The organism is Geodermatophilus sp. SYSU D00779 (genome assembly GCF_054050595.1).
The window spans coordinates 56,798-171,547 of the sequence record NZ_JBJGZQ010000001.1; the positions used below are offsets into that span (position 1 = coordinate 56,798).

The 114,750-nt window shown below is 75.5% G+C and carries 104 protein-coding genes, 1 pseudogene and 1 riboswitch (2 of these 106 only partly in view); of the genes and pseudogenes, 60 read left to right on the plus strand and 45 right to left on the minus strand.

Features of this window, described 5'->3' with window-relative positions; all coding sequences use genetic code 11:
- A protein-coding gene (locus tag ACI79G_RS00265) for a glycosyltransferase (RefSeq protein ID WP_456878649.1) crosses the window boundary here: on the minus strand, positions 1-216 show its start. It extends 1,581 nt beyond the left edge of the window; the window shows 216 of its 1,797 coding nt (coding positions 1-216); its start codon is at positions 214-216; the stop codon falls past the left edge of the window.
- A complete protein-coding gene (locus ACI79G_RS00270; RefSeq protein WP_456878651.1) occupies positions 213-1,409 on the minus strand; it encodes a glycosyltransferase in 1,197 nt (398 codons plus the stop codon). Before ACI79G_RS00270 ends, ACI79G_RS00265 begins: the two co-directional genes overlap by 4 nt.
- A 94-nt stretch (positions 1,410-1,503) precedes the next feature.
- Here ACI79G_RS00270 and ACI79G_RS00275 point away from each other — a divergent pair, with 94 nt between their 5' ends.
- Positions 1,504-2,586 (plus strand): glycosyltransferase family 9 protein, encoded by a 1,083-nt coding sequence (locus ACI79G_RS00275; protein ID WP_456878652.1) that lies wholly within the window; start codon positions 1,504-1,506, stop codon positions 2,584-2,586.
- On the plus strand, positions 2,583-3,662 hold the full coding sequence (locus tag ACI79G_RS00280) for a glycosyltransferase (protein WP_456878654.1): 1,080 nt from the start codon (positions 2,583-2,585) through the stop codon (positions 3,660-3,662). The genes ACI79G_RS00275 and ACI79G_RS00280 overlap by 4 nt, the downstream gene beginning before the upstream one ends.
- Here ACI79G_RS00280 and ACI79G_RS00285 read toward each other — a convergent pair.
- The gene (locus ACI79G_RS00285; protein WP_456878656.1) at positions 3,583-4,602 is read right to left on the minus strand and encodes a Brp/Blh family beta-carotene 15,15'-dioxygenase; all 1,020 of its coding nucleotides are present in this window, start codon (positions 4,600-4,602) and stop codon (positions 3,583-3,585) included. The genes ACI79G_RS00280 and ACI79G_RS00285 overlap by 80 nt on opposite strands.
- 142 nt (positions 4,603-4,744) lie before the next feature.
- Between ACI79G_RS00285 and ACI79G_RS00290 the strand changes: the two genes are divergently transcribed.
- The 3 genes from ACI79G_RS00290 to ACI79G_RS00300 are packed head-to-tail and all read left to right on the plus strand — an operon-like array spanning position 4,745 to position 7,320.
- Positions 4,745-4,921 carry a hypothetical protein gene (locus ACI79G_RS00290; RefSeq protein ID WP_446767533.1) on the plus strand — a complete coding sequence of 59 codons (177 nt, stop codon included), beginning with the start codon at positions 4,745-4,747 and terminating at the stop codon, positions 4,919-4,921.
- Positions 4,922-4,966: 45 nt separating this feature from the next.
- Positions 4,967-6,391 (plus strand): NADP-dependent succinic semialdehyde dehydrogenase, encoded by a 1,425-nt coding sequence (locus ACI79G_RS00295; RefSeq protein WP_456878657.1) that lies wholly within the window; start codon positions 4,967-4,969, stop codon positions 6,389-6,391.
- Positions 6,388-7,320, plus strand: a complete 933-nt coding sequence (locus ACI79G_RS00300) for a quinone oxidoreductase family protein (RefSeq protein WP_456878659.1) — start codon at positions 6,388-6,390, stop codon at positions 7,318-7,320. The genes ACI79G_RS00295 and ACI79G_RS00300 overlap by 4 nt, the downstream gene beginning before the upstream one ends.
- 11 nt (positions 7,321-7,331) lie before the next feature.
- Here the strand turns inward: ACI79G_RS00300 and pdxY are convergent, their stop codons facing one another.
- Positions 7,332-8,183 carry a pyridoxal kinase PdxY gene (gene pdxY / locus ACI79G_RS00305; protein ID WP_456878660.1) on the minus strand — a complete coding sequence of 284 codons (852 nt, stop codon included), beginning with the start codon at positions 8,181-8,183 and terminating at the stop codon, positions 7,332-7,334.
- Positions 8,184-8,364: 181 nt separating this feature from the next.
- Between pdxY and ACI79G_RS00310 the strand changes: the two genes are divergently transcribed.
- Positions 8,365-9,540, plus strand: a complete 1,176-nt coding sequence (locus tag ACI79G_RS00310) for a cysteine--tRNA ligase (protein ID WP_456878662.1) — start codon at positions 8,365-8,367, stop codon at positions 9,538-9,540.
- Positions 9,541-10,041: 501 nt separating this feature from the next.
- On the opposite strand, the gene ACI79G_RS00315 is transcribed toward ACI79G_RS00310, so the two are convergent.
- Positions 10,042-10,635, minus strand: coding sequence for a TVP38/TMEM64 family protein (locus tag ACI79G_RS00315; RefSeq protein ID WP_456878664.1), 594 nt, complete (start codon positions 10,633-10,635; stop codon positions 10,042-10,044).
- A 61-nt stretch (positions 10,636-10,696) separates the two neighbouring features.
- Here ACI79G_RS00315 and ACI79G_RS00320 point away from each other — a divergent pair, with 61 nt between their 5' ends.
- The 6 genes from ACI79G_RS00320 (at position 10,697) to ACI79G_RS00345 (ending at position 18,490) form a co-directional block, all read left to right on the plus strand.
- Positions 10,697-11,830 (plus strand): hypothetical protein, encoded by a 1,134-nt coding sequence (locus ACI79G_RS00320; protein ID WP_456878666.1) that lies wholly within the window; start codon positions 10,697-10,699, stop codon positions 11,828-11,830.
- Positions 11,831-11,849: 19 nt separating this feature from the next.
- Positions 11,850-12,392 carry an N-acetyltransferase family protein gene (locus tag ACI79G_RS00325; RefSeq protein ID WP_456878670.1) on the plus strand — a complete coding sequence of 181 codons (543 nt, stop codon included), beginning with the start codon at positions 11,850-11,852 and terminating at the stop codon, positions 12,390-12,392.
- Positions 12,393-12,481: 89 nt separating this feature from the next.
- Positions 12,482-15,715, plus strand: coding sequence for a fused isobutyryl-CoA mutase/GTPase IcmF (gene icmF, locus ACI79G_RS00330; protein ID WP_456878672.1), 3,234 nt, complete (start codon positions 12,482-12,484; stop codon positions 15,713-15,715).
- Between the two features lie 9 nt (positions 15,716-15,724).
- Positions 15,725-16,501: an SDR family NAD(P)-dependent oxidoreductase gene (locus ACI79G_RS00335; RefSeq protein ID WP_456878675.1), complete on the plus strand. Its 777-nt coding sequence runs from the start codon at positions 15,725-15,727 to the stop codon at positions 16,499-16,501.
- A 76-nt stretch (positions 16,502-16,577) separates the two neighbouring features.
- On the plus strand, positions 16,578-17,339 hold the full coding sequence (locus ACI79G_RS00340) for a helical backbone metal receptor (RefSeq protein WP_456878680.1): 762 nt from the start codon (positions 16,578-16,580) through the stop codon (positions 17,337-17,339).
- A 29-nt stretch (positions 17,340-17,368) separates the two neighbouring features.
- On the plus strand, positions 17,369-18,490 hold the full coding sequence (locus tag ACI79G_RS00345) for a serine hydrolase domain-containing protein (RefSeq protein WP_456878681.1): 1,122 nt from the start codon (positions 17,369-17,371) through the stop codon (positions 18,488-18,490).
- Positions 18,491-18,620: 130 nt separating this feature from the next.
- On the opposite strand, the gene katG is transcribed toward ACI79G_RS00345, so the two are convergent.
- The 3 genes from katG to ACI79G_RS00360 all read right to left on the minus strand — a co-directional run bounded on the left by katG (position 18,621) and on the right by ACI79G_RS00360 (position 22,157).
- Entirely contained in the window at positions 18,621-20,810 is a 2,190-nt protein-coding gene (katG, locus tag ACI79G_RS00350) for a catalase/peroxidase HPI (protein ID WP_456878683.1), read from the minus strand.
- 332 nt (positions 20,811-21,142) lie between these two features.
- On the minus strand, positions 21,143-21,505 hold the full coding sequence (locus tag ACI79G_RS00355; protein WP_456878684.1) for a cupin domain-containing protein: 363 nt from the start codon (positions 21,503-21,505) through the stop codon (positions 21,143-21,145).
- A 175-nt stretch (positions 21,506-21,680) separates the two neighbouring features.
- A complete protein-coding gene (locus ACI79G_RS00360) occupies positions 21,681-22,157 on the minus strand; it encodes a MaoC family dehydratase (protein ID WP_456878686.1) in 477 nt (158 codons plus the stop codon).
- Between the two features lie 32 nt (positions 22,158-22,189).
- On the opposite strand from ACI79G_RS00360, the gene ACI79G_RS00365 reads away from it, so the two are divergent.
- From ACI79G_RS00365 to ACI79G_RS00380, 4 genes are all read left to right on the plus strand, one after another.
- Positions 22,190-23,359: a CaiB/BaiF CoA transferase family protein gene (locus ACI79G_RS00365; RefSeq protein ID WP_456878688.1), complete on the plus strand. Its 1,170-nt coding sequence runs from the start codon at positions 22,190-22,192 to the stop codon at positions 23,357-23,359.
- Entirely contained in the window at positions 23,356-24,120 is a 765-nt protein-coding gene (locus ACI79G_RS00370; protein WP_456878690.1) for a crotonase/enoyl-CoA hydratase family protein, read from the plus strand. Before ACI79G_RS00365 ends, ACI79G_RS00370 begins: the two co-directional genes overlap by 4 nt.
- Positions 24,121-24,215: 95 nt before the next feature.
- On the plus strand, positions 24,216-25,247 hold the full coding sequence (locus ACI79G_RS00375; protein WP_456878692.1) for a chemotaxis protein CheB: 1,032 nt from the start codon (positions 24,216-24,218) through the stop codon (positions 25,245-25,247).
- Positions 25,248-25,251: 4 nt separating this feature from the next.
- Positions 25,252-27,162 (plus strand): CheR family methyltransferase, encoded by a 1,911-nt coding sequence (locus ACI79G_RS00380; protein ID WP_456878693.1) that lies wholly within the window; start codon positions 25,252-25,254, stop codon positions 27,160-27,162.
- A 101-nt stretch (positions 27,163-27,263) separates the two neighbouring features.
- Here ACI79G_RS00380 and ACI79G_RS00385 read toward each other — a convergent pair whose 3' ends face one another.
- The gene (locus tag ACI79G_RS00385; RefSeq protein WP_456878694.1) at positions 27,264-28,565 is read right to left on the minus strand and encodes an ANTAR domain-containing protein; all 1,302 of its coding nucleotides are present in this window, start codon (positions 28,563-28,565) and stop codon (positions 27,264-27,266) included.
- Between the two features lie 10 nt (positions 28,566-28,575).
- Positions 28,576-28,974 (minus strand): hypothetical protein, encoded by a 399-nt coding sequence (locus ACI79G_RS00390; protein WP_456878696.1) that lies wholly within the window; start codon positions 28,972-28,974, stop codon positions 28,576-28,578.
- Positions 28,975-29,127: 153 nt separating this feature from the next.
- On the opposite strand from ACI79G_RS00390, the gene ACI79G_RS00395 reads away from it, so the two are divergent.
- Positions 29,128-29,727: a YceI family protein gene (locus ACI79G_RS00395; protein WP_456878698.1), complete on the plus strand. Its 600-nt coding sequence runs from the start codon at positions 29,128-29,130 to the stop codon at positions 29,725-29,727.
- A gap of 61 nt (positions 29,728-29,788) precedes the next feature.
- Here the strand turns inward: ACI79G_RS00395 and ACI79G_RS00400 are convergent, their stop codons facing one another.
- The 4 genes from ACI79G_RS00400 to ACI79G_RS00415 all read right to left on the minus strand — a co-directional run bounded on the left by ACI79G_RS00400 (position 29,789) and on the right by ACI79G_RS00415 (position 34,185).
- Positions 29,789-31,312 (minus strand): acetyl-CoA hydrolase/transferase family protein, encoded by a 1,524-nt coding sequence (locus ACI79G_RS00400; protein WP_456878700.1) that lies wholly within the window; start codon positions 31,310-31,312, stop codon positions 29,789-29,791.
- Positions 31,313-31,321: 9 nt separating this feature from the next.
- Positions 31,322-32,212, minus strand: coding sequence for an alpha/beta fold hydrolase (locus ACI79G_RS00405; protein ID WP_456878702.1), 891 nt, complete (start codon positions 32,210-32,212; stop codon positions 31,322-31,324).
- A gap of 129 nt (positions 32,213-32,341) precedes the next feature.
- Positions 32,342-32,875, minus strand: a complete 534-nt coding sequence (locus tag ACI79G_RS00410) for a cysteine dioxygenase (RefSeq protein WP_456878704.1) — start codon at positions 32,873-32,875, stop codon at positions 32,342-32,344.
- A gap of 227 nt (positions 32,876-33,102) precedes the next feature.
- Positions 33,103-33,215: riboswitch (SAM riboswitch) on the plus strand.
- A 43-nt stretch (positions 33,216-33,258) separates the two neighbouring features.
- Positions 33,259-34,185 carry a hypothetical protein gene (locus tag ACI79G_RS00415; protein ID WP_456878706.1) on the minus strand — a complete coding sequence of 309 codons (927 nt, stop codon included), beginning with the start codon at positions 34,183-34,185 and terminating at the stop codon, positions 33,259-33,261.
- Between the two features lie 77 nt (positions 34,186-34,262).
- Here ACI79G_RS00415 and ACI79G_RS00420 point away from each other — a divergent pair, with 77 nt between their 5' ends.
- Genes ACI79G_RS00420 through chrA form a run of 4 tightly spaced genes read left to right on the plus strand, consistent with a single transcriptional unit; the run spans position 34,263 to position 37,593 of the window.
- Positions 34,263-35,237, plus strand: coding sequence for a sulfotransferase (locus ACI79G_RS00420; protein WP_456878708.1), 975 nt, complete (start codon positions 34,263-34,265; stop codon positions 35,235-35,237).
- Positions 35,238-35,281: 44 nt separating this feature from the next.
- On the plus strand, positions 35,282-35,764 hold the full coding sequence (locus ACI79G_RS00425; protein ID WP_456878709.1) for a Chromate resistance protein ChrB: 483 nt from the start codon (positions 35,282-35,284) through the stop codon (positions 35,762-35,764).
- Entirely contained in the window at positions 35,761-36,192 is a 432-nt protein-coding gene (locus ACI79G_RS00430; protein WP_456878711.1) for a chromate resistance protein ChrB domain-containing protein, read from the plus strand. Before ACI79G_RS00425 ends, ACI79G_RS00430 begins: the two co-directional genes overlap by 4 nt.
- Positions 36,193-36,210: 18 nt before the next feature.
- The gene (gene chrA, locus ACI79G_RS00435) at positions 36,211-37,593 is read left to right on the plus strand and encodes a chromate efflux transporter (protein ID WP_456878712.1); all 1,383 of its coding nucleotides are present in this window, start codon (positions 36,211-36,213) and stop codon (positions 37,591-37,593) included.
- 9 nt (positions 37,594-37,602) lie between these two features.
- Here chrA and ACI79G_RS00440 read toward each other — a convergent pair whose 3' ends face one another.
- Entirely contained in the window at positions 37,603-39,255 is a 1,653-nt protein-coding gene (locus ACI79G_RS00440; protein WP_456878714.1) for a Na+/H+ antiporter, read from the minus strand.
- A gap of 103 nt (positions 39,256-39,358) precedes the next feature.
- On the opposite strand from ACI79G_RS00440, the gene ACI79G_RS00445 reads away from it, so the two are divergent.
- The 7 genes from ACI79G_RS00445 to ACI79G_RS00475 all read left to right on the plus strand — a co-directional run bounded on the left by ACI79G_RS00445 (position 39,359) and on the right by ACI79G_RS00475 (position 45,613).
- The gene (locus ACI79G_RS00445; protein WP_456878716.1) at positions 39,359-39,640 is read left to right on the plus strand and encodes a DUF1905 domain-containing protein; all 282 of its coding nucleotides are present in this window, start codon (positions 39,359-39,361) and stop codon (positions 39,638-39,640) included.
- Between the two features lie 87 nt (positions 39,641-39,727).
- A complete protein-coding gene (locus tag ACI79G_RS00450; protein WP_456878718.1) occupies positions 39,728-41,410 on the plus strand; it encodes a SpoIIE family protein phosphatase in 1,683 nt (560 codons plus the stop codon).
- Between the two features lie 155 nt (positions 41,411-41,565).
- On the plus strand, positions 41,566-42,855 hold the full coding sequence (locus ACI79G_RS00455; protein WP_456878719.1) for a S8 family serine peptidase: 1,290 nt from the start codon (positions 41,566-41,568) through the stop codon (positions 42,853-42,855).
- 41 nt (positions 42,856-42,896) lie between these two features.
- Entirely contained in the window at positions 42,897-43,130 is a 234-nt protein-coding gene (locus ACI79G_RS00460) for a hypothetical protein (RefSeq protein ID WP_456878720.1), read from the plus strand.
- 63 nt (positions 43,131-43,193) lie between these two features.
- Entirely contained in the window at positions 43,194-43,535 is a 342-nt protein-coding gene (locus ACI79G_RS00465) for an STAS domain-containing protein (protein ID WP_456878722.1), read from the plus strand.
- A gap of 69 nt (positions 43,536-43,604) precedes the next feature.
- Positions 43,605-44,408 (plus strand): DUF1932 domain-containing protein, encoded by an 804-nt coding sequence (locus tag ACI79G_RS00470; RefSeq protein ID WP_456878724.1) that lies wholly within the window; start codon positions 43,605-43,607, stop codon positions 44,406-44,408.
- A gap of 176 nt (positions 44,409-44,584) precedes the next feature.
- Entirely contained in the window at positions 44,585-45,613 is a 1,029-nt protein-coding gene (locus ACI79G_RS00475) for an ATP-dependent 6-phosphofructokinase (protein WP_456878726.1), read from the plus strand.
- 66 nt (positions 45,614-45,679) lie between these two features.
- Here the strand turns inward: ACI79G_RS00475 and ACI79G_RS00480 are convergent, their stop codons facing one another.
- The gene (locus ACI79G_RS00480) at positions 45,680-47,098 is read right to left on the minus strand and encodes a selenium-binding protein SBP56-related protein (RefSeq protein ID WP_456878728.1); all 1,419 of its coding nucleotides are present in this window, start codon (positions 47,096-47,098) and stop codon (positions 45,680-45,682) included.
- A gap of 163 nt (positions 47,099-47,261) precedes the next feature.
- On the opposite strand from ACI79G_RS00480, the gene ACI79G_RS00485 reads away from it, so the two are divergent.
- Complete coding sequence (locus tag ACI79G_RS00485) at positions 47,262-47,969, plus strand: dienelactone hydrolase family protein (protein WP_456878729.1); 708 nt, start codon at positions 47,262-47,264, stop codon at positions 47,967-47,969.
- A 52-nt stretch (positions 47,970-48,021) separates the two neighbouring features.
- Here the strand turns inward: ACI79G_RS00485 and ACI79G_RS00490 are convergent, their stop codons facing one another.
- Both ACI79G_RS00490 and ACI79G_RS00495 read right to left on the minus strand, forming a co-directional pair.
- Entirely contained in the window at positions 48,022-49,875 is a 1,854-nt protein-coding gene (locus ACI79G_RS00490) for a TIM barrel protein (RefSeq protein WP_456878731.1), read from the minus strand.
- Positions 49,865-50,743, minus strand: a complete 879-nt coding sequence (locus ACI79G_RS00495; RefSeq protein ID WP_456878732.1) for a shikimate dehydrogenase — start codon at positions 50,741-50,743, stop codon at positions 49,865-49,867. Before ACI79G_RS00495 ends, ACI79G_RS00490 begins: the two co-directional genes overlap by 11 nt.
- Positions 50,744-50,986: 243 nt before the next feature.
- On the opposite strand from ACI79G_RS00495, the gene ACI79G_RS00500 reads away from it, so the two are divergent.
- The gene (locus tag ACI79G_RS00500) at positions 50,987-52,375 is read left to right on the plus strand and encodes an MFS transporter (protein WP_456878734.1); all 1,389 of its coding nucleotides are present in this window, start codon (positions 50,987-50,989) and stop codon (positions 52,373-52,375) included.
- Positions 52,376-52,585: 210 nt separating this feature from the next.
- On the plus strand, positions 52,586-53,272 hold the full coding sequence (locus ACI79G_RS00505) for a TetR/AcrR family transcriptional regulator (protein WP_175479643.1): 687 nt from the start codon (positions 52,586-52,588) through the stop codon (positions 53,270-53,272).
- Between the two features lie 87 nt (positions 53,273-53,359).
- On the opposite strand, the gene ACI79G_RS00510 is transcribed toward ACI79G_RS00505, so the two are convergent.
- On the minus strand, positions 53,360-53,707 hold the full coding sequence (locus ACI79G_RS00510) for a UBP-type zinc finger domain-containing protein (protein WP_456878737.1): 348 nt from the start codon (positions 53,705-53,707) through the stop codon (positions 53,360-53,362).
- A gap of 85 nt (positions 53,708-53,792) precedes the next feature.
- Here ACI79G_RS00510 and ACI79G_RS00515 point away from each other — a divergent pair, with 85 nt between their 5' ends.
- Positions 53,793-54,161 (plus strand): thioredoxin family protein, encoded by a 369-nt coding sequence (locus ACI79G_RS00515; protein ID WP_456878739.1) that lies wholly within the window; start codon positions 53,793-53,795, stop codon positions 54,159-54,161.
- 10 nt (positions 54,162-54,171) lie between these two features.
- Here the strand turns inward: ACI79G_RS00515 and ACI79G_RS00520 are convergent, their stop codons facing one another.
- Positions 54,172-55,044 carry a hypothetical protein gene (locus ACI79G_RS00520; RefSeq protein WP_456878741.1) on the minus strand — a complete coding sequence of 291 codons (873 nt, stop codon included), beginning with the start codon at positions 55,042-55,044 and terminating at the stop codon, positions 54,172-54,174.
- 400 nt (positions 55,045-55,444) lie between these two features.
- On the opposite strand from ACI79G_RS00520, the gene ACI79G_RS00525 reads away from it, so the two are divergent.
- The 3 genes from ACI79G_RS00525 to ACI79G_RS00535 all read left to right on the plus strand — a co-directional run bounded on the left by ACI79G_RS00525 (position 55,445) and on the right by ACI79G_RS00535 (position 60,212).
- On the plus strand, positions 55,445-57,103 hold the full coding sequence (locus tag ACI79G_RS00525) for an FAD-dependent oxidoreductase (RefSeq protein ID WP_456878743.1): 1,659 nt from the start codon (positions 55,445-55,447) through the stop codon (positions 57,101-57,103).
- Between the two features lie 35 nt (positions 57,104-57,138).
- A complete protein-coding gene (locus tag ACI79G_RS00530) occupies positions 57,139-58,572 on the plus strand; it encodes an ATP-binding protein (protein WP_456878744.1) in 1,434 nt (477 codons plus the stop codon).
- A gap of 134 nt (positions 58,573-58,706) precedes the next feature.
- Positions 58,707-60,212 (plus strand): MFS transporter, encoded by a 1,506-nt coding sequence (locus ACI79G_RS00535; RefSeq protein ID WP_456878747.1) that lies wholly within the window; start codon positions 58,707-58,709, stop codon positions 60,210-60,212.
- A gap of 14 nt (positions 60,213-60,226) precedes the next feature.
- Here the strand turns inward: ACI79G_RS00535 and ACI79G_RS00540 are convergent, their stop codons facing one another.
- The 3 genes from ACI79G_RS00540 to ACI79G_RS00550 all read right to left on the minus strand — a co-directional run bounded on the left by ACI79G_RS00540 (position 60,227) and on the right by ACI79G_RS00550 (position 65,896).
- Positions 60,227-63,454 carry a bifunctional cytochrome P450/NADPH--P450 reductase gene (locus ACI79G_RS00540; protein ID WP_456878749.1) on the minus strand — a complete coding sequence of 1,076 codons (3,228 nt, stop codon included), beginning with the start codon at positions 63,452-63,454 and terminating at the stop codon, positions 60,227-60,229.
- Entirely contained in the window at positions 63,451-64,167 is a 717-nt protein-coding gene (locus ACI79G_RS00545; protein WP_456878751.1) for a hypothetical protein, read from the minus strand. Before ACI79G_RS00545 ends, ACI79G_RS00540 begins: the two co-directional genes overlap by 4 nt.
- Before the next feature lie 292 nt (positions 64,168-64,459).
- Complete coding sequence (locus ACI79G_RS00550) at positions 64,460-65,896, minus strand: cation:dicarboxylate symporter family transporter (RefSeq protein ID WP_456878753.1); 1,437 nt, start codon at positions 65,894-65,896, stop codon at positions 64,460-64,462.
- Between the two features lie 150 nt (positions 65,897-66,046).
- Between ACI79G_RS00550 and ACI79G_RS00555 the strand changes: the two genes are divergently transcribed.
- From ACI79G_RS00555 to ACI79G_RS00565, 3 genes are all read left to right on the plus strand, one after another.
- The gene (locus tag ACI79G_RS00555) at positions 66,047-67,675 is read left to right on the plus strand and encodes an ATP-binding protein (protein ID WP_456878754.1); all 1,629 of its coding nucleotides are present in this window, start codon (positions 66,047-66,049) and stop codon (positions 67,673-67,675) included.
- A complete protein-coding gene (locus tag ACI79G_RS00560) occupies positions 67,672-68,358 on the plus strand; it encodes a response regulator (protein WP_456878755.1) in 687 nt (228 codons plus the stop codon). The genes ACI79G_RS00555 and ACI79G_RS00560 overlap by 4 nt, the downstream gene beginning before the upstream one ends.
- Before the next feature lie 156 nt (positions 68,359-68,514).
- Positions 68,515-69,276 carry an ANTAR domain-containing protein gene (locus ACI79G_RS00565; RefSeq protein ID WP_456878756.1) on the plus strand — a complete coding sequence of 254 codons (762 nt, stop codon included), beginning with the start codon at positions 68,515-68,517 and terminating at the stop codon, positions 69,274-69,276.
- Between the two features lie 200 nt (positions 69,277-69,476).
- Here the strand turns inward: ACI79G_RS00565 and ACI79G_RS00570 are convergent, their stop codons facing one another.
- The 3 genes from ACI79G_RS00570 to ACI79G_RS00580 all read right to left on the minus strand — a co-directional run bounded on the left by ACI79G_RS00570 (position 69,477) and on the right by ACI79G_RS00580 (position 72,170).
- Entirely contained in the window at positions 69,477-71,105 is a 1,629-nt protein-coding gene (locus tag ACI79G_RS00570) for an MDR family MFS transporter (protein ID WP_456878758.1), read from the minus strand.
- Between the two features lie 13 nt (positions 71,106-71,118).
- Positions 71,119-71,718, minus strand: coding sequence for a TetR/AcrR family transcriptional regulator (locus ACI79G_RS00575; protein ID WP_456878760.1), 600 nt, complete (start codon positions 71,716-71,718; stop codon positions 71,119-71,121).
- A gap of 68 nt (positions 71,719-71,786) precedes the next feature.
- Positions 71,787-72,170 (minus strand): nuclear transport factor 2 family protein, encoded by a 384-nt coding sequence (locus tag ACI79G_RS00580; protein WP_456878761.1) that lies wholly within the window; start codon positions 72,168-72,170, stop codon positions 71,787-71,789.
- 351 nt (positions 72,171-72,521) lie between these two features.
- Here ACI79G_RS00580 and ACI79G_RS00585 point away from each other — a divergent pair, with 351 nt between their 5' ends.
- The gene (locus tag ACI79G_RS00585; RefSeq protein ID WP_456878763.1) at positions 72,522-73,436 is read left to right on the plus strand and encodes a ribonuclease Z; all 915 of its coding nucleotides are present in this window, start codon (positions 72,522-72,524) and stop codon (positions 73,434-73,436) included.
- 910 nt (positions 73,437-74,346) lie between these two features.
- Here the strand turns inward: ACI79G_RS00585 and ACI79G_RS00590 are convergent.
- From ACI79G_RS00590 to ACI79G_RS00600, 3 genes are all read right to left on the minus strand, one after another.
- Positions 74,347-75,087: a pentapeptide repeat-containing protein gene (locus tag ACI79G_RS00590; RefSeq protein WP_456878765.1), complete on the minus strand. Its 741-nt coding sequence runs from the start codon at positions 75,085-75,087 to the stop codon at positions 74,347-74,349.
- An 840-nt stretch (positions 75,088-75,927) separates the two neighbouring features.
- Positions 75,928-76,572, minus strand: a complete 645-nt coding sequence (locus ACI79G_RS00595; protein ID WP_456878767.1) for a dihydrofolate reductase family protein — start codon at positions 76,570-76,572, stop codon at positions 75,928-75,930.
- A gap of 75 nt (positions 76,573-76,647) precedes the next feature.
- Positions 76,648-78,252 carry a hypothetical protein gene (locus tag ACI79G_RS00600; protein ID WP_456878769.1) on the minus strand — a complete coding sequence of 535 codons (1,605 nt, stop codon included), beginning with the start codon at positions 78,250-78,252 and terminating at the stop codon, positions 76,648-76,650.
- Positions 78,253-78,336: 84 nt separating this feature from the next.
- Between ACI79G_RS00600 and ACI79G_RS00605 the strand changes: the two genes are divergently transcribed.
- From ACI79G_RS00605 to mug, 3 genes and pseudogenes are all read left to right on the plus strand, one after another.
- Positions 78,337-79,731 carry a thioredoxin family protein gene (locus ACI79G_RS00605; protein ID WP_456878771.1) on the plus strand — a complete coding sequence of 465 codons (1,395 nt, stop codon included), beginning with the start codon at positions 78,337-78,339 and terminating at the stop codon, positions 79,729-79,731.
- Positions 79,728-80,246 (plus strand): annotated as a pseudogene (locus ACI79G_RS00610) (UGSC family (seleno)protein). The gene ACI79G_RS00605 and the pseudogene ACI79G_RS00610 overlap by 4 nt, the downstream one beginning before the upstream one ends.
- Positions 80,243-80,752, plus strand: a complete 510-nt coding sequence (mug, locus tag ACI79G_RS00615; protein ID WP_456878773.1) for a G/U mismatch-specific DNA glycosylase — start codon at positions 80,243-80,245, stop codon at positions 80,750-80,752. The pseudogene ACI79G_RS00610 and the gene mug overlap by 4 nt, the downstream one beginning before the upstream one ends.
- A 10-nt stretch (positions 80,753-80,762) precedes the next feature.
- Here mug and ACI79G_RS00620 read toward each other — a convergent pair whose 3' ends face one another.
- The gene (locus ACI79G_RS00620; RefSeq protein WP_175479645.1) at positions 80,763-80,906 is read right to left on the minus strand and encodes a hypothetical protein; all 144 of its coding nucleotides are present in this window, start codon (positions 80,904-80,906) and stop codon (positions 80,763-80,765) included.
- A gap of 16 nt (positions 80,907-80,922) precedes the next feature.
- Positions 80,923-81,417, minus strand: coding sequence for an N-acetyltransferase family protein (locus tag ACI79G_RS00625; RefSeq protein WP_456878775.1), 495 nt, complete (start codon positions 81,415-81,417; stop codon positions 80,923-80,925).
- Positions 81,418-81,500: 83 nt separating this feature from the next.
- Here ACI79G_RS00625 and ACI79G_RS00630 point away from each other — a divergent pair, with 83 nt between their 5' ends.
- Positions 81,501-81,959 carry a winged helix-turn-helix transcriptional regulator gene (locus ACI79G_RS00630; protein ID WP_456878777.1) on the plus strand — a complete coding sequence of 153 codons (459 nt, stop codon included), beginning with the start codon at positions 81,501-81,503 and terminating at the stop codon, positions 81,957-81,959.
- A gap of 15 nt (positions 81,960-81,974) precedes the next feature.
- On the opposite strand, the gene ACI79G_RS00635 is transcribed toward ACI79G_RS00630, so the two are convergent.
- Both ACI79G_RS00635 and ACI79G_RS00640 read right to left on the minus strand, forming a co-directional pair.
- Positions 81,975-82,295 carry an AzlD domain-containing protein gene (locus ACI79G_RS00635; RefSeq protein WP_456878780.1) on the minus strand — a complete coding sequence of 107 codons (321 nt, stop codon included), beginning with the start codon at positions 82,293-82,295 and terminating at the stop codon, positions 81,975-81,977.
- On the minus strand, positions 82,292-83,791 hold the full coding sequence (locus ACI79G_RS00640) for an endonuclease V (RefSeq protein ID WP_456878782.1): 1,500 nt from the start codon (positions 83,789-83,791) through the stop codon (positions 82,292-82,294). Before ACI79G_RS00640 ends, ACI79G_RS00635 begins: the two co-directional genes overlap by 4 nt.
- Positions 83,792-84,100: 309 nt before the next feature.
- Between ACI79G_RS00640 and ACI79G_RS00645 the strand changes: the two genes are divergently transcribed.
- Positions 84,101-85,477 (plus strand): FAD-dependent oxidoreductase, encoded by a 1,377-nt coding sequence (locus ACI79G_RS00645; RefSeq protein WP_456878783.1) that lies wholly within the window; start codon positions 84,101-84,103, stop codon positions 85,475-85,477.
- A 105-nt stretch (positions 85,478-85,582) separates the two neighbouring features.
- Here the strand turns inward: ACI79G_RS00645 and ACI79G_RS00650 are convergent, their stop codons facing one another.
- The gene (locus ACI79G_RS00650) at positions 85,583-86,503 is read right to left on the minus strand and encodes a cold-shock protein (RefSeq protein ID WP_456878785.1); all 921 of its coding nucleotides are present in this window, start codon (positions 86,501-86,503) and stop codon (positions 85,583-85,585) included.
- Positions 86,504-86,656: 153 nt separating this feature from the next.
- Positions 86,657-86,863 carry a hypothetical protein gene (locus ACI79G_RS00655; RefSeq protein ID WP_456878787.1) on the minus strand — a complete coding sequence of 69 codons (207 nt, stop codon included), beginning with the start codon at positions 86,861-86,863 and terminating at the stop codon, positions 86,657-86,659.
- Between the two features lie 202 nt (positions 86,864-87,065).
- Between ACI79G_RS00655 and ACI79G_RS00660 the strand changes: the two genes are divergently transcribed.
- Positions 87,066-87,653, plus strand: a complete 588-nt coding sequence (locus ACI79G_RS00660) for a hypothetical protein (RefSeq protein WP_456878789.1) — start codon at positions 87,066-87,068, stop codon at positions 87,651-87,653.
- Between the two features lie 162 nt (positions 87,654-87,815).
- Positions 87,816-88,874: a 2,3-butanediol dehydrogenase gene (locus tag ACI79G_RS00665; protein ID WP_456878791.1), complete on the plus strand. Its 1,059-nt coding sequence runs from the start codon at positions 87,816-87,818 to the stop codon at positions 88,872-88,874.
- A 30-nt stretch (positions 88,875-88,904) separates the two neighbouring features.
- Here ACI79G_RS00665 and ACI79G_RS00670 read toward each other — a convergent pair whose 3' ends face one another.
- Entirely contained in the window at positions 88,905-89,189 is a 285-nt protein-coding gene (locus ACI79G_RS00670; protein ID WP_456878792.1) for a YciI-like protein, read from the minus strand.
- A gap of 23 nt (positions 89,190-89,212) precedes the next feature.
- Positions 89,213-90,187: an anti-sigma factor RsbA family regulatory protein gene (locus ACI79G_RS00675; protein WP_456878793.1), complete on the minus strand. Its 975-nt coding sequence runs from the start codon at positions 90,185-90,187 to the stop codon at positions 89,213-89,215.
- Between the two features lie 275 nt (positions 90,188-90,462).
- Between ACI79G_RS00675 and ACI79G_RS00680 the strand changes: the two genes are divergently transcribed.
- The 4 genes from ACI79G_RS00680 to ACI79G_RS00695 all read left to right on the plus strand — a co-directional run bounded on the left by ACI79G_RS00680 (position 90,463) and on the right by ACI79G_RS00695 (position 98,205).
- Positions 90,463-92,118, plus strand: coding sequence for a helicase-related protein (locus ACI79G_RS00680; protein ID WP_456878795.1), 1,656 nt, complete (start codon positions 90,463-90,465; stop codon positions 92,116-92,118).
- A gap of 25 nt (positions 92,119-92,143) precedes the next feature.
- Entirely contained in the window at positions 92,144-92,860 is a 717-nt protein-coding gene (locus ACI79G_RS00685; RefSeq protein ID WP_456878797.1) for an SGNH/GDSL hydrolase family protein, read from the plus strand.
- 1 nt (position 92,861) lies between these two features.
- Positions 92,862-93,653 carry an alpha/beta hydrolase gene (locus ACI79G_RS00690; protein WP_456878799.1) on the plus strand — a complete coding sequence of 264 codons (792 nt, stop codon included), beginning with the start codon at positions 92,862-92,864 and terminating at the stop codon, positions 93,651-93,653.
- 79 nt (positions 93,654-93,732) lie between these two features.
- On the plus strand, positions 93,733-98,205 hold the full coding sequence (locus ACI79G_RS00695) for an HAD-IC family P-type ATPase (protein WP_456878801.1): 4,473 nt from the start codon (positions 93,733-93,735) through the stop codon (positions 98,203-98,205).
- A 77-nt stretch (positions 98,206-98,282) separates the two neighbouring features.
- On the opposite strand, the gene ACI79G_RS00700 is transcribed toward ACI79G_RS00695, so the two are convergent.
- Together ACI79G_RS00700 and ACI79G_RS00705 are read right to left on the minus strand one after the other, a co-directional pair.
- Positions 98,283-99,377, minus strand: a complete 1,095-nt coding sequence (locus ACI79G_RS00700) for an FUSC family protein (protein ID WP_456878802.1) — start codon at positions 99,375-99,377, stop codon at positions 98,283-98,285.
- Positions 99,374-99,844: a heme-degrading domain-containing protein gene (locus ACI79G_RS00705; RefSeq protein WP_456878804.1), complete on the minus strand. Its 471-nt coding sequence runs from the start codon at positions 99,842-99,844 to the stop codon at positions 99,374-99,376. The genes ACI79G_RS00700 and ACI79G_RS00705 overlap by 4 nt, the downstream gene beginning before the upstream one ends.
- Positions 99,845-99,881: 37 nt before the next feature.
- On the opposite strand from ACI79G_RS00705, the gene ACI79G_RS00710 reads away from it, so the two are divergent.
- The 6 genes from ACI79G_RS00710 to ACI79G_RS00735 all read left to right on the plus strand — a co-directional run bounded on the left by ACI79G_RS00710 (position 99,882) and on the right by ACI79G_RS00735 (position 105,522).
- On the plus strand, positions 99,882-100,862 hold the full coding sequence (locus ACI79G_RS00710) for a YihY/virulence factor BrkB family protein (protein ID WP_456878806.1): 981 nt from the start codon (positions 99,882-99,884) through the stop codon (positions 100,860-100,862).
- Positions 100,863-101,128: 266 nt separating this feature from the next.
- Positions 101,129-102,112, plus strand: coding sequence for an ATP-binding cassette domain-containing protein (locus ACI79G_RS00715; RefSeq protein WP_456878808.1), 984 nt, complete (start codon positions 101,129-101,131; stop codon positions 102,110-102,112).
- A complete protein-coding gene (locus ACI79G_RS00720; protein ID WP_456878810.1) occupies positions 102,109-102,945 on the plus strand; it encodes an ABC transporter permease in 837 nt (278 codons plus the stop codon). Before ACI79G_RS00715 ends, ACI79G_RS00720 begins: the two co-directional genes overlap by 4 nt.
- A gap of 17 nt (positions 102,946-102,962) precedes the next feature.
- Complete coding sequence (locus ACI79G_RS00725; RefSeq protein WP_456878811.1) at positions 102,963-103,853, plus strand: tryptophan 2,3-dioxygenase; 891 nt, start codon at positions 102,963-102,965, stop codon at positions 103,851-103,853.
- Positions 103,854-104,069: 216 nt separating this feature from the next.
- The gene (locus ACI79G_RS00730) at positions 104,070-104,240 is read left to right on the plus strand and encodes a hypothetical protein (RefSeq protein ID WP_456878812.1); all 171 of its coding nucleotides are present in this window, start codon (positions 104,070-104,072) and stop codon (positions 104,238-104,240) included.
- A gap of 70 nt (positions 104,241-104,310) precedes the next feature.
- Positions 104,311-105,522, plus strand: a complete 1,212-nt coding sequence (locus ACI79G_RS00735; RefSeq protein WP_456878814.1) for a low temperature requirement protein A — start codon at positions 104,311-104,313, stop codon at positions 105,520-105,522.
- Positions 105,523-105,529: 7 nt separating this feature from the next.
- On the opposite strand, the gene ACI79G_RS00740 is transcribed toward ACI79G_RS00735, so the two are convergent.
- Complete coding sequence (locus ACI79G_RS00740; protein ID WP_456878815.1) at positions 105,530-106,135, minus strand: TMEM175 family protein; 606 nt, start codon at positions 106,133-106,135, stop codon at positions 105,530-105,532.
- 73 nt (positions 106,136-106,208) lie between these two features.
- Here ACI79G_RS00740 and ACI79G_RS00745 point away from each other — a divergent pair, with 73 nt between their 5' ends.
- Both ACI79G_RS00745 and ACI79G_RS00750 read left to right on the plus strand, forming a co-directional pair.
- On the plus strand, positions 106,209-107,099 hold the full coding sequence (locus tag ACI79G_RS00745) for an alpha/beta fold hydrolase (protein ID WP_456878817.1): 891 nt from the start codon (positions 106,209-106,211) through the stop codon (positions 107,097-107,099).
- Between the two features lie 21 nt (positions 107,100-107,120).
- Positions 107,121-107,561, plus strand: a complete 441-nt coding sequence (locus tag ACI79G_RS00750; RefSeq protein ID WP_456878818.1) for an NAD(P)H-dependent oxidoreductase — start codon at positions 107,121-107,123, stop codon at positions 107,559-107,561.
- Between the two features lie 12 nt (positions 107,562-107,573).
- On the opposite strand, the gene ACI79G_RS00755 is transcribed toward ACI79G_RS00750, so the two are convergent.
- From ACI79G_RS00755 to ACI79G_RS00775, 5 genes are all read right to left on the minus strand, one after another.
- Complete coding sequence (locus ACI79G_RS00755) at positions 107,574-108,329, minus strand: hypothetical protein (RefSeq protein ID WP_456878820.1); 756 nt, start codon at positions 108,327-108,329, stop codon at positions 107,574-107,576.
- A gap of 69 nt (positions 108,330-108,398) precedes the next feature.
- On the minus strand, positions 108,399-109,946 hold the full coding sequence (locus ACI79G_RS00760) for an alpha-amylase family glycosyl hydrolase (RefSeq protein WP_456878821.1): 1,548 nt from the start codon (positions 109,944-109,946) through the stop codon (positions 108,399-108,401).
- A 236-nt stretch (positions 109,947-110,182) separates the two neighbouring features.
- Positions 110,183-111,919: a pyruvate dehydrogenase gene (locus tag ACI79G_RS00765; protein ID WP_456878823.1), complete on the minus strand. Its 1,737-nt coding sequence runs from the start codon at positions 111,917-111,919 to the stop codon at positions 110,183-110,185.
- Between the two features lie 109 nt (positions 111,920-112,028).
- Complete coding sequence (locus ACI79G_RS00770) at positions 112,029-112,214, minus strand: DUF6186 family protein (protein ID WP_456878825.1); 186 nt, start codon at positions 112,212-112,214, stop codon at positions 112,029-112,031.
- Entirely contained in the window at positions 112,211-112,597 is a 387-nt protein-coding gene (locus ACI79G_RS00775; protein WP_456878827.1) for a hypothetical protein, read from the minus strand. The genes ACI79G_RS00770 and ACI79G_RS00775 overlap by 4 nt, the downstream gene beginning before the upstream one ends.
- A gap of 32 nt (positions 112,598-112,629) precedes the next feature.
- On the opposite strand from ACI79G_RS00775, the gene ACI79G_RS00780 reads away from it, so the two are divergent.
- Complete coding sequence (locus ACI79G_RS00780) at positions 112,630-113,310, plus strand: CPBP family intramembrane glutamic endopeptidase (protein ID WP_456878828.1); 681 nt, start codon at positions 112,630-112,632, stop codon at positions 113,308-113,310.
- Between the two features lie 37 nt (positions 113,311-113,347).
- On the plus strand, positions 113,348-114,750 hold the 5' portion of the coding sequence (locus tag ACI79G_RS00785; protein WP_456878830.1) for a DUF7846 domain-containing protein. The gene runs 460 nt beyond the window's last position; the window shows 1,403 of its 1,863 coding nt (coding positions 1-1,403); it begins with the start codon at positions 113,348-113,350; the stop codon falls past the right edge of the window.

Consider the following 114,750-nt stretch of genomic DNA (forward strand, 5'->3'; position numbering starts at 1 on the left):
CGCGCCGAGCCCGCGGTTGCCCGCCCACCGGACCACCCGCACCCGGGGGTCGCCCAGCCCGCCCACCACGTCGGCCACCGCCGAGGGGTCCGGTGAGCCGTCGTCGAGCACCAGCGCCGTCCAGTCGCCGGTCCCCTGCGCGCGCAGGCCCTCCAGCGCGCGGGGCAGGAAGGCGGCCTGGTCGTACACCGGCACGAGCACGCCGACCGCCGTCACGCAGCGGCCCCCACCGCGCACCCTCCCCGCACCCGCGCGTAGACGGCGGCCACCCGCGCGGCCAGCCGGGGCCAGGCGTACACGGCGGCCCGGGCGCGCGCCCCCGCCGACAGCCGGGCGCGCAGGTCGGCGTCGGCGGCCAGCCGGTCCAGCGCCGCGGCCAGCGCGGCGACGTCCCCGGGCGGCACGAGCAGGCCGGTCTGCCCGTCGCGCACCACCTCGGGGATGCCACCGACGTCGCTGGCCACCACCGGCAGCCCCGAGGCCATGGCCTCGGTCAGCACCGAGCCCATCTCCTCGTAGGCCGACGGCAGCACCAGCACGTCGAGCGCGGCCAGCACGGCCGGGACGGCGGTGTGCTCGACGAACCCGGTGAGGTGCACCCGCGGCAGGCCGGCCGCCAGCCCGTGCACCCGCTCGCGGTCGGGGCCGTCGCCGACGACGACGAGGGACGCCGGCTGGCGCATCCGCCCGAACGCCTCGACCAGCAGGTCGGCCCGCTTCTGCGGCGCCAGCCGGCCGACGTAGCCGATCCGCGGCCGCCCGACCTCCGGGAAGACGTCGGGGGAGCCGCCGGCGAACAGGCCCGGGTCGAAGCCGGACGGGATGGTGTGCACCCGGGCAGCCGGCACGCCGTCGGCGGCCAGCGCGGCGGCGGTCCGGTCGGTGAGGACGACGACCGCGTCGGCCCGGCGCAGCGCCGACCGCTCGACCCACCCACCCAGCGCCCGCAGCAGCCGGGTGCGCGGACCCCGGCCGGTCAGCGTGTGCCCGACGCTGCAGTGCACGGTGACCACCAGCGGGCAGCGGTGCCGCCGCGCGGCGAGCCGGGCCAGCGGCAGGGTGGCGAGGTCCTCGCCCTGGTGGGCGTGCACGACGTCCACCGGCCGCGCCGGCCGCCGCAGGACGACGCGCAGCGCGTCCAGCGCCCACAGCTGGCGCAGCCGCGGCAGCAGGAGCCCGGTGCGGTGCACGACGGCGGAGCGGCCGAGCCGGGTGACGCCGCGCCGACCGGCCAGCCGCGAGGTGACCACCGTCTGCGCGTGCCCCTGGGCGTCCAGGCAGCGGGTCAGCGTGGCGGTGTGGTTCTGCATGCCACCGATCGGGTCGTACCGCGCGGACCGCCCGTCGACCCGCACGGGCTCGAACACGCTGCACAGCCGCAGCACGTGCGGGCTGGAGGAGTGCACCACCGGACCTCCCGCACGCATGGGACCTGCCCGTTCTGGACAGGACCCGCAGTACAGCAGACCCGGCGGACGCCCGCCGGGGGGAGAGGACGGGCAGGTGAGCGGACCCCTGGTCGACCCGGCGGTGCGCCGGATCGCGCTCGTGCGGCTGCGCGTGGGGCTGGGCGACCTGCTCTGCTCGCTGCCCGCGCTGCGCCGGCTGCGCGCCGCCCGGCCCGACCTGCGGGTCAGCCTGGTCACCTGGCCGGAGACCGCCGCGGTCGTGGCGCGGATGGCGGACGCCGTCGACGAGCTGCTGCCCTTCCCCGGCGCGGACGACGTCCCCGACCGCCCGCCCGGCCGCGAGCCCGACCCGGCGTCCTGGGCGGCTTTCACCGCCGCGGCGGCCGAGCGGCGCTTCGACCTGGCGCTGCAGGTCTACGGCGACCGGCCCGCCGCCAACCGGGTCACCGCGGCCCTGGGCGCCCGGCTCGTCGGCGGCTTCGCCCCGACCGGCTGGGAGCCGCCGCCCGGCGCGGAGCACCTGCACCTGCGCTACCCGGTGCACCTGCACGAGGCCGAGCGGCACACCCGGCTCTTCGAGCACCTCGGCCTGCCGCCGGCCGGCCCGCCCGAGATGGCCTTCCCGTTGACGCCCGCCGACGAGGCCGAGCACGCGGCGACGCTGGACCGCACGGGCCTGGTGCCCGGCGGCTACGCCGTCCTGCACCCGGGCGCCTCCTCGCCCACCCGCATGTGGCCGGCCCAGCGGTACGCCGCGGTGGGCGACGCGCTGGCCGCCGACGGGCTGGCCGTCGTCGTCACCGGGGGGCCGGGGGAGCGGGCGGTCGGCGCGGCGGTGGTCGCCGCGATGCGTGCTCCGGCGGTCGACCTCACCGGCGCCACCGGCCTCGGCGGGCTGGCCGCGCTGCTGCGCGACGCCGCGGTGCTGGTCGGCAACGACACCGGCTCGGCGCACCTGGCCGCCGCGGTGGGCGCCCGCAGCGTCACCGTCTTCCTGCCCGGCGATCCGGTCCGCTGGGCGCACCCCGGCCCGCGGCACCGCGCGCTGGTCGCCGACGTGCCGTGCGCGCCCTGCCCGCACCTGGTCTGCCCCATCGACTTCCGCTGCGCCGACTCGGTGCGGCCCCGGGACGTGCTCGCCGCGGCCCGCGAGCTCGTCGGCCGGGCCGCGTCGTGAGACGGGTCTCGCTGGTCTGCGACTCCGAGAACTGGGGCGGCGCCGAGGTCTACCTGACCCACCTGCTGCGCCGCGCCGGCGACCAGGGCGCGACGGCGTCGCTGGTCTGCGCCGAGCCGCTCGCCGGCCGCTTTGCGCCGCTGCTGCCGCCCGACCGGCTCGCCGTCGTCCCGCTGGCCCGGCACTCCGGCACCGCGCCGGCGGTGCGGGCCGCGCTGGCCGCGCAGCGCCCCGACGCGGTGCTGGTCAACCTCGTCGACCCCGGGTCCAACGCCGCGGCGGTGGCGGCGGCGCTCGCGGTCGCCCCCACCGTCGGCGTGCTGCACCTGCCCGGCGACACGGGGACGGGGGAGGAGCGGGCCCACCTGGCCGGGCTCTACCGCGCGATGGCCGCCGTGCTCACGCCGGCCGCCGGCGCCCGCGACCAGCTCGTCGCCGACCTGCGGGTACCCGCGCACCGGGTGCACGTCGTCCCGAACGGCGTCGACGTGCCGGGCGACCCGTCCGGCCCCGCGGGCAACGCGGTGCCGCGGATCGGCGCGCTGGGCCGGCTGACCCCGCAGAAGGGTCTCGACGTGCTGCTCGACGCCGTCCGGGTGCTGACCGGCGACGGCGCGCCGGTCGAGGTGGTGGTCGGCGGCGAGGGCCGGGACGGCGACCGGCTGCGGGCCGCGGCGGCCGGCCTGCCGGTCACCTTCTGCGGGTTCGTCGACGACGTCCGCGCCTTCCTCGCCGACCTCGACGTCTTCTGCCTGTCCTCGCGCCACGAGGCGCTGCCCCTGGTGCTGCTGGAGGCCATGGCCGAGGGGCTGCCGTGCGTGGCCACCGACGTGGGGGACGTCGCGGTCGCGGTCGGCGCCGACGCCGTCGTCGTCCCGCCGGAGGACGCCGGGGCGCTCGCCGCGGCGCTGGCCGGCCTGCTCGCCGACCCGGCCGCGCGCGCGGAGCTGGGCCGGCGCGCGCGGGCCCGGGCGGTGGCCGCCTTCGACGCCGACCTCATGGCCCGCCGGACGTTCGCCGTCCTCCGGACTCCAGGCGGTCCAGCCAGCCGACCACCAGCACGTGCGGGAGCGTGAGCGCGGCCAGCACCGGCACGTCGGTGGCCACGAACGCCCGCCACCCGTCGGCGGTCGACCACAGCAGCGCGAGGACGGCGAGGACCGCCGCCGTGGGCAGCGCCGCCTGCCCGGCGAAGCGCCGCAGCGGCCGGCCCAGCCGGCCGGCGACCAGGTCGGCGCGGTTGCCCGGGTCCTCGGCTCCGACGCGGGCCACGTGCCGGACGGCGTGCCAGCAGCCGAACCAGACCCCGAACGCCGCCAGCGGCGGGACGACCAGCACCAGGGCGGTCAGGACGCCCAGCTCGGCGGCGTCCAGCCACCGCCGGGCGCCCAGCAGCGTCCCGGCGAGCACCGCGGTGGCGGGGAGGACGACGCCGAGGACGACGGCCGCCAGCTCCGGCGGCAGACGACCGTCCGACCCGGGCACGACCGCGGCGACGACGGCTGCGGTCTCCTCGGCGCCGCGGACCAGCGGCACGAGCAGCACCAGCGCCCCGACGACGACGGCCGCGGGCACCCGGCGCCGCACCGGGCGGCCGGCGCGCAGGTCGGCGAAGGCGGTCTCCCCGCTGCCGAAGTGCCACACGGAGACGGCGACGAACGCCAGCAGGGCCGCACCCGGGGCGGCGCGGAACGCCAGCCAGCCGGCCGCGGCGAGGAGGGCGTAACCGGCGGCGAACCCGGCGAGCACCCGTGGCCGCCAGCCCAGCCGGAACCCGGGGACCAGGTGGTCCACCGCCCCGTGCGGCAGGCCGAGCAGCAGCCCGGCCAGCAGCACGACCGGCGCCGCGTCCCCCCAGCCACCCGGGACGGTCAGCTCGACCAGGCACGCCGCTCCCACTGCCCCGATCGAGACCGCGGTGGCGGCGCGGACGGGGCGGGCGAGGGCCTCCCCGGGCGGCAGCCCGTCGAGGGCGGACGCGACCCGGCCCGCGAGGGCCGGCGAGGAGGGCGGCATCGTGCTCCTCGGAGGAGGGGTCCCGGGTCTCGACCGCGCCGCCGGTACCCCGGCGTGGAGCGACCCACCCATCGGCACCCCACGGTCGAGGGTGTCGGCCCCGGCGGGTGTGCAGGCCCCCGCCGCGGGGAACCGGACCCCCATGAGCAAGAAGACCAACCAGCAGGAGCAGCAGGCCGCCGCCCGCCAGGCGAAGAAGGAGGGGCTCTCGCCCAGCGAGGCCGGCGTGACCACCGGCGCGAGCAAGCAGATGCGGCACGTCAGCAAGGGCGACGACCGGCACGAGCACTCGAGCGCGCAGGGCAAGAGCAAGACCTGACCCCCGGGCCCCAGCCGAGACCGAGCGCCCCGAGAGAGGACACCCATGGCCATCGCCACCATCAACCCCGCCACCGGCGAGACGCTGCAGACCTTCGAGCCGTTGTCCGACGACGCCGTCGACGAGCGGATCGCCCGGGCGGCCGCCGCGTTCGAGTCCTACCGGCTGACCAGCCCGCGGCAGCGGGCCGGCTGGCTGCGGGCCGCCGCCGACGTGCTCGACGCCGACGCCAAGAGCGTCGCGGAGCTGATGACCACCGAGATGGGCAAGACGCTGGCCTCGGCGCAGGCCGAGGTGGCCAAGTGCGCCAAGGCGCTGCGCTACTACGCCGAGCACGGCGAGGACATGCTCCAGCCCCAGCCGGCCGACGCGCGGGCGGTCGGTGCGACCGAGGCCTACGTCGTCCACCAGCCGCTGGGTGTGGTCCTGGCGGTCATGCCGTGGAACTTCCCGCTCTGGCAGGCGATGCGCTTCGCCGCCCCGGCGCTGATGGCCGGCAACGTCGGCCTGCTCAAGCACGCCAGCAACGTGCCGCAGACCGCGCTGTACCTGGAGGAGCTGTTCCGCAAGGCCGGCTTCCCCGACGACGTCTTCCAGACCCTGCTCATCGGCTCCGGTGCGGTCGAACGGGTGTTGCGCGACGACCGGGTCGTGGCCGCGACGCTGACCGGGTCGAACGCCGCCGGGCAGGCGGTGGCCACGGTCGCCGGGGACGCGCTCAAGAAGACCGTGCTGGAGCTGGGCGGCTCGGACCCGTTCATCGTGATGCCGTCGGCGGACCTGGACCGGGCCGCTGAGGTGGCGGTGACCGCGCGCTGCCAGAACAACGGGCAGAGCTGCATCGCGGCCAAGCGGTTCTTCGTCCACGCCGACGTCGCCGAGGAGTTCACCCGGCTGTTCGCCGAGAAGATGGCGGCCCTGACCATCGGCGACCCGATGGACGAGGGCACCCAGGTCGGCCCGCTGGCCACCGAGTCGGGGGTCGAGGACGTCGAGCGGTACGTGCAGGACGCCGTGGAGAAGGGCGCCACCGTGGTGGTCGGCGGGAAGCGGGTGGACCGGCCCGGCTGGTTCTACGAGCCCACCCTGGTCACCGACGTGACCCCGGAGATGGGCATCTGGTCGGAGGAGGTGTTCGGCCCGGTCGCCGCGCTGCACACCGTGGCCGACCTGGACGAGGCGATCCGGCTGGCCAACCAGCACGTCTACGGCCTGGGCTCGAACCTGTGGAGCGAGGACCAGGGCGAGCGGCTGCGGTTCATCCGCGACATCCAGTCGGGCATGGCGTTCGTCAACGGGATGACCACGAGCTACCCGGAGCTGCCCTTCGGCGGGGTCAAGCAGAGCGGCTACGGCCGGGAGCTGACCGAGCTCGGCATGTACGAGTTCTGCAACGCCAAGACCGTCTGGATCGGCCCGCCCAGCAGCCAGCAGGGCGAGGGCAACACGGCCGCTGCCGCGTCGGAGTGACCCGCGTCGTCCTGGCGACCGCCTACGGCGGCCCCGAGGTGCTCACCGTCGTCGACCAGCCGGTCGCCGACCCCGGCCCCGGGCAGGCGCGGGTCGAGGTCCGCGCCGCCGGGGTCAACCCGGCGGACTGGAAGAGCTACACCGGCGCGTTCGGCACCGACCCGGCCGCGCTGCCGAAGCGCCTCGGCTTCGAGGTGTCCGGGGTGGTCACCGCGGTCGGTCCGGACGTCCCGCTCGCCGTGGGCGACGAGGTCATCGGGTTCCGGGTCTCCGGCGGGTACGCCGCCGAGCTCGTCGTCCGCGCCTCGGCGCTGGTGCCCAAGCCGGCGTCCCTCGGGTGGGAGCAGGCCGCCGGGCTGATGTTGACCGGCGCCACCGCGGTGCACGCCCTGACCGCGACCGGCGTCGGGGAGGGCGACACCGTGCTCGTGCACGGCGCCGCCGGCGGGGTGGGCCTGATGGCCGTCCAGCTGGCGGCGCTGCGCGGCGCCCGGGTGATCGGCACCGTCGGTGGCGGCGGCGCCGAGCTGGTACGCCGGTTCGGCGCCGAGACCGTGCGCTACGGCGACGGGCTGGCCGACCGGGTCCGCGACCTCGCGCCGGACGGCGTGGACGCCGCCGTGGACCTCGTCGGCACCGACGAGGCCGTCGACGTCTCCCTCGAGCTGGTCGCCGACCGGCAGCGGATCGCCACCATCGCCGCCTTCGGCCGCGCCGGCAGCGAGGGCATCCGGGCACTCGGCGCCGGGCCGGGTGCCGACCCCGGCACCGAGCTGCGGGACGCCGCCCGGCCGGACCTGGCGGAGGCCGCCGGCGCCGGCCGGCTGGAGGTCGTCGTCGCCGCGACCTTCCCGCTGGAGGAGGTCGCCGCGGCGCACCGACAGGGCATGGCCGGCCACACCCACGGCAAGCTGGTGCTGGTGCCCTAGCTGCGCCGCCCTCAGACCTCCTCGACGGGGAACGTGCGGCTCGGGGACACGACCTCTTCCTGAGCGGCGACCAGCAGGATCTCCCGCGAGCGCGCCTGCTCGGTGGCGGTCAGCAGGCCGTGCACGGACGCGGCGGCCGCCCCGAGCGCGGTGCCGGCGTCCCGGCTGGCCAGCCAGTGGGCGAGGAAGAGCGCGGCGATCGCGTCGCCGGCGCCGTTGACCGCGACGTCCAGCCGCGGGGTGCGCACCCGGAAGTGCCGGCCGCCCTCGGAGGCGAGCAGGTCGACGGCGTCCCCGGGGGTGTCCGCGGTGACCAGCGAGGTGGTCAGCACGACGCGCGGGCCCAGCGCCTGGACGGCGGCCACGGCGTCCCTCACCTCGTCGAGCGTCCGCGTCGTCGTCCCCGCGAGGTGGTCGAGCTCGTAGTGGTTGGGGGTGACCAGGTCGGCGGCGGGGACGGCGACCTCGCGCATGAACTCGGGGATGCCGGGGCGGACGAAGACGCCGCGGCCGACGTCGCCGACGACCGGGTCGCAGCAGTAGACCGCCGCCGGGTTGGCCTGGCGCACCCGCTGCGCGGTGCCGACGACGGCGTGCCCGATGTCGGCCGAGCCGAGGTAGCCGGACAGGACGGCGTCGCAGGTGCCCAGCACGCCGCGCTCGGCGATGCCGTCGACGACCTCCTCGATCGCCGGGCCGTCGAAGACCCGGCCCTTCCACTCGCCGTAGCCGGTGTGGTTGGAGAACTGCACGGTGTGCACCGGCCACACCTCGATACCCAGGCGCTGCAGCGGGAAGACGGCCGAGGAGTTGCCGACGTGGCCGTAGGCGACGTGGGACTGGATCGAGAGGACGGCGACCATGGTGGAACGGTCGCACAGACCCCACCCGGCGCCGATGGCGCGTTCCGGCTCGGCCAGCGTGACGGGCCGGCAGCCGGAGGGGGACGTCGACGGCGGGAGCCGACCGCCACCGTGCGGGGTCCCGACGGCGACGTCCTCGGGGTGGTGCAGGAGGGCTGACCGCGGCGGGCAGGATGGCGGCATGGCCCCGTCTCCTGTCACCTCTCCCGGGATCGTCGGCGTCGCCGGCCGCGTCGCCGAGCCGGTCGACGTCCGCAGCGCCGACCTCCGGCTGGGCGGGCGACCGCTGCCGGTGGTCAGCCCCGCACGCGTGTACGTCTGCGGCATCACGCCCTACGACGTGACCCACCTCGGGCACGCGGCCACGTTCGTCTGGGCCGACGTCCTCGGGTCGGTGCTGCGGCTGGCCGGCGCGGACGTGGTGACCAGCCGGAACGTGACCGACGTCGACGACGTGCTGACCCGCGCCGCCGACGCCCGCGGCCGGCACTACGACGAGTTCGCGCTGAGCCAGGAGTTCGCCTTCGAGCAGGACATGCGGGCCCTCGGGGTGCGGCCGCCGACCCACGCGCCCCGGGCGCGGCACCACATCGCGCACGTGCAGCAGCTGGCCGCGGCGCTGCTGCGAGCCGGACGGGCGTACGAGCGGGAGGGGCACGTGTTCTTCCGCGGCGCCGAGACGGTGGCGGCGTCGGGGCTGTCCTCCGACCGGGCGCGCGAGCTGGCCGCCGAGTTCGGTGACGGCCCGGACGACCCGCTGCGCGAGGACCCGTTCGACGTGCCGGTGTGGCGGCCCTCCGGCGAGCGGGACCCCGCCTGGCCCTCCCCCTGGGGCTGGGGGCGGCCGGGCTGGCACGCGGAGTGCGCGGCGATGGCGACTGCGACCCTGGGCCACGGCGTGGACGTCCTGGTGGGTGGCGCCGACCTGGCGTTCCCGCACCACGCGCACCAGGCGGCGATGGCCGAGGCGGCCTCGGGGGTGGCGCCGTTCGCGCGCAGCCGGGTGCACGTCGGGGCGGTGTCCCAGGACGGCGCCAAGATGGCGAAGTCGACGGGCAACCTGACGCTGGTCGCGGACCTGCTGCGGGTGACCTCCGGGCCGGCGCTGCGGGTGCTCGTGCTGGACCGGCCGTGGTCGCAGCCGTGGGAGTACCGGCCGGAGCTGCTGGAGAAGGCGTCCGCGCGGCTGGACGCGCTCTTCTCCGCTGCAGGTCGGGCCGGTTCGTCGCCGGCGGCCGGCCGCGCGGTGGCCGACCGGCTGTTCGACGACCTGGACGTGTCCGGCGCCCTGGACGTCGCCATCACCGACGGCGGGGACGCCGCCCGTCAGCTGGTGCGGGTGCTCGCGCTCGGCTGACGGTCCCGGGGATGCTCGAGCTAACTGATCATGGGCTTGGTGCAGGAGACACGCGGAGACACGCCGCGAGCGGCAGCAACAACCCCATGATCACGGTCGCGGGCTGCTGCACCGGGGGACGGTGCCGGACGAGCCGGCGCGCGGGGAGTCGGCGGGGCGGGACCCGGAGGGGCGGGACCCGGAGGACCCGACCGGGTGACCCGCGACGAGACGCCGCGAGACCCCGCCGATCACCGGGGAGCGGCGGGGTCTCGCGAGGAGGGGTCAGGCGGCGCGCAGCGTGGCCGGGGCGGCGGTCGGCTGCGCCGACGGCTTGGCGGGCACGGTCCAGCGCATCTCCATGTGCCGATGACCGGCGCTGTCCACGACGGGGACCCAACGGACCTGCGGACACGGGTTGACACGCATGACAGCCACCTCTCGTTCACCTGTTGTTCACCATTGTGACAGCAAGCACTCCTTGTGCGAACCCGACACGACGTGGGTGGCCCGAAAGAGGGGCTAGAGCCAGCCGATGACGGAGGCGCCGATGCCGACGTGCAGCACCGCCCCCGGCACGACGCCGACGACGGTGCCGAGCGTGGCGGGCACCCACCGGAGGCTCGACAGGCCGGCGGCGTAGCTGACGACCCAGAACGGCACCGGGCTCATCCGCGCGAGCACGACGGCGAGGAAGCCGCGGTCCCGGAACAGCCGGTCGGCGCGCGCCAGCCGCGGGCCGGTGAGCCGGGCGACGGCGTCCCGACCCAGGTGCCGGCCGAGGGCGAACCCGCCCATCCCGCCGAACCAGCCGGCGAGCACGGCCACCGCGAGCCCCGCCGGGAACCCGGCCGCAGCACCGAGCAGCACGGACAGTGCCGTCCGGGGGACCGGCATCATCAGCGCCGCCGAGACCCCCAGGACGACGGTGGTCCAGCCGAGGGGGCCCGCGCGGTGGAGCCAGGCCTGCAGCGCCGGGACGCCGGGCCGCTCCACCGTCAGCGCCACCACGGTGGCCACGGCCAGCAGCACCCCCAGGACGGCGAGCCGCAGCCACGGTCGGCGGGTCGGCGGGCTCTCCGGGTCCGGCTGGGGAGATCCGGGCCCGGGACGCACGGCGTCCACGCTACGGGCGCGGCCGGAGAACCCGGTTGCGGCCGCTGCGACGCTGACGGCGATGACCGACCGCCTGCTCGTCGACTTCTTCTACGCCCAGCAGCTGGGCCACGCCGTGGAGGCGCTGCAGTACTGCGTCGGGCACGCCGCCGCCGTCCCCGGGCGGGAGGTGTCGGTCCTGCTCAACGCGGCGACCCCGACCGAGCTGGCCACCTGGTGCCCGGCGGTGTCGGCGGTCTTCCCCGTCGACGGGCCGTTCCTCGAGGCCGACCCGGCCGCCGCGCGGCGGCTGGCGGCCGTCCCGCGCGACTGGGACTGGGTGGTCGACGACACCCGCCGCCACCAGCCCTTCCAGCTCGACCTCTTCCCGGGGATGCGCGACCACTACGCCGCCTCCGACGCGCACCTGCGCACACGGCGGGGCCGCTCGGTCGTCGGCGCCGGCCGCGTCGGGTACCTCCCGCACCAGCCGGTGCGCCTCGACCTCCCCGCCACCGCCCGGGCGGCGGCTCCCCACCGGGTCGGCGACGACGCGCGCCCGCGGATCGCCGTCCTCCCCGCCGGGTCCAGCGAGCCGTCCCTGTACCCCTCGGTGGCGTCCTGGCTGCTGGTGCTCGACGCGCTGACCGACGCTGTCCCCGGCCTGCAGCTCGTCCTCGTCGGCCGGCTGGGCCGCGACGAGCGCAGCTCCACCTCCTGGCGGCGGGCGGACGTCGACGCGTTGCTGGCGCACCGGTCCCGCCCCGTGGACGTCGTGGACGTCCCCCTCGCCGAGCAGCTGGCCGTGGTCGAGGCCTGCGACGTCCTGCTCGCCCCGCACTCGGGCTTCGGGATGGCCGCGCTCGCCGTCGGCACGCCGTGGCTGGCGCTCTCGGGCGGGCGCTGGTTCGAGTACTGGGCGAACGCCGGTGTGCCGTTCCGGTCGGTGCTGCCCGATCCGGCCAGGTACCCGGCGTTCAGCCAGTTCGACCCGGCGGCCGTCGTCCTCGACGGGGACGACGGCCCGCGGACGCCGAGCATGACCCGCGCCCGGGTGCGGGAGGACCTCGACCGCCTCGTCGCCGGCGCCCGCGTGCTGCTGGCGGGCGAGCTGACCCACGAGCAGGCGCTCGCCGAGTACCACCGCGACCTGCGCGCGGCCGTCGGCGCCGAGGCGATGTGGTCGATCGACGGCGTGCACGCCGCGTACGCCTGACGCCGTGCACCATGGCCGGGTGGCGGAGAGCCGGCTGGTCAGGGACGCGACGGTCGAGGACGCCGTGGCGTGCGCCCGCATCTACGAGCCCTACGTCCGCGACACCGCCGTCTCCTTCGAGCTGGAGCCGCCGACGGCCGCGGAGGTGGCCGGCCGCATCGACGCCGCGCTCGCCCGGTACGCCTGGGTGGTCCTCGAGGACGGCGGCCGGGTCGTCGGCTACGCCTACGGCGCGCCGTTCAACCCCCGCGCCGCTTACGACTGGTCGACGTCGGTGAGCGTCTACACCGAGACCGGGCGTCGCCGCACGGGTGCCGGCCGCGCGCTCTACACCGCGTTGCTCGACCGGCTGGCCGCCCGCGGCTTCCGCACCGCGCTGGCCGGAGTCGCGCTGCCCAACGACGCCAGCGTCGGCCTGCACACGGCGATCGGCTTCGAGCCGGTCGGCACCTACCACCGGGTCGGCTGGAAGCTCGGTCGATGGCACGACGTCACCTGGTTCCAGCGCCCGCTGGGCGCGGGCCCCTCGGACGACGGCGTCCCTCCCGCCCCGCCGGGGTGACCGTGGACACGGCGGCCCTGCCGGGAGATACTAGGACGTCCAACTAAATCGGCGCGGGTCGCGGACCGGCGTCCGACCCCGGGAGCGGCATGCCGTCCGACCTGCACGTCCCCACCCACCCGGTCCGCTTCGTGACCGCGGCGAGCCTGTTCGACGGCCACGACGCCGCGATCAACGTGATGCGCCGGCTGCTGCAGAGCCAGGGCGCCGAGGTCGTGCACCTCGGGCACGACCGCAGCGTCGACTCGGTCGTCCGTGCGGCGCTGGAGGAGGACGTGCAGGGGGTGGCGATCTCCTCCTACCAGGGTGGGCACGTCGAGTACTTCACCTACCTGGTGGAGCGGCTGGCCGAGGCCGGCGCCGGGCACGTCAAGGTCTTCGGCGGCGGCGGGGGTGTGATCGTCCCGGAGGAGATCGCGCTGCTCCGCGAGCGCGGCGTCCGGATCTTCAGCCCCGAGGACGGCCAGCGCCTCGGCCTGCCCGGGATGATCAACGAGCTGATCCGCGAGTGCGACGTCGACCTGACCCGGAACGGCCCGGACGTCGAGGCCCTCCTCACCGGCGACCCCGCCGCCCTGGCCCGCGCGATCACCGTGCTCGAGACCGGCCGCGACGCCGACCTCGCCGCCCGGGTGCGCGAAGCGGCGGCCGGGCGGACGGTGCCGGTCCTCGGCATCACCGGCACCGGCGGCTCGGGCAAGTCCTCGCTCACCGACGAGCTGCTGCGCCGGCTGCGCACCGACCAGGAGGACAAGCTGCGCGTCGCCGTCCTGGCGATCGACCCGACCCGGCGCCGTGGCGGCGGCGCGCTGCTCGGCGACCGGATCCGGATGAACGCCCTGGAGACCGGCGAGGGCAGCCACACCTTCTTCCGCTCGCTGGCCACCCGCAGCGCCGGCGCGGAGACCCCGGCGCACCTGGACGACGTGCTGTGCGCGGTCGAGGCCGCCGGCTTCGACCTGGTGATCGTGGAGACGCCCGGCATCGGGCAGGGCGACGCGGGGATCGTGCCGTTCTCCGACGTCGCGCTGTACGTGATGACGCCGGAGTTCGGCGCCGCGTCGCAGCTGGAGAAGATCGACATGCTCGACTTCGCCGACGTCGTCGCGATCAACAAGTACGAGCGGCGCGGGGCGGAGGACGCCCGGCGGGACGTCGCCCGGCAGATGGTCCGCAACCGCGAGGCGTTCGGGCAGCCCTGGGAGGACATGCCGGTCTTCGGCACCAGCGCCGCCCGGTTCAACGACGACGGCGTGACCGCGCTCTACCAGCACCTGCTCGGCCTGCTGGTCGAGAAGGGCCTGCCCGCGGGCGCCGGCGTCCTGCCGCGGGTCGACGTCAAGGCCTCGAGCGGCCTGACCAGCGTCGTCCCCGCGCAGCGCGCGCGGTACCTCGCCGAGATCACCGAGGCCGTCCGCGGCTACCACGCGACCACCGAGGCGCAGGTGGCGGTCGTGCGCCGCCGGCAGCACCTGACCACCGCCGCCGAGGTGCTGGACGGGGACGCCGCGGAGGCCGCCCGCGCCGCGGTCGAGGCCGCGGACCGCGAGCTGCTGCCCGAGGTGCGCGACCTGCTCGACGAGTGGCCGGCGCGGGTCGAGGCCTACTCCGGGGACGAGTACGTCTACACGGTCCGCGGCAGGGAGATCCGCACGCCGCTGACCAGGAAGACGCTCTCCGGGAACGAGGTGCGGCGGGTCGCGCTGCCGCGGACCCAGGACGACGCCGAGCTGCTGCGCTTCCTGCGCCGGGAGAACCTGCCCGGCTCCTTCCCGTTCACGGCCGGCGTCTTCCCGTTCAAGCGGCAGGGCGAGGCGCCCGCGCGGATGTTCGCCGGCGAGGGCGACGCCTTCCGCACCAACCGCCGCTTCACGCTGCTCAGCCAGGGCAGCGAGGCGACCCGGCTGTCGACGGCGTTCGACTCGGTCACCCTCTACGGCCGCGACCCCGACCCGCGCCCCGACGTCTACGGCAAGGTCGGCACCTCCGGGGTCTCCATCGCCACGCTCGACGACATGGAGGTGCTGTACAGCGGCTTCGACCTCTGCGACCCGACGACGTCGGTGTCGATGACCATCAACGGCCCGGCGCCCGCGATCCTGGCGATGTTCCTCAACACCGCGATCGACCAGCGGCTGGACCGGTTCCGCGAGGAGGAGGGCCGCGAGCCCGACGCCGCCGAGGCCGAGGAGATCCGGGCCTGGGTGCTGGCCAACGTCCGCGGCACGGTGCAGGCCGACATCCTCAAGGAGGACCAGGGCCAGAACACGTGCATCTTCTCGACCGAGTTCGCGCTGCGCTGCATGGCCGACATCCAGCAGTGGTTCATCGACCACCGGGTGCGCAACTTCTACTCGGTGTCGATCTCCGGCTACCACATCGCCGAGGCCGGGGCGAACCCGATCAGCCAGCTGGCCTTCACCCTCGCCAACGGCTTCACCTACGTCGAGGCCTACCTGGCCCGCGGCATGGACATCGACGACTTCGCGCCCAACCTCTCGTTCTTCTTCTCCAACGGCATGGACGCCGAGTACTCGGTGATCGGCCGGGTCGCCCGCCGCATCTGGGCGGTGGCGATGCGGGAGCGCTACGGCGCCGGGCCGCGGTCCCAGCAGCTGAAGTACCACGTGCAGACCTCGGGCCGGTCGCTGCACGCGCAGGAGATGGACTTCAACGACATCCGCACCACGCTGCAGGCCCTCTGCGCCGTCTACGACAACGCCAACAGCCTGCACACCAACGCCTACGACGAGGCCGTGACCACCCCGAGCGAGCAGTCCGTCCGCCGGGCACTGGCCATCCAGATGATCATCGACAGGGAGTGGGGGCTGGCCGGCAACGAGAACCCGCTGCAGGGCTCGTTCGTCATCGAGGAGCTCACCGACCTGGTCGAGGAGGCGGTGCTGGCCGAGTTCGACCGGATCGCCGAGCGCGGCGGCGTGCTGGGCGCGATGGAGACCGGCTACCAGCGCGGCAGGATCCAGGACGAGTCGATGCTCTACGAGCACCGCAAGCACGACGGCAGCCTGCCGATCGTCGGGGTCAACACCTTTCTCGACCCGCGCTCGCGTTCCGAAGCACCCAAGCCCTTGGAGCTCGCCCGCGCCACCGAGGCGGAGAAGCAGTCGCAGCTGCAGCGGCTCGCGGACTTCCACGCCCGCCACGCCGACGAGGCCCCGGCCGCGCTGGCCGAGCTGCAGCGGGCGGCGACCGAGGGCGGCAACGTCTTCGCCGCGCTGATGGAGGCCGTCCGGGTCTGCTCGCTCGGCCAGATCAGCGACGCCTTCTTCGAGGTGGGCGGCCAGTACCGGCGGAACGTCTAGGAGCGCGTCGTGCTCGACGGTCAGGTCGCCGCGGTGAGCGGCGCGGGGAGCGGGATCGGCCGGGCGATCGCGCTGCGGCTGGCGGCCGAGGGCGCCGACGTCGTCCTCGCCGGGCGGTCGGCCGGCCCCATGGAGCAGGTCGCCGAGCAGGTCCGCACGGCGGGCCGACGGGCCCTGGTCGTCGCGATGGACCTGCGGGACCCGGCGTCGGTCGACGCGGCGGCGCAGGCGGCGGTCGGGGAGTTCGGCCGGGTGGACGTGCTGGTCAACAACAGCGGCATCGGCGGGCCCAGCGCTCCGCTGGTGGAGATGCCGCTGGAGGAGTGGGAGGACACCCTCCGGGTCAACGTGACCGGCACGATGCTGGCCTGCCGTGCCTTCCTGCCCGGCATGATCGCCCGTGGCTCGGGCTCGGTCGTCGTCATCGGATCGGTGACCGGCAAGCGGCCGCTGGTGAACCGGACGCCCTACGCCGCGTCGAAGATGGCGCTCGTCGGCCTGGTCCGCACGCTGGCGTGGGAACTCGGGTCGTCCGGCGTCCGGGTCAACCTGGTGTCGCCGGGCGGGGTCGAGGGCCCGCGGATCGCCTGGGTGCTGGAGCAGCAGGCGGCCTCCCGCGGGATCTCCGTGGAGCAGGCCCGGTCCGAGTTCGCCGGCGGTGCCGCCCTGCAGCGGCTGGTCGACGCCGACGACGTCGCACACGCCGTCGCCTTCCTGGCGTCGGACCGGGCGGCCGGCATCACGGGGGAGGACCTCAACGTCTCGGCCGGGCTGGTCATGTACTGATGGAGGACCCTGCTCCCCACCGTTCGCAGGCTCACGGCGGGCCCCTGCACGGGGGCCGTTCCACTCCCTCACCACCGTGCTGACTGACGACCTCGGCACGCCGGTCGACCTGCCGCGGCCGCCGCGGCGGGTGGTGTCGCTGGTCCCGTCGCTCACCGAGGCGCTGGCGGAGACGGTCCCCGAGCGGCTGGTGGGCGCCACCGACTGGTGCACCCACCCGGCCGGGCTCGACGTGCCGCGCGTCCGGGGCACCAAGAACCCCGACCGCGCGGCGATCGCGGCGCTCGAGCCGGACCTGGTGGTCTGCAACCGGGAGGAGAACCGGCGGCTGGACGTCGACCGGCTGCGGGCGGCTGGCATCCCGGTCTGGGTGACCGTCATCGAGTCGGTCGACGAGGCGCTCACCTCGATGCGCCGGCTGTTCGCCGAGGTGCTCGACGTCGGGGAGCCGGGCTGGCTGACGACGGCGGCCGCGGAGTGGGCCCGGCCGGTACCCGCACCGCCGCGCCGGGTCGCCGTCCCGGTGTGGCGGGACCCGTGGATGGTGGTCGGCCCGCGCACCTTCACCGGCGACGTGCTGGCCCGGCTCGGGCTGGTCAACGTCTTCGGCGCGGGGGAGGACCGCTACCCGCACGTGTCGGTCGAGGCCGTGCGGGCGGCGGGACCGGACGTCGTCGTCCTGCCCGACGAGCCCTACGTCTTCACCGCGGACGACGGACCCGAGGCGTTCCCCGGGATCCGCACCGCGCTGGTGTCCGGCCGCGACCTCACCTGGTACGGCCCCTCGCTCGGTCCGGCCCGGCGGCGGCTGCTCGACGGGATCCGCCCCGACCGATGAGGCCGGCGGCCGGCCGGGGTCTGCCCTCCATGGACCTCGAACCGGTGCGGACCGTCCTGCAGCGCCAGGTGGACGAGGGCCGGCTGCCCGGCTTCGCCGCCGCCGTCCGGCACGGCGGGAGGACGGAGGTGCTCACCGGCGGCACGACCGTCGCCGGCGGTGCCGACCCGATGCGCCCGGACACGCTGTTCCGCCTCGCCTCGGTGACCAAGCCGGTCGCCGGCGCGCTGACCCTCGCACTGGTGGAGGACGGCGTGCTGGGCCTCGACGACCCGGTCGCCGAGTGGCTGCCCGAGCTCGCCGCCCCACGGGTCCTGCGCGACCGGACCGGCCCGCTGACCGACACCGTCCCTGCCGAGCGGCCGATCACGGTGCGACACCTGCTCACCGGCACGCCGGGCTTCGGCGGGCTCTGGGACGGCAGCCCGCTGGACCGGGCGATCGAGGAGCGCGCCATCGGCCCCGGGCCCTGGGCGCCGCAGATGGCCCCCGACGAGTACCTGCGCCGGCTCGCCGAGCTGCCGCTCGCCGCCCAGCCCGGCGAGCTGTGGCTGTACCACCTGGCCGCGGACGTCCTGGGCGTGCTGCTCGCCCGCGCCGCCGGCCGGCCGGTGTCGGCGCTGCTGGCCGACCGGGTGACCGGCCCGCTGGGGCTGACCGGCACCGCCTTCACCGCGGCCGACCCGGCGCGGCTGGCGACCGTCCACGAGGCCACCCCGGACGGCCTGGTCCCGGTCGATGCGCCCGACGCCACCGTCCCGCCGGCGTTCGAGTCCCTGGCGGCCGGCCTGGTGTCCACCGCGCCTGACGTCCTGGCCTTCCTGGCCGCGCTGGCCGACGGCGGCGCCCCCGTGCTGGGACCGGCGTCGGTGGCCGCGCTGACCGCCGACTCCCTCACCCCGGCACAGCGCGCGGGTGCGGCCGACTTCCTCGGGCCCGGGATCTCCTGGGGGTCGCAGACCGGCGTGTGCGTCGAGCCGGTCGAGCCGTGGACCACTCCCGGCCGCTTCGGCTGGGACGGCGGCACCGGCACCAGCGCGTGGGCCGACCCCGCCCGGGACGTGGTCGCCGTCCTGCTCACCGGCCGGCTCTGGTCCGGCCCGGACGACGAGCCGCGCGACTTCTGGCGGACGCTGTACGCGGGCCTGTAGCACCTGTCCTGCGGACCACGTTGCTGCGGACCACGTTGCGGACCACGTGCCGCCGCTGCTGTCGGTGTCCCCGAGCCCCGGACCGGGGATGTCGAGGTCGGCCGACGGGTGGCCGGCCTCGACGTCGGGATCAGGCGAGGTCGAACCGGTCGAGGTTCATGACCTTGTCCCACGCGGCCACGAAGTCACGTACGAACTCCTCGCTCGCGTCGTCGCACGCGTAGACCTCCGCGATGGCCCGGAGCTGGGAGTTCGAACCGAAGACGAGGTCGGCGGCGGTGGCGGTCCACCTGACCTCGCCAGTGGCCCGATCCCTGCCCTCGTACACGTTGTCGGCCGAGGCGGACGTCGTCCACTCCGTACCCATGTCGAGCAGGTTGACGAAGAAGTCGTTCGTCAACGTCCCGGGCCGGTCGGTGAGGACGCCGTGCGGCGATCGCCCGCGGTTGGCGTTCAGGGCCCGCATGCCGCCGACGAGAACGGTCATCTCGGGAGCGGTCAGGTCCAGCATGAACGCCCGATCCACCAGCAGGGTCTCCGGCGCCAGCTTCTCCCCGGCCCGCAGGTGGTTGCGGAACCCGTCCGCGGCCGGTTCGAGAACGGCGAAGGAATCCACGTCGGTCTGCTCCTGCGAGGCGTCCGTGCGCCCTGGCGCGAACGGCACCGTGATGTCGTGCCCGGCGTTCCTCGCCGCCTGCTCGACGGCCGCGCACCCGCCCAGGACGATCAGGTCGGCGAGCGAGACCCGTTTCCCGCCGGACTGCGCGCGGTCGAAGTCGTCCCGGATCTGCTCGAGGACCGGGAGCACCCGGGCCAGTTCGGCCGGGTCGTTGACCTCCCAGTTCCGCTGCGGCTCCAGGCGGATCCGGGCCCCGTTGGCGCCGCCGCGCTTGTCGGTGGCGCGGAAGCTCGCCGCCGCTGCCCACGCGGTGGCCACCAGCTGGGGAATGGACAGGCCCGACCCGAGGATCGTGGCCTTGAGGGCGGCGATGTCGTCGTCCCCGATCAGGTCGTGGTCGACCGGCGGGACGGGGTCCTGCCACAGCTGCGGCTCCGCGACCCAGGGGCCCAGGTAGCGCGACAGGGGTCCCATGTCCCGGTGCAGCAGCTTGTACCAGGCCTTGGCGAACGCCTCCTCGAGCTGGTCCGGGTGCTCCAGGAACCGCCGGGTGATCTCCCCGTAGACCGGGTCGACGCGCAGCGCGAGGTCCGTCGTCAGCATCATCGGCGCGTGCCGTCTCGACGGGTCGTGGGCGTCGGGGACGGTGTCCGCCCCCGCGCCGCCCGCCGGCTTCCACTGCTTGGCACCGGCAGGGCTCTCGGTCAGCTCCCACTCGTAGCCGTACAGGGTCTCGAGGAAGCTGTTGTCCCACGTGATCGGGGTGGGCGTCCACGCGCCCTCGAGCCCGCTGGTGAGGGCGTCGGGGCCCACGCCGCTGCCGAACGTGTTCCTCCAGCCGAGGCCCTGCTGCTCGATGGGGGCGGCCTCGGGCTCCGGGCCGATGTACGAGGGGTCGACCGCACCGTGGGTCTTGCCGACCGTGTGGCCGCCGACGATGAGCGCGACCGTCTCCTCGTCGTTCATGGCCATGCGGCCGAAGGTCTCCCGGATGTCCCGGGCGGCGGCCAGCGGATCGGGCCTGCCGTTGGGCCCCTCCGGGTTCACGTAGATGAGGCCCATCTGCACGGCAGCGAGCGGACCGGTGAGTTGGCGGTCGCCGCTGTAGCGCTCGTCGCCGAGCCAGGTGTCCTCGGGACCCCAGAACATCTCCTCGGGCTCCCAGACGTCCTCGCGCCCGAAGCCGAAGCCGAGCGTCCGGAAGCCCATCGACTCATAGGCGCAGTTGCCGGCGAAGACGAGCAGGTCGGCCCAGGAGATCCTGCGGCCGTACTTCTTCTTGACCGGCCAGAGCAGCCGGCGCGCCTTGTCCAGGCTCGCGTTGTCGGGCCAGCTGTTGAGGGGGGCGAAGCGCTGCGCGCCGCTCCCACCACCGCCCCGCCCATCGGCGATGCGGTACGTGCCCGCCGCGTGCCAGCTCATCCGGATGAACAGCGGCCCGTAGTGGCCGTAGTCGGCCGGCCACCACTCCTGCGACGTCGTCATCAGCTCGAAGAGGTCCCGCTTCAGCGCGTCGACGTCGAGGTGCGCGAACTCCTCCCTGTAGTCGAAGTCCTCGCCCATCGGACCGGGCGAGGGGCGGCGGAGGACCGTCAGGTCCGGCTGGTTGGGCCACCAGTCCTGGTTGGTCCTGGGCCGGTGCGGCTTCGGCGTGGGGGACGGGATCGCCGGGTTCTCGCTCTCGCTGACGCTCTCGGTCACGTTGTTCTCCCCCCTGTCTCGCTGTCTCCCTCAGATGGGTCTGTGGTCCCGACGCCGGTGGCTCCGGTCCGAGGCCGTGCTGCTCCACCGGTGCGAGGGCCGCGTGTCCGCGGTCGGTCGCCGGGACGCCGCAGGACGCGCCGCGACACCCTCAGGACACCAGGCCCGTGGACGACCCCGGCCGCTCCGACTTCGCGGCCCGCGCGGCCGGAGGCCGTCAGGCGGGGGTGCCGCCGACCGCGGCTACGACCACGACGTCCACCGCCGCCCGGTCCCGCGACGCGGCACCACCCCGCGCAGTGAGCACCGCGCCGACCGGGACGAGCTGTGCGTCAGCCCCTGGCGTACGTCTCGGCCGTCTTGCTCTCGAACTCCAACGCCACGACCGGTTCCTCACCGACGACCCAGGCGTCGTGGCCCGGCTCGAGGCGGTAGACGTCACCCGCGCTGAGGTCGGCCTCGGCGCCGTCGTCGGCAGCGACGTGGATCGTGCCCGACACGAGGAACCCCAGGTGCGCGGCCTGGCAGCTGTCCCCGCCGACCACCGGCCTGATGCACTCCGACCACCTCCACCCCGGTTGGAGGGTGTAGCGGCCCACGGTGGCGTCACCCAGGTGGACGACGCTCATGCTGGTCTTCTCCGGCGTGCGGGTCTCATCGGGGTGGTCCATGTTCTTGAACTCGATGCTGGCCATCGCCGGGTCCTCCTCTGGTGGAGACCAAGGACCTGAGTCGACCGGGCCGCGTCCCGCACAGCGACAGTCGGTCTGGATGCCCTTGCGCTGGACAGGACCGTCCGGTCCAGACAACTGTCGTCGCGCGACGCTGCAAGGTCAACGATCTCTGTCGCGACCGGGCCACCGAGCCCGTTCAGCGATCGGATCCGGAGGACGGACCCTGGGCGGGGCGGACCCGGACCAGGTTCATGGCGGTCATGGTCAGCACGACGGTGCCGTCCTGCCGCAGCAGCTCGACGTGCGTGCGCACCAGCCCCCGGTCGGGCTTCGACCGCGACGGCCGGGCCTCGGCGACCGTCGTCCGCAGGGTGAGCTCGTCGCCCGGGCGCACCGGGGCCACCCACCGCAGCTCGTCGACCCCCGGGGAGCCGAGGCTGGAGACGGGGGAGAGGTACTCGTCGGCCAGCAGGCGCATCATCAGCGCGCAGGTGTGCCAGCCGCTGGCGATGAGCCCGCCGAACGGCCCGGCCGCCGCGGCTGCGGCGTCGACGTGGAACGGCTGCGGGTCGAACCGGCGGCCGAAGTCGACGACGTCGTCCTCCTCGACCCGCAGCGGTCCGTGCTCGGCGGTCGTCCCGGGCACGTAGTCCTCGAACCAGCGCTCGCTCACCAGGTGGACCGTAGGGGGTTACGGTGCGTCCCGTGCTGCCGCCCACCGGCCCCCTCACGGGCACCCGCGTCGTCGAGCTGGCCGGTCTCGGCCCCGCCCCCTACGCCTGCCTGCTGCTGGCCGAGCTGGGCGCCGACGTCGTCCGGGTCGACCGGCCCGGCGGCGGCACGCAGCTGGTGCCCCCGGAGCGGGACGCGCTGAACCGCAGCCGCCCCTCGGTCGCCGTGGACCTCAAGAGCCCGGCCGGCCGCGACGTCGTCCTCCGGCTGGTGGAGAGCGCCGACGTGCTGGTCGAGGGGCTGCGCCCGGGCGTCACCGAGCGGCTCGGCGTCGGCCCCGACGACGCCCTCGCCCGCAACCCGCAGCTGGTCTACGCGCGGATGACCGGCTGGGGCCAGGACGGCCCGCTCGCCGATCGCGCCGGGCACGACATCAACTACCTGGGGCTCACCGGCGTCCTGCACGCCATCGGGACGGCGGAGGCGCCGGTCCCGCCGCTCAACATCGGCGCCGACTTCGGCGGCGGCGCGCTGTTCCTCGTCGTCGGCGTGCTCGCCGCCCTGCTCGAGCGGCAGACGAGCGGGCGCGGCCAGGTGGTCGACGCGGCCATGGTGGACGGCGCCAGCTCCCTGGTGACGATGGTCTACGGCCTGCTCGGCGCCGGCGCCTGGCAGGACCGCCGCGCGGCCAACCTGCTCGACGGCGCCGCCCCCTTCTACGGCACCTACGCCTGCGCCGACGGCCGGCACGTGGCGGTCGGCGCCATCGAGCCGCAGTTCCACGCCCAGCTGCTCGCGGGCCTGCGCATCGACCCCGACGCGCACGGCGGCCAGCTCGACGTCGCCCGCTGGCCGGAGCAGCGCGCGCGGATCGCCGCCGCCTTCGCCACCCGAACCCGCGACGAGTGGGCCGAGGCCTTCGCCGGCACCGACGCCTGCGTGACGCCGGTGCTCGGGCTGACCGAGGCGCCGCAGCACCCGCACCTGGCCGCCCGCGGCACCTTCGCCGACCGCGGCGGTCACCCCGAGCCGGCGCCGGCGCCGCGCTTCTCGCGCACGCCGGGCGCGGTCCGCGGGGCACCTCGTGGGCCCGGCCAGGACACCCGCACGGCGCTGCTCGCATGGGGCTTCGGCGAGGAGGAGGTGGCCGGCCTGCTGGAGGCCGGCGCCGTGGTGCAGGCGGACCGAGGGGAGCAGCGGTGAGCGACGGGGTGCGGGTGGAGCGGCGCGAGGGCGTGCTGGTCGTCACGATCGACCGGCCGGAGGCGCGCAACGCGCTCGACCGCGCAGTCGCCGAGGGCGTGGCCGCCGCGGTCGACGATCTCGACGCCGACGCGGAGCTGCGGGTCGGCGTGCTCACCGGCGCCGGGGGGACCTTCTCCGCCGGCATGGACCTCAAGGCCTTCCTGCGCGGGGAGACCCCGGCGATCGAGGGCCGCGGCCTGTGCGGCATCACGCAGACCCCGCCGCGCAAGCCGCTCGTCGCCGCCGTCGAGGGCTGGGCGCTGGCCGGCGGCTTCGAGCTGGTGCTCGCCTGCGACCTGGTGGTGGCCGCCGAGACCGCGCGCTTCGGGGTGCCCGAGGTCAAGCGCTCGCTGGTCGCCGCCGGCGGCGGCGCGCTGCTGCTGCCGGCGCGGGTGCCGCGCAACGTGGCGATGGAGATGCTGCTGACCGGCGACCCGATCGACGCCCGGCGGGCCGCGGAGGTCGGCCTGGTCAACCGGGTCACCCCCGAGGGCGGGGCGTTGGAGGGTGCCCTCGCCCTGGCCGCGACGATCGCCGCGAACGGTCCGCTGGCCCTGGCCGCCACCAAGGCGGTCGTCCTCGGCAGCGCGGACTGGACGACCGCCGAGGGCTGGCAGCGGCAGGGCGAGCTCGTCGCGCCCGTCTTCGCCAGCGAGGACGCCCGGGAGGGGGCGGCGGCCTTCGCCGAGAAGCGCCGCCCGGTCTGGCGCGGCCGCTGACCGTCCCGCCCTGGGACCCGCCACGGGCACACCCGGGCAACTACCGTTCGGTGCACGCGCCGCCGGGCGGACGAGTGACGGGACGAGGGGGAACGGTGCCGACGACTCAGCGCGACCTCGTGGTGGTCGGTGCCTCCGCCGGCGGCGTGGAGGCGCTGCGCGAGCTGCTCGGCCGGCTCCCGGGCGACCTGCCGGCCGCCGTCCTCGTCGTGCTGCACATGCCGCCGGGGTCGCGCAGCGCGCTGCCGGCGATCCTCGGCCGGGTCTGTGCGCTGCCGGTGCGTCCGGCCCGGCACGGCGACCCGCTGGAGCACGGCACCGTCAGCGTCTGCGTCCCCGACGTCCACCTGATCGTCGACGGCGACCGCATCGCGCTGTCCCGAGGACCGCGGGAGAACGGCCACCGCCCGGCCGTCGACGTCCTCTTCCGCTCGGCGGCCCGCGCGGCCGGCCCCCGGGTCGTCGGCGTGGTCCTCTCCGGCGCGCTGGACGACGGGGCCGCGGGGATGATCGCCATCCGCGCCCGCGGCGGGGTCGGCGTGGTGCAGGACCCGGACGACGCGATGTACGCCAGCATGCCGCTGCACGCGCACGAGGTCGGCGGCGCCGAGCACGTCGTCCCGGTCGCCGCGATGCCGGGGCTCCTGGCCCGGCTGCTCGAGGAGGAGGTCGACGTGGCCGAGGTGCCACCGCCCTCGGAGCTGATGGAGACGGAGGCCGCGATGGCCGAGCTCGACGGCGATGCCTACGACTCCGCGGACCGGCCCGGTGTGGCGTCCGGCTTCGGGTGCCCGACCTGCCACGGTGCGCTGTTCACGATCACCGAGGGGCCGATGGAGCGCTACCGCTGCCGGGTGGGCCACGCGTGGTCCCCCGAGGCCCTCGCCGAGGAGCAGAGCCAGGCCCTGGAGGGTGCCCTCTGGATGGCGTTGCGCGGCCTGGAGGAGCGCGCGGCGCTGAGCCTGCACATGGGCCGGCGGGCCGAGGAGCGCGGGCACCGGCACAGCGCCCAGCGGTTCCGCGTCCGCCACGACGAGGCCCGGGACGCGGCCGCGCTGCTGCGCGAGCTGCTGCACCGCGGCGAGCTGGGCGGCTCGGCGCTGCCGAACGCGGTCGAGGAGGGCTGAGCCGGTGGAGGGGCAGGACCGGCAGGAGGACGACGCGGCGCTCGAGGACGCCGACGAGGAGACGACCGGGACGGCGACCGGCCCGGACCCCGACCTCGAGGGACTGCTGGTCTACCTGCGCGAGCGCCGCGGCTTCGACTTCACCGGGTACAAGCGGCCCAGCCTGAGCCGGCGGATCCGGCGGCGGATGGCCGAGGTCGGGGTGGCCTCGTTCGGCGAGTACCAGGACTTCCTCGAGGTCCACCCCGACGAGTTCACGCCGCTGTTCAACACGATCCTGATCAACGTCACCAGCTTCTTCCGCGACACCGCGGCCTGGGACCACCTGCGCGAGGCGCTGCTGCCGGGCCTGCTCGCCGCCGCCGGGCCGGTCGTCCGGGTGTGGAGCGCCGGCTGCGCGTCGGGACAGGAGGCCTACAGCCTGGCCATCCTGCTGGCCGACGCCCTCGGCCCCGACGAGTTCCGCGAGCGGGTCAAGATCTACGCCACGGACGTCGACGAGGAGGCGCTGTCGCACGCCCGGCAGGCCGTCTACACCGAGCGGGAGATGGCCGGGCTGAGCCCCGCGCAGGTGAAGGAGTACTTCACGCCGGAGAACGGCCGGTTCGCCTTCCGCAAGGACCTCCGCCGGTCGGTGATCTTCGGCCGCAACGACCTGGTGCAGGACGCGCCGATCTCGCACATCGACCTGCTGCTGTGCCGCAACACCCTCATGTACTTCACCGCCGAGACCCAGACGCGCATCCTCGGCCGGCTGCACTACGCGCTCAACCCGACCGGCCTGCTGTTCCTCGGCAAGGCCGAGATGCTGCTCTCGCACAACCGGCTCTTCGCGCCCGTCGACCTCACCCGCCGGTTCTTCCGCAAGCGCGACAGCGTCCCCGCCGCCGACCGGCGCACCGCCGTCCCGCCGGTGCGCACCGTCCCCGCCGAGGCCGACGAGGACCTCGACCGGCTGCGTCGCGAGGCGCTGCTGTCCGGGCCGGCCGCCCAGCTGGCGATCGACGGCGAGGGCCGGCTGGCCGTGGTCAACCACCAGGCCGAGCGGCTGTTCGGGGTCGAGCAGCGCGACGTCGGCCGGCCGTTCCAGGACCTCGAGGTCTCCTACCGCCCGGTGGAGCTGCGCGGGGCCATGGCCGAGGCCGCGCAGGCCCGCCGCCCGCTGTGGGTGCGCGGGGTCGAGCGCCGCCGGGCCGGCCAGGAACCGCAGCTGTTCGACGTCCAGGTGGTGCCGCTCTTCCGCGAGGACGGCGACCTGCTGGGCACGACGGTCGTCTTCGAGGACGTCACCCACTACCGGCGGCTGCAGCGGGAGCTGGAGTTCGCCAACCGCCAGCTGGAGACGGCCTACGAGGAGCTCCAGTCGGCCAACGAGGAGCTGGAGACCACCAACGAGGAGCTGCAGTCCACGGTCGAGGAGCTGGAGACCACGAACGAGGAGCTCCAGTCGACCAACGAGGAACTGGAGACGATGAACGAGGAGCTCCAGTCGATGAACGACGAGCTCCACGCCGCCAACGAGGAGCTGCGCGCCACCACCGACGAGGTCGGCGCGGTGAACCACTTCATGAGCGGCGTGCTCAGCAGCTTCCGTGCCGGGGTGGCCGTGGTGGACGCCGACCTGCGGGTGCTGGTGTGGAACACCGCCGCCGAGGACCTGTGGGGCCTGCGCCAGGAGGAGGTGCGGGGCCGGCACGTGCTCGACCTGGACGTGGGCCTGCCGATGACCCGCCTGCACCCGCTGCTGCGGCGGCAGGTCGCGGCGTCCGGCGACGACGTGGACGGCGACACCCTGGAGCTCGACGCGGTCAACCGGCGCGGCCGGCCGGTGCGGGTGCGCGTCACCGTGACCGCCTTCTCCGAGGTGCCGGGCGAGCGGGCGGGTGCCGTCGTCCTCATGGACCCGATCGCATAGAGGACCCCCCTTTCCCCACGCCTCGCAGGCTCGGCGCGGGCCTCGGGACGGGGTCGGCGGTGCCCCGGACGGGGCCACGCCCGGGACGGGGCCGCCGGGCGTCACCTGCGGGCGGCGTCGATCACCTCGGCCGCGTGGCCGTCGACGACCAGCAGGGCGAGGTCGCGCAGCTTGACGTTGAGCCGGTTGCTCAGCGCGACCAGCCGGGTGAAGGCCTCGTCGGCGTCGACCCCGAGGAGGGCCATGAGCACGCCCTTGGCCTGGTCGATGGTCGCCCGGGAGGTCAACGCCTTCTCCAGGTTCGCCGCCAGGTCCCGCAGCGACTCGCGCTCGGCCACCGTCTGCAGCACCCCGCCGACCGCGGCGGTCACCAGCTCGGCGATGCGCCGCTTGTCCGCCGCGAAGGCGCCGGCCTCCGCGGCGTAGACGTTCACCACGCCGACCGGCTCCCCGCCCTCGCGCAACGGCAGGGCGAGGACGCTGCGCACCGGGCTGTCCCCGAGCAGCGGGCGCAGCCGCGGCCACCGGTCGTCGGAGGGGAGGTCGTCGACGGTCACCACGACACCGGTGGCGTGGGCGTGCCAGCACGGGCCCTCCCCGGCCTGCAGCTGCCAGCCGTCCAGCTCCTGGGCCACGGCGGAGTCGCTGCCGAGCTGCTGGGGGTCCAGGGGCGAGCCCAGGGTGATGCTGACCGTGGTGGACGCCGGGACGGCGCTCTGCACCAGCACCGCCATGCGGGACAGCAGCCGCTGCCGGTCCTCGTTGCCGAGGGGCAGCGCGGCGAGCTCGGCGAGGGCGGTGGCCAGCCCGAGGGTGTCGGCCGACCCGTGCCCCGAGTCGGGCGGTCGCGCGGCGGACCCGTCCGCGCCCTCGGGAGGGGACAGGAGCACCCACTGCAGCCGGGTCTCGGCGTTCTGCCCGGCCGCGGCGTCCGGGAAGCCGAACAGCTCCGCGCGCGTGGCGGCCGGCCCGCGACCGGTCAGGGTGATCCGCAGCCGCTGCTGATCGGCCGCGCCGGTCGCCAGGGCACGGACGGCCGAGCGGAAGGGCGGCACGTCCTCGGGCTGCAGGTAGACGCTCAGCGGCTTGCCGGCCAGCCGGGGCAGCGGCACCCGCAGGAGCGCGGCCAGCGCCGGGTTGGCGTCCACGAGCTTCCCCGCGCCGTCGGTCTGCGCGAGCGCCACCGGCACCAGGCCGGAGAGCTGGCTGCGCCAGCGGCGCTCCGCCTCGTACCGGCTCAGCAGCGCCTCGATCTGCTCCTGCTGGACCCGCACCTCCTCCTCGGCGACCTTGAGCTCCTCGTGGGCCACCTCGAGGTCGGCGAGCACGTCGAGCGCAGCGGCCGGCGGCATCGGCCGCGTGGCCCCGCCGGACTCGGCCGGGTCGGGGGAGTCGTTCGACACGGGATCCTCCTCAGGGCCGGGGCGCGGGCGCGTCCCCGGGAGGCACCGCGCCGCGCCGCGCGTCGACGGCCGCGGCGGCGCGGTCGGCGACCGCCTCGCGGCGGTGCTCGGCCGCCCGGCGGCGGTGCTCGTCGGAGGCCCCGACGCCGCGCTCGGCCGCCCGGTCGTGGGCCTCGGCAGCGGCCTCGTGGCTCTGCGCCGCCCGCTCGTGGCCCGTGATCGCCCGCTCCAGGGCGACCCGGGCGTGGTCGGTCGCCTCGGCGGCCCGTTGCTGGGCCTGCCGCGCGTCGTCGGGCCCGGAGCTGGCGGACCCGGTCATCGCGCGGCGCCGCTCGGCCAGTTCGCGAGCGCGCTGCCCGGCCTCGGCGGCACGGGCTGCGGCGCGGCGGCCGGGGTCGTTCTCGTCCACCCCACGATCGTCCTCCGCGGCGCAAGGCCCCGCCCGGTCATCGGGGCGTGTCCACGGCCGCGAGCTGCGCAACCGCCCGGTGTGGCACCCTGGCGTGTCGGCGCGGGACGGGATCAGCCAGGATGGTGGGGCACAGGGGGAAGGAGGGCCACCGTGGGCAAGCACCGGGCACCTGACGCGGACCCCACCGACTTCGACGCGGCCACCAGCGCGCTCGTCGACGTCACCGGGGACTACGAGGTCGACGTCGCGCACACCCGGATCGGCATCCGGGCCCGGCACGCCATGGTGACCACCGTGCGGGGGTCGTTCGGCGACTTCGCCGGGAGGGCGCACCTCGACGTCGCCGACCCGGCGGCCAGCTCCGTGTCGCTGCGCATCCGGACGGCGAGCATCGACACCGGTCAGGCCGACCGCGACGCGCACCTGCGATCCGCGGACTTCCTCGACGTGGAGACGTACCCCGAGATCGTGTTCGTCTCCACCGACGTGGAGCAGGTCGACGAGGAGACCTACACGGTCACCGGTGACCTCACCATCCGGGACACCACCCGGCCGGTGTCGGTGGACTTCTCGCTGACCGGCTCGGCGAAGGACCCGTTCGGCAACACGCGGGTCGGCTTCGAGGGCGCGCTGGCGATCAAGCGCAGCGACTGGGGCCTGACCTGGAACACCCCGCTGGACACCGGCGGCGTGCTGGTCAGCGACCGCATCCAGATCGAGTTCGACGTCTCCGCCGTCCGCATCTCCTGAGGACGAGGACCCGTCCTCCCCACCCCTCGCCGGCTCAGGGCGGTGCCCTGGACGGGGCCACTCAGCGGGGGGGCATCATCGAGCCCTCGGCCAGGTAGCGGGTGTGCCAGCTCAGGGCCTCGGCCAGCAGGTGCGGGGTGTGCCGGCCGGGTGACTCGCGCAGCGCCCGCTCGTAGTAGTCGCGCAGCAGGGGTCGGTAGTCCGGGTGGGCGCAGCGCTCGATGAGCAGCTCCGCCCGCCGCCGCGGCGGCAGCCCGCGCAGGTCGGCCAGCCCCTGCTCGGTGACGATGACGGCGACGTCGTGCTCGGTGTGGTCGACGTGGCTGACCATCGGCACGATCGTCGAGATCGCGCCGCCCTTGGCCGTCGACGGGGTGGTGAAGAAGGAGATGTAGGCGTTGCGGGCGAAGTCGCCCGAGCCGCCGATGCCGTTCTGGATGCGGCTGCCCATGACGTGGGTGGAGTTGACGTTGCCGTAGACGTCGGCCTCGATCAGCCCGTTCATCGCCAGCACGCCCAGCCGGCGGATGACCTCCGGGTGGTTGCTGATCTCCTGCGGCCGCAGCAGGATCCGCTCCCGCAGGGTCCGCGCCTCGGCGTCGAAGCGGGCCATGCCCTCCTGGCTCAGCGAGAACGCGGTCGCCGACGCGGACACCATCCGGCCGGTGCTCAGCAGGTCGAGCATGCCGTCCTGGATGACCTCGGTGTAGGCGGTCAGCCCCTCGAAGGACGACGACCCGAGCCCGGCGAGGACGGCGTTGGCGACGTTGCCCACGCCGGACTGCAGCGGCAGCAGCTCGCGCGGGACCCGGCCCCGGGCGACCTCGTGCTCGAGGAACTCGACGACGTGCCCGGCGATGGCCCGCGAGGCGTCGTCCGGTGCGGCGAAGCCGCTGTTGCGGTCGGGGGAATCGGTCTCGACGACGGCGACGACCTTGTCCTCGGGGCAGCGCAGGTACGGCACGCCGATCCGCTCGTCCGGGCGGGTCAGCTGGATCGGCCGCCGGGCCGGCGGCAGCGCGGTGCCGTAGTAGACGTCGTGCATCCCGTCGAGCGCGGGGCTCTGCCAGGAGTTGACCTCGAGGACCACCCGGTCGGCCCGGTCCAGCCAGGTCTTGTTGTTGCCCACCGACGAGGACGGCACCAGGTCGCCGTCGGCGGTGATCCCGCTGACCTCCACGACCGCGACGTCGAGCGGCCCGAGGAACCCCTCCCACGCCATCTGCGCCACGTGCGACAGGTGGACGTCGATGTACTCCATGAGGCCGCGGTTGATCTTGTCGCGGCTGACCGGGTCGGACTGGTAGGGCAGCCGCAGCTCGATGCCGTCGGCGGCGGCCAGCGCGCCGTCGAGCTCGGGGGCCGTGGAGGCGCCGGTCCAGACGTTGACCCGGAAGGGGTCCCCGGTGGCGTGGACGTCGGAGATCCGCCGGGCGAGGGCCTGGGGGACGGCCTTCGGGTAGCCGGCGCCGGTGAAGCCGCTCATCCCGACGGTGTCGCCGTGCCGGATGTGCCCGGCGGCCTCCTCGGCCGGGACGACCTTCCGCGCCAGCCCGGGGTGGTGGATCCGTCCTGAGCCCGCCATGCGGTCACGCTACGCGGACCGCGCCGATCCGGTGGGCCAGAACGCCAGCAGCGTGCGGACGGCGGTGACCAGGGCCAGGGGCTGGTCGAGCATGGGGTGGTGGCCGGCCTCGGGCAGGTCCACCACGGGCAGCCCGCCGGGCACCAGGGCCACCATCTCGGCGGCCATGTCCGGGGTCACCAGGCCGTGCTCGCAGCGGAAGAGCGCGGCCGGCGCCGCCAGCCGGGGCAGCAGCTGGCGCACCAGCGGGCGGTTGCCGGAGAAGGCCGGGTCGAACTTCCAGGCCCACCCGCCCTCGACCGGCCGCAGCGAGCCGCGGGCCACGTGCTCGCGGACGTGCGGCAGGTAGACCTCCTGCGGCGGCAGGGTGCGGAACCGCGCCACCGCCGTCTCGAGGTCGGCGTGCACGCGCTGCCCCAGCGGCTGCGCGCGCACCCGCTGCTCCTCGGGCGGCCGGCGGTCCAGCGGCGAGTCGATGACGGCGACGCCGGCGACGTCGTCCCCGTGCTCGACGCCGACGGTCAGCGCCACCCAGCCGCCCATGCTGTGCCCGAGCACCACCGGGCGGGCGAGGCCCTCGGCGGCCGCGACGGCGAGCACCTCGCGGGCCCACTGCCCGGTCCCGTAGACCTCCCGCCGGCCGCTGTCGCCGTGGCCGCTCAGGTCGAGGGCGACCACGCGGTGCGTGCCGAGCAGCGGGGCGACGTGGTCCCACCACCCGGAGTGCGCCGCGCCGCCGTGCACCAGGACGAGCCCGGGCCGGCCCGGCTCGCCCCACGCGCGGTAGTGGACCCGCGCGCCGTCGACGACGACGTCCCGGTGCTCGGGGGCGCTGGCCAGCGCGCGGGCGAACCAGGCGGGGACGGCCTCGCGGCTCTCCGGGGCTCCGGGGCGGGACATCGGGGGCAGCTCCTCGGGTCCGGGGCCCCGGACGTCGGGAGCCGCGGCGGACGCTACGCAGCGCCGTCCGACGGCCTGCCGGGGCCTGGGGTGACCGGGCTCCCGGCAGACCCGTCCCGGGCGGGTCCTTCACCAGTCGACGCCGGCGCGCTCGGTGCCGGTGCGCACCAGCAGCCGCCCCTCGACGCGGTAGGTGTTCATCACCGTGAGCCGCGGCGTGTAGACGTGCACGCTCACCGCCGCCTCGGCGCCGGAGTTGGTCACCCGGTGCACGTGGTGGGGGCCGAAGTGGCGCACCCGGCCCGCGGTGAGCTCGGCGGCGCCCGCCCCGGCGCCCACCTCCTCGGACAGCGTGCCGCGGACGACGGCGAGGGCACCGGCGGAGCCGCCGTGGTCGTGCAGACCGGTGCCCTGGCCGGGCAGCCAGGACAGCAGCCAGACCTGGGCGCGGGCCAGGTCCTCGTGCAGGGACGGGTCGAGGACGTCGGCGGCGGCGACGTGGGGGAGCGGTGCGCTCCACCGGCTCTCGGCGCGGTACTCGACCAGCGGCAGCCAGCGGTCGGCCGCGACGGCCAGGGCCGCGGCGAGCGCGGCGGAGCCGGTGCGGGAGTCGGCCGGGCGGGCCGGGCGCAGGTGGGCAGGGGGCAGCAGGGATCGGGACACGACGGGTCTCCTCGGGGAGGTCGGGGCCGGTCGCGCGGGTCGGCGGCCGGGAGGGGAGGGGCGCCGTCAGCGACAGGCGGCGGACCAGACCCGGCCGAGGTCGACGTGCACGCGCCGGACCAGCCGCAATGAGGCGGTGGACGCGGTCGGGGCGGCGGGCACGGACCAATCCCTACCACCTCGATCGGGTTTGACGGGAATCGAGGCGGCGTGTCACGCTCCCGGCGGGTCACGAGCGCCAGCGACGAGCCCCGGCTCGCTGGCCGGCAACCCTCCTCCGCGACGGGGTGCCCCGGGTGACGACCTGGCGGGTGCCGACCGGCACCCGCAAGCGCGGGCCCCGCACGCCGGGCCCCGGATGCGAGGAGCGCTGCGTGCCGCGGTCAGGCGTCGAGCAGCACCGTGCGCAGCTCGTGTGCGCCGTCGGGCCGGGTGGCCTCGTAGAACCACCGCGCACCGCCCCCGGGCAGCGCCACCACGTCGGCGTAGCGCAGCCCGTGCGGCGGGTACGGGCTCTGCAGCAGCGGGCCGGCCACCGCCGCGGTGAACCGGCCGTCGCCACCGGCCTCCGCGAGCCCGGTGCGCTCCTCCCAGTTCTCGCCGGCCGTGGCGCGCCCGTCGTAGAGGGCCCAGGTCCGGTCGCCGTCCAGCACCACGGTCGCGAACCGCACCCCGCGGGCGTCCCAGCTGCCCGGGGTGCCGGCCAGGGCGGTACCCCGCCAGGTCCAGTCGACGCCGTCGGGGCTGGTGGCGTGCTCCGTGGTCATCCGGTCGGTGGCGTCCGGGTCGTCGAGCGGGTGCACCGAGGCCCACAGGTGCCACTGCCGCCCGTCGTGCCGGACGACCGGGTCCTTGACCGCCTCGCGGTCGGTGCCCGGCAGCACGGTCCGCGGCTCGGCCGTCGCCAGCCCCTCGACGTCGTCGGCCTCGAGCAGGTCGACCCGCCAGTGCTTGGTGCCCGGGGTCGCGCAGCTGACGTAGAGCCGCCAGCGGCCCTCGGGGGTGTGCACGAGGGCCGGGCGCTCGAGCGACTCGGCGCCGAAGCGCTCCTTGCCGACCGCTACCACCGGGGTGAACCGCACGCCGTCGTCGGACCGCGACACCACGTTGGCGAACCCGCGGCCCTCGCCGACCGGCCGGCGCAGCCGGGCGGCCAGCCACCACGTCCCGTCGACCAGCTGGGCCGAGGGGCCGCCGGCCCAGGAGCCCGGCCGCGGGTCCTCCGGCTCCAGCACCACCTCGGCGTCGGCCCAGAACCGGTCGGGGGCCGGCGGGCGCACGAGGGACGTCGGGGCGGGGTGGCTGGGCACGCGGCAGCTCCGGGGTCGACCGAGGGGGACGCCGCCCAGTGTGCATCCGACCGCGACCCGACCAGGAGGACCTCCCCGTGACCGGACGCCTGCCGCAGTTCGTCATCGCCGGCGCCCCCAAGGCCGGGACGACGGCGCTGCACGCCGCCCTGGCCACCCACCCCGGCCTGTACCTCTCGCCGGTCAAGGAGCCGAAGTACTACCTGACCGACGGCCGGCCGCCGCCGCGGTCGCAGCAGCGCGGCCCCGGCGACGCGCACAGCGCCCGGGAGTGGATCTGGCGGCGCGCGGACTACCTCGCCCTGTTCGCCGCCGCGCCCGAGACGGCGATCCGCGGCGAGAGCACGCCGTTCTACCTGTACGACCGCGCGGCGCAGGCCCGGCTGGCCGCCGACGTCCCGGACGTCAGGGTCGTCGCCGTCGTCCGGGACCCGGTGGACCGGGCGTGGTCGAACTGGGTGCACCTGCGCGCCGACGGGTTGGAGCCCGAGGCCGACTTCCTGACCGCGGTGCGGCGGGAGGAGCGGCGGGTCGCCGGCGGGTGGGCGCCGTTCTGGCACTACCGGGGCCTGGGCCGCTACGGGGAGCAGCTGCGCGACCTGCACCGGCACCTGCCCCGGGAGCAGGTGCTGCTGCTGCGCTACCGGCAGGTGGTCGACAGCCCGCGGGAGACCCTCGACCGGGTCAGCGCCTTCCTGGGGGTGGCGCCCGGCGTCGCGCACGCCGTCCCGCCGGAGAACGTCAAGCCGTACGTCGCGGACACCGCCCGGTACCGCGCGCTGTCCCGGGCCGTCCGCGTCGGCGCGGCACTGGGCGCGTACGCCCCACCGCAGGTGTGGCGCCAGGCCAGCCGCCCGCTGGTCGCGGCCCTGCACGCCGGGCGGGCTCCGCGCCCGCCGATGCCGGTCGGGGTCCGCCGCGAGGTGCTCGAGCCGCTGCTGCCCGACATCGAGCTGCTCGAGGAGCTGACCGGCGAGTCCTTCGCCGACTGGAAGGGGGACACCGGACGCGGCGACTTCCGCTCGCGAGCCGCCCGCAGCACGCCGTCCTGACCGGCGCCCTGGACGGATAGCTGCAACCATGGTTGCATCTGCGCGTGGCCGCGACGGGCGAGTGGGTGCTGCTGTGCTACCGGCTGCCGCGCGAGCCCTCGGGCCCGCGGACGACGCTGTGGCGGCGGCTGCGCCGGCTCGGCGTGGCCCAGCTCGCCGACGGCCTGGTGGCCCTGCCGGCCGACGCCCGCACCCGCGAGTCGCTGGAGTGGCTGGCCGACGACGTCCTCGCGGCCGGCGGCACGGCCGGGCTGTGGGTGGCGCGCCCGGCCGGCGCCGCGCAGGAGCGTGAGCTCGCCGCCGGGATGGCCGCGGCACGGGCCGCGGAGTACCGGGCGCTGGCCGAGGAGTGCTCCACCGCCGTCGCTGCGGAACCGGCCGAGCGGTCCCGGGCGCTGCGCCGGCTGCGCACCGAGTTCCGCGCCATCGGCCGGCGTGACTTCTTCCCCCCGCCGGAGCGGGAGGACGCCGCCCGGGCCCTGCGCACGCTGGGCGAGGCGCTCGCGACCGAGCAGGTGACGCGGTGAGGTGGGCGACCCGTGCCGGCGTGCACATCGACCGCGCCGCCTGCGCCTGGCTGATCCGCCGCTTCGTCGACCCCGCCGCGGAGTTCGTTTTCGTCGCCGACCCGGCCGACGTCCCCGCCGACGCCACCCCCTTCGACATGCGCGGGGTGGCGCTCGGGCACGCCGGGGGCGACTGCACCTTCGAGACGATCCTGCGCCGCTACGAGCTCACCGACCCGGTGCTCTGGCGGATCGCCGAGGCGGTGCACGAGGCCGACCTGGACGACGGGCGCTTCGACGCCCCGGAGGCCGCCGGGCTCGACGTCCTGCTGCGCGGGTTGTCAATGACCGGCACCGATGAGCAGACCCTGGCCGTCGCCGGCCCGCTCTTCGACGGGCTGTACGAGTACCACCGCCGTCGCCTGCTGTTCGGCCGCGAGCCGGCCTGACCCCCTGCGAGGACACCCGTGGACGCCGACACCCCCGCCCGGCCGCAGCAGCAGACGGTCGTGCCCTTCCGCACCGCGGTGCGGGCGTGGTTCCTCATCTCGCTGCAGACCTTCGGCGGCCCGGCCGGGCAGATCGCGGTCATGCAGCGCACGCTCGTCGACGAGCACCGCTGGATCGGCCAGCGCCGGTTCCTGCACGCCATGAACTACTGCATGCTGCTGCCCGGTCCCGAGGCCCAGCAGCTGGCCACCTACGTCGGCTGGCTGCTGCACGGGACCCGTGGCGGGCTGGTGGCCGGTGGGCTGTTCGTGCTGCCCGGTGTCGTCGCACTGCTCGTGCTCTCGGCGGTCTACGTCGCCTTCGGCGACACCACCGCCGTCCTCGCGGTGTTCGCCGGGCTCGCCCCGGCCGTGCTGGCGATCGTCGCCCAGGCCGTGCAGCGGGTCGCGAAGCGCGCGCTGAACAGCCGGGCGCTGGTCGCGATCGCGGTCGCGGCGTTCCTCGCCCTGGCCCTGTTCGGCGTCCCGTTCCCGCTGGTCGTGGCGCTGGCCGGCGTCGCCGGCTGGGCGCTGGGCCGCTGGCGCCCGGCTGCGCTGCCGCAGGAGGCGGCCGCCGCGGCGGACGACGGCCCGCCGCCGGTCATCAGCGACGACGTCCTGCACGCCGAGCCGCCGACCGCGCGCCGGACGCTGCGGGTGCTGCTCGTCGGCCTGCTCGTGTGGGGCGTGCCGGTGGCCGCGGTCGCGCTGCTGACCGGCGCGGGCAGCGTCTTCACCCAGCAGGGGCTGTTCTTCTCCGGGACCGCGGTCGTCACCTTCGGCGGTGCCTACGCCGTGCTGGCCTACGTGGCCCAGCAAGCGGTGGAGACCCACGGCTGGCTCGGGCCGCGGGAGATGGTGCGCGGGCTGGCGCTGGCCGAGACCACGCCCGGACCGCTGATCATGGTGGTGCAGTTCGTCGCCTTCCTCGGCGCGTACCGCGACCCGGGCACGCTCGACCCGTGGGTCGCCGCCGTCCTGGCCTCGCTGCTGGTCACCTGGGTGACCTTCGTGCCGAGCTTCCTGTTCGTGCTGCTGGGTGCGCCCTACATGGAGCGGCTGCGCGGCAACCGGTCGCTGTCGTCGGCGCTGACCGGCATCACCGCGGCGGTGGTCGGCGTGATCGCGAACCTGGGGGTCTACTTCGCCGTCCACACGCTGTTCTCCCGGACCGTCGACGTCGACCGCGGGTCGCTGCACCTGGAGCTGCCCGACCCGGCGACCCTGCGGCCGGTGCCGCTGGCGATCGCGCTCCTCGCGGCGGTGCTGCTGTTCCGGCTGCGCTGGTCGGTGCTGCGGACCCTCGGTGTGTGCGCGCTGCTGGGCCTGGTCGCCGGGCTGGCCGGGCTGCCCGTCAGCTGACGGCCGGCCTCAGCCGCGGGCCGGCAGCCGGCCCTCCTCGTGGTCGAGCTCACGTTCGAGCCGGCGCAGCCCCTCGTCGGGCAGCCGGCCCACGTCGCGCCAGTGCAGCAGCTCCTCCCGCTGGGCGGTGAGCACCGCGCGGCGCACCCGCAGGGCGGCCTCGTACTGCGGGGACATCGGCACCTCGCCGCCCTCGACGCCCTGCAGCATGTCCAGCCGGCGCCGGTAGCGGTCCAGCCGGCCCTGCAGCTGGGAGCGGATCGCCTCGATGGCGTCGTCGTCGACGTGGTCGTGCTGCTCGGCGGCCAGCTCGTCCAGCCGCCGCAGCCCGGCCTCCACCGACGCCGCCCGCGCCTCGTTGCGCAGCCGGGCCTGGTCGGCCTCGTCGGCGCGCAGGCCCAGCGCGCGCACCAGCGGCGCGAAGGTGAGGCCCTGCCCGACGAGGGTGACCAGCACGGCCAGGAAGGCGCAGAACAGCAGCAGGTCGCGGTCGGGGAACGGCGCGCCGGTCTCGGTCGTCAGCGGCAGGGTGAAGATCGCTGCCAGGCTGATCACCCCGCGGGTGCCGGCCCAGCTGAGGACGGCGATCTCCCCTCCGGTGAGCCGCTGCAGCGCCGTCCGCGGATCGCCGTCCTGCCCGGCCACGTCCTCGCCACCCAGCCGGGTGTGCAGCGACTGCGGCAGGTGCTCGGTCAGCCACAGCCACAGCGGCCGCAGCAGCAGCACGACGCCGACGGTGATCGACGCCGCCGTGACGACCGTGCCGGTGTCGTACTGGCCCAGCCCGCTGATCACCGCGGGCAGCTGCTGGCCGATGAGCAGGAAGACGACGCCCTCGAGCAGGAAGGCGACCAGCCGCCAGACCGCCTCGGTCTGCAGCCGGCTGGCGCCCGACGCCCAACTGGGGTTGTTGTGCCCGATGACCAGCCCGGCGACGACGACGGCCAGCACCCCGGAGACGTGCACCGTCTCGGCCAGCAGGTAGGCCACGAACGGTGTGGCCAGGGAGATCGCGTTCGACGACAGCGGGTCGCGCCGGATCCGGCGCAGCGGCCGGACGGCGTGGGCGACGAACACGCCGACGGCGACGCCCCCGGCCGCGACCACGACGAACTGGCCGAGGGCGGCCGGCGTGGAGAACCCGTCCCCCCGAGCCGCGGTGACGGCGACCGACAGGATGGTCAGCGCGGTCGCGTCGTTGAGCAGGCCCTCGCCCTGGATGAGGGTGACCAGACGGGGGGGCAGGCCCACCCGGCGCCCGACGGCGAGGGCCGCGACCGGGTCGGGGGGCGCCACCGCTGCGCCGAGTGCGATGCCGGCGGCCAGCGTCGCCCCGGCGACGAACAGCGCGAACCCGACGCCGATGAGCAGGGCGGTGGCCGTCACGAGGAGGACCGAGAGGCTGACCACGGTGCGCAGGTTGCGGCGGATCGCCGTCAGCGAGCTGTCCAGCGCGGCGCTGTAGAGCAGCGGCGGCAGCACCAGCGTGAGCACCAGCTCGGGGTCGAGGACGACGTTCGGGCCGGGCAGGTAGGCGTAGGCGATGCCGGTCAGCGTCAGCAGCGCAGCCGCCGGCAGGCCGGTGCGGTCGGCCACCCAGCGCACGGCGACGATGAGGGCGACGGCGCCGAGGACCAGCAGCACCAGGGTCTCCACGTGCACCTCGACATCCTTCCCCGGCCTCGGGGGCGGGGCAGGGCGGCGCCGATGAGTCCCGGCTCCCCGCGCCGTCGGAGCGGTGACACCCGAGGAGAGGACGGCGACGATGCCCGCCACCCCGCTGGACACCGCGTTCACCGCCACCCTGGTCCGCAGCTCCGCGCCCGGGGGTTGGACCCACGTGCAGGTGCCCGGCTCCGCGGAGTTCTCCGGGACGCGCGGCCTGGTCGAGGTCCGCGGCTCCATCGACGGCCACCCGTTCCGCAGCTCGTTCATGGCCCTCGGCGACGGCACGCACGAGCTCCCGGTGGCCGCCGGCGTCCGCCGGGCCATCGGCAAGGAGGCCGGCGAGGAGGTCGCCGTGCACCTCGAGGAGCGCCTCGGCTGACCCCCTCGGCCGCTCCCGGGACGGCGGCCGCGCTGGCGTAGATTCCCTGCGTCAACGGCGGTTGCACGACCGGAGGCGGGGGGCGACGTGAGCGAGGCGGCAGCGTCCACGGCGGTCGTCCCGGCGTCCCCGACGGCGGACGTGCAGGTGCCCGGCGCCGCGGTCTTCGACGGCGACTGGACGCTGGTCTCGGTCGACCAGGCGACCGCCGACCTGCTCGGCCGCCGGCGGGAGGAGCTGACCGGCCGCAACATCTGGATCGCGCTGCCCGAGCTGGCCGGCACGATCTTCCACAGCTTCCTGCTGCACGCCCGCAGCGTCGGCGGCCGGGTCACCTGGCGCGGCTACTACCCGCCGGCCGGCAGCTGGCTCGACGCCACCGCGCAGCGGGCCGGCGACCGGCTGCACGTCTCGCTGCGGCGCAGCGCCGGCCCGGTGCCCGAGGGGCCGGCCGGCCCCGCGACCGACCCGGCCGAGGACGACCGGCTGCGGTTCCTCGCCGAGGTCAGCGAGTCGATGGTCAGCACGCTGGACCCGCGCGAATCGGTGGCCACCCTGGTCGGCCTCGTCGTCCCCCGGCTGTGTGACTGGGCCCTGGTCAGCGTGATGGGGGACGACGGAGCCCTCGCCGACGAGGGCTGGGCGCACCGCGACCCCGCCCGGGCGGACGACCTCGACCTCTACCTGAGCAGGAGGGTGCGCACCGCCGTCGACGACAACCCGCTGGCGACCGCGCTGCTCACCGGCGAACCGATCCACCTGCCCACGATCGACCCGGCGATGGTGGAGCCGGCGTTCGGCGGCAGCGAGGAGGTCCGCGCGGCCTGGGAGCGGCTGGACGCCTCGTCGATCACCGTCGTCCCGCTGCGCGCACGTGCGGAGACCTTCGGCGTCCTCGGCCTGGTCAACGGCTCGACCCGCCCGCCGCACAGCGAGATGGAGATCGCCACGGCGGTGGAGGTGGCCCGCCGCGCCTCGCTGGCCATCGACAACGCCCGGCTCTACGGCCGGCAGCTCGCCGTCGCCGAGACCCTGCAGCGCAGCCTGCTCACCCCGCCGCCGCAGCCCGACGACCTGGAGATCGCCGTCCGCTACCTGCCGGCGTCGAGCACGCTGCACGTCGGCGGCGACTGGTACGACGCCTTCCAGCAGCCCGACGGCGCGACGCTGCTGGTGATCGGCGACGTCGTCGGCCACAACGTCGACGCGGCCGCGGCGATGGGGCAGGTGCGCAGCATCCTGCGCGGCATCGCCTACGACCGGAGCGAGGATCCGGCGCGGGTGCTCGCCCGGGTGGACGCCGCGCTCACCGGCCTGCGGATCGGCACCCTGGCCACCGCGCTGATCGCCCGCCTCGAGCAGCCGCGGGAACTGGCCGGCAGCGGGCGGCGGGTGCTGCGCTGGTCCTCGGCCGGGCACCTGCCGCCGCTGCTCCTGCACGGCGACGGCCGGGTGGAGCTGCTGGCGAGCGAGCCGCAGACGCTGCTCGGCGCCGAGTCGACCCGCCCCCGGACCGACGCGGTGGCCGAGGTCGGCGCCGGCGACACGCTGCTCTTCTACACCGACGGGCTGGTCGAGCAGGGCCGCACCGGCATCGACGAGGGCACCGACCGCCTGGTGGCCGCGGTCCGCGAGCTGGGCGCGGTCCCGGTGGACCGGCTGTGCGACGCGCTCATCGAGCGGATCGTCGGGGACCGGCCGGACGACGACGTCGCGGTCGTCGCCGTGCGCTGCCACGTGCAGGACGGCGGCGCCCGGGACGACGGCTGACCTGCGCCCGCGTCGGGGTCTGTTCCGAGCGGTCCCTGGTCGCTGGACGTCTCGGGGTCGGTTGCTGCTGAGGGTGCGGGTGGGGTCGCGGTGGGTCACGATGGCGTCCGGCGCCGGGGGTCCCCGTCCGGCGACCACCGGACGAGGAGGCAGCCGTGATCGGAGGACCGACGGCCGGTGGTGACCCGGGACGGGCCCGGATCGGTGTCCCCCCGCGGACGGCGACGACCGGTCGCTCCGTGGTGGTCTTCGCCGACCCCGACGAGGACGGCGCGGCCGCGTTGCGCCGGCTGGCCGGGCTGTCCGACGTCGTCGACTCCCGCGACGCCGAGCCGGCGGACGCCGACGCGCGGGCGCTGCGGCAGGCCGACGCGGTCGTCTTCCCCGGGCTCGGGCTGGCCGTGGCCGCCGTCGACCCACGGCGGCTGGCCGAGGACAGGTCGGTGCTCGCGGTGACGCCCGAGCTGGTCCAGCACGTGCTGCCGGAGGTCCCCGAGGGCTACCTCGCCGGCTACCGGGACGCCGTCACCGACCTCACCGGGCGGCTGCTCGACCTGCCCGGGGACACCGCCGAGCCCACCACCCCGCCCTTCGCCGACACCCCGCAGTACACCTGGGGCCTGCAGGCCACCGAGGTGCCGGCCTCGCCGCGCACCGGCCGCGGCATCCGGGTGGCCGTCCTCGACACCGGCTTCGACCTCGGCCACCCCGACTTCGCCGGCCGCGCGATCACCGCCACCTCGTTCGTCGAGGGCCAGTCGCCGCAGGACGGGCACGGTCACGGCACCCACTGCGTGGGCACCGCCTGTGGACCGCGCAGCCCGCAGGGGTCCTGCGGCTACGGCGTCGCCTCGGACGCGGAGGTCTTCGTCGGGAAGGTGCTCAGCGACGAGGGCTCGGGCACCGACGCCGAGATCCTCGCCGGCATCGCCTGGGCGGTGCGCAACGGCTGCCAGGTGATCTCGATGTCGCTGGGCGCCGACGTCGTCGAGCCCAGCCCGGCCTACACGGCGGCGGGCCGGCGGGCCCTGGACCAGGGGTCGCTGATCGTGGCGGCCGCGGGCAACAACGCCGACCGGGGCAACGGGGACGTCGGCTTCGTCGGCGTGCCGGCCAACAGCCCGGAGGTCCTGGCCGTCAGCGCGCTGGACCCCGCCCTCGCGGTCGCCTGGTTCTCCGCCCGCAGCAGCGCCGTCCCCGGTGGGCAGGTCGACCTGGCCGCGCCCGGAGTGGACGTGTACTCGTCCTGGCCGCTGCCGGACCGCTACACCACGATCAGCGGCACCAGCATGGCGACGCCGCACGTCGCGGGCCTGGCCGCGCTGTGGGCCGAGGAGACCGGGCTGCGCGGGCGGGAGCTCTGGCAGACGCTGACCCGGGCCGCGCGGCGGCTGACCGCCCCGTCGGCCGACGTGGGCTCGGGGCTGCCCCTCGCGCCGGGGTGAGAGCCCACCCCGGCGGTGCCGTCCGGGGCTACCGTTCCCCCGTGACCGCTGTGATCGTCACCGTCGACGACGCGTACCGCGCCGAGCTGGACGCGGTCGCCGAGTCGCTCCGCCGGCACGGCCTGCAGGTCGAGCAGGTGCTGGCCGAGGTGGGCCTGATCGCCGGGCAGCTGCCCGCCGGGCGGGCGCTCGGCGAGCTGCGGGTCGAGGGCGTGGCCGCGGTCGAGGAGGCCCGCACCGTCCGGCTGCCACCGCCGGACGCCCCCGTGCAGTGACGGTCGGGTGACACCCCCGGGGGCCTGCTTGTCGCCGCGGGCGGGCGCAGCCACAGTGGGGTCGTGCACCGCCTGAACCCCGGGTCCGAGCCGCCGAGCGGCACCTACCGGGTGGTGCACGAGGACGCCGGCCCGGTGCTGCACCTGCTCGGCGACGTCGACGATCCCCTCGTGCGGCGGATGCGCGCCGAGGGCGTCGACGAGCGGGAGCTGGTGGCGGTGCAGGTCGGCTCCGTCGGCTACATCGACTCGACCGGGCTCTCGCTGCTGGTGCGGTGGGCGCAGTCCGCGGCGCGGGACGGGCGGCCGGCGGTGCTCCGGTCGGCGTCCCCGCGGTTCCGGAAGGTGCTCGACCTGGCCGGCATCTCGGTGCTCTTCGTCCTCGCGGACGACGGCCGCGGCTGACCGGCCCGCACGGGTTCGGCCTACAGTCCGCCGGGGCGGCCCGCTCGGGGCCGCAGGAGGTGGGGGACCGTGGACCGACCGCCGGCGATCGCGCTGCTGGGACTGGGGGAGGCCGGGGCGGAGATCGCCCGCGACCTGGTCGCCCTGGGTGCCGACGTCCGGGGCTACGACCCGCGGGTGGCCCCGCCGCCCGGCGTGCTGCCGCGCACCGACGAGGCCGCCGCCGTCGCCGACGCCGACGTGGTGCTCAGCGTGAACAGCGCCGCCGACGCACCGGTCGCGCTGCGCAACGCGCTGTCCCGGCTGCAGCCCGGGGCGGTCTGGGCCGACCTCAACACCGCGGCCCCCAGCGTCAAGCGGGACCTCGCCGCGACCCTCGCCGGCCGGGGCGTCCTCGTGGCCGACGTGGCCTTGCTGGCGACCGTCCCCGGGCGCGGGCTGCGCACCCCGATGCTGGCCTCCGGCGACGGCGCCCGCAGGTACGCGCAGGTGCTGGCCGGCTTCGGCGGGACCGTGGACGTGCTCGACGGCCCACCCGGGGCGGCGATCTCCCGCAAGCTGCTGCGCAGCGTCTTCTGGAAGGGTGTGGCCGCCGCCGTGGTCGAGGCGGTGGAGGGCGCGGAGGCGGCCGGGGTCGGCGACTGGCTGCGGCGCGACATCGCGGCGGAGCTGGACCGCTTCGCCGCCTCCGACCTGGACGTGTTCCTCACCGGGTCGCGGCAGCACGCCCGCCGCCGGACCGCCGAGATGGCGGCCGCCGCCCAGCAGCTGGCCGACCTGGGCGTGCCGGCCCGGGTGGCCGCCGCCGCGCGGGACCAGCTGGCGGCCCTGGCCGACGCGGCGACGGCGGGCGAGGACGTCGACCGGTCCTGACCGGCGGCGACACCCCGGCGCGACCCGTGGCTCCCGGGGCGCACGGGGCTGGTGGTGCGGGTGGACGGGACGACGAGCGTGGTCGGGGCAGACTGGGCGGGGGTGTCGCCGCGTCGTCATGTCGTCATGACGTATGGTCGACGGCGACCCGGCCCACGACCCCAGGGAGACAGCCGGTGCGCATCGGTGTCCTGACCGGCGGGGGCGACTGCCCCGGCCTCAACGCCGTCATCCGCTCGGTCGTCCGCACCGCGACGACCCAGTACGGCAGCTCGGTGATCGGCTTCCGCGACGGATGGCGCGGTCTGCTCGAGAACCGGACCACGCCGCTCGACGTCGCCGCCGTCGACGGCCTGCTCACCCGTGGCGGGACGACGCTGGGCTCGGCCCGGGTGGCGCCGGAGAAGCTGCACACCGGCCTCGACGACATGAGGACCGTGCTGGCCCAGCACGGGGTCGACGTGCTCATCCCGATCGGCGGCGAGGGCACGCTCACCGCGGCCCACCTGCTGTCGGAGGCCGGCGTCCCGGTGGTCGGCATCCCCAAGACCATCGACAACGACATCGACTGCACCGACCTGACCTTCGGCTTCGACACCGCGGTCAGCATCGCCACGGAGATGATCGACCGGCTGCACACCACCGCCGAGTCGCACCAGCGGGTGCTGCTGGTGGAGGTCATGGGCCGGCACGCCGGGTGGATCGCGCTGCACGCGGGCCTCGCCGCCGGCGCGCACCTGACCCTGGTGCCCGAGGAGCCCTTCGACGTCGCCGAGGTGGCGAAGATCGTCGAGGACCGCTTCGCGCGCGGCGACTCGCACGTCATCGGCGTCGTCGCCGAGGGCGCGTCCCCGCTGCCCGGCACCATGCTGGTCCGCGACGGCGGCGTCGACGAGTACGGCCACAAGCGGTTCACCGGTGTGGCCCAGCAGCTCGGCGAGGAGCTGGAGCGGCGCACCGGCAAGGAGGTGCGCACCACCGTGCTCGGCCACGTGCAGCGCGGCGGCACCCCGACGTCCTTCGACCGCGTGCTGGCCACCCGGTTCGGCCTGCACGCCACCGTCGCCGCGCACGACGGCAAGGTCGGTCAGATGGTGGCGCTGCGCGGCACCGAGATCGAGCTGGTGCCGCTGGCCGACGCCGTCGCCCGGCTCAAGACCGTCACGCCGACGCGGCTGGCGGAGACCCTCGCCTTCACCGGGTGAAGGACCCCCTCCTCCCCACCCCTCGCGAGCTCGAGGCGGTGCCCTGGAGGGGGCCGTTCCAGCACGTCACTTGTAGCAGTAGGAGTCCGACGAGGCGTCGCCGCCCTGCAGCCGCACCTGGTGCGGCCGCAGGCCGCGCCAGTCCTCGCCGTGCGGGAAGAACCGCTCGTCGAGACTGAGCCCGCCGGTCCCCGGGTCGGTGTCGATCTTGGCCATCCAGGACCCGGTGCCGTCGGGGAAGAACTGGTCGTCCCACGCGCCGTAGAGCGAGTTGGTGACGTAGATGCGCCGGCCGTCGCGGCTGACCTCGACCATCTGCGGGCCGCCGGCCAGCGCCTCACCCGGCGCGGCCGGGTGCGGGGTCTTGCGCACCACGCCGCCCAGGTGGACCGAGCCCACCTCGCGCGGGTGCGCCGGGTCGCTGACGTCGTACTGCTTGAGCTCGCCGGTGCCCCAGCACGAGACGTAGAGCATCCGGTCGTCGACCGACAGGTCGATGTCGGTGACCAGCGGCGGCACCGCGGAGAACGGCTTCAGCGCGGGCGGCAGGTCGTCGGGGTCGGCCGGCTCGGCGGGGATGGTGATCACCTGGTCGGCCGTCCACCGGTCGCCGTCCCGGTGCCAGCGCCACACCGATGCCGACAGGTCGGCGGTCGAGACGACGACGCCGACGAACCCCCAGGTGGCGTCCGGGTCGTGGGAGGGCCGCAGCTCCAGCACCATCTGGTGCTCGGGCCCGAGGTCGACCTCCTGCAGGTGCCGGCCCTCGGCGAGGTCCCAGAAGTGCAGCCGGTGGCCGTACCGGTTGCCCAGGAGCAGCTCGGGCACCAGCCCGTCCTCGACCATCGACGGCGTGCCCCACTCGCTGGAGACCAGGGTGTTCTGGTTGAGGTGCCACCAGGCGTCGTAGGCCAGGTACTGCGGGCCGCGGTCGGTCTCCCACGCCCGCAGGACGTCGAAGGTGCTGTGGTCCAGCAGCGCGATCCCGCCGGGGCCGTCGTCCCCGTCCCCGCTGCCCAGGCAGGTGAGGAAGACGCCGTCCGGGCCGCAGTGCAGCGTGTGCGGCCGTGAGTAGCCGGCCTTCTCCACCAGCTCCTCCGCCCCGATCGTCTTGTGCAGCCGGGGCGCGCGCGGGTCGGGGTGGGTGTCGTAGACGTGCACGTTCGAGCTGCGCAGGCCGGGCAGCAGGAGGTAGCGGCGCTGCAGGCCGTCGTGGCCCATGTCGTGCCCCTCGTGCATCAGCGCGCTGGAGCAGGCGTTCCAGCCGAAGTGGTGCAGCTCGTCGCCGACGGTGGGCAGCTCGGCCCAGCCGACGATCTGTCCGTAGGTGGGGGACCCGGCGTCGGTGTCGACGACGGTCAGGGCGTCGGGCCTGCTGCCCGCCCGGTCGAACGCGACCACGTAGGCCAGTCGCTCGGTCGGCGCCGCGATCGCCTCGGCGGCGCTGCGGTAGAAGGTCGGGTCCATCCGCATCGGGGTGCTCATGCCGTGGCCTCCTGGACTGGGGGTCCCCGACCTTCCCGCGCCCGACAGCCGCGCGGAAGACGCTGCTGCGTCAGCCGATCGGCTCGGCTCCTCCTCCCGGGCTGCCGGGGGCGGGCCCGCTGGGTAGCGTCCGGGCTCCGACCTCAGGACGACTGGAGGGCCCGTGCCCGCGACGACCATCCCCGGCGCGGTGAGCGCTCCGCAACTGCGCGCGCACCTCGCCGTCCCGCCCGTGGGGGAGGGGCCGTGGCCGGGCGTGGTGGTGGTGCACGAGGCGTTCGGGCTCAACGACGACACCCGCGAGCAGGCCGACCGGCTCGCCGCTGCCGGCTACCTCGCCGTCGCTCCTGACCTGTTCAGCGCCGGCGGTGCCGTGCGCTGCCTGAAGCGCACCTTCGGCGACCTGTTCCGCCAGGACGGCCCGGCCTTCGGCGACCTGGAGGCGGCGCGCAGCTGGCTGGCCGGCCGGGAGGACTGCACCCGCCGGGTCGGCGTCGTCGGCTTCTGCATGGGCGGCGGGTTCGCGCTGCTGGCGGCCACCCGCGGCTTCGACGTCGCCGCGCCGAACTACGGGATGCTGCCGAAGGACGTCGACCGGGTGCTGGCCGGCGCCTGCCCGGTCGTGGCCAGCTACGGGCGCAGGGACCGCGCCCTCCGCGGGGCGGCCCAGCGGCTGGAGCGGGTGCTCACCGAGCACGGGGTGCCGCACGACGTCCACGAGTACCCCGACGCCGGGCACTCCTTCATGAACCGGCACGACGTCGGGCCCTTCGCCGTCCTGGAGCGGGTGGCCGGCCTCAGCCACCACCACCCGTCGGCCGAGGACGCCTGGGCGCGGATCTTCCGCTTCTTCGACACGCACCTGCGCTGAGGGAGGACCCGGTCCTCCCCACCCGTCGCCGGCTCGGGACGAGGCCGGCCCGCTACCGGTGGGCGGCCTGGCGCCTCCGGCGGTGGGCGGCCATCCGCACCGGCGCGTCGGCGGTCCCGTAGCCGTCGTAGCCGCCCAGGCGCTGCACGACCTCGAAGAACACCCGGTCGCCGAGCACCTCGGTGGCCAGGTGCAGGTAGCCGCCGGCGGCGTCCTCCTCGTACATCAGCCCGTGCTCCCGGACGGCGGCGAGCAGGTCGGCGGGCAGGTCGAAGCGGGCCTCGAGGTCGTCGGCGTAGTTGGCCGGCAGCGCCAGCAGCGGCGCCCCGGCCGCGCGCAGCGCCGCGGCGGTGGCGACCAGGTCGTCGGTGGCCAGGGCGACGTACTGCGGCTCGGGGACGCCGGGTGCCCACCCACCGCGGCGCAGCGTCGCCGCCGACAGGGCCAGCCGCACGGAGCGGTCCGGGTCGGTGACCGCGCGGGTGCGCACCAGGCCGAAGGGGGCGGCCAGCTCGGTGACCTCCTGCGGCTCCAGCCCCAGGACGGCGCGGTAGAACAGCCCCGCCTCGTCGAAGGAGTCGAACGGCTGGCTCAGCCCCACGTGGTCGACGCAGGTGATCCCGGCCCCCGGCGCGGGCGGTTCCCCGGTGGGCAGGAAGTCGGCCGGCCATCCGTCGGGGACGGTGCGGGTGAAGAAGACCTGGGTGCCGTCGGGCGCGGCCACGGCCGACAGCTCGGCCTCGGCGGCGCCGCGGGTGCGGGGGAGGACCGGGGCGCTCATCGCCTCGGCACGGGCGGCCGAGCGGCCGGGGTCGGCGCTCTCCAGGCCGAGCGCGGCGACCGACGCGACACCGGCCGCGGCCGGGCGCACCACCGATGCGTTCAGCAGCACCCGCGCGCGGCCCTGCTCCCACAGCTGCACCGGCTTGGAGCGGTGCTGGCCGGTGTGGGTGAAGCCGAGCGCGGCGAGCACCTCGGCCACCCGCGGACCGGAGACCCCGTCGACGCCGAGCTCGGTGAACGACCAGCCCGACAGCGCGGGTGCGGCCGGGGGCGGGGTCAGGCCGGACGCCGGGTCGCGCAGCGCCAACGCCTCCTCCAGCCACTGCAGCGAGCGCATCGCGTCCACCGCCGTCCGGGCCGGGTCGGCCTGCCGGTAGACGTCGTTGAAGACCTCGAGCGACAGCGGCCCGGGATAGCCGGTGGCGAGCACCGCGGCGACGAAGCCGGGTAGGTCGAAGGCGCCCTGGCCGGGGAAGAGGCGGTGGTGGCGGCTCCACTGCAGCACGTCCATGGCCAGCCGCGGGGCGTCGGCCAGCTGCAGGAAGAACAGCTTCTCCCCGGGGACGTCGGCGAAGCCGGCCGGGTCGCCGCCGCGGGAGAGCACGTGGAAGCTGTCCAGGCACAGCCCGAGGGCGGGGGAGTCGGCACGGCGGACGGCGTCCCACGACCGTTCCCAGGTCGAGACGTGCCGGCCCCAGGCCAGTGCCTCGTAGGCGATCCGCAGGCCGCGCTCGCCGGCGCGGGCGGCGGCGGCGGCCAGCTGCCCGGCCAGCCGGTCGGCGTCCTCGACGGCGTCCGGCGCGACCGAGGAGCAGACCAGCACGGTGTCGACGCCGAGCGCGGCCATCACGTCGAACTTGCGCTCGGCCCGGCGCAGGTTGCGGGCGAAGCGGTCGGGATCGGTGGAGTCCAGGTCGCGGAAGGGCTGGTAGAGGTCGATCGACAGGCCGAGGTCGGCGCAGCGGGCGGCCAGCTCCGCGGGTGACCACGGGGAGGCGACCAGGTCGGGCTCGAACACCTCGATGCCGTCGAACCCGGCGGCGGCCGCCGCGGCGATCTTGTCCTCGAGGGTGCCGGACAGGCAGACCGTGGCGATGGCCCGGCGGAGGCGCCTAGTCGACACGGACGTCGGAGACCAGCGAGGTGAAGTGGGCCAGCATGCGTCCGGCGTCGGGCTCGACGCCGGTGAACAGCCGGAAGGCGTCGACGGCCTGGAACACGGCCATGCCGCCGCCGTCGAGCACCCGGCAGCCCAGCTCGCGGGCGGTGCGGACGAGCGCGGTCTCCAGCGGCCGGTAGACGATGTCGGCCACCCACAGGTCGGGTCGCAGCAGGCCGGCGTCCAGCGGCACCCCCGGGTGGGCGGCCATGCCGGTGGGCGTGGCGTGCACCAGACCGTCGGCCCGGGCGAGTGCTGTGGGCAGCGTGCCGAGGTCGCCGCCCTGGGCGCGGTCGGCGCCGAAGCGATCGCCCAGGGATGCGGCGAGCTCGCCGGCCCGTCGGCCGTCCACGTCGAGGACGGTCAGCCGGCGGGTGCCCAGGGTGAGCAGCGCGTGCGCGACCGCTGCGCCGGCGCCGCCGGCGCCGAGCAGCACGACCCGGTCCAGCGGGGCCTCGGGCAGGCCGCGGTCGAAGGCGCGGGCGAAACCGGACCAGTCGGTGTTGTGCCCGACCGCCCGGCCGTCGCGGAGGACGACGGTGTTCACCGCACCGAGGGCCGCGGCGTCGGGGGAGAGCTCGTCGAGGTGCTCGAGCACCAGCTGCTTGCACGGGTGGGTGACGTTGAGCCCGTCGTAGCCGGCCAGCCGGGCGGCGGCGAGGATCTCGCCGATCGCCGACGCCGGCCGCTGCAGCCGGTCGAGGTCCAGCCGCCGGTAGAGGTAGCGCAGGCCCAGCGCGTCGGCCTCGCGTTCGTGCAGGGGCGGGCTCAGCGACGGGCCGATGCCGCTGCCGACCAGACCGACCAGGAAACCCTGCGAACCGTCCGTCATCGGACTGCCTCTCCCTCTATGTACCAACTGGTGAGTTGTTGTGCAGCACACCACATCCGGTCGCCTGGCACCAGCCTCGGCCCGCGGTCGACGGCCGCTCGCGGCCGGGGGCTTGTGCTCTGCGCCACGCTAATGTACCAAGTAGTTCATTGCGGACGTGGTGCCGGTCACCGCGCTCGCTCCGCACCGAGCACCGCCGTCCCGCGCCCGCCGGCGCACCCCCCTTCCCTCCCAGGAGGACCGATGCGCGACGCAGTGGCCGAGCCGGGCTCGCACGAGCCCCGCGAGTTCCAGAAGACGCCCAAGAAGGCCGCGGCCAGCGGCTGGATGGGCAGCGCCCTGGAGTACTACGACTTCTTCATCTACGCCCAGGCCGCCGCCCTGGTGTTCCCGACGATCTTCTTCGCGGAGTCCGATCCGCAGGTCGCCGTCATCGCCTCGCTGGCGACCTTCGGTGTCGGCTACGTCGCCCGCCCGATCGGCGCGTTCGTGCTGGGTCACTACGGCGACACCCACGGGCGCAAGAACGTGCTCGTGCTCTGCATGCTGCTGATGGGCGCGTCGACGTTCCTCGTCGCGCTGCTGCCCACCTACCAGCAGGTGGGCCTCCTGGCCCCGGCGCTGCTGGTGGTGCTGCGGCTGGTGCAGGGCTTCGCCGTGGGCGGTGAGATCTCCGGCGCCAGCGCGATGATCGTCGAGCACGCGCCGTTCGGCCGGCGCGGCTACTACGCCAGCTACACCCTGCAGGGCGTCCAGGCCGGGCAGATCCTCGCCGCCGCGGTGTTCCTGCCGCTGTCGGCGCTGCTGCCCGAGGAGCAGTTCCAGTCGTGGGGCTGGCGCATCCCCTTCCTGCTGTCAGCGGTGGTCGTCGTCGCCGGCTACGTGATCCGGCGGCGGGTCGAGGAGACCCCGGTCTTCCGAGAGGAGGCCGCGCACGGCGAGGTGCCCAAGGCCCCGATCGTCCAGGCGGTCAAGGAGAGCGGCAAGGACATGTTCCGGGTCGTCTGCATGGCGCTGATGAACGCCGTCCCGGTGGCGGCCACCGTGTTCGGCGCGGCCTACGCCACCCAGGAGGAGTACGGCAACGGCTTCAGCACCACCACGTACCTGTGGGTCTCCGTGGTGGGCAACGCGGTCGCCGTGCTGCTGATCCCCTTCGTCGGCAACCTGTCCGACCGCATCGGCCGGCGGCCGTGCATCATCGTCGGCGCGCTGGGGTCGACGGCGCTGTCCTTCGGCTACCTCTACGCGATCAGCCAGGGCTCCGTGGTCGGCGCCTTCGTCCTCGCGATCCTCATGTGGGGCGTTGTGTACCAGGGCTACAACGCGGTGTACCCGGCCTTCTACCAGGAGCTCTTCCCGGCCCGGACCCGCGTGACGGCCTTCGCGGTCTCGCAGAACCTGGGCACGATGATCACCGCCTTCCTGCCCACGATCTACGCGATCGTGGCGCCGGGCGGGTCCAACGTGCCGCTGATCGTCGGCAGCATCACCTTCGGCATCGGGATCATCGCGGCGACGGCCGCCTGGTCGGCCCGGGAGACCTACCGCGTGCACATGAACGACCTGGGTCGCGACGACGCTCCGGTGGTGCCGCGCGAGGAGTACGACCGCATCCGCGCCTCGGTCTGAGAGAGGACCCCCTGCCCCTCGCCACTCGCAGGCTCGCGGCGGGACCCTGCAGGGGAGCCGCCCCGGTGGCCGGGCCGACCTCCGTCGGCCCGGCCACCGGCCCGTCCCGTCAGGAGGCGACGTGACCGGCGAGCCGGTGGACCTGCCGGGCACCGCCGCCGGGCGTCCTAGGCTCGGGGGGATCCCACCGACGTGAAGAGGTCCGCAGCCGTGTCGTCCGCCGCTCAGCCGCTGTCCGACGAGCCCGTCCCCGCGGTCGCAGCCGTCTCCGATCCGCCGCGGCAGCGCGACGCCGAGCGCACCCGCGCGGAGATCCTCGACGTGGCCACCAGCGAGTTCGCCGACCGGGGCTACGCCGGGGCACGGGTGGACGAGATCGCCGCGAAGACCAGCACCACCAAGCGGATGATCTACTACTACTTCGGCGGCAAGGAGCAGCTCTACGTCGCCGTCCTGGAGCGGTCCTACAGCCGGATCCGCGGTCTCGAGCAGCAGCTCGACGTCGAGCACCTCGACCCGGTCGAGGCCATCCGCGCGCTGGCCGGGCTGACCTTCGACCACCACGAGGCGCACCCGGACTTCATCCGGCTGGTCAGCATCGAGAACATCCACCGTGCCGAGCACATCGCCCGCTCGGAGCGGCTGTCCAACCTCAACACCCGCGCCCTGGACGTGCTCGGGCGCATCCTGGCCCGCGGACGCGAGGCCGGCGTCTTCCGGGACGACGTGGAGGCGCTGGACGTGCACCAGGTCATCAGCGGCTTCTGCATCTACCGGACCGCCAACCGGTACACCTGGCGCGCCCTCTTCGGGCGGGACATGCTCGACCCCGAGCGACGCGACCAGCAGCGCCAGATGCTCGGCGACCTCGTCGTCGCCTATCTCACCGCCCGCTGAGCACCCGCGGCCGCCGGCGAGTGCGACGACCTCGTGGCCATCGAGTGCTGACCACCACGGGTCCGTCGCACTCGACGCGGCCGGGCCTCAGTGCAGGCGGGACAGCCAGTCGGCGGGGACCCGGCCGCGCGGCCCGGGGGCCGGCTGGTCCCACGGGCGGTGCTCGGGCGGCGCGAGCTCCGGGCCCGTCGCGAAGTCCTCGCGGGTGAAGTCCCAGAACCAGCTCTCACCCGGCTCGTAGCTGCGGACGACCGGGTGCCCGGACTCGCCCGCGTGCCGGCGGGCGTGCTGTGAGGGGGAGGAGTCGCAGCAGCCGACGTGGCCGCAGGCGGCGCACCGGCGGAGGTGGAACCACCACCCGCCCGTGGCCTCGCACTCCACGCAGCCCGTGCCGCTCGGCGGCACCGACGGGTCGATCGCAGCGGCAGCGTCCACGACCGTCACGGTAGGGACCACGACCGCTCCCCGGAAGCCGTCGCGCAGCCGACGGGGGACACTCGGTCCGGGGACGGAGGGCAGCGTGGGGACGGTCAGCCTCTCGGAGGACGACTTCGCGGCGGCGACGCAGGCCGCGGGCATCGTGCTGGTCGACTTCCGCGACACCGCGTCGGGATCGAGCCGGGCCTTCGCCGCGGTCTTCGACGCCGTGGCGCAGCGCCACCCGGACCTGCACTTCACGGCCGTCGACCTGCCCGCCGAGCCGCGGCTCGCCGCGGCGGTCGGGGTGGAGCGCGCGCCGAGCCTCATGGTCTTCCGCGACGGCGTGCCGGTGTTCGCCGAGCCGGGCTGGTTCCCCGAGGACTCCGTGGAGCTGCTCATCGCCACCGTCCGCGACCTCGACATGGTCGCCGTCCGCGAGACCTTCCCGGAGCCGGTCACCGGACCCTGAATGCTGGTGGTCACCCCGTGCTGGTGCGGCTGCCGGCGTCAGGGGACGGGACGGCGGCAGACTCCCCCGTCAGGCCAACGCGGCGAGGGGGGTTGGCGGCGTCGTTGGCAGCCGCGTCCGCTGCCCCGGTGATCTTCGCCAGGATGCCGAGGATGAAGGGCTCGGAGAAGCCGGCCGTGAAGGCGTAGACGACGAACGAAGCGGTGCGGGCCGTGCTGCTCGCCGAGTCGGACCCGGGGAGCGACAGGATCGGGGACTGGAGCACCGCGTACACGAGCAGGCCCACGGCCGCTCCCACCGCCGGCTGGATCCACCACCACGCCTGGAACCCGCGGGCTCTGGTGAGGTTCACCGTGTCGCGCAGCGCGCGTGTGCCGCTCAGTGCCCCACCTGTGGCACCGGCCAACGCCGTGAGCAGGAGCCCGCCGACGTCGTCGGCGACGACGATCCCGACGACCGTGGACGTCAGCACCAGGGCCCACAGGATCGCGCCGACCCGCTGCAGGTAGTGGGTCCTCAGCGCGGCCCGGGCTCGCTCGTGGGACCCCCGCTTGCGTCTCGCGTCGTGGTCGTGCAGGAGCCACACACGCAGGTGGGCAGCCCGTTCGGCGGCACTGGCGGACGTGGCGGGCCTCGGCACCGGGTGCTCGCTCGCGTAGGCGAGGAGTGCGCCCTCGGCGGCCAGGTCCAGCCACAGGGCCCGCAGCGCGTCCGCGAGCTCCCACGCCTGCTCGGGCGTCGGTGGGCGCGGGCCGCCGTCGCCGGTGAGCCACTCGGTCCTCGTCAGCAGCGCACGCAGCCTGCAGTCGCGCGCGTCGGACCGCATCGCCGGGTCACACAGCTGGCGCAGCCGATCGCTGGTGTTCTCCAGCGTCTTCCGCACCTCGGGGTGTCCCACCGCGTGCCGCTGCGGCACTGCGCGGCCCGTGTGTCGTCGCTCCCCGAGGAGTCCGACGACGCGGCGCTGTGCGTCGAGGAGGTCGTCGGGCACGTCGGTGCCGGGAGCCCGGACTCCGGCCGCACCACCGTCTCCGAGCGTCGGGGACTCCTGGAACACGGCATCGGCCCCCCGGGTCCTCCACGCGGACCGCCCGTCGCGGATCGCGTGCAGACTCCTCTCCCCGCGTCACCGCAGCGTCACCGGACGGTCACGAGCCGCGGACGGCGCTCGTGACCGCGAGGCTGTCACCATGGCGGCCGTGCGGGCTAGCGTGGCCGCAGCCGGCGACGACGCCGCCCTCCCGCACCCATCCCGCCCACGGCGGGCCCGGACAGGAGGCCCCATGGGCCGACCCGTGCTGCTCACCGTCGATGACGACCCGGCGGTCTCGCGCGCCGTCGCCCGGGACCTGCGCCGGCGCTACGGCGAGACCCACCGGGTGCTGCGCGCCGGTTCCGGCGCCGAGGCGCTCGAGGCGCTCCGTGAGCTGAAGCTGCGCGGCGACCCGGTCGCGGTGCTGCTCGCCGACCACCGGATGCCGGAGATGAACGGCATCGAGTTCCTCGAGCAGGCGATGGACCTGGTCCCGCGGGCCCGCCGTGCGCTGCTCACCGCCTACGCCGACACCGACGCCGCCATCGCGGCGATCAACGACGTCGACGTCGACGCCTACCTGCTCAAGCCCTGGGACCCGCCCGACGAGAAGCTGTACCCCACCGTCGACGCGATGCTGGCCGCCTGGCACGACACCCCCGACCCGGAGGTGCACGGTGTCAAGCTGGTGGGGCACCGCTGGTCGGCGCCGTCCTTCCGCGCCCGCGACCTGCTGGCCCGCAACGCCGTCCCGTACCGCTGGTTCAACGCCGACGAGCCGGACGGACAGCGGATCCTCGCCGCCGCCGGAGCCGGGCCGGACGACGTCCCCGTCGTCGTCACCACCGACGCGCAGGTCCTCAAGCACCCCGGTGAGGCGGAGCTGGCCGCCGTCGCCGGGCTCGCCGTCGACCCGCGGGAGGAGTTCTACGACCTCGTGGTCGTGGGCGGCGGGCCGGCCGGGCTGGGTGCCGCCGTGTACGGCGCGTCCGAGGGGCTGCGCACCGTGCTCGTCGAGCGGGAGGCCACCGGCGGGCAGGCCGGCCAGAGCAGCCGGATCGAGAACTACCTCGGCTTCCCCGACGGCGTCTCCGGTGGGCAGCTGGCCGACCGGGCCCGTCGGCAGGCGGTCAAGTTCGGCGCCGAGCTGCTGCTGGCCCGCGACGTCGTGGCCCTCGAGGCGCACGGGCCCAAGCGGGTGCTGCACCTCGACGACGGCCGCCGCATCGGCGCGCACGCCGTCGTCCTGGCCACCGGCGTCTCCTACCGGAACCTCGGCGTGGACGGCGTCGACGACCTGACCGGCCGCGGCGTCTACTACGGCTCGGCGATGACCGAGGCCGCCGAGTGCACCGACAGCGACGTCTACATCGTGGGCGGGGCCAACTCGGCCGGGCAGGCGGCGGTGTTCTTCTCCCGGTACGCCCGGTCCGTGTGCCTGCTGGTGCGCGGCCCGTCGCTGGAGGCGTCGATGTCGGCCTACCTCATCGAGCAGATCGCCGGCATCGGGTCCATCTCGGTCCGCACCTGCACCACCGTGGCCGGCGCGCAGGGCGACGGGCACCTGGAGACGCTCACCGTGGAGGACGCGCGGACCGGTGAGCAGGAGACGCTGCCGGCCAGCCACCTGTTCGTCTTCATCGGCGGCGCGCCGCGCACCGGCTGGCTGGACGGCGTGGTGGTGCGCGACGAACGCGGGTTCATCCCCACCGGCCCGGCGCTGCTGCGCGAAGGGCGCCGCCCCGCCGGATGGGACCTCGACCGCGACCCGTACCTGCTGGAGACCAGCCTGCCCGGCGTGTTCGTCGCCGGGGACGTGCGGGCCGACTCGGTCAAGCGCGTCGCCTCGGCGGTCGGCGAGGGTGCCATGGCGGTCACCCTGGTGCACCGCTACCTGGAGGACCGATGACCGAGCTCACGAGGCCGTCCGAGGGCGGAGGACCGGTGACCACGGCGGCGGCCCGGCTGGGCCCGGCCGAGCTGCGCGAGCTGTTCCTCTTCGCCGACCTGGACGACCAGCAGCTGGCCTGGGTCGCGGAGCACGGCGCCGTCGTCGCGTTCCCGGCCGGTGCCGAGGTGTCGGTCGAGGGCGAGCCGGCCCGGTGCTTCTCGGTCCTGCTCGAGGGGACGCTCGCCATGTCCCGCCGGGTCGGCGGCAGCGAGGTCGAGACCGTGCGGACGTCGCACCGCGGTGTCTACTCCGGTGCGGTGCAGTTCTACGTCGGCGAGCGGGTCGACCAGCGCTATCCGGCGACGGTCCGGGCGGTGACCGACTGCCGCTTCCTCGAGCTGCCCGCGACCGAGTTCGCCGCGCAGTTCCGGCGCTGGTACCCGATGGCGGTGCACCTGCTGGAGGGCATGTTCATCGGCCAGCGGAACTCCGCCGAGCTGGTCGGGCAGCGGGAGCGGCTCCTGGCCCTCGGCAAGCTGACCGCCGGCCTCACCCACGAGCTGAACAACCCGGCCGCGGCCGCGTCGCGGGCGGCCGCCGCGCTGCGGGAGCGGTTCGCCGGGATGCGCCACAAGCTGGCCCTGCTGTCGGAGGGCAGGCTCGACGGCGCGGTGCTGCGGGCGCTGACCGGTCTGCAGGAGGAGCTGGTGGCCCGAGTGGGCAGCGCCCCGGAGCTCACCGCGCTGGAGCGCGCCGACCGGGAGGACGAGCTCGGCGACTGGCTCGACGAGCGGGACGTCGGCGGCGCCTACGAGCTGGCCGGGGTCTTCGTGGGCGCGGGCCTGGGGCCGGGGGACCTGCAGCGGGTCGCCGACGCCGTCGAGCCGGCCGCCCTGGAGCCCGCGCTGCGCTGGCTGGCGTACGCGGTGGAGACCGAGTCGCTGCTGGCCGAGATCGCCGACAGCACCGGCCGCATCTCCGGCCTCGTGGATGCCGCCCGCCAGTACTCGCAGCTGGACCGGGCCCCGTACCAGCCCACCGACCTGCACGCCGGGCTGGACGCCACGCTCGTCATGCTCGGCGCGAAGACCCCGCCGGGCGTACGCGTGGTCAAGGACTACGACCGGTCGCTGCCCCCGGTGCCGGGCTATCCCGGTGAGCTCAACCAGGTCTGGACCAACCTCATCGTCAACGCCCTCGACGCCATGGCGGGCGAGGGGACGCTCACCCTGCGCACCGCCCGGGACGGCGACTGCGCGCTCGTGGAGGTCGCCGACACCGGGCCGGGCATCCCCGAGGAGCTGCGGCAGCGGGTGTTCGAGCCGTTCTTCACCACCAAGCCGGTCGGGCAGGGCACCGGGCTGGGCCTCGACGTGTCCTACCGCGTCGTCGTCACCCGGCACGGCGGCGACCTGCGGGTGCGCTCGCGGCCGGGGGACACCCGCTTCCAGGTGCGCCTCCCGCTGACCGAGGCGGCGCCTGCCTGACCCCGGAGCGGCCATCTCCGCGTAGATGGCCGCCTCGAGGCCCCGCCCTGCGGGGGTACCGGCCCCGGCGGAGGATCGACGGGGAAGGCAGGCGCGCACCGGGCGCCGCCACCCCGAACCCCCCGGAGGCGCCCGTGACGGCCCGGCCCGACGTCGACCGGACCGCGCGGGACCCCGGCGGCGATGCCGAGGAGGAGTACCGGCCCGACCCGCGCCGCTGGCGGGCGCTGTCGGTCACCCTCGTCGCCGGCTTCATGAGCCTGCTCGACGTCAGCATCGTGTCGGTCGCGCTGCCCACGCTGCAGCGCGACCTGGGGGCCTCGCCCGCGGCGGTGCAGTGGGTGGTCTCCGGCTACGCGCTGACCTTCGCGCTGATGCTGGTCCCGGCCGGCCGGCTGGGCGACGCCCTCGGCCGGCGGCGGATGTTCCTCGTCGGGCTGGCCGGTTTCGTGCTGTGCAGCGCGGCGGCCGGCGCGGCACCGAGCGTGGGGCTGCTCATCGCGGCCCGGCTGGCGCAGGGGCTGGCGGCCGGGGTCCTGGCCCCGCAGAACTCCGGGCTGATCCAGCAGCTGTTCCGCGGCGGTGAGCGGGGCCGGGCGTTCGGGCTGTTCGGCGCCGTCGTCGGGGTGTCGACCGCGGTGGGGCCGATCGCCGGCGGGTTGCTGCTGCGGGTGGCCGACTGGCGCTGGATCTTCTACGTCAACGTGCCGATCGGCGTGGTCGCGTTCGTGCTCGCCTGGCGGCTGCTGCCGAGGGGCGGGTCCGGCCGGTCCGGGCGGATCGACCTGGGCGGGGTGGTGCTGCTCGGCGCCGGCGCGCTGGCCCTGCTGCTGCCGCTGGTGCAGGCCGAGGCCGGTGGGCTCTCCCGGCTGTGGTGGCTGTTCCCGGTCGGCGCGCTGGTGATGGTCGGCTTCGTCGCCTGGGAGCGCCGGGTGGTGCACCGCGGCGGGGAGCCGGTGTTCGACCCGCGGCTGGTGACGCAGACGCCCGGGTACGGGCTGGGGGCGGCGCTCGGCACCGTCTACTTCGTGGGCTTCAGCGGCATCTGGCTGGTCTTCGCGCTGTTCTTCCAGACCGGCCTGGGGCTCACCCCGCTGCAGTCCGGGCTGGCGGTGACGCCGTTCGCGATCGGCTCGGCGGCGGCCGCGGTGGTGGCCGGGCGGCTGGTCGAGCGCTTCGGCCGGCTGCTCACCGTGCTCGGCCTGGTCGGGGTGATGGCCGGCCTCGGGGCGACCGTCGCCGTCCTGCTACTGGTGCCCACCGCCGCCGTCCCCTGGGCGGTGGCGCCCGCGCTGCTGGCCGGTGGCCTGGGCGGCGGCTTCGTCATCTCGCCGAACATCACGATGACGCTGCGCGACGTGCCCGTCCGGATGGCCGGCGCGGCCGGTGGCGGGCTGCAGACCGCGCAGCGCTTCGGCGCGGTCATCGGGACCGCGGCGCTGCCGGGCCTGTTCTACGTCGTCCTCGGGGCGACGGGCCAGGACTACCCGGCGGCCGCGGCGGCGGGACTGGGAGTCGCCCTTGTGGGGATCGCCGCGGCCCTCGTGCTCGCCGTCGTCGACCTGCGGCACGGCCGGCGGCAGGACGCGGACGCCGAGCCGCGCGGGGACGACGACGGGCACGCCCACCTGCACCACTGAGTTGCACGCGCCGGTCAGCCGCCCCAGATGTCCTCGACGAACCGGCCGGCCGACCGCAGCCCGGTCAGCCAGGCCTGCGCGTCCGCTTCACCGGTGGACGTCCGGTCCCGGAAGACCCGGGTCAGGGACGCGCGGACGGCGGGGGCGATGGTGGCGGCGTTGCCGCACACCAGGACGACGGCGCCCTGCTGGAGGAGGTCCCACACCTCGTCGGCGCAGTCCAGGAGTGCGTCCTGCACGTAGCGGCAGGGGCGGCCGTCCTCGCGGGAGAAGGCGTTCTCCACGCGCACCAGTCCCTGCTCCTGGAAGTCCTCCAGCTCCTCGGCGTAGAGCAGGTCCGACCGCGGTTCGCGGCAGCCGAAGACCAGCAGCGACCGGGCGACGGGCACCCCCCGGGCACGCTGCGCCGCGCGCTCCTGGAGGAACCCGCGGAAGGGCGCCACCCCGGTCCCCGCCCCGACCATGACCATCGGCACGTGCGGGTCCTCTGGTGGCCGGAAGGGGATGGTGGGCTCGCGGACGAACACGAACACCGTCCCGTCGTCCGGCAGCTCGGCCAGGTGCCCGGAGGCCACGCCGGTGAACGTCCCGGAGCCGGAGCCGGAGCGGGCCGGGCCGTGCACCACGCCCACGGTGATGCTGCAGACGTCCGGGCTGGTCAGCGGCGAGGAGGAGATCGAGTAGTACCGCGGCCGCAGCGGCGGCAGCAGGTCGAGGAACTCCTCGAAGGGCAGCCGGCAGGCGGGGAACTGGTCGAGCAGGTCGAGCACCGAGCGGTTGGGCCCCAGCACCCGCTCCCGGTACTGGTCGTCGTCGCCGGCCACCGCCTCGAGAGCGGACCGCTGCCCGGGGTCGTCGGTGTGCCGGGCGAGGAGCGCCACGTCGTCGCGGGTGGCGACGTCCTGGAGCTCGACGCAGCTCCCGAGCACGCCCAGCAGCGGCGTCGGCTCGTCGATCGGCAGGTGGGTGTGGGTGCCGCTGGTCGGGATGATGGTGATGTACTGCCCGGCGTCCAGCCCGAAGTGCCTGATGACCCGGCGGATCTGGTCGACGCGGTTGCGCGGGAGCACCCCGAGGTGGTCACCGGCGCGGTAGGCCGTGCCCTCCGGCAGGGCGATCTCCAGGTGCCGGGTCGACCGGCCGGGGGTCCCGTACCCGCCCGCGCCGAGGAGTTCCCGGTTCCCCCGCACGCGCGCGGGCCGGGCCCGGTAGGACACGATGAGCGGGTTGGTCACCTGCCGGTTGGTCAGCGTGATCGACAGCCGCGGCCCGGCGGGGGCCGTGGCGGCGACCTCGGCCGGCAGGTCCAGCGCGGTGGCGACGGTCTGCCACAGCTCGCCGTGCCAGTCGCGGTAGGCCGCGTCGAAGTCGCCGGCGGCGTTGCCCTCGCCCCGGGCGTGGACCCGCTGCCCGCCGTGGGCCTCCAGTTCCCGGTCCAGCAGAGCGGGCACGGCCTGGTAGGTGCTGGCCCACTCGGTGTTGCCGCAGCCGAAGACGCTGTACGCCACGCCCGCGGCCGCCCCCTCCGGGGCCGAGGCGATCCAGCGGCAGAACGCGGCGGCGTTGTCCGGTGGTGTCCCGTTGTAGGAGGAGCAGACCACGAGCAGGGCACCGCCCGTGGGGAGGTCGCTGACGTGGTCGTCGAGGGACCCGAGCGTCACGTCGAAGCCGCGCTCGGTCCCCTCCTGGGCCAGCCGCCGGGCGATCGCCTCGGCGGTGCCGAGGTTGGAGCCGAACAGCACGGTCAGCCTCGTGCCGTGCCGCGCGACCGTGGGCACCGGTGCGGCCTGCGGGGTGGCGGTCCGGACGGCGGGGTCCTCCGCGGTCCGCTGGACCGGGATGCCGAGGGGGACGTCCTCCCGCGGCAACACCTGCAGGTGGAAGTCGTCGGGCTTGATCGTGAGCGTGGTCTTCGTGTGCAGCTGGTAGCCGCGGGCATCGACGAGGTCGAACCGCTGCAGCAGCATGCCGAGCACGAGGGTGGCCTCCTGCAGCGCGAACTGGCGTCCGATGCAGGCCCGCTGCCCGGTGCCGAAGGGCTTGTAGGCGTGCGGCGGGAGCGCGGCCAGCCGCTCGGGCGCCACGTGGTCGGGGTCGAACTGCGCGGCATCGGGTCCCCACACCGAGGTGCTGCGGTGCAGCGACGGCAGCAGCACGGTGATCGGCGTGTGCGCCGGGATCGCGTAGCGGCCGCCGATCACGGTGTCCTCGAACGGCGCCCGGGTGAAGCCCGGTGCGGTCGGCCAGAGCCGCAGCGACTCGTCGAGCACCTGCCGGACGTAGCGCAGCCGGTGCACCTGCTCGAACGTCGGCTGGGACGTGCGGCCCAGCACCTCGTCGACCTCGGCGCGGGCCCGCTGCGCGAACCGCGGGTTCGCCGCGAGGTAGTACAGCGCGAACGACAGCAGGCCCGAGGTCGTCTCGTGCCCGGCGACGAGGAAGGTGATGCACTGCGCGCGGATGTTGCGGTCGGGCAGCCGTTCCCCGTTCCGGTCGACCCCGGTCAGCATCCGGCCGAGCAGGTCGGTGGTGTCCGCGGCGTCCCCCTGCGCCCGGCGTTCGGCGACGAGCCGGTCGACCAGGTCGTCCATGAACTGCTGGTCCTCCTCCAGCTGCCGCTGGGCTCGGACCTTCAGCCGGGTCTGGACCGGCAGCTGGCGCGCGCGGGCCTGGGACTCGGCCAGCGTGCGGATCATGGCGTCGACGAACGGGTGGGGGGTCTCCCGGTAGAAGGAGTTGAACCGGTAGCCGAAGCCGCACAGCGCGATGGTGTCGAGGGTCAGCCGGGTCATGTCGGCGGGGACGTCGACCTCCTCGCCGGGGTTGAGCCGCGACCACTTCTCCACGAGCTGCTCGGCGACGTCGAGCATCTTCGGCAGGTAGTCGCGCATCGCCTGCAGGCTGAACGGGCTCATGAGGATCTCGTGCGCCCGCTGCCACAGCGGGTCGTCGGTGTCCGAGGTGAACAACCCGTTCGCGAGCGCGTCCTGCTTCAGGTTGGCCAGCCCTCCGCTGACCAGCTTGTCGAAGCGCGCGTCGTCGCAGACCTCCGCCACCAGCTCCGGTCCCGAGACGATCAGCCGCGTGCCCCCGGGGACGGTCAGCCGGTAGAGCGGCCCGTACTCCTCGGCCATCCGCATGAAGCTGTCGAAGGGGCTGGCGGTGTCGATGTCGAGGACGTTGCCCAGCACCGGCACCCCGCGGGGGCCGGGGATCTCGTCGAGGGCGGCGGTCGCGGTCATGACGGGTCTCCTGTCGGCCGGCGCACCAGCAGCAGGACGCTCATCAGCAGCACCCACGCCGGGAGCACCAGCAGGATCACGGGGTGGAAGGTGGTGCTCGCCAGGAGGACGGCGGCGAGCGCGTAACTGGTCAGGGCGACCGGCCGCGGGATCACGCCGGCGGCCTGCGCGAGACCGGTGGTGGTGAGCATGTACATCCCGGCGGCCCGCACGGCGTACACGAAGACGAGCGTGTAGCCCGTCGCCGTCAGCCCGCGGGTGACGTCGGGGGTCAGGGGTGGCGCGTCGGAGAACTGGACCACCAGTGCCGCCGCGCCAGAGGCGGCGGCTCCGGCGAACAGGAGGGCGACGAAGACCACGCAGGCGGCCAGGTGCAGCCAGTGGGTGGCATCCGCCCAGGACCCCGGACGCCGTACCTGCAACAGGGTGCGAGTGGCGATCATGTGCCAGGGGGCCGCGATGCCGGCGAACGGCACCAGGTAGAGCCCGATGGCCACCATCGCGTCGCCGCCGCCGGCGTAGAAGTCCGAGTACTCGGCGTCGGAGGCGGTCAGGCCCGGGACGCGGCCGAGCAGGAGCGCCGCCGCGACCAGCAGCAGTGTGAAGGCGATGCCCGACCAGCCGGCTCTGCTGGCGTTGGCAGTCGCGAGACCCGCTGCGCCGTCGTCCGCGAGCGCGGGGCCGGGGCGAGGGAGCCGTGTGGGGACCCGCATGGTGGCCTCCCGCGGCCGCCGGCCCCCGCTTCCAGAGGTGCGTCCCGCCACCGAGCCGGAGCGGGACCGGGCCTTGCTACACCCGGCCGGAGGGCGGCGGCAACGACCCGCCCGTCGGGCTCCCCGTGCGGCGGCCGGTCGCTCACAGCCGTGGCAGCGACCTCACTCGGGGTGAACCAACCGTCTCGCACCGTTCCGGTACGTCAGCTCCCGGAATCGCCTGCCCCAGGGACGACGAGGGGGTGCCCGGCCCGTGATCGGGCCGGGCACCCCCTGGGTGCCGGGTGCTGCGTCAGCGCACCGAGGACTCCGCCAGCTTGCGCTGCGCGTCGCCGGCGTCGCGCTCGCCGGGGCCGGCGTTGGTGGCGTCGGCGGGCAGCTCGGCGTCGGACGGGCCGCCGTGGTGGTCGTCGAGCATGGTCGCCTCGTCGAAGGGGCTGCTGCCCGACAGCGCCGCCGACAGCTGCTCGCGGTCGAGCTCCCGCGTCCAGGTGGCGATCAGCACGGTGGCGATCGCGTTGCCCGCGAAGTTGGTCACCGCCCGCGCCTCGGACATGAACCGGTCGATGCCGACGATCAGGCCGACGCCGTCCAGCAGCTCCGGACGGTGGGCCGAGAGCCCGCCGGCCAGCGTGGCCAGGCCCGCGCCGGTGACCCCGGCGGCGCCCTTCGAGGCGATGATCATGAAGACCAGCAGCCCGATCTGCTCACCGATCGACAGCGGGTCGCCCAGCGCCTCGGCGATGAACAGCGAGGCCATCGTCAGGTAGATGGCGGTGCCGTCGAGGTTGAAGGAGTAGCCCGTCGGGACGACGATGCCGGCGACCGGCTGGCTGACACCGGCGTGCTCCATCTTGGCGATCAGCCGCGGCAGGGCGGTCTCCGACGACGAGGTGGAGACGATCAGCAGGAACTCGCGGCCCAGGTACTTCAGCAGCGAGAACACGTTGATCTTGGCGACCAGGCGCAGGATCAGGCCGAGGATGACGAAGACGAAGACGGCGCAGGTCGCGTAGAAGCCCAGCATGATGATCGCGAGGCTCTTCAGCGCGTCGATCCCGGTCTCGCCGACGACGGCGGCGATCGCGCCGAAGGCACCGATCGGGGCGACCCACATGATCATCGCGAGGACGCGGAAGACGAGCTTCTGGAAGTGGCCGATGCCGCGCAGGACCGGCTCGCCCGCGCGCCCCATCGACTGGAGGGCGAAGCCGACCAGCAGGGCGATCAGCAGCGCCTGCAGCACGGACCCCTCGGTCAGCGCCGACACCAGCGTGGTCGGGATGATGCCGAGGATGAACTCGGTCGTCCCGCCGCTCTCGTGGGCGGTCTCGGCCAGCTGGGCGCCCTGGCCGCGCAGCTCCTCGGAGAGCTGCAGCCCGTCACCGGGGTGCAGGATGTTGCCGACGACCAGGCCGATCGCCAGGGCGATGGTCGACATCAGCACGAAGTAGCCCAGCGCCAGGCCGCCGATGCGACCGACCTTGGCCGCCTGCCGGATGGCGCCGATGCCCAGCACGATGGTGCAGAAGATGACCGGCGCGATCAGCATCTTGATCAGCGCGACGAACGCCGTGCCCAGCCACTTGAGCGAGACGGCGAACTCGGGGAAGGCGAACCCGACCGCGATGCCGGCGAGCACCGCGCCGATGACGGCGAGGTAGAGCCAGTGCGTGCGGTCCCGCCGCTTCGCGGGCGGTGGCGCGTCAGCGACGGTGCCTGAGGCCATGACTGCTCCTGGGGATCCGGGGGATGGGGGCGGCCCGTGACGAGGGCCACTGCACAAACGGTGCGGGTGCCGGTGACCGCCGTCACGCATTCGTTCATTGCGTACACGCCGGTCGCGGCGCGGGGCTCCGCACGCGGGACACTCGCGGACGTGCGCGTCCCCGCCTTCCTCTCGCACCGCCGTCGTGGCGACGCGAGCCTGGCCCGGCGCCTGCTCCTCCTCCAGGCGCTGGTCGTGGTGGTCGTCGTCCTGACCATGACCGCCGTCGCCTACCTCGAGGCCCGCCAGGCGGTGCGCCAGGCGGCCGCGGAGGAGACCACGGCGATCGTCGCCAGTCTCGCCGACTCCCCGCTGGTCCGCTCGGCGGTGACCGGGCCGGACCCGACGGCGGAGCTGCAGCCCTACGTCGAGGAGGTCCGGGCCGACACCGGGACCTCGTTCATCACCGTCCTGGCGCCCGACCGCACCCGGTTCACCCACCCCGACCCCACGCAGATCGGCAAGCCGTTCATCGGCACGATCGGCCCGGCGCTCGAGGGCGAGACGTTCACCGAGACCTACACCGGCACGCTGGGCCCCTCGGTGCGCGCCACCGGCCCGGTGGTGGACGACGACGGCGACGTGGTGGCCGTGGTGTCGGCCGGGGTCACCATCGAGGCGATCGGCGAGGACCTGGCCGCCGCCGTCCCCGGCATCCTCGGGACGGCGGCCGCGACGCTGGCCGTCGGCGCGCTGGGCAGCGCGGCGTTGTCCCGGCGGCTGCGGCGGCAGACCCACGGGCTGTCCCCGGCGCAGCTCGCGCGGATGGTCGACTACCACCACGCCGTGCTCCACGCCGTCCGCGAGGGCCTGCTCCTGGTGGACGACGAGCAGCGGGTGCAGCTGGTCAACGACGAGGCGCGGCGGCTGCTCGGGCTCACCGACGACCCCACCGGCCGGCACGTCGGCGAGCTCGGCCTGCCCCCGGAGCTGACCGCGGCGCTGGGGCAGCAGCGCACCGCCGTCGACGAGGTGCACGTGACCGGCACCCGGGTGCTGGTGGTCAACCAGGCCCCGCCGCGACCGGAGGGCCGCTCGGCCGGGGCGGTGGTGACCCTGCGCGACCACACCGAGCTTCAGGCGCTGACCGGCGAGCTCGACAGCGTGCGCTCCTTCGCCGAGTCGCTGCGCGCCCAGGCGCACGAGGCGGCCAACCGGCTGCACACCACCGTGTCGCTGGTCGAGCTCGGCCGCACCCAGGAGGCGATCGACTTCGCCACCGCCCAGCTGGCCTCGGCCCAACAGCTCACCGACCGGGTGGTCGACGCCGTCGGCGACCCGGTGCTGGCGGCGTTGCTGCTGGGCAAGGCCGCGACGGCGCACGAGCGCGGCGTGCTGCTGGAGGTCGACCCGGCGACGGCGGTGGGGGAGACCGGCATCCCCGGCGGCGACCTGGTCACGATCGTCGGCAACCTGCTGGACAACGCGATCGACGCCGCGCTGGCCGGCGACCCGCCGCGGGAGGTGCAGTTCGCCGCCGAGGTCGACGGCGGGCGGCTGGAGATCCGGGTCGAGGACACCGGCCCCGGCGTCCGCGAGGAGGACCTGCCGCGGGTGTTCGAGCGCGGCTGGAGCACCAAGGAGACGACCGCCGCGCCCACCGGGCTCGGTCGCGGGCTGGGGCTGGCGCTGGTCGCCCAGGCCGTCGCCCGGCACGGTGGCACGCTCACCGTGCGGCCCGGCCCGGGGGCGCTGTTCACCGTCACCCTGCCCGTCGGCGTCCCGGCGGTGTCCCGGTGATCGGTGTCCCCGTCATCAAGGTGCTGGTCGTCGAGGACGAACCGGTCGCCGCCGAGGCGCACCGCGCCTACGTCGACCGGACGCCGGGCTTCACCACCGCGGCGGTCGCCGGCACCGGGGCCGCGGCCCTGGACGCGCTGGCCCGCCAGCCGGTCGACCTGGTGCTCCTGGACATGAACCTGCCCGACGGTCACGGCATCGACCTGTGCCGGCGGATCCGCGGCGCCGGCGCCCAGGTCGACGTCCTCGCCGTCACCTCGGCACGGGAGCTGGCCACGGTGCGCGCCGCGGCCGCCCACGGCGTCGTCGGCTACCTGCTCAAGCCGTTCACCTACCCGGCGCTGCGCGACCGGCTGGCCGCGTACGCCGAGTACCACGCGCGGCTGCACGCCGGCGGGGACGCCGCCGGGCAGGACGACGTCGACCGCGTGCTCGGCGGGGTGCGCCCGAGCCGGCCGGCGCCGCTGCCCAAGGGGATGGGCCGGGAGACCCTCGACGCCGTCGTGGCCGCGGTGCGCGCCGCCGGCGCGGGGCTGTCCGCCGCGGAGACCGCCGAGCTGATCGGGGCCTCGCGGATCACCGCCCGCCGCTACCTCGAGTACCTCGCCGACACCGGGCTGGTCGACCGGGCGCCGCGCTACGGCGGCACCGGCCGCCCCGAGCTCGAGTACCGCTGGCGCTGAGCCGCGACGACCCGGGCGCGGTAGCGTGGACCCGAGCGGCGGGCCCCGCGCTCCTCGTGCGTCACTCCCGCGGCGTACCCGACCACCGGCCCCGGCTCCCGGGGTCCCGGACCTGGGTCGCCCAGCCGCTGCGGCGGACGACCGGAGGTCGACGCCATGGCGAACCCCGGACCGACGGACCCGCTCGACCCGGTCGAGGCGCTGGAGCGGCTGGGCCGCCTGAGCCTCCGCGAGCACTGCATGAGGTCCCTGCTGAAGACGGTGGCGGACCTGGCCGGTGAGGTCGTGCCCGGCGATCCGGAGACCTCGGTGTCCCTGCTCATCAACGACCGGCCCGGCACGTCGGTGTTCACCGGCGAGCTGGCCCGGGCCTGCGACGAGAGCCAGTACGCCCGCGGCTACGGACCCTGCCTGCACGCTGCCGGCACCGGGGAGGTGGTCGAGATCGCCGACGCCCAGGCCGAGACGCGGTGGCCGGACTACACGGCGTACGCCGTCGAGCAGGGCATGCTCAGCTCCCTGTCGGTCCCGCTGCCGATCACCGAGGGCATCGCGGGGGCGGTGAACCTGTACGCCCGCAAGCCCAACGCCTTCGACGAGGCCAGCCGCTCGGCGGCCGTCCGGTTCGCCGGCTACGCCTCGGTGGTAGCCGCGAACATGTACGCCCACGAGGAGGCCCGCGACCTGGTCGAGCACCTCGAGCGCAGGGTGGAGTCGCGCGCGGTCGTCGAGCGGGCCACGGGCATGCTCATGGAGCGCCACGGGCTCACGACCGAGCAGGCGCAGCAGGTCCTGGCCCGGGTGGCGAGGTACGCCGACTCCAGGGTCAAGGACGTCGCGGCCGGTCTCGTGCGCACCGGCGAGCTCCCGGGCGACGGAGCGCCGGCGGCTGACCTGCTCGGGGACACGGGTCCCTGACCGCCCGCGGGCCCCGCCGAGTGTGCAGTTCGTGTCGCCCGCAGCGGCGTGTCCGTGCGTGTCAGCGACCGCAACTGCGCACTCGGCCGACCAGTGCCTCCCCCAGGGACCGGGTTGCTCCCGGGCCGGACGGAGGACGTCCCGGCAGCATCGGGAACGCCGGTCCCGCCCGGCCCGGAGCTCGCCGTCGGACGGCAGGGTCAGCGCGCCGGGGTGGCCTCGCGCGCGTCGTCGTCCCGGCGGTCGACGTCGTCCCCGGCGACCGCCTCGCCACGGGCGACCAGGCCGGCGACGTCCGAGAGCGGGATCTCCCTGAGGAACAGCGCCAACAGCAGCGCGACGGCGAAGGCCGGCAGCAGGTAGCCGAACACCGGGGCCAGGGCGCCGGCGTAGGCGTCGACGATCGCCGTCCGCAGCGGTTCGCCGGCGGCCTCGACCGCCTGGGGGACCAGGCTGTCCGGCGAGGTGATGCCGGCCGCGACCGCCTGCTGGGCGTTGTCCTGCAGGGCGCCGGTGAGGTTCTCGGCCAGCCGGTTGGTGAAGACCGTGCCGAAGACGGCGACGCCCAGGGTGGCGCCGACCTCGCGGAAGTAGTTGTTGGTCGAGGTGGCCGTGCCCAGGTCGCGCGGGGAGACCGCGTTCTGCGCCACGAGGACGACGACCTGCATGACCAGGCCGAGGCCCAGGCCCATGACGAACAGCATCGTGCAGATGGTGACCAGCGAGGTGTCGCCGGACAGCGTGGTCATCCAGAGCATCGCCGCGGCGATCACCAGCACGCCGGCGATCGGGAAGACCTTGTACCGGCCGGTCCTGGTGGTCGCGATGCCCGAGCCGATGGCGGTGATGAACAGGCCGGCCATCATCGGCAGCATCAGCAGGCCCGAGCTGGCCGCCGAGGTGCCCGAGGCCATCTGCAGGAACGTGGGCATGAAGGCGATGGCCGAGAACATGCCCAGGCCGATCGCGGCGCCGAGTGCCGTGGCCACGACGAAGGTCGGGTTGCGGAAGAGCGACAGCGGGATGATCGGCTGCACGGCCCGCTGCTCGACCAGCACGAAGGCGAGCACCGACACGGCGAAGACGGCCATGAGGGCCAGGGTCCAGCCGTCGGTCCAGCCGCGGTCGCCACCGAAGTCGGTGGAGAACACCAGCGAGGTGGTGGCGGCGGAGAGGGTGGCGATGCCGGCGTAGTCGACCGGCTCGGTGTTGCGCTTGCGCGGCAGCGTCAGGGCGAACCAGCCGATGACCAGCGCGGCGATGCCGACCGGGACGTTGATCCAGAAGCACCACTGCCAGCCGAGGCTCGCGTGGTCGGTGAAGAACCCGCCGACGAGCGGGCCGGCGACCGCGGCCAGACCGAAGATCGCGCCCAGCGGGCCGAGGTACTTGCCGCGCTCCCGGGCCGGGACGACGTCGGCGATGATCGCCTGCGACAGGATCATCAGCCCGCCGCCGCCGAGGCCCTGCACCCCGCGCCAGACGACGAACCAGGTGAAGTCGGTCGACAGGGCCGCCCCGACGCTGGCGGCGGTGAACAGCGCGATCGCGACGAGGAAGAGGTTGCGGCGTCCCCACAGGTCGCCGAACTTGCCGTAGATCGGCATGACCAGCGTGCTGGCCAGCAGGTAGGCCGTCGTCACCCAGGCCATGTGCGAGACGCCGCCCAGGTCGCCGACGATGGTCGGCATCGCCGTCGAGACGATGGTCTGGTCGAGGCTGGAGACCAGCATCCCGGCGATCAGCGCCGAGAAGACCAGGTTGATCCGGCGCCGGGTGAGGACGAACAGCGGTGCGTCGTCCGTCGCGGTCGGGGTGGGGGCGTGCACGGGGCTCCTCGGGTCAGTGGGGGAGGGCGGCCAGGCCGCGGGCGAGGACGTCCCACGCCTCGTCGACGAGGCGGGGCAGGGAATCGGTGAAGCCGCTGGTGAGCCAGCGGTGCATGGCGGTGCGCATCACCGCGCCGCTGGTCAGCGCCAGCAGCGTGGGCAGGGTGTCGGTGTCGACGTCGGTGCCGGTGCGCTCGGCGACGGCGGTGGCCAGGGCGCGGTCGGCCTCGCCGAAGTGGGTGACCAGCCGGCCGACGAGGTCGGGGTTGGCCTCGATGACCTGCAGCCGCAGCGGCCACAGCTCGGTCTCCCGCGCCATCTCCTCGGCCTGCTCGTGCTGGACGGCGCGCAGTGCCGCGACCGTCGACTCGTCAGCGGGCCGCCCGGCGAGCGCCTGCGCCGTCCGCCGCAGCTCGGCGGGGTCCAGGCCGAGGACCGCGTCGTCCTTGGTGGCGAAGTAGTTGAAGAAGGTGCGGGGTGAGACGTCGGCGCGGGCGGCGATGTCGTCGACCGAGACGCCGTCCAGGCCGCGCTCGGCCACCAGCCGCAGCGCGGCCTCGTGGAGCGCGGACCGGGTGGCGGCCTTCTTGCGCTCGCGGAGTCCGGTGGTCACCCGGCCATGTTTGCACCGTCTGCAAGTTTGCGTGCCGTGCAGGGTGTGTCGGGTCCGTCACCCCGGGATCAGGCCGGCCGCGCCGTCGGCGCGTACGCCAGCAGCCGCCACGACCCTCCGGCGCGCGTCCAGACGGCGAGGGCCAGGTTGTCGAGCGTCTTCGGGACGCCGGCGACGTCGACCACCGCGGTCATCCGGCCGACGACGATCGCGGTGTCACCGGTGACCTCGACCCGGTCGACCGGGTGCTCGGCCCGCCGGTACACGTAGTGCCGCGACCGCAGCTTGGCCAGCCACTGGTCCTTGGTGTCGCGGGTGCCGCTCGAGTGGGTGTAGCAGAGCCCGTCGGCGAGCAACTGCTCGAGCGCGTCCAGGTCGCCGTCCACCATCGCCCGGTAGCGACGGTCCTCCGCCGCGAGCACCGCCTGCACGTCGTCCCCGAGCTCCGCCACGGCGCCATCGTGACCGGTCCTGCCCGCGGGACGCACCGCGGGCCCGGCGACGGGTCGGCGTGCCCGCGCCGGTCCGACCGTCCTGAGCGCGACCGATCCGGGGGACGACGAGCCCGCCGTCCGGGACCTGGTCCACCGCTGGGCGCGAGCCGTGCACGTCGGCGACCCGGACGACGTCCCGCCGCCGGAGGACGGTGTCCGCGGCCCCGAGGCCGAGCACCCCGGGCACCGGCTGCGGCTGACCCTCGGCCTGCGCCGGGAGGGCGACCGGTGGCGGTCGCGCACGAGCACCACTCGTTCCTGCTGCGTCTTCCTACTGCGTCGAGCCGTACCCAGGCTCATGCTCGGGCGGTGACGGTCCGCGAGCTCGTCGTCCTCGGCACCGCCAGCCAGGCGCCCACCCGCACGCGCAACCACAACGGCTACCTGCTGCGCTGGGACGGCGAGGGGCTGCTGTTCGACCCCGGCGAGGGCACGCAGCGGCAGATGCTGCTGGCCGGCGTCCCGAGCAGCGCGGTCACCCGGATCTGCCTGACCCACTTCCACGGCGACCACTGCCTCGGTGTGCCCGGCGTGGTGCAGCGGATGTCGCTGGACCGGGTCGCGCACCCGGTAGTCGCGCACTTCCCGGCGTCCGGGCGGGAGTACTTCGGCCGGCTGCGCGCCGCGTCGGTGTTCCACGACGTCGTCGACCTGCGCGAGGAGCCGTTGACCGCCGACGGGCCGGTGGCCTCGGGGCCGTCGTGGAGGCTGGAGGCGCGCCGGCTCGACCACCTCGTCGAGTCCTTCGGCTACCGCCTGGTCGAGCCCGACGGCCGCCGGATGCTGCCCGAGGCCCTGGCCCGCGCCGGGGTGTCCGGCCCGGACGTCGGCCGGCTGCAGCGCTCGGGGTCGCTGGACGTCGACGGGCGGACCGTGCGGCTGGAGGACGTGAGCGTCCCCCGGCCGGGGCAGCGCGTGGCCTTCGTGATGGACACCCGGATGTGCGACGCGGTCCCCGCGCTGTCCGACGGCGCGGACCTGCTCGTGATCGAGTCGACGTTCCTCGAGGAGGACGCCGCGCTGGCCCGCGACTACGGGCACCTGACCGCACGGCAGGCGGCGACGGTGGCCGCGGAGTGCGGGGTGCGCAGGCTGCTGCTCACCCACTTCTCGCAGCGCTACCCCGACCCGTCCTGCTTCCGGGACGAGGCGGCCGAGGTCTTCGACGGCGACCTGGTGGTGGCGGCGGACCTGGCGACCGTGCCAGTGCCGCGCCGCCTCTAGCACCTCCGTCGGGGATCGGGTGCGCCGCCAGCTGCTGTCCCTGAGGGCGGCTTCAGGGACATGCGGGTGACCAAGAACCCGAGGCGCGCGGGCCTCCCTCGGCGTCCACGTTCAAACCAGGAAAAGCGACGGGCGACCCAACGCACCCGAGATGGGAGCCTTAAGCGCTACAGGACGAGTGCCGGATTGTTGTATGAGGTCACGCCCCCGTCCTGAAAGACATAGTTGCGTCGCACTTGATGTGCTCGCTTGGTTACGACAAGAAGGCATGCGATAGCGATCCCGCTAATCGCCCAAGGCCTATATGACGTGGCCATGCGAAGGCTCAACTCGCCACCTCAATCTTTCGTCGCCATCTGGAGAAGTTGCCTGATGCCCAGGGTCATTACTCAGTTTCCGGATAGCGAGGCCTGAATAGGTCTCACCTTGCCGCTTGCTCTGCTACACGCATATGTGTGAACGTCGGCAACCCAACTCTCAAGGACCCGGTTGATACGGTCGGGTGGGGCGCAAACGTCGAGAAGGGCGTACGTCCACAAGGCTTCATCAAAGACGCCTTCCACCACTCCTCTTTCCGGCAGAAGCAGAAGCGGTATGGCCGCCATCAACGCCATGCCCGCCTCGATCTGCATCCAAGGCGACGTCCACTTAACAGAAGTGAGAGGTACTGGTTCTGCTCGTGGCCGCCATATGCCCGACTCGACTAAGAGCTGACCGAAGCCCAGAACGAGCATTCCATCTGCCCGACTAATTCGATCACGCAGCTGCTGCCAAGGATGAATGCTGTACTCTTCCCTGGGTAGTTGATCGATGCTTAGACCCTCACCTCTCAGGAAAGTCTCCCATTGGTCACATAATTCCTGCTCTCTACTCGATAGTGTGGAGGGCCTGCTTATAAAGACCGCAGGACTCACGGCGACTCCTCTGAGCTGACGACGGCCCCGGGCCGGCCGACGCTCCCATCGCTCAACAGGACCGCAACGTTCCTGGGGATATCCTCCGCCCCGTCGAACCGCGCACCTTCAATAAGAGCGCCCGCCAATCTGGCTCCCGTTAGCTTTGCTGCTCTTAAGTCAGCCCTTGCGAGGTTCGCTCCTACAAGCGTCGCTCCCTCCAGTCTCGCGCGATAGAGGACCACTCCTTCTGCGACAACCCCCCTGAGCGAAGCTCCCGTGCAATCAGCTTCGAATAGATCGGCACCTGATAGGTCTACGGGTCTTTCCTGCTCTCTCGTGCCTAGGTAAGCGTTTCGAAGGTTGCATCGCTGCAAGTCAGCGCCAGCTAGTCCGCGCGGCAAGTGCCGACCGGGTCGGGCGTAGCGCAAGCTGTCGGCTAGCACCTTCTGTAGGTTCTCTGGCTGCGCCTCGCGTAGCAATCCGGCAATCACCTCGATCGTTTCCCTCGCATATGGTGCGCCCGCGCCACCTTGCTCGGCTCTTGGGTCAAAGAACCGCCGGAGCAGAACCGCAGCGGCCATGCACCTCGTTGCGTTGTCTGACGAGAGCGCGTCTATAGTGGATGAGAAGGCCAGGCCAACCGCCGCCTTCTGATCCTTTTTGGTCTTATAGTTGAAATACTTGAATAGGCCTAAGATTGCTGCCGTAACGGTGCCCAGCAGTCCGACCCAGGTCTGCGCTGCGCTGGCTGTCATCAATGCCCCCTCCGGCCAACAAGCGAACTTGCCAACACGAGAACCATGATGGACCGTTAACGGAGAGTAGAAGCTCCGTAGCTCAGAAGTGGAAGTCTCGAACCGAGCGGGGTGCGCGTCACTCCACGCGCCGCGACGGACACCCGGAGAGCATGCAGGGCAGTGGCGGTCTCCTGCAACCTTCAGCATCTCTGGTCCGGCTCCGAGGATGGAACAAGGGCGTCGAGGCCAACGAGGCGGGCCAGGTGGTTGGACGCGCCCGGCCAAGCTCCCGTGTGGCTTCGTGATACGGCGAATACGGGGAGTCCTATCCCCCTGGTCCGGACCTCGCGACGCAAACTCATGGCAGGGTCCATGGGCCAGCGGGCCGTGGTGTCGACGCACCGTGGGTTCGGGGATGCTGAGTTCGGGCGCGGCCAGGCTAAGGGCTGAGTGTCCCACAGTGGGCCGCTCCGGGACACCGGCCCGGTTCACCTGAAGTGCAGCTCCCGAGCCGGTGCCCACCACGGCTGGCCCCAGATGGGGACGCGGGCGGCTCTGTGACGACGTAGGTTCCGCGCCCGTGGCAAGTCTCCGCGTAGAGCGTCCTCATGACAGTGGGGGCATTCTGCGTCGACTCTGGGTCGACATCGACGCCGTCGGGTGGCTGGACTGAAGCAGGGCAGTCTGCCGAAATCCCTCTGCCCTCGGGCAGGCACACGGTGACGGGCCGGATGGATTGGACCAGTAGTCCGGGGCTCGACATCGACCTGGAGGAGGACAAGCAAGTCCGGGTGGAGGTCGCTTTGCCGTTCTCCGCGCTGTGGAACATGGTCGGGACGGCCCTGGCGCGGTGCGGCGTCAGTCGTCGCGCCCGACACCGCGGTCGGGTGCGGTCATGTCCCCCGTCCCGGGCGTGCCCTCGGCGAGCCCGTAGCGCAGGTACACGGTGCCCGTCGGGCTGGCCACCGGCGGTTCGAGGAGGGTGACGTTCGTGGGCACCGCGCCGCCGTCGAACACCTTCTTCCCGACGCCGAGCACGATCGGGTGCACCCAGAGGTCGAGACGGTCGAACAGCTTCTCGCGCAGGAGGGTCTGCACCAGGTCCAGGCTCCCGACGACCTTCACGTGCTCGTGCCGGTCGCGGATCTCGCGCACCGCGCCGGCCAGGTCCGGGCCGAGCTGCGTGGACCCGGCCCACGAGAGGTCGGGGGTGCCGCGGGAGGCCACGTACTTCGGGACGCGGTTGAAGAGCGTGGCGATGTCGTCGTCCTGGCCGCCCTCCTGGTGCGGCCAGTAGGCGGCGAAGATGTCATAGGTCCGCCGGCCGAGCAGGAGGGCGTCCGTGCCCTCGTACGCGGCGCCGACCTGCGCCCCGGAGACCTCGTCGAGCAGGGGCGCCTGCCAGCCGCCGAACGGGAACCCCACCGGGTCCTCGTCGGGGCCGCCGGGTGCCTGCCCGACGAGGTCGAGGGTCGCGAACAGCTCGATGTGGACGAGGCCCATGTCTGGCTCCCGGTGGGTCGGTCGACTCGGTCGAGGGGTGGACCGGTGGACGCCGGCGAACTCAGCGCTGCGGTCCTAGCGGACCTCGCCGGAGCCGTAGTCGCCGAACGGCTCGGTGGCGACGGCGCTGATCGGCACCTCGGCCAGCGCCCGGCCGGACGCGTCGAGGGTGCGCACCTCGCGGGCGCCGGTCGGGAGGAGGGCGACCCCGCTGCCGTCGGGCAGCGGGACGGTGGCGAGCACGCCGCCGCGCTCGTCCAGGACGGCGGCGGCCGTGGCCGGGGCGGGCGCGGTGACGACCAGCCAGCGGCCGGCGTCGGACGGCTCGGTCTCGGGGGAGGAGAGGTCGCAGACCCGCGCCACGACGAGCCCGGCGACGTCGGTGGTGCCCGGCGGGGTGTGCACGCCGCACGGCACGGTGCGCCCGGCCCCGGTGCTGCCGAGCTGCCCGGCCCGGGTGGTGACGACGAGCCCGCCGCCGGGGCTGCGACCCACGACGACGGCGACGCTGCCTGACACCTCGGGCATCGGCAGGCTGCCCGACCAGAGCAGCTGCGGCTGCAGCTCGGCGGGCTCGGCGCCCAGCGGGACGGCGATGTCGGTGAGTGCCTCGGTCACCAGCCGGTCGGCCGGGCGGGTGGTCGCCGGGCGCAGCGGCTCCAGGGGTGGGACGTCGGCGGGGCCGGCGGGGAGCGCGGTGCCGGGAACGCCCGCGCGGTAGACCGGCTGCCCGTCGCGCAGTACGCGGACGCTGGTGCCGGCACCACCGGTCGTCGTCGGCACCCCGGTGACCGCGAGGCCGTCGTCCGCCGGGACCGGCTCGTAGCTGCGGCCGACCGTGCCGCGCGGGCCGACCTGCAGCCGGGGGGAGACCTCGACCTGGTCGCCGGGGGCGGTGAGGACGACGACGGTCGCCGGGCCGGGGCCGCCCAGCAGCAGCGACGCCGGCCGGTACGGGCCGAGGTTCTGCGGGACGTGGCGGGTGAGCTGCTCGGGCGGTGCGCCCACCGGGCCGGTGAGCCAGACGCCGCGGACGTCCTCGTCGACCGTGCCGGCGAGCAGGACGACCCGGCCGTCGGGGGTGTCGGTGGCGAGGACGACGCGGCGCTCCTCGACCGGGGGCGGGGTCAGCGGGCCCCAGTCGGCGCGGCGCGCGGCCTCGACGAAGGCGGCGTCGCCGGCGAGCGAGCCGCGGGTGGGCTCGGTGAGCACGGGGACGTCGGCGGCCTGCTGCTGGGTGGCCGCCGCGTCGGGCGGCTCCGTGGTCGGCTGCGGGACCACCAGCGCGGCGGCGGCCACGGTGACGGCGGCCGCGGCGGCGATACCGGCGGTGCGGACCCGGCGCTGCCGGCGGGCACGGTCGAGGGCGTCGGTGGCGGCCGCGTCGGCGTCCAGGCGCCAGCGCGCGGGCGGGACGGGTGCGGGCCGGGGGCGGTCGTCGAGCGACTCGAGGACCTGCCCGTCCCCGCGCGGCGACGCGGCGGCGTGCAGGGCGTCGGCGGCGGTGGTCGCGGGATCGGTGCCACGTCGTCCCCACTGCCGCCGGGTGCGGGCCAGGGCGCGCTGGACGGCGTCCTCGGCGCGGTCGGGGTCACCGGTCAGCCGGAGTGCCTCGGCGAGCAGGCCGTCGCGCTCGGCGGCGACGAAGCGGCGGAAGTCCGCGTCGGCACCCTCGGTCATGCCGGCCAGTGTGCGCTGTGCAGGAGCCCTGGTCTCCCGCTCCCCGGTCGTCCGGGCCCGCCGCTGGGGCTAGCGTCAGCAGACGTGCAGCTGCCCGACGGACTGGTCGCCGTCGTCAAGCGGGACTGCCCGACGTGCACCCTCGTGGAGCCGGTGCTGCGTGGCCTCGGTGCCGCGGTGTGGTGCCAGGACGACCCGGACTGGTTCGACGGCGACGACACCGGTCTGGAGCTGTCGTACCGGCTGGGCATCGAGACCGTGCCGACGCTGCTGCGCGTCGAGGGCGGTCGGGAGACGGGCCGCGTCGTGGGGTGGAGCCGGGAGCAGTGGCAGCAGCTGACCGGGGCCGCCGGGCTCGGTCCCGGGCTGCCCGAGCACCGGCCCGGCTGCGGGTCCCTGTCGGTGGACCCCTCCCGGGTGGACGAGCTGGAGGCCCGCTACGGCGACGGGCTGGCCAGCCGGCGGGTGGCGCTGGCCGACCTCGAGGACGAGCACGAGGCGCTGTTCGACCGCGGCTGGACCGACGGGCTGCCCGTCGTTCCGCCGACGCCGGAGCGGGTCCTGCGGCTGCTGCGGGGGACGACGCGGGACCCGCGTGAGGTGGTCGCCGTCGTCCCGCCGGACCTCGTGGCGTGCACCGTGGAGAAGGTCGCGGTCAACGCGGTGATGGCCGGGTGCCTCCCCGAGCACCTGCCGGTGGTGCTCGCCGCGGTGGAGGCCGCCTGCGCCGAGGAGTTCGCCCTCCACGGGCTGCTCGCCACCACCTACTTCTCCGGCCCGGTCGTGGTGGTCAACGGCCCGGTCGCCCGGCGGGTGGGCATGAACAGCGGGGTCAACGCCCTCGGCCAGGGCAACCGGGCCAACGCCACGATCGGCCGGGCGCTGCAGCTCGTCGTCCGCAACGTCGGCGGCGGCCGGCCCGGGGAGGTGGACCGGGCCACGCTCGGCAACCCCGGCAAGTACACCTCCTGCTTCGCCGAGCGGGAGGAGGACAGCCCCTTCGCCCCCCTGGCCGCCGACCGCGGTGTGCCCGGGGACGCGGTCACCCTGTTCGCCGGCGCCGGGGTGCAACCGGTGGTCGACCAGCTCAGCCGCGACCCGGAGTCGCTGGCCCGCAGCTTCGCCGCCTGCCTGCGGGTGAACGCCCACCCCAAGCTGCCGATGGCCTTCGACGCCATGCTGGTCGTCTCCCCGGAGCACGGCCGGGTGTTCCGCGAGGCGGGCTGGGACCGGGCGCGGCTGCTCACCGAGCTCGACGGGCTGCTCCAGCTGCCGGCCGGCGAGCTGGTGCGGGGAGCGGGGGGCATGGCCGAGGGGCTGCCACCCGGGGTCGGGGCCGAGCGGCTGCCGAAGTTCCGCCCGGGCGGGCTGCTCGTGACGCACGCCGGCGGGGACGCCGGTCTGTTCAGCGCGATCATCGGTGGGTGGGTGTCCGGCGAGACGGGGAGCGTCCCCGTGACGAGGGAGGTGCGCGGGTGAGGACCGTCCTGGACCCGACCGGCGAGCGCAGGCCGGCGACGCGGGAGCTGCTGCCCCGGCCCGACGCGCTGCGCGGCCGGACCGTCGGCCTGCTCGACATCAGCAAGGCCCGCGGGGACGTCGTCCTGGACCGGCTGGAGGAGCTGCTGCGGGCAGACGGGGTGCGGGTGCTCCGGTACCGCAAGCCGACCTTCGCCCGGCCCGCCCCCGTGGACCTCCGGCACGAGATCGCCGAGCACTGCGAGGTGGTCATCGAGGCGCTCGCCGACTAGGGCTCGTGCACGTCGTGCAGTGTGCACGACATCGCCGACCTCGAGCGCCGCGGCGTGGTGGGGGTCTTCCTCGCCAGCGAGGCCTTCGCCGAGGCCGCGCTCGTCCAGGGCCGGGCCCTCGGGTTCCCGGCTCCCGCCGTCCTCGTGCCGCACCCGGTGCAGGACCGCACCGACGACGAACTGCGTGCCGCCGCCGACGCCGCCTACCCCGCGGTGGTCGCCGCGGTCACGGCGGCCCGGTGAAGCCGCTGCGCGACGTCATCGCCCCCGGCCTCGACGTCCTCTTCTGCGGCATCAACCCGTCGCTGCTGTCGGCCGAGCGCGGGCACCACTTCGCCCGCCCGGGCAACCGCTTCTGGCCGGCGATCCACCGGGCGGGCCTCACCCCGCGGCTGCTGCGGCCCGAGGAGGACGTGCAGCTGCTCGACCACGGCCTCGGGGTGACCAACGTGGCCGACCGCCCGACCCGGACCGCCGCGGAGCTGTCCCCCGAGGAGCTGCGGGCCGGAGCCGTGGCGCTGGGCGAGCTGGTGGCGCGGTACCGGCCGCGGGTGCTCGCCGTCCTCGGCATCACGGCCTACCGGATCGGCTTCGACCGGCCGCGCGCGACGATCGGGCTCCAGCCCGAGCGGGTCGGCGGCGCGGCGACCTGGGTGGTCCCCAACCCGAGCGGGCTGAACGCCCACCACCAGCTGCCCGACCTGGCCCGGCTCTACGGGCAGCTGCGGGAGGCGGCGCTCGCCGGCTGACCGTCGGCCGTCAGCGGCGGGTCGAGATGGCGCGCAGCTCGTGCGCGGACTCGACGGTCGGGGCGCGGGCGAGCAGCCGCTCGAAGGCGCGGTCCTCGCGCAGGCGGGCGCGGGTGCGGCGGCGTTCGGCGATGGCGGTGCGCAGACGGGACACGGGAGGTCCTCTCGGGTCAGGCGGCGGCGGGCACCGTCGCGCCGGGAAGGGGGCTGTGCACGGCGTAGACGCCGTGCTCGGGGGTGAGCCGAGCGCCGGGGAGGAGCCGGTGGACCAGCCCGACCACGCGGTCGTTGTCGGCCTGGACGTCGGCGGTGAGGCTGCGGACGCCGCGGCGTCCGGCCAGCTCGGTCAGCTCGCCGAGCAGCTGGCGGCCGACGCCGACGCCCTGCCAGGCGTCCTCGACGACCACGGCGACCTCGGCGGTCGCGGGGTCGGCGGAGGAGCGGTCGTAGCGCGCCACCCCGATCACCTCGCCGCCGACGACGGCGACGAGCGCCTCACGCAGGTCGTGGTCGACCTCGACCAGCCGGTGGACGTCCGCCGGCGGGGAGCGCAGCGGTGCGTGGAAGCGCCGGTAGACCGTCTCCGGGGAGAGCCGGTCCCACAGCCGGCGGAACAGCGGGGCGTCGTCCGGCCGCACCGGCCTGGTCGTCACGGGCAGATCCATCTCGGCCTCCCTGAGTTCGCGGAGCGAACTCTGCTCTTGCCGAGGCAGTTCGTCAAGTGAACTCAGCCGGATATGCTGGGGTCGTGAGCGAGGCGCTGTGGGACCGGTCGCGGTGCTCGGTCGCGGGCACGCTGGCCGTCATCGGCGAGAAGTGGAGCCTGCTGGTCCTGCGCGAGGCGTTCCTCGGGGTGCGCCGGTTCGCCGACTTCCAGCGCGTGCTCGGCGCGCCCAGGGCCGTGCTCACGGACCGGCTCAACACGTTGGTGGAGCAGGGTGTCCTGCGGCGGGTCCCGTACCAGGCGGAGGGGGAGCGGCAGCGCCACGAGTACCGGCTGACGCAGAAGGGCGTCGACCTGCACCCGGTCCTGGTGGCCCTGATGAGGTGGGGGGACCAGTACCTGGCCGAGGACGGCGACGTCGCCCTCGAGCTGCGGCACCGCGACTGCGGCGAGCCGGTGCACCAGGTGCTCGTGTGCGAGGCCGGGCACCAGCTCAGCGGCGCCCGGGAGGTCCGACCGGTGCCACGGGGCTCCGGGGCCTGAGCCCGGCCGCTCGGCTCAGTCCACACCCAGTGCGCGCAGGCCAGCAGTGACCGCGGCGGCTCCCAGGACGACGACGAGCAGGTGCGCCCGCCGCCACAGCAGCACGCCGGCGGTCGCTGCGCCGGCGGTGTCCGCCCCGACGCGCAGCTCGGTGCCGTCGGCCAGCGCGGAGGTGACGACGAGCGCGGCCAGCAGCGCCGAGGACAGCAGGACGACGACCCGCACCGCGGGCGCGGGGAGCTCCCGCCCGCCCGTCGCGGCCGGGCCCGCCCCGCGGGTGAGCGCGGTCGTCAGCACGCACAGGCCGATGAGCAGCCACCAGGCCGACGGGCTCACCGCGGCCCCCGCAGCCCGACGAGTGCCACGGCGCTCGCGGCCAGGACCGGTAGGCCCGGTGGGGCGACCGGCACGAGGGCCAGCGCGACCCCGGCGCCGGCCAGGGCCACGCCCAGTCGCAGCCGGTCGCGGACCTCCGCCGCGAGCAGCGCGAGGAAGAACGCCGGGAAGACGGCGTCCAGGCCGAGGGCACGGGTGTCGAGCACCGGCACGAAGACCCCGACGACCGTGCCGGCCACCCACGGGACGTACTGCGCCGCGGAGTGGCCGAAGAGGTACTCGCGGTCGTACCGGCCGTCGCCGCGGGCGGCCATCGCCCAGGACGCGTCCACCGTCGCCTGGGCCTCGAGCGCGCGGCGCAGCCGGCTGCCGCGCAGCGAGGGTCCGAGTGCGAACCCCATCGGCAGGAACCGGGAACTGACCAGGGTGGCGGTCCCGACCGCGGCACCGACGCCCCCGCCGGAGCCTGCGACGCCCAGCGCGGCGAACTGCCCCGAGCCCGAGTAGACGAGCGCCGACATCACGATCGCGGCGATCGCGGGCATCCCGGCGTCGGTGGCCACCACCCCGAACGACACCGCCAGCACGAACGCCGCGGCGCCGTAGGGCGCCCCGTCGCGCAGCCCGTCCCGCCAGCTCCTGCTCTGCTCCGCCGAGCCGTCTCCGCCGCCCACCACGCCGCCGTCCTCCCCGCTCCGGTCCGCCGGGCCCCGTGCGGACGACGGCGTCGCGACGACCCTGCCAGGACCCCTCGCCGGAGGGGCCTCCCGGCCGGGCGGAGACGGCAGGGCGCGCTCCGCCTGGTGCATCCCGAGGAGGTACGCCGGCCTCCGCTCGCCCGTCCCCGACCGACCGGGGCTCCTCGGCCCGCTGGACCCCCTCTCCGCCCGCGGGCGGACCCCCGTGTCCCGGGAACGGCACCGGCACGGCGTCAGGGCTGCCCACGGCGGGCCGCGTCCGTCCCGGGCGAGGCGGCGGGCCTCCCGGAGGGGCAGCGGGGTCCGCACCCCGGACGACGAGGCGAGGACGACCCCAGCCGCGACGTCCGCGGCGGTGCGCCAGGCGGCGTGCGCCACGACCGGGCGCGCGCCGGCCGCCGTGCGCACCCAGCGGGCCACCTCGGCACCGTCCAGCCGGAGCGGTGACGTGTCGCCCCGCGCAGGGCCGGGCGGGGGACCGACGGCGAGGAGGGGGCGGTCGGTGACGCCGACCGTGGGCAGGTCCAGGTCCGCGCCGAGGTGCAGCGCGAGGCCGGCCCGCCGCGGGTGGTCCTGGCCGGCCGCGGCCAGCAGGAGGACGTCCGGCCGCAGGTGCAGCCCGCCGACCGCGGCGGCCAGCAACGGCCCCTCCCGGGCGACCAGCGACCCGGGTTCGTAGGGCACCCGGACCACGCCGGCCACCACCTCCGTGGCCAGGACCCGTTCCCCGCGCGTCAGCACCGCGGCCGCCCAGGCGGGGCCGACGTCGCCGGCCGAGACGACGGCGGCGGCGGCCACGGCCGGGGGCCACCCCCCGGGCCGCCAGGCCGGGGGGGTGCTCGGCGGCGAGCCGCAGCTGCTCGGCGACGACCGCGTCGGACGGGGTCAGACGGGCTGCGGTCCGGACGGCGGCGGCGCCGACGGGTCGGCGGGACCCGGCACGGGGAAGGGAGCCGGCTCGGGCGGCGGCACGGGGTCCACGGGCGACGGCGTCGGTGACGGGGGTTGCGGACCGGGAGGCGGCGGGACGGTCATGGACCGACGCTAGTCCCGGGCTGCCCCGCCGTGGACCGGCGGACGCGCACCGGGTCCCCTAGCGTCCGGGACGTGGGCAGACGCGTGGTGGTGATCGGTGGGGACGCCGCGGGCGGCAGCGCGGCGTCGCAGGCGAAGAAGCGGTGTCCGGAGCTCGACGTCGTCATGTTCGAGCGGGGGCGGGCGACGTCGTACTCCGCGTGCGGCATCCCGTACTGGATCAGCGACGCCGTCGACTCGGAGGCCGACCTCGTCGCCCGCACGCCGGAGCAGCACCGGGCGATGGGTATCGACGTCCGGATGCGGACCGAGGTCGTCGGCATCGACCTCGACCGGCGCGTCGTCCACTGGCGCGGCCTGGAGGACGGTGGCAGCGGCACGGAGGAGTTCGACGACCTGGTGTACGCCACCGGCAGCGTCCCCATGCGCCCGCCGGTGCCCGGCATCGACGCGACCGGGGTCCACGGCGTCCAGACGCTGGACGACGGCGCGGCGCTGCGGGCCGCGCTCGAGAGCGGGGACGTGCGACGCGTGGTCGTCGTCGGTGGGGGCTACATCGGCCTGGAGATCGCCGAGGCCTGCCGGATCCGCGGGCTGGACGTGACCGTCGTGGACATGTCGGCGACGCCGGTCGGCACCTTCGACCCCGACGTCGGGGAGTTCATCGCCGAGGCCGTGCGCAAGGAGGACATCGAGCTGGTCCTCTCCGACGCCGTCGCCGCGATCGAGACCGACGCCGGCGGCCGGGCCCGGGCGGTGGTGACCGCCAGCGGCCGGGAGCTGCCCGCCGACCTGGTGGTGCTCGGCCTCGGCGTCCGGCCGGCGGTCCGGCTGGCGGAGCAGGCCGGCATCCCGCTCGGCACCTCCGGTGGCATCGCGGTCGACACGGGGATGCGCACCAAGGTCGAGGGCGTGTGGGCCGCCGGCGACTGCGTCGAGTCGGTGCACCGGCTCTCCGGCCAGCGGGTGGTGGTCGCCCTGGGCACGCACGCCAACAAGCAGGGCCGGGTGGCCGGGATCAACATCGGCGGCGGCTACGCGACCTTCCCCGGCGTCATCGGCACCGCGATCACCCGGATCTGCGAGCTGGAGGCGGCCCGCACCGGGCTGTCCACCGCCGAGGCCGAGGCGGCCGGGTACCAGTTCGTCACCGCCGTCGTCGACTCGACCACCAAGGCCGGCTACTTCCCGGGCGCGCAGCCGATCCGGCTCAAGATGATCGCTGAGCGGCGCAGCGGCCGGCTGCTCGGCGCCCAGGTCGTCGGCCGGGAGGCGGCGGCCAAGCGCGTCGACGCGCTGGCCATCTGCATCTGGAACGAGATGGGCGTCGACGAGATCCTCTCCCTCGACCTCTCCTACGCCCCGCCGTTCTCGCCCGTCTGGGACCCGGTGCTCATCGCCGCGCGCAAGGCCTTCGAGGCCGTGGAGGCCGACGTCCGGCAGCTCTGACGCCGGGCCTGCGCCGGCGCCGCACCCGGGGGGTGCGGCGCCGGCGCAGGCCCCGTCCAGGGCACCGCCCGAGCGTGCGAGGGGCGGGGAGGACGGGGTCCTACATCAGGCCGGGTCGACCCGGTCGGCCTGCGGGCCGCGCTGGCCCTCGCTGGCCTCGAACTCGACCCGCTGCCCCTCGTCGAGGCTGCGGTAGCCGCCGCGGTCGGCGATCGCCGAGAAGTGCACGAACACGTCCGGCCCGCCGTCGTCGGGCTCGATGAACCCGAAGCCCTTCTCCGCGTTGAACCACTTCACCGTGCCGTTGGCCCGGCCGCCGCCCGAGGGACGGCGCCCCGCACCGGCCCCGCCGCGCCCGGCGTCCCGGCCGCCGTCGCGGTAGCCGCCGCGGTCCCGGTCCTGGTAGCCGCCCGAGTCGCGGTACCCACCGCCGTCCCGGTCGCGGTACCCACCGCCGCGCGGGCCGGCGTCCCGTGGGCCGTCGCTCCGCTCGGCCGACCGCACGTCCTCGGCCTGCGGACCGCGCTGGCCCTGGGTGACGTCGAACTCGACGCGCTGCCCCTCGTCGAGGCTGCGGTAGCCGCCGCGGTCGGCGATCGCCGAGAAGTGCACGAACACGTCCGGCCCGCCGTCGTCGGGCTGGATGAACCCGAAGCCCTTGTCGGCGTCGAACCAGGAGACCGTGCCGGTGGCGCGCCCGCCGCGCGACGGGCGGCCGCCCTCGCGCCCGCGGTCGCCGCCGCGGCCCCAGTCCCGGTCGTCGTCCCGCCCGCGGCCCCGGTCGTCGCGCCCGCGCTCCTGCTGGCGGCGGGGGGCGCCGCCGACCGGCCGCACCGAGTCGGCCTGCGGGCCGCGCTGGCCCTCACTGGCCTCGAACTCCACCTGCTGGCCCTCGTCGAGACTGCGGAACCCGCCCTCGTCGGCGATCGCGGAGAAGTGGACGAACACGTCACGCCCTCCGTCGTCGGGTGCGATGAACCCGAATCCCTTCTCGGCGTTGAACCACTTGACCGTGCCCTGCGGCATCCACGTGCTCCTGCACTGCTCGTCGCCGGCGGGCCCTTCCCGCCGGCCGTCCTCCGGCCACGCCGTCCCCGAGGAGAGGCACGGCCGCATGCTCCAGCCTCCCTCACCCGCCGCGCGCGCGAGCAGGCACCCGGTGGGGGGCCGGTCCCGGGCTCACGCCGCGCGCGCCCGGTGAGCGGCGGTCATGCTGTCGAGGCGCGCGTCGAGCAGCTCGTTGAGCCGGGCCTCGGCGGTCTGGCACGCGGTGACCGCCGCACCGCTGGGGGCGCGCGCGAACGCCGAGCGGGCCGCGCCGAGGTCGCGGTGGGCCTCGACGATGCGCCGGTCGAGCTCGGGCAGGGGGACGACGGCGGGTGCCATGGGGTGCTCCGCGGGGGACTCCGGCCGGTCCGACTGTCCGAACCTCGGCCGCACGGCGCTGCATACCCACCGGTGACCGCTCCCATCCCCGGCCGACACTCCCGCGGCGTGTCGCCGAGGTCGGCGGGCGTGTCCCGTTACCCGGGCGCGGGTCCGGGTAGGGGCGGCCACTCGCACGGGGGACCCGACCGGAGGAGGAACGATGACGTCCAGCAGCGACAACCACGTCGTGGCGCAGGCGGTACACGACCTGGGCTCGGCCCTGTGGTTCGGCGGCGCGGTGATGGGCATCGCCGGCGTGAACAAGTCCGGCCAGGACCTCTCCCAGGGCCTCGACCGCATCCGGGTGGCCGCGTCCGCGTGGAGCCGGTACCAGCCCGCGCAGTTCGGCGGCATCGCCGCCACGCTGCTGGCCGGGCTGCGGCTCACCCAGGTCGGCGGCCGGCGGATCGCCCTGCAGAAGGGCTTCGGAACCGTGGGGGCGCTCAAGGCCGGGCTGGCCGTGGCCGGCGCGGGCGCCACCGCCTATGCCGCCTACAGCGGCAGCCGCATCGGCAAGGCCGCCGAGGAGGCCGCGCGCCGCGGCGAGCAGGTGGAGGTCAAGGACGCCACCCTGCCGACCCAGAACACCCCGCCGGAGATCGCCAAGTGGCAGAGCCGGCAGCGGGTGACGCAGTTCCTCGTGCCCGCGCTGGCCGGCGCGAACATCGTCTGCAACTCGTGGCTGGTGCAGTCCTATCGCGTCGGGGCGACGGCCAAGGGCGTGCTGCGCCGGCTGCTGCCCGACTGAGGACCCCTCGCCCGTCGCAGGCTCAGGGCGGTGCCCGGGACGGGGCCGCCGAGCCAGGTGGCCGGGTGCAACCGGCTGCAACGCTCCCGGGGACCGGGCGCCTCGCGGTGTCCTGTCGGCAGCCTCCCGCGCGGAGGTCCACCGACGGACGGAGACGACGCCATGAGGGCAGCCCGGTTCCACGGTCGCGGCGACATCCGGGTCGAGGAGGTCCCGGACCCTCAGGTGCGCCCCGGCACGGTCGCCGTCGAGGTCGAGTGGTGCGGCATCTGCGGCACCGACCTGCACGAGTACCTCGAGGGCCCGATCTTCGTGCCGACGGCCGAGGCGCCGCACCCGCTGACCGGCGAGGGCGTGCCGGTGACCCTCGGCCACGAGTTCGCCGGCGTGGTGGCGGAGGTCGGCCCCGGGGTGGACGACGTGCGGGCGGGCGACCGGGTGGTCGTGGAGCCCTACGTCGTCTGCGGTCGCTGCGACGCCTGCCAGCAGGGGCGCTACAACGTCTGCCGCACCCTCGGCTTCGTGGGGCTCTCCGGCGGCGGCGGGGGCTTCTCCCGGTACGTCGTGGCCGAGCGGCGCTGGATCCACCCGCTCGGCGACCTCGGCACGGACGTCGGGGCGCTCGTCGAGCCGCTCGCCGTCGCCCACCACGCCGTCCGGCTCTCCGGCGCCCGGCCGGGACACGCGGCGGTGGTGTTCGGGGCCGGCCCCATCGGGCTGGTGACCACCGCGGCGCTGACCGCCGCCGGCGTGGAGCAGGTGCTCGTGGTGGAGCCCGCCGAGGCGCGCAAGCAGAAGGCCGCGGGCGCCGGCGCGGCCACCGTGCTCGACCCGCGGTCGGTCGACGTCGTCGAGGCCGTCGAGGAGCTGACGAAGGGCCGCGGCGCCGACGTCACCTTCGAGTGCGCCGGCGTCGACCAGGTGCTGGCGACGGCCATCCGCTCCACCCGTGCCGGCGGCACCTGCGTCAACGTGGCGATCTGGGGGCACGAGGCCCGGGTCGCGATGAACGACCTGGTGTTCCGCGAGGTCAGCGTGCTGGGCAGTCTCGCCTACGCCCACGACCACCCGGCGACGATCGAGATGGTGGCCTCCGGCCGGGTCGACCCGTTCCCGTTCATCACCGGGCGGATCGGCCTCGACGACATCGTCGAGCAGGGGTTCCGCGAGCTGATCGACAACAAGGAGGAGAACGTCAAGATCCTGGTGCAGCCCCGATGACGACGTGACCGGGGCGGGCTCCCGGCTGCGTCAGCCGACCACGACGGCCCACGGCCGGATGGTCCAGCCGGTCACCAGTCCCTGGACGACGTAGGGGTCGGACTCGACGAAGCGCTCCACCACCTCGCGCGGCGCCGTCCACACCAGCAGCGCGCGGTCGTACGGGTCGGGCAGCGCACCGGCCATCAGCAGCTCCCCACGCTCGTGAGCCGCTCGGAGGAGCGCCAGGTGCTCGGCCCGCAGCGCCTCCCGGCGCTCCAGGTAGTCGTCGGCCAGCGTGTACTCCAGGACGCTGTACTGCGAGGCAGGCTGCACGCCGACAGTCTCCCAGGCGCGCCCTAGCGCAGCGCGGTCGTCAACCGCACCGTGACGCCGTCCGGGCCGGAGCTGATGTCGACGTGGTCGCACAGCTGGCGGGCCAGCCACACCCCCATGCCGCCGCGGGAGAGGTCCTCGCCGTGGGCCGGGCCGTAGCCGGCGAACGGGGTGTCCAGGCCCGGGCCGTGGTCGGTGACGGTGCACACGACCCGGTCGGCCGACGTCCACAGCCGCAGGCCCACCGGCGGCGCGCCGTGCCGGATGGCGTTGGACGTCATCTCGTCGACGGCCAGGAGGAAGTCCTCGACCACCTCGCGCGCACCGCCGACGGCGGCCAGCTCGGCGGCGACGGCGTGCCGCAGCGCGATCGGGTCGGCGACGTCGTCCACGGCCAGCCGCGGGGCGCCGGCCTGCAGCGGCTCCGCCGGCACCGGCAGCCCGCGCAGGTACTCGGCGGGGTCGACGAAGCGGGGGTTGGGCGTACGGGACCGGCCGGCGACGACGGTCGGGTGGGTCCGGGCGACCGACTCGAGCACCTGGTCGGGCAGCCGCGTGGTGTCGAAGACGCACAGCCCCCACAGCGGCCAGGGCCCCAGGGCGTCGTTGATGACGGCCTCGTAGCGCTGCCACTCCAGCCACTGGCGCTCGGTGCGCCCGAAGTCGGTCTCGCCGACCACTCGGATGCGCGGCGCACCGGCGGCGGACAGCTCGTCGGCCAGCCGCCGGAACTCGGTCACCGCCGCGGGCGTCCGCCGGGCGTAGCCGGCGCCCCGGGCGACCAGGTGGACCCGCTCGTCGCCGTCCACGGCCTGCCGGACGACGTCGGCGGTGGCGGGTGAGGCGGCGACGACCACGGCGTCCCCGGCGGCCAGGCCGGCCCGCACGAAGGGAACCGTGGCGGCGGCCAGCTCGTCAGGAGTGGAGAAGAACAGCGCGTCGTGCACGTAGCGCGGGCCGGGCGCGGGGACGACCCCGTGCTGAAGCGCCGTGTCCACTGCCTGTCCCCTCGCGTGCGGCCCGCCGTTGCCCCACCACGGTAGCCAGGTCCGCGGTGCGGCCGCCCGCGGACACGGGGCGATGTCGCCCACCCCGGGCATGCCCGCGGACTCCCGGCTGTTGTCCCTCCCGGGCCCGGACGGGCCCTCCGCCGAGGGCGCTGCGCCCGGCCCCCCTCCCGCACCAGACGAAGGACGACGTCCTGCCTGCCTCCCCGTACCCCCGGACCGTCTCCGGGGACGAGCTCCCCGCCGGCGCTGGTCCGGTGCTGCCGGTGCGCGGCACCCCGCCGCAGCGGGTCGTGTTCCACCTCGGCCCCACCAACTCCGGCAAGACCCACGACGCCTTGGCCGCCCTCGCCGCCGCCGGCTCCGGGACCTACGCGGCCCCGCTGCGGCAGCTGGCCCACGAGGCGTACGCCCGGCTGTCGGCCCAGCTGCCGCCGGGCACCGTCGGCCTGTCCACCGGCGAGGAGCAGATCGACCCCACCGCGCCGGTCCTGTGCTGCACCGTCGAGAAGGCCCCGCCGCGCGGCGGGCTGCTGGTCCTCGACGAGGCGCACTGGGTCACCGACCCCGACCGCGGGCACACCTGGGCGCGACTGCTGCTCACCGGCGAGTACCGCGAGATCCGGGTGATCTCCGCCGCCGAGGCGCTGCCGGTGCTCGAGCCGCTGGTCGCCGACGCCGCCGACGTCGAGGTCGTCCGCCACGAACGCCTGTCCCGGCTCGACGTCCTCCGGGCGCCGGTGCGGCCCGCGGGCGTGCGGCCGCGGACGCTGGTCGTCGCCTTCTCCCGCAAGGCCGTCTACGCCACCGCGGCCGTGCTGGAGGCGGTGCGGCCGGGCCGCACCGGCGTCCTCTACGGCGCCCTGCCCCCGGCCACCCGCCGCCAGGTGATCGACCGGTTCACCCGCGGCGAGCTCGACGTCCTGGTCACCACCGACGTCATCGGGCACGGCATCAACGTGCCGGCGGTGACCGTGCTGTTCGCCGAGACGACCAAGTTCGACGGGTCGGAGCGTCGCCCGCTGCGCACGTGGGAGGCCGCGCAGATCGCCGGCCGGGCCGGCCGCTACCTGCTCACCGGCCACGGCACGGTCGGCGTGCTCACCGGCGTGCCGGGCCTGCGGCCGGACGCCGCCCTCGTCGCGGCCGGCGCCGCGGTGGCCCGCGGCACGGTGACCAGCGACCTGCCCCGGCGCACGCCCCGGCTCCGCCCGGAGCTCGACGACCTGGGCGCGCTGGCGCCGGCCGACCTGCCCGAGGCCCTGGCGCGGTGGGCGCGGTGGGCCCGGACGGCCACCCGGCACGAGGCGGTGACGGGGGACGACGTCAGCGGGCTGGTCGAGCGCGCCGAGGCGCTGCTGCCGCTGCTGGAGGGACCGGTCGGGGAGAGCACCGACCTGGAGACCGTCTGGCGGCTGGTCACCCTGCCCATCGACTTCGAGCCGCCGCGCCGCACCCGCTGGCTCACCCTGGCCCGCGCCGCGCTGCTGCACGGTGCCGGGTACCGCGTCCCGCCGCAGACGGTGCTGCCCGCCCTGCCGCGGCGGGGACCGGTGGAGGACTTCGAGCAGGCGGCCGCTGCCGCGCGCGACGCCGCGACGCTGCTGCGGTCCTCCCCGGGCGTCGCGGGCCTCACCGCCGAGGACGCGGCCCGGCTCGAGCAGCGGTGTGCCGCCCGCATCACCGAGCTGCTCCCCGGCGCGATCGCCGCGGCGGGGCCCGGCCGGTGCGCCGACTGCGGTGTGCCGGTCGCCCCGCGGTTCCCGACCTGCCGGGCCTGCGCGGCGCGCGGCTCCCGGCGCGGGACCCCGGTCCGCCGGGGCGCGGCCCCGGCCCGCCGCCGCGAGGACGCCGGGAGCCGCCGGTCCGGGCGCACGGACGGGCCCCGCCGCGCGACCGCGCGCCGGGCGGGGCGCGGCTGACCGGCTCCTGGCGCACCATGGCGGAGTGACCGGCGCTGGAGGGTACGTCGCGCTCGGCGACTCGATCTCGATCGACGACTACTCCGGCGGCCCGGGCCGCGGCGGGGCCAGCCTGCTGTACGCCAACCGGGACGACGACTTCCCGGACTGGCGCGGGCGCGACCTGCGCAGCACCGCGCCCGGGACGGCGTTCGCGCTGCTGGCGACCGACGGCGCGACCACCGGCACGCTGCTGGACCGGCAGCTGCCCCGGCTCGCCGCGCTGACCGCCCGGCCCGCGCTGGTCACGCTGACCATCGGCGGCAACGACCTCCTCGGCGCCTACGGGGACACCGCGGCCGCCCGCGCGGTCGTCGCCCGGGTCGCGGCCGCGCTCGACCGGGCACTGGTCGCCATCGGCGAGGCCCTGGCCCCGGACGGGCGGGTCGTCGTGGGCACGGTGTACGACCCCAGTGACGGCACCGGCGACGCGGCGCGGCTCGGCCTGCCGCCCTGGCCGGACGCCGTCGCGCTGATCGGCGAGCTCAACGACGCCCTGCGCCGGGGAGCGGCCCGGCACGGCGCCGCGGTGGCCGAGATCGCCGAGCTGTTCCGCGGCCACGGGCTGGCGGCGGGCGACCCCCGGCGCCGCGAGGCCCGGCCGGAGCAGCGGGACCTGTGGTTCTGCTCCCTCATCGAGCCCAACGCCTGGGGTGCCGACGGCGTCCGCGCGGCCTTCTGGGCGGCCCTGCACGGCGGCTGACGTGGCGTCCCCGGACCCCGGCTGGACCCGCCGGCGCCTGCTCGGCGCCGCCGCGGCGCTCGCCGGTGCGGGTGCCCTCGGCGGCTGCGGTCTGCAGCTGCCGGGGTCCCCCGGGAGCACGGGCGCGGCCGCCCGGCTCACCGCCCGCCCGCAGCCGGAGCTCCCCGCCGCGCCGCCCGCGCCGGGGACGCAGCCGCTGGACCCGGAGGTCGACCGGCCGCCACTGCTGCACGTGCCGCCCGGGCTCCCAGCGGGCAGCGCGGTGCCGCTCGTGGTCGCCCTGCACGGCGCGGGTGGGAACGCCGAGACCGGGCTGGGCATCCTCGGCGGCCTGGCCGACGAGCGGGGCCTGCTGGTCCTCGCGCCGGCCTCCCGCGGGTCGACGTGGGACGCGGTCACCGGCCGCTCCGGCGAGGACGCCGCCCTGCTGGACCGGGCCCTGACCCGCGTCTTCTCGACCGTGCCGGTCGACCCCGGGCGCACCGCCGTCGCCGGGTTCTCCGACGGCGCCTCCTACGCGCTGGGGCTGGGCCTGGCCAACGGCGACCTGTTCGCGCGGGTGGTCGCCTTCTCCCCGGGCTTCGTGCCGGGGGCGTCGCGGGAGGGGCGGCCGGCGGTGTTCGTGTCGCACGGCGACGCCGACGAGGTCCTGCCCGTCGAGCGGACCAGCCGGCGGATCGTGCCGGCCCTCCGCGACGACGGCTACGACGTCACCTACCGCGAGTTCGCCGGCGGGCACGCCGTCCCGCACGAGGTGGCCGTGGCGGCCGTGGACTGGCTCATCGCGGGATGACGACGCTCCGGGGCGCGGACGCGCGCCGACGGGCGTAGCGTCCGGACCCTGTTCCGGGAGACCGAGTTCCGGAGGAGCGATGGCCCTCAGACGCCGGATCGGCGGCGCGCTCGGCGCAGCCGCGGCCCTGGCCGGTGCCGGCGTGGTCGCCGGCGCGGGGGTCACGGCCGGGCTCGTCGGTGGCACCGCCGGGCTGGTGCAGGGGGCCGCCCGCTCGTCGCTGTCCCTCGCCCACGCGGCCGCGGTCACGGGCACCCGCGCCGTCGGCACCCTGGTCACCGGCGCCGACCCGCTGCCCGACGGGCGGCTGCACGACCTGCTGGACGCCGCGCGCGGGATGCTCGAGCCCCCGCCGGCGCGGCACACCCGCCGGGTCTGGGCCGACCGGGGCCGGGTCCAGGTCGAGCTCCTGGCGCCGGATGCGCAGGAGACCCCGGAGGTCCGCTCCGCGCTGCGCCGGCACCTCGAGCGGCTCGAGGGCGTGGAGTGGGCGACCGTCAACGACGTCGTCGGCCGGGTCCTGGTCGCCTTCGACGAGCGGCGGGTCACCGCCGAGGACCTCGTCGGCACGGTGACCGCCATCGAGAAGGCCCGCGGCGGGCAGGGCCTGCTCCCGGCGCGGGAGGACCACCCGGCCGACCTGGAGCCGCTGCTGGCCGCGCTCGTGGCGGCCGGCCTCGACCTCGCGGCCGTCGGTGTCGCCTACGCGGGCAAGATGCTGCCGGTCCCGGCGCTCACCCGCCACGCGACCCTCGCCGTCGCGCTGCTGGAGTCCCAGACGTGGCTCAAGCGGGAGCTGTACCGGCGCGTGGGCCCGAAGGGCACCGAACTGGTCTTCTCCGGCGTCAGTGCGCTGCTGCACGCGCTCACCCAGAGCCCCACGGTGCCGGCGCTCAACGCCGCCGCCGCGTTCCAGGAGGTCCTGGAGATGCGCGCCCACCGGCAGGTGTGGCGGCGCCGCGAGTGGGAGCTGTGCCGCCCGGAGCCGGACGACGGCGAGCGGGAGCCGCTGACGCCCCCGGGGCCGCGGCCGTGCCCCCTGCCCCCCGGCCCGGTCGAGTCCTACACCGAGCGGCTGGCCCCCACCGAGCTGGCCGCCGCGCTCGGCCTGCTGGCGCTCACCGGGCGTCCCGGTCGCTCGGCCGACCTGCTCAAGGCGCTGAACCCGAAGGCCGCCTTCCACGGGCGCGCGGCGTTCACCACGACGCTGGACCTCCTGCTGTGCCGCCGCGACGTGCTGCCGATGGACGGCTCGGCCTACCGGCGGCTGGACCGGGTGGACACCGTCGTGGTCGACGGGGACGCGCTGTGCACCGGCCCGCCGGTGGTGCTGGAGGCCACCGCGGAGGCCGACGGGTGGGACGACGCCCGGGTCTGGACGGCCGCCGCCCGGCTGGTCGGCGCGCTCGAGGGCGACGAGCCGGACGACGGCGTGCGGCTCGGGCCGTCCCGGGACTCCGGGGACGCGCCCGGGGCCGAGGTCCGGCCGCTGTACGAGGGCCGGCGCCGGGTGGGCACGGTGACCGTCGCCCGCGAGCTGGACCCGCACGCCGAGGCGCTGCTGACCACCGCCGCGACGGCCGGCGCCCGGCTGGTGCTCACCGCGCACGCCGGCACGCGGGAGGTGGCCGCGGCGGCCGACGAGGTGGCACCGGCGGACGAGTCGCTGGTCGAGACGGTGCGCCGGCTGCAGGACGACGGGCGCGGCGTCCTCCTGGTCAGCGACACCGACGGCCCCGCCCTGCTGGCCGCCGACGTCGCCGTCGCCCCCGTCCGGCCCGGCCGCGCGCCGGCGTGGGGCGCCGACCTGGTGACCCGGCCGGGGCTGGCCGACGCCTGCCGGGTGGTCGCGGCGACGGCGGCGGCCCGCACCGTGAGCCGCCGCTCGGTGCAGGCGGCGCTCACCGGCAACGTCCTCGGCGGGCTGCTCGCCGCCGTCGGCAGCGAGCGGTACGGGCAGCGCAGGTCCACCACGCCCGGGAAGACGGCCACGACCGTCGCGATGCTGGGCGGCACCTGGGCCGCCGTCCGGGCCGCCGGCCGCCCGGTCCCGCCCCCGACGGTGCACACGCCCTGGCACGCGCTGGACCCCGACGAGGTGCTGCGCCGCGTGGCCGAGCTGCCGGCCGCGGAGGACGCGCGCCCGGTCCGCCTCCGCCGGGTCCGGGCGCACCCGCTGGTGCGGGGGCCGTCCCGGTTCGTCCGCACCGTCGCCGCCGAGCTGGCCGACCCGCTGACCCCCGTCCTGGGCACCGGTGCCGCGGCCACCGCGCTGCTCGGCGAGGCCACCGACGCCGTCCTCGTCGGCAGCGTCACCGTCGCCAACTCGCTGGTCAGCGGCCTGCAGCGGCTGCGAGCGGAGACGGCGCTGGAGTCGCTGCTGCTCGAGCAGGACGTCGTCGTCCACCGGGAGACCGACGACGGCCGTGAGGAGGTGCCCGGCAGCGCGCTGCGGGTCGCGGACGTCGTCGTGGTCGAGCCCGGTGACGTGCTCGCCTGCGACGCCCGCCTGCTGGAGGCGGTCGACCTGGAGGTCGACGAGTCCAACCTGACCGGGGAGTCGCTGTCGGTGGGCAAGTCGGTGCCGGCCACACCGGGGGCCGAGGTCGCCGACCGCACCTGCATGCTCTTCGACGGCACGACCGTGGTGGCCGGGCGCGGCCGGGCCGTCGTCGTCGCGGTGGGCGACGCCACCCAGGCCGGCCGCGCGGCCCGGGCCGCCGGCGGCGCCGCGCCCCCCGCCGGCGTGCAGGCCCGGCTGGGCGAGCTGACCCGCTCGGTGCTGCCGCTGACCCTGGCCGGCGGCGCGGTGGTCGCCGCCCTCGGGGTGCTGTGGCGCCGCCCGCTGCGCGACGCCGTCCGGGACGGCGTGGCCGTCGCGGTCGCCGCGGTGCCCGAGGGGCTGCCGCTGGTGGCCACCGTGGCGCAGCAGGCCGCGGCCCGGCGGCTGTCGCGGCGGGGCGCCGTCGTCCGCAGCGCCCGGGTGCTCGAGGCCCTCGGCCGGGTGGACACCGTCTGCTTCGACAAGACCGGGACGCTGACGGAGAACCGGCTGCGGGTCGCCGGCCTGGCCCCCCTGGACGGGGAGCTCGACGAGGACGGGCTGCTGCGGCTGGTCGCGGCCGGTGTCGGCAACGGCGACGACCGGGCGCACGAGACCGACCGCGCGGTCGTGGAGGCCGCCGAGGAGCGCGGTGTGTGCCCCGACGGCGACGCGGGGGAGAGCCTGCCGTTCGCCGCCGGTCGCGGCTTCTCCGCGGCCGTGCGCGAGGGCCGGCTCGTGGTCAAGGGCGCGCCCGAGGTGGTGGCCGGCCGCTGCCGGGACGCCGGGGACCTCACCGGGCGGGTCCAGGAGCTCGCCGCCGAGGGGCTGCGGGTGCTGGCCGTCGCCGACCGGGAGTGGGACGGCGGCGCGGGCGACCTGGAGGAGGGGGCCCGCGACCTCACGCTGCGCGGGCTGGTCGGGCTGGCCGACACGGTGCGCGGCTCCTCGGTCGCGGCGGTCGAGCAGCTGCGGGCAGCCGGCGTCCGGGTGATCGTGGCCACCGGGGACCACCCGGAGACCGCCCGCGCCATCGCCGCCCAGGCCGGCGTCCCCGGTGCCGACCGGGTCGTGACCGGCGCGCAGTTCGCCCGCGCCTCGGAGTCCGAGCGGGCCCGCATGGTGCGCGAGACGACGGTGTTCGCCCGGCTGTCACCGGAGCAGAAGGTCTCGCTGGTCGCCGCGCTGCGCCGGGCCGGGGCGACCCTGGCGATGACCGGCGACGGCGTGAACGACGCCGCGGCGATCCGGCTGGCCGACGTCGGCGTGGGGGTCTCCGGGGCCGAGTCACCCGCCGCCCGCGCCGCTGCCGACCTCGTGCTCACCGACCTGGACCTGACCCGGCTGGTCGACGCGATCGGCGAGGGCCGGGCGATGTGGTCACGCGTGCGCGACGCGGTCTCGGTGCTGGTCGGCGGCAACGCCGGCGAGGTGGCGTTCACCGTGCTCGGCACCGCGTTCGGCGGGCGGGCGCCGATCAACACGCGGCAGCTGCTGCTGGTCAACCTGCTCACCGACATGTTCCCGGCGCTGGCCGTCGCCGTGGCCGCGCCCCGGGGCGCCGCACCCGACGGGGACGACGGCCCGCTGGCCGGCCACCCGCTGGCCGCGGTGCTCGAGGCCGGGCCGCAGCGGGGCTTCGCGCGGGAGGTGCGGCGGATGGTGCTGGTGCGCGGGGCGGCCACCACCGCCGGCGCGACCGCCGCCTGGGCCACCGGGCGGCTCACCGGCTTCCGCGGCCGGGCCGGGACGATGGGCCTGGCCGCGTTGATCACCACCCAGCTGGGGCAGACCGCGTGGGCCGGCCGGCGCAGCCCGCTGGTGCTGGTCACCGCCGCGGGCTCGCTCGCCGTCCTGGCCGCCGTCGTCCAGACGCCGGGGCTCAGCCGCTTCTTCGGCTGCACGCCGCTGGACCCGCTGGCCTGGCTGGTCGTGCTCGGCTGCGCGGCGGCCGGCACGGCCGGTGCCGAGGTGCTGCCGCGCCTGGCCGGGGGGAAGGCGGCGGGCTGACCCTCGCGGCCTTGCGCGCGCGTGGACCGGTCAGCACCCGCGACACGTCCCCACGCGCGCACTCGCCACCAGGACGGCTACCGGCCGGCGGGCTCCCGTGCGGGGAGGGCGTCCAGCGAGCGGCGCACGGTCTGGACGACGTCCCCGGCGACGAACAGGTCGTCGGCAGAGGTGGCCCGCGCCTGCCGGACGGCGTCGGCGAACTCGTGCAGGCAGGTCTCGGTCCGGTGCAGGGCCTCGGGGTCGGCGGCCGCGTCCTCCACCGAGCGGAGCGCGGCGGCCAGCGCGGCGAGGGTGCGGGCCGCGGGCGGGCGCAGCGTCGGGCCGAGCGCGACCCGCTCGACGTCGGCCCGCTCGGTCTCGGCGATCACCTGGGTCAGCTGCTCGACCATCAGGCTCAGCCGCTCCAGCGCCCGTGCCTGGCGGTACTGGGCCTCCGCGGCGGCGCGGTGGTGGCGGGCCCGGCGGTTGCCCCGGCGGGCCTCGGCGGCCTGCTGCACCGCGTCCCGCATCTGGGCGAGCACCGGGTCGATCCGGTGCGTGCGCTGCCGCCACTCGTCCTCGGTCGGCGGGTGCTCCTGCTGCAGCCCGTCGGCGAGGTCCTCGAGCTGGCCGGCCAGCGTGTCGCGCAGCGCCTGCAGCTGCTCGGCGGCCGGCGCGAGCGGCAACGGCGGGAAGGCGGCGGTGACCGCGAGGCCGATGACCGCCCCGACGGCGGTCAGCCCCGTGTAGGCCACGACGAAGCCGGAGTCCTGCGTGCCGAGGACGAGCACGAACAGCGCCGAGGTCGCCGTCCAGCTGCCGGAGCTGCCCAGGTGCCGCCAGCCTGCCAGCAGCACGCTGGCGGCGGTCACCACGGCCAGGGCCCCGAGGCCGTCCCCGAGCACGGCCGAGACCCCGAGGGCGAGGGCGGCGCCGAGCGCGATCGCGGCGACCGACTGCAGGGAGCCGCGCACGGAGCCGCTCAGCGTCGTGGACGTGGCGATCACCGCGCCCAGCGGCGCGTAGTACGGGTACTGCTGGGCCGGGTCCAGGGGGAGCAGGACCGCCACGTGCCAGGCCAGTGCCGCGGCGAGGGCGGCCTTGGCGGCCAGCCCGGCCCGCGGGTGGCGCGCCCAGGTCCGCCGCACCCGTCCCGGCCGGCCGGGGTACGGGCGCCGGGCGCCGCTCACCGGCCGAGGTGCGCCCGGATCGCGGCGACCACCATGCGGTGGTCCTCGAGCTGAGGGAGCCCGGAGACGACGACCGCGCCGACCGGCCCCACCGAGCGGACGACGACGGGGAACGCGCCGCCGTGGGCCGCGTAGAGGGCGGGGTCGAGGCCGAACTCCTCCTCGAACGTCGTCCCGCGCTCGATCGACGCCTGCCGCACGTAGAGGCTGCTGTGCCCGAAGCGGTGGACGACACGGGTCTTGCGCTGGATCCACGAGTCGTTGTCCGGGCTGGTGCCCGGCAGCGAGGCGTGGAAGAGCTGGTGGCCGTGCCGGCTGATGTCGACCGCCACCGGGGCGCCGTCCCGCCGCGCGGCCGCCACCAGCGCCGAGCCGAGGTCCCAGGCGTCGTCGTTGGTGAAGCCGGCGAACTGCAGCTCCTCCTCCTCGGCGGCGAGCTCGGCGAGGGACGGGGAGGAGTCGGTCATGTCGCCTTCCTACCGCCTGACGCGGGAGGCTGTGCCCATGAGGTGGACCGAGCGGGTCGACCGGTTCCAGCGCCGGCACCCGGCGGCCGGGTTCCCCATCGCGGTGATCTACAAGTTCATGGACGACGACGGCCACTTCCTGGCCGCGCTGATCACCTACTACGGCTTCCTGTCGCTGTTCCCGACGCTGCTCCTGCTGGCCACCGTGCTCGGGCTGGTGCTGGCCGGGGACCCGGCGCTGCAGCAGCGGCTGCTGGACTCCGCGCTGGCCGAGTTCCCGGTGATCGGGCCGCAGCTGGCCCGGCCGGAGGGGCTCGGCGGTGGGGTCACCGGCATCGTGGTCGGCGGGCTGGTCGCCCTCTACGGGGCCCTGGGCATGGGCCAGGCCATCCAGCACGCGATGAACACGGTGTGGGCGGTGCCGCGGCACAGCCGGCCGGACCCGATCACCTCCCGCGGGCGCAGCCTGATGCTGCTGTGCACCCTGGGTCTGCTCGTGCTGGCCAGCACCGTCCTCTCCGCCCTCGGCAGCGGTGCGGCGGCCTACGGCGGCTTCAGCGGGTGGCTGCACGTGCTGCTGACGGTCGCCTCGGTGCTCGCGAACGCCGCCGTCTTCGTGCTCGGGTTCCGCATCACCACCGTCCGCCGGCTCACCACCCGGCAGGTGCTGCCCGGCGCCCTGACCGCCGCGGTGCTGTGGCAGCTGCTGCAGTCCTTCGGCGGCGTCTACGTCGCCCGCGTGGTGGCCAACGCCAGCGCCGTCGACGCGGTCTTCGCGCTCGTCCTCGGGCTGCTGGCGTTCATCTACGTGGCCGCGGTGGCCCTGATGCTGTGCGTGGAGATCGACGTGGTCCGGGTCGACCACCTCCACCCCCGGGCGCTGCTCACGCCCTTCGTCGACCACAAGGACCTCACCGAGGGCGACGAGCGGGTCTACTCGGACGCCGCGCGCGCCCAGCGGGCGGTGCAGCACCAGGAGGTCGACGTCCGCTTCGAGGCCGGGGACGACCGTTCGTGATCCGCGGCGGGAGGCCGTGGACGCGGTCCCCGTCCCCCGTGCGAGAGCGCGCGTTCCCGCACGGCCGGGCGACCGGAACCGTGCCGGACCGCCGGACTGGCCGATCCGGCGGTCGGACGTGGCAGTCCGGCGGGGCTTGACCTCGAGTGCACTCGAGGTCCGACCATCGCGGCAGGAAAACCGGTGGCGGCCCGATGAGTCCGGCGCGCACATTCCGTCGGAGGGGCAGAGGACGCTGCGACGCACCACCTGCTGAGGAGCCCGGGATGACAGCCCAGCCAGCGCTCGCCATCGAGGCGGTCGGCCTCGAGAAGTCCTTCGGGGACACCCGGGCGGTGGCCGGCGTCGACCTCGCCGTCCCCGCGGGCGCCATCTACGGGGTCCTCGGACCCAACGGCGCCGGGAAGACCACGACGATCCGGATGCTCGCCACGCTGGTCGAACCCGACGCCGGCAGCGCGCGGGTCCTGGGGCACGACGTGGTCACCGAGTCCGACGCCGTCCGCGGCCTGGTCAGCCTCACCGGTCAGCTCGCCTCGGTCGACGAGGAGCTCACCGGCCGCGAGAACCTGGTGCTCGTCGGCCGGCTGCTCGGCCACCGCCGGGCCGCGGCGCGGGCCCGGGCCGACGAGCTGCTGGAGGCCTTCGGCGTCGCCGACGCCGCGGGCCGGCTGGTCAAGCACTGGTCCGGGGGCATGCGCCGCCGGCTGGACATCGCGGCGAGCATCGTCGTCACCCCGCAGCTGGTGTTCCTCGACGAGCCGACGACCGGGCTGGACCCGCGGTCGCGCAACCAGGTCTGGGAGATCGCCCGGGCGCTGGCCGCCGCCGGGACGACGATCCTGCTCTGCACCCAGTACCTGGAGGAGGCCGACCAGCTGGCCGACGGCATCGCGGTCATCGACCGCGGCCGGGTCATCGCCGAGGGCACCCCCGGCCAGCTCAAGGCCTCGGTGGGCACCGGCTCGCTGCACGTGCGGCTGCTCGACCCTGGCCGCCGCGCGGAGGCCGCCCGCATCCTCGAGGCCGCGGTGGGCACCGTGGTGCTCGAGCCGGACCCGGCCGCGCTCTCCGCCGCCTGCGCGGACGCCGAGCGCGCGGCCGTCGGTGTCGGTGAGCTGGGGCGCGCCGGCGTCGGCGTCGCCGGCTTCTCGCTCGACCAGCCCAGCCTGGACGAGGTCTTCCTGGCCCTCACCGGCCACGCGGCCGAGCAGCAGCCCTCCGGGACCCTCGAGGAGCAGGCGTCATGACCGCCACGACCACCGCACCCGGCTCCGCCGACACCGCCGCCGTCCGCCGGGCCATCGCCGACACCGCGCGGCCGGCCCGCCCCGGTCGCCTGTCGACCGCGCTGACCTTCGGCTGGCGCGGCATGCTCAAGGTCAAGCACGTGCCCGAGCAGCTGCTCGACGTCACGGTCACGCCGGTGATGTTCCTGCTGCTGTTCACCTACCTGTTCGGCGGCGCCATCGCCGGCTCGACCAGCGCCTACCTCGACTACACCCTGCCGGGGCTGCTGGTCATGTCGGTGCTGTTCACCACCGTCTACTCGGGCGTCTCGCTGAACACCGACCTCACCAAGGGCGTGGTCGACCGGTTCCGGTCGCTGCCGATCTGGCCGCCGGCGCCGCTGCTGGGGTCGCTCCTGGGCGACAGCGTCCGCTACGTCGTGGCCGGCACGGTGATCATCGCGGTCGGCGTCGCCCTGGGGTACCGGCCGGACGGCGGGGCCGGCGGGGCGCTCGCGGCACTGGCGCTGGTCGTCGTCTTCTCGTTCGGGCTGTCGTGGGTGTTCTCGGTGCTCGGGCTGCTGATGCGCTCGCCCAACGCGGTGATGAACGCCGGGTTCATGGGCATCTTCCCGTTGACGTTCCTGTCCAACGTCTTCGTCGACCCGGCCACGCTGCCCGGCCCGCTGGAGGCGTTCGTCGAGGTGAACCCGATCTCGGTGCTGGCCACCGCCTCCCGCTCGCTCATGGCCGGCGCCCCCGACGGCACCGCCATCGCCGTCTCCCTGGCCGTGGCCGCGGCGCTGGCCGCGGTGTTCCTCCCGGTCACGACCCGCCTCTACCGCAGCCGTTGAGGGCTACCGTGACGGCCGTGGTGCCGTCGGACCCGGACCCGTCGGGATCGGTGCGGCCGCTGGAGGACTCCATCCGCACCGACCTCGGTGGCGCCATGACCTACGCCGCGTACCTCGACCTCGACCACCTGCTGGCCGCCCAGCACCCCCGCAGCCGCCCCGAGCACCACGACGAGCTGCTGTTCATCGTCCAGCACCAGACCAGCGAGCTGTGGCTCAAGCTCGTCCTGCACGAGCTGCGCGCCGCCTGCCGGCACCTGGCGGGGAGCCAGCTGGAACCGGCACTCAAGTGCCTGGCCCGGGTGAAGAGCGTGCAGCGCGTCCTCATCGAGCAGTGGTCGGTCCTGGCGACCCTGACCCCGCGCGAGTACGCCCAGTTCCGCGGCGCCCTCGGCAGCGCGTCGGGCTTCCAGTCGCACCAGTACCGCGCGGTCGAGTTCGTCCTCGGCGACAAGCACCCCGGCATGCTCGCGGTCTTCGACGGCGAGCCCGCCGCGCGGCAGTTGCTCGAGGAGCTGCTCGGGGCGCCGACGCTCTACGACGAGTTCCTCCGGCTGCTGGCCCGGCTCGGCCTCGCCGTCCCGGCGGTCGTCCTGGAGCGCGACGTCCGCCGGCCGTGGACCTTCCAGCCGGACCTGGTGCCGGTCTTCCGCGAGGTCTACGAGGCGACGGGCACGCCGTGGGGGGTCTACGAGGCCTGCGAGAGCCTGGTGGACGTCGAGGACAACTGGCAGCTCTGGCGGTTCCGCCACCTGCGCACGGTGCAGCGGACCATCGGCGCGAAGACGGGGACCGGCGGCTCCTCCGGGGTGGGCTTCCTGCGCCGGGCCCTCGACCGCACCTTCTTCCCCGAGCTGTACGCCGTGCGCACCGTCATCGGCACCGGGTCCGGTCCGGAGCGGACCTGACGCCCGTGCCGGGGGCGACGACCGCCGTGGAAAACCGGTGGCGTCGTCCGTCACATCCCGGGCAGCGTTCTCGTCAGTAGGGGAGAGCAGGGTGGACACCCCATCGAGGAGAGGAGCGGCATGACCGCACGAGCGGGCCACGCGGGTGTCCTTGTGGCGCTCCCGTCGGGAGGTCGATCATGGGCACCCTGGCGCACCCGGCGACGAGGAGCCGACATGGAGCCCGACCCGCGCGAACCGACCGGAGACCTCGGCTACGACATGGCGCACGAGGTGACCGGCAGGCCCCGCCCCCAGGACGAGGCCCCGCACCCTCCTGCGGACGGCACCCGCGACGACGCCGCGGGGGACTACGGCTACGACGAGGCGCACGACTTCCGGCGCTGACGGCCCTGCCCCGGCGTGGCGGCGCCGCGCCGGGGTAGGGGAGGTGGCACCCCTCGACCCCGGGAGTGTCGTGACCGACCGCAGCTCACCCCGATCCGCTCTCGGTGCGCTCGTCGGCGGGCTGGTCCGCGCGCCGGAGCTGCGCACCGACGACGAGCGCTCGGCCTCGCGGCTCGAGCTCTTCTTCGACCTGGCCTTCGTCCTCGTCGTCGCCGAACTGGCCATCGACTTCCGCGCCGACGTCACCTGGCACGGGGAACTGGTGTTCGCCGGGCTGTTCACCACCGTCTGGTGGGCGTGGGTGAGCTCGACCCTCTACGCCAACCGGTTCGACCACGACGACGTCGTCTACCGCTTGCTCAAGCTCGGCAGCATGGCCGCCGTCATCGGGATGGCCGCCACCGCCACCGAGGCGACCGGCACCTACTTCGGCGTCTTCGTCGGCTGCCAGCTGGTGCTGCGGGCGACGCTGTTCCTCCAGTACCTCCGTGCCCACCGGCACGTGTCCGGTGCCCGGCCGATCGCCCGGCTGTACATGATCGGCACCGTCATCGGGGCGATGCTGTGGGCGGTGTCCCTCGCGGTGCCGCGGCCGATCGGGTTCGCCCTGTGGGCCGCCGCCATCCTGGTCGAGGTGCTGGTGCCGCTGGTGGCCACGCGCTCGTCGGCCGACGTCCCGCTGCACGTCGAGCACCTGCCCGAGCGGTTCGCGCTCTTCGTGATCCTGGTGCTCGGCGAGTCGGTGGCCGGCATCGCCCACGGGCTGCACTCCGCCCACTGGACCGGCTCCGGAGTGCTGGTCGCGGCGCTGGGCTTCGTCCTGGCCGCGGCGCTGTGGTGGAGCTACTTCGACCTGGCCGGGGCACGCGCCAAGCAGCTGCTCAGCGAGGTGGGCGGGGAGCGCAGCGACCACTCGCACGACGTGTACGTCTTCGGGCAGCTGCCGCTGACCCTGGCGCTGGCCACCATCGGCGCGGGGCTGGAGCTGGCGGTCGTGCAGAGCGGCGAGGGCGAGGTGCCGACCGGCACCCGCCTGGTGCTGGCCGGCGGGGTGGTCGTCTACCTGCTGTCGGTGGCCGTCACCGAGGCGGGGATGTCGAAGAAGGGGGCACGGCGCGGGTTGTGGTGGCCGGTCGTCGCGGCCGCCGTCGCGGCTGTGGACGTCGCGCTGGAGCTGCCGGCCGCCGTTGTGGTCGGCGCGCTGGCCGCGGTCGTCGTCGCCGTGGTGGTCGTCGGGCTGGTCGAGCGGTCCACCGGGCGGGTGGCCGTCGAGGAGGTCTGAGACCGGTTCAGCGGGCCCGGCGGGCGAGCAGCCGGCGCACCGGGTCCGGCAGGAAGAGCAGCAGCAGCGCGAGGTAGCCGACCGCCGGGACGGCGACGCCGAGGACGAGGGCGACGCCGAAGGCGGCCGTGGTGAGCAGGGAGCCCATCGGGTCGTCCTCGGCGCCGTCGTAGCCGTGCCGGCGTAGGTGCGGCCGGCCGGAGACCATCAGGCTCAGCACGGTCAGGCAGGCCGAGCTCAGGGTCACCGTCCCGATGTAGAGCGCGATCCCCAGCCGGGTGCTGTTCCCGTAGACGGCGGCCACCTCGGTGGCGAAGGGCAGCAGCACGATCGTCAGCGTCCAGAGCAGGTTCACCAGCACGAACGGCCGGTCGTAGGAGCCGACCCGCTCGACGATCCGGTGGTGCACCAGCCACAGCTGGGCGATCACCGCGAAGCTCAGCGCGAAGGCGCCGAACCGGCCGGCCTCGTCGGCCAGCAGGGTGTCGAGGTCCAGCGTCGCACCCTCGTCGGGGAGGACGTCGACCAGCGGCAGGACGAGCAGCGTGATGGCGATCGCCACGACGGCGTCGAGGAAGGTGATCAGCCGGTCGAGGCCCCGGTCGGTGCGCACCCGCCGCAGGCTAGGGGCGCACGTGACGAGGTGGGGCGGTCGCAGCGCCGACCGGCGGGGTAGGGGCCGGGGCATGCGCGAGCGACCAGGCCACGGCGGACGACCCGGACCCCGGGAGGGCAGCATCCGGCTGCCCGACGGGCGGGCGATGGCGTACGCCGAGTACGGCGACCCGGCGGGCCGGGTGGTGCTCGGTTGCCACGGCTCACCGAGCTCCCGGCTGGAGCGCCACGTCGAGGACCCCGAGGACTACCGGCGCTGGGGGGTGCGGTTCGTCGTCCCGGACCGGCCGGGCTTCGGCCGATCCGACCCGCAACCGGGACGGCGGGTGGTCGACTGGCCCGACGACGTGGCCCGGTTGCTCGACTCCCTCGGCGTCGGCGAGTTCTCCGTCCTCAGCCTCTCCGGCGGCGCCGCCTACGCGCTGGCGTGCGCCGCCGCGTTCGGCCCCCGGGTGCGGGCTGTCGGGGTGCTGGGCGGGGCGCCGCCGCCCGACGTCCCGTGGCCCTGGCCGCAGTGGGTGCCCCGGCGGCTGCGGTCGGCCGCGCACCGGCCGTCGCCGGCGGCGGCACTGCTGCGGCCGTTGTTCGCCCCCGTCGCGCTGCGTCCCGCGGCCATCCCGCGCTACCTGCAGGCGCGGCTCAACCCGGTCGACCGGCGGGTGATCGGACGTCCCGAGGTCCGGCGCATCCTGTCCGAGACCTTCACCGAGGGGCTGCGCAACGGCGCGGCCCCGCTCGCCGAGGACCGCGCGCTGCTGTTCCGGCCGTGGGGGTTCCCGCTGTCGTCGGTGGAGCAGCACGTGCACGTCTGGCACGGCACGCAGGACTGGCAGGTGCCCGCCGGGCTCGGCCGGGTGCTGGCCGCGATGCTGCCCAGCTGCACCGCGCACTGGCTGGTCGGCGAGGGGCACTTCGCCGTCTTCGACCACGCCGCGGAGGTCTACGGCGCGCTGCGCCCCTGACCGGGCGGGGAGGATGCCCGCGTGCCCCGGCTGCTCGTCGTCCACCACACGCCCTCGCCGTCCCTGCAGGCCGTGCTCGAGGCGGTGCGCGAGGGGGTGGCGCTGGTCGAGGAGGTCGGGCTCGAGGTGCGCCCGGCGCTCTCGGCCGGTGCCGCGGACCTGCTCGCCGCCGACGGCGTCCTGCTCGGGACGCCGGCCAACATCGGCTACATGTCCGGGGCGCTCAAGCACTTCTTCGACACCGTCTACTACCCGTGCCTGGACGCCACCGTCGGTCTCCCGTACGGCGTGTACGTGCACGGCAACGACGACACCGCGGGCGCGCTGCGCAGCATCGAGCGGATCACCGGCGCGCTGCGGTGGAAGCAGGTCGCCGCGCCGCTGAGCCTCACCGGCGCGCCCGGCCCGGCCGACCTCGAGGCCGTCCGCGAGCTGGCGGCCACCGTCGCCGTCCAGCTGTAGCGGAGCGCCCGTTCACCCCGGCCGGACGGGCGGCGCTGCAGCCGTGGGCGCGTGGTGCGGGGGCACCTCGGCGAACAGGTCGACCAGCGCGTCCCAGCGGGTGCGGCGGCCGGCGGGGAAGCGGGCCTCGGCGCGGGCCCGGCGGCGCGAGCCCGGCCGGTACCACCGGTGGGCCCACGGTGAGCTGGGCCGGGCCAGCCGTACCGCGCCGACGAGCGCGACCAGCGGGACGAAGACGCCGACGACGCCCAGCACCACCCGGCCCTTGAGGATCGCGGCCAGGGCGAAGACCAGGTTGACCCCCACGGTGGTCCACACGATCGTCTCGCCACCGGCGTCGTAGGCGTCGAACGGGTTCGCGCCGACGAGCAGCAGCCCGCCGACGACGAGCGCCACGAGGACGGCGTCGATCGAGCTGCGACCCTGCCGGCTCCAGTAGACGTCCTCGAGGTGCAGCCAGAGCGCGAACTCGTCGAGGGTGAGCGCGGCGCCGGCCCCGAACAGCACGGCCAGCACCTGGAGCCACGGGGTCCCGGGCCGGTAGGTGAACTCCAGGGTGCCGGTGCCCAGCAGCAGGAAGATGCCGTAGACCTCGTGGTGCACGTGCACCCCGCCGATGCTGGCGTCGCGGAACGGCCCGCGGCCGGTCCGGATGGCCCGGGTGACCAGCCGGGTGACCAGGAAGGTCACCAGGAACGCCAGCACCATCCAGGCGACGACGACCCGGCGCCCGGTCAGCTCGGGCAGGAGCTCGAGGTCGATGTCCACCCGCCACCTCCGCGCCGCGGACCGGTCGCCGCCGATCGTGGTGCCGGCGCCGGTCCGCCGACAAGCAGGTCAGCCGCCGTGCAGGTGCAGCAGGACGGCCTCGTCCGGCAGCAGCACCAGGTCGCGCACCGCCGAGGTCGGGCGGTCGGGGTCGGTGGACACGAGCAGGGTGGACTCCTCACCTGGGGCGAGGGCGCGCGGCCCGAGGCTGAGGTTGACGGCGGCCAGCAGCCGCTCGTCGCCGTCCTCCCGGAGCCAGGCCAGCACCCCCGGTGCGGCGTCCAGCACGCGCTGCCGGCCGGTCTGCAGGGCGGAGGAGGCGGCGCGCAGCGCGCCGAGGCGGCGGACCAGGGACAGCGTGGACGACGGGTCGGCGGCCTGGCGCTCGACGCACAGCCGCTCGGCGTCGGCGACCAGCGGCAGCCAGGGCTCGCCGGTGGTGAACCCGGCTCCCGGGCCGGCGACCGACGGCGGCCGCCAGGGCAGCGGCGACCGCTCGGGGTCGCGGCCGTCGACGTCGACGACCCGGTCCGGCGGGACGACCGCGTCGGGCAGTCCCAGCTCGTCGCCCTGGTAGAGGAACGGCGTGCCCCGCAGCGCGGTCAGCAGCAGCGCAACCGCGCGCGCCCGCGCCGGACCGTGCCCGCCGTCGTCGTAGCGGGTGGCGATGCGGGAGTGGTCGTGGTTGCCGAGGAACCACGCCGGCCAGGTCTCGGGCTCGGCCTGCGCCTCGAACTCCTCGATCGCGGTGCGGAAGGCGATGGCGTCCCACGGCAGGTGGACGAACACGAAGTTGTGCGCCAGGTGCAGCTGGTCGCCGCCGGCGAGATAGGCCAGCACGCGGCGCAGGTCGAGCAGGTACACCTCGCCGACGATCATCCGGTCGGGGAACTCGTCGACCACCCGCCGGATGCCGCGCAGCCGCTCGTGCGCGGTCTCCCAGTCCTGGTCGTGCCGGCGGTCGGAGCCGGCGTTGCTGCGCAGCAGCGGGTCCTTGGCCAGCCGCTGCAGCGCGTCGATCCGCAGCCCGTCGACGCCGCGGGCGAGCCAGAACCGGATCGTGTCGTGCATGGCCGCCTCGACCTCCGGCTCGTCCCAGTTCAGGTCGGGCTGCTGCGGCGTGTACGAGTGCAGGTACCACTGGCCGGTGGGCTCGTCGTAGCTCCACGCCGGGCCGACCGCGGCGAACTCCGAGCGCCAGTCGTTGGGCGGCCCGCCGTCGGGGGCGCCGTCCCGCCAGACGTACCAGTTCCGCTTCGGGTCCTCGCGCGAGGACCGGGAGGCGCGGAACCACGGGTGCTGCTCGGAGGTGTGGTTGGGCACCCAGTCCAGCACCACCCGGATGCCGCGCGCGTGGCAGTCGGCGACCAGGTCGTCGAGGTCGGCGAGCGTGCCGAACAGCGGGTCGACGTCGCAGTGGTCGGAGACGTCGTAGCCGAAGTCGGCCATGGGGGAGGGGAACACCGGCGAGAGCCAGACCGCCACGACCGACAGGTCGACGAGGTGGTCCAGGTGTGCCTGCAGGCCGCGCAGGTCGCCGACCCCGTCGCCGTCGGAGTCGGCGAACGACCGCGGGTAGACCTGGTAGACCGCGCCGCGTCGCCACCACTCCGTCACGGGCCCTCCTCGCTGGCGCTCGTCGGCCTCGTGGCGGAGGACCGTGCTGTGCCCACGCGTGACCTCGCGAGCTCGGTCACCAGCCCTCCTCGCTGGCGCTCGTCGGCCTCGTGGCGGAGGACCGTGCTGTGCCCACGCGTGACCTCGCGAGCTCGGTCACCAGCCCTCCTCGCCGGCGCTCGTCGGCCTCGTGGCGGAGGACCGTGCTGTGCCCACGCGTGACCTCGCGAGCTCGGTCACGGGCGCGGGATGTTGCGCAGGTTGCTGCGGGCCAGGTCGATCATCTTCCCGACGCCGCCGCCGAGCACCTGCTTGGTCGCCGACGTCGCGAAGCCGCGGATCTGCTCGCCGGTGATGGCCGGCGGGATGGACAGCGCGTTCGGGTCGGTGACGAACTCCATGAGCACCGGGCCGGGCTCGGCCAGGCCCTTCTCCAGCGTGCTGCGCACGTCGCGGGGGTCCTCCACCCGCATCGACCGGATGCCGACCCCCTCGGCGATCGCGGCGAAGTCCGTCGGCTCGTGGTCGGTCTCGAAGTCGGGGATGCCGTCGACCATCATCTCCAGCTTCACCATGCCCAGCGAGGCGTTGTTGAACAGCACGACCTTGACCGGCAGCCGGTGCAGCCGCACGGTGATCAGCTCGCCGAGCAGCATCGCCAGGCCGCCGTCGCCGGACATCGACACCACCTGCCGGCCCGGCGCCGCGAACTGCGCGCCGACGGCGTGGGGCAGGGCGTTGGCCATCGAACCGTGCCGGAAGGAGCCGATGACCCGGCGACGGCCGTTGGGCGTCAGGTACCGGGCCGCCCACACGTTGCACATCCCGGTGTCGACGGTGAAGACGGCGTCGTCGTCGGCGAGCTCGTCGAGCTGCGCGGCCACGTACTCGGGGTGGATGGGCCGCATCCGCTCCACCCGGTGCGTGTAGGCGTCGACCACCTTCTCCAGCGCCTCGGCGTGCTGCCGCAGCATCGAGTCGAGGAAGCGCCGGTCGGTCTTCTGCTCCAGCAGGGGCAGCAGCGCCCGGATCGTCTCGCCGACGTCCCCGTGGACGGCGACCTCCAGCGGGCTGCGCCGGCCGAGGTGACCGGCGTCGGCGTCCACCTGCGCCGTCCGCCGCTGGGGCAGGAAGTTCGTGTACGGGAAGTCGGTGCCCAGCAGCAGGAGCAGGTCGGCCTCGTGGGTGGCCTTGTGCGCGGCGCCGTAGCCGAGCAGCCCGTTCATCCCGACGTCGTACGGGTTGTCGTACTGGATCCACTCCTTGCCGCCAAGCGCGTGCCCGACCGGGGCCAGCACCCGCCCGGCCAGCTCAACGACCTCGTCGTGCGCGCCCGCGCACCCGGCGCCGCAGAACAGCGTGACCGTGCGCGCGGCGTTCAGCGCGTCGGCCAGGGCCTGCACCTGCTCGGGCACCGGACGCACCGGCGAGGGCCGGGAGACCAGAGCGGTCGGCACGGTCGGGCCGCCGGACTCCTCGGCCGCCAGGTCACCGGGGAGCACGACCACCGAGACCCCGCGCCTGCCGATCGCCGTCTGGATCGCGACGCGCAGGGTGTGCGGCATCTGCTTCGGCGTGACCACCTCGCACCAGTACGAGCAGTCCTGGAAGGTGCGCTCGGGGTGGGTCTCCTGGAAGAAGCCCATCCCGATCTCCTGCGACTGGATGTGCGAGGCGATCGCCACCACGGGGGCGCCGCTGCGGTGGGCGTCGTAGAGACCCTGCAGCAGGTGGGTGTTGCCCGGTCCGCAGGAGCCGGCGCACACCGCCAGCTGCCCGGTGACCTGGGCCTCGGCGGCCGCCGCGAACGCGCCGCCCTCCTCGTTGCTGACGTGCACCCACTCGATGCCCTCGGTGTGCCGGACGGCGTCGACGACCGGGTTGAGGCTGTCTCCGACCACGCCGTAGACCCGGCGGGCACCGGCGTCGCGGAGCATGCGGACCAGCTGGGCGGCGACGGTCGGGTGGGCCATGGCGACCTCCGGGGACGGGGGAGCGGCGGCGACCGCGTCCGGCTGGGCTGCCCTACCCGAGCGGCCCGCGGTCGAGTCGTGGCGGGGGGCGTGCTGCGGTGACACGCCGTCAGCGGGCGAGGAAGTGCACGCCGAGCCACACCCAGGCGAGCAGCACCGCGACCCGGCCCGGTGTCGTCCGCATGGCGGCGCCGACCGCCTCCCGGACGGTCGCCGGCCCCGCGCCGCGCCGCGCGGCGGCCTCCAGCGCGAGGGCGGCGACCAGCAGGACGGCGAACCCGACGGCGCCGGTCACCCCGGCCGCCGGGACCCGGGACGGGTGACCAGCCAGGCGCCGGCCGCCAGCCAGGCGAGGGTCGCCCCGCCGCGCAGCACCGGCGAGGCGAGGACCGGGTCGGCCAGGTCGCTGAGCGTGGGCAGGTCGTCGTCGGCCAGGGTGACCAGCTCCCAGGCGACGGCCGCTCCCAGCCAGCCGAGCCACGGCAGCCCACGCCGGCCCACCGGCGCCGTCCCCGCGCCGGCGCGCCGGGCCAGGCCCGCCGCGGTGACGACGGCACCGGCGGCGGCCACGGCGAGCAGGGCGCCCGCGGACAGCTCGCCCGCGACGGCGACCGCGGCGGCGCAGGCGAGGGCCGCCGCGGCGCAGGTGAGCCGGCGCGTGGAGCGGGAACACCGCATCCGTGCATGCTGGCGCAGCCGACCGCAGGAGGGTGCTGGTCCTCGCCGTGGCGCTGGTCCCCGTCCTCGGCGCCTGGAACAACCTGATCGTGCACCGGCTCCCGGGCCGGCCCGGGTCCTACGTGCTGGCCAACGTCGCGGCGGCGGGGGTCCTGCTGGTCGCCGCCCGCGCCGCCGGGCTGTCCTGGGCCGAGCTCGGCCTCGGCCGCCGGCGGCTCGCGGCGGGCGCGCGGTGGGGCGGCGCGTGTGCCGCGGTGGTCGCGGCCGGCTACGGCACGGCGCTGGCGGTGCCCGCCCTCCGGCCGCTGCTCGGCGACGCACGGGTGGCCGGCCTCGGGGGAGGGGAGCTCGCCGGGCAGGTGCTGGTCCGGATCCCGCTCGGGACCGTCCTCTGGGAGGAGGTCGCGTTCCGCGGGGTGCTGCTGGCGGCGCTGGGCCGGCTGCTGTCCCGGCGCGGGGCGACCGGGGTCTCCGCCGCCGTGTTCGGCCTCTGGCACGTCCGCCCCACGCTCGGGGCGCTGGCGGCGAACGACCTGGCGGGCGGACCGCTGGCGCGCACCGGCGCCGTGGTGCTGGCCTGCCTGGGCACCGCGGCCGCCGGCGTCCTCTTCGCCGAGCTGCGGCTGCGCAGCGGCAGCCTGCTGGCCCCCGCCCTGCTGCACCTGGCCACGAACTGCCTGGGCCTGCTCGCCGCGGCCACCGTGCACCGTTGAAGGACCCCGGGCGGGGCCGTCCGTAGACTCGGCCCCGATGACGGCGGGGAGGTGGCGGGCGGCGCTCGCCGTCCTCGCGGTGGTCGCCGGGGCCCTGGCCGTGCTGACCAACCTGGCGCTCTTCCCGCTCTACTCGCTCAACCGCGACGACTCGGTCTACGTCGCCATGGCCCGGCTGCTCGAGACCGGCGCGGTCACCCTCCCCGCCGACCACGACGCGTTCCGGCCCTGGGCCTCGGCGGTGGTCGGCGACCGGATCGTGCTGAAGTACACGCCGCCCTGGCCGGCCGTGATCGCGGCCGGTGACCTGCTCACCGGCTCGCCGCGCGCGGCCCTGGCGGTCAGCGCCGCGGCGGCCGCGGTGCTCGTCGCGCTGCTGGCCGCCGAGGTGCTGCGCGACCGCGCCGTCGCCCTCACCGCCGGCGCGCTGTTCGCGCTCTCGCCGGTGGTCGTGGTGCAGAGCGGCACCTTCCTGCCGTACCTGCCCGCCCTGGGGCTGGGGCTGGGCGCCGCCGTCCTGCTGCTGTCGGGGGCGCGGCTGGGCTCGACGCCGCGGCTGGTCGCGGGCGGCGCGGTGGCCGGGGTCGCCGCGTTCGCCCGGCCCTTCGACGCGCTGCTCACCGTCGCGCCGTTCGCGCTCGCCGTCCTGCTGGCCCGGGAACGCGGTGGCCTCTCCCGTCCCGGCCTGGTCCTCCGGGTGGCCGCCGGGGCCGTGCCGGTGCTGGCGCTGACGCTGGTCTACAACGCTGCCGTGGTCGGCGGGCCGTTCCGGCTGCCGTTCACCGTCACCGGCCCGCAGGACACCTTCGGCTTCGGCGACCGCGGCGTCTTCCCGCAGTACACGGTGCACTTCACGGCCGCCGACGGCGCGACCGGGATGCTGGCCAACCTCCTCGCGACGCCGGGCTGGGTCGCCGGCGGGATGGTGCTCGTGGCGCTCGCCGTCCTCGGCCTGGTGCGGACGCGCGGCGCAGCACGCTGGGCGGTCGCGGCGCTGGCCGTGGTGGTGCCCGTGGGCTACCTGCCGTTCTGGGGGCCGTGGGCGATCAGCGCGCAGTGGGAGGGCCTGGAGCTGTTCGGCCCCTTCTACTGGCTCCCGGTCGTCGTCCCCCTGGTCGTGTTCGGCGCCGCCGGTCTGGTGCGGCTGGCGCGGCGGAGGCGGTCGCTGGCGGCCGTCGCCGGGGTGGCGATGATCGGGCTCACCGCGCTGGCCGTGCCCGGCCCGGTGACCGGCAACCGGGAGGTGACGGAGGAGTACCGGGCGGTGCAGCGGGTCGTCGAGGACGCCGGCCTCGGCGACGCGCTGCTGTTCCTGCCGGAGCGGGGCGACCTGGGCTTCGAGAGCGACACGCCGTTCCTGCAGAACGACCCGTCGCTGCAGCAGCCGGTGCTCTACGCCGAGCAGCGCGGCGCGGCCGACCTCGCGCTGGCCGCGCGCTT

Excerpts from the sequence above, each read along its gene's own strand:
- ACI79G_RS00695 (WP_456878801.1), top strand. The coding sequence starts at position 93,733 with ATGGCCCTCAGACGCCGGATCGGCGGCGCGCTCGGCGCAGCCGCGGCC.
- ACI79G_RS00285 (WP_456878656.1), bottom strand. The coding sequence starts at position 4,602 with ATGCCGCCCTCCTCGCCGGCCCTCGCGGGCCGGGTCGCGTCCGCCCTC.
- ACI79G_RS00705 (WP_456878804.1), bottom strand. The coding sequence starts at position 99,844 with ATGACCGACTCCTCCCCGTCCCTCGCCGAGCTCGCCGCCGAGGAGGAG.
- ACI79G_RS00355 (WP_456878684.1), bottom strand. The coding sequence starts at position 21,505 with ATGGCCAGCATCGAGTTCAAGAACATGGACCACCCCGATGAGACCCGC.
- ACI79G_RS00745 (WP_456878817.1), top strand. The coding sequence starts at position 106,209 with ATGCGCGAGCGACCAGGCCACGGCGGACGACCCGGACCCCGGGAGGGC.
- ACI79G_RS00405 (WP_456878702.1), bottom strand. The coding sequence starts at position 32,212 with ATGTCCCGCCCCGGAGCCCCGGAGAGCCGCGAGGCCGTCCCCGCCTGG.
- ACI79G_RS00765 (WP_456878823.1), bottom strand. The coding sequence starts at position 111,919 with ATGGCCCACCCGACCGTCGCCGCCCAGCTGGTCCGCATGCTCCGCGAC.
- ACI79G_RS00660 (WP_456878789.1), top strand. The coding sequence starts at position 87,066 with ATGACGTCCAGCAGCGACAACCACGTCGTGGCGCAGGCGGTACACGAC.
- ACI79G_RS00600 (WP_456878769.1), bottom strand. The coding sequence starts at position 78,252 with ATGACCGAGGGTGCCGACGCGGACTTCCGCCGCTTCGTCGCCGCCGAG.
- ACI79G_RS00720 (WP_456878810.1), top strand. The coding sequence starts at position 102,109 with ATGACCGCCACGACCACCGCACCCGGCTCCGCCGACACCGCCGCCGTC.
- ACI79G_RS00655 (WP_456878787.1), bottom strand. The coding sequence starts at position 86,863 with ATGGCACCCGCCGTCGTCCCCCTGCCCGAGCTCGACCGGCGCATCGTC.
- ACI79G_RS00595 (WP_456878767.1), bottom strand. The coding sequence starts at position 76,572 with ATGGGCCTCGTCCACATCGAGCTGTTCGCGACCCTCGACCTCGTCGGG.
- ACI79G_RS00650 (WP_456878785.1), bottom strand. The coding sequence starts at position 86,503 with ATGCCGCAGGGCACGGTCAAGTGGTTCAACGCCGAGAAGGGATTCGGG.
- ACI79G_RS00775 (WP_456878827.1), bottom strand. The coding sequence starts at position 112,597 with ATGCGGTGTTCCCGCTCCACGCGCCGGCTCACCTGCGCCGCGGCGGCC.
- ACI79G_RS00525 (WP_456878743.1), top strand. The coding sequence starts at position 55,445 with ATGGGCCGACCCGTGCTGCTCACCGTCGATGACGACCCGGCGGTCTCG.
- ACI79G_RS00310 (WP_456878662.1), top strand. The coding sequence starts at position 8,365 with ATGGCCCCGTCTCCTGTCACCTCTCCCGGGATCGTCGGCGTCGCCGGC.
- ACI79G_RS00590 (WP_456878765.1), bottom strand. The coding sequence starts at position 75,087 with ATGACAGCCAGCGCAGCGCAGACCTGGGTCGGACTGCTGGGCACCGTT.
- ACI79G_RS00710 (WP_456878806.1), top strand. The coding sequence starts at position 99,882 with ATGAGGTGGACCGAGCGGGTCGACCGGTTCCAGCGCCGGCACCCGGCG.
- ACI79G_RS00500 (WP_456878734.1), top strand. The coding sequence starts at position 50,987 with ATGCGCGACGCAGTGGCCGAGCCGGGCTCGCACGAGCCCCGCGAGTTC.
- ACI79G_RS00540 (WP_456878749.1), bottom strand. The coding sequence starts at position 63,454 with ATGACCGCGACCGCCGCCCTCGACGAGATCCCCGGCCCCCGCGGGGTG.
- ACI79G_RS00480 (WP_456878728.1), bottom strand. The coding sequence starts at position 47,098 with ATGAGCACCCCGATGCGGATGGACCCGACCTTCTACCGCAGCGCCGCC.
- ACI79G_RS00320 (WP_456878666.1), top strand. The coding sequence starts at position 10,697 with ATGACCGACCGCCTGCTCGTCGACTTCTTCTACGCCCAGCAGCTGGGC.
- ACI79G_RS00290 (WP_446767533.1), top strand. The coding sequence starts at position 4,745 with ATGAGCAAGAAGACCAACCAGCAGGAGCAGCAGGCCGCCGCCCGCCAG.
- ACI79G_RS00400 (WP_456878700.1), bottom strand. The coding sequence starts at position 31,312 with ATGGCGGGCTCAGGACGGATCCACCACCCCGGGCTGGCGCGGAAGGTC.
- ACI79G_RS00295 (WP_456878657.1), top strand. The coding sequence starts at position 4,967 with ATGGCCATCGCCACCATCAACCCCGCCACCGGCGAGACGCTGCAGACC.
- ACI79G_RS00625 (WP_456878775.1), bottom strand. The coding sequence starts at position 81,417 with ATGGATCTGCCCGTGACGACCAGGCCGGTGCGGCCGGACGACGCCCCG.
- ACI79G_RS00550 (WP_456878753.1), bottom strand. The coding sequence starts at position 65,896 with ATGGCCTCAGGCACCGTCGCTGACGCGCCACCGCCCGCGAAGCGGCGG.
- ACI79G_RS00565 (WP_456878756.1), top strand. The coding sequence starts at position 68,515 with ATGGCGAACCCCGGACCGACGGACCCGCTCGACCCGGTCGAGGCGCTG.
- ACI79G_RS00715 (WP_456878808.1), top strand. The coding sequence starts at position 101,129 with ATGACAGCCCAGCCAGCGCTCGCCATCGAGGCGGTCGGCCTCGAGAAG.
- ACI79G_RS00445 (WP_456878716.1), top strand. The coding sequence starts at position 39,359 with ATGCCCGCCACCCCGCTGGACACCGCGTTCACCGCCACCCTGGTCCGC.
- ACI79G_RS00730 (WP_456878812.1), top strand. The coding sequence starts at position 104,070 with ATGGAGCCCGACCCGCGCGAACCGACCGGAGACCTCGGCTACGACATG.
- ACI79G_RS00345 (WP_456878681.1), top strand. The coding sequence starts at position 17,369 with ATGGACCTCGAACCGGTGCGGACCGTCCTGCAGCGCCAGGTGGACGAG.
- ACI79G_RS00665 (WP_456878791.1), top strand. The coding sequence starts at position 87,816 with ATGAGGGCAGCCCGGTTCCACGGTCGCGGCGACATCCGGGTCGAGGAG.
- ACI79G_RS00545 (WP_456878751.1), bottom strand. The coding sequence starts at position 64,167 with ATGCGGGTCCCCACACGGCTCCCTCGCCCCGGCCCCGCGCTCGCGGAC.
- pdxY (WP_456878660.1), bottom strand. The coding sequence starts at position 8,183 with ATGGTCGCCGTCCTCTCGATCCAGTCCCACGTCGCCTACGGCCACGTC.
- icmF (WP_456878672.1), top strand. The coding sequence starts at position 12,482 with ATGCCGTCCGACCTGCACGTCCCCACCCACCCGGTCCGCTTCGTGACC.
- ACI79G_RS00495 (WP_456878732.1), bottom strand. The coding sequence starts at position 50,743 with ATGACGGACGGTTCGCAGGGTTTCCTGGTCGGTCTGGTCGGCAGCGGC.